General features: G+C 36.2%; 84 protein-coding genes and 2 pseudogenes. 47 read left to right on the top strand and 39 right to left on the bottom strand.

Going from position 1 to position 88,116, the window contains the following annotated elements; genetic code table 11:
- Positions 1-351: 351 nt before the first annotated feature.
- The 6 genes from Q0505_RS19240 to Q0505_RS19215 form a co-directional block, all read right to left on the bottom strand.
- Complete coding sequence (locus Q0505_RS19240; protein WP_299216569.1) at positions 352-537, bottom strand: CsbD family protein; 186 nt, start codon at positions 535-537, stop codon at positions 352-354.
- Between the two features lie 238 nt (positions 538-775).
- Positions 776-913 carry a hypothetical protein gene (locus tag Q0505_RS19235; protein ID WP_299216566.1) on the bottom strand — a complete coding sequence of 46 codons (138 nt, stop codon included), beginning with the start codon at positions 911-913 and terminating at the stop codon, positions 776-778.
- A 104-nt stretch (positions 914-1,017) separates the two neighbouring features.
- Positions 1,018-1,464 (bottom strand): hypothetical protein, encoded by a 447-nt coding sequence (locus Q0505_RS19230; protein WP_299216535.1) that lies wholly within the window; start codon positions 1,462-1,464, stop codon positions 1,018-1,020.
- 356 nt (positions 1,465-1,820) lie between these two features.
- Entirely contained in the window at positions 1,821-2,246 is a 426-nt protein-coding gene (locus Q0505_RS19225) for a hypothetical protein (protein WP_299216532.1), read from the bottom strand.
- A gap of 78 nt (positions 2,247-2,324) precedes the next feature.
- Positions 2,325-3,443, bottom strand: coding sequence for a tryptophan 7-halogenase (locus tag Q0505_RS19220; protein WP_299216529.1), 1,119 nt, complete (start codon positions 3,441-3,443; stop codon positions 2,325-2,327).
- A gap of 3 nt (positions 3,444-3,446) precedes the next feature.
- On the bottom strand, positions 3,447-6,665 hold the full coding sequence (locus Q0505_RS19215) for a LodA/GoxA family CTQ-dependent oxidase (RefSeq protein ID WP_299216526.1): 3,219 nt from the start codon (positions 6,663-6,665) through the stop codon (positions 3,447-3,449).
- 286 nt (positions 6,666-6,951) lie between these two features.
- Here Q0505_RS19215 and argS point away from each other — a divergent pair, with 286 nt between their 5' ends.
- Both argS and Q0505_RS19205 read left to right on the top strand, forming a co-directional pair.
- Positions 6,952-8,727 (top strand): arginine--tRNA ligase, encoded by a 1,776-nt coding sequence (argS, locus tag Q0505_RS19210; protein WP_299216523.1) that lies wholly within the window; start codon positions 6,952-6,954, stop codon positions 8,725-8,727.
- Positions 8,728-8,784: 57 nt separating this feature from the next.
- On the top strand, positions 8,785-8,931 hold the full coding sequence (locus Q0505_RS19205) for a hypothetical protein (RefSeq protein ID WP_299216520.1): 147 nt from the start codon (positions 8,785-8,787) through the stop codon (positions 8,929-8,931).
- Positions 8,932-9,020: 89 nt separating this feature from the next.
- Here the strand turns inward: Q0505_RS19205 and Q0505_RS19200 are convergent, their stop codons facing one another.
- Positions 9,021-9,248 (bottom strand): hypothetical protein, encoded by a 228-nt coding sequence (locus tag Q0505_RS19200; protein ID WP_299216517.1) that lies wholly within the window; start codon positions 9,246-9,248, stop codon positions 9,021-9,023.
- Between the two features lie 2 nt (positions 9,249-9,250).
- Positions 9,251-9,553, bottom strand: coding sequence for a hypothetical protein (locus tag Q0505_RS19195; protein WP_299216514.1), 303 nt, complete (start codon positions 9,551-9,553; stop codon positions 9,251-9,253).
- A gap of 177 nt (positions 9,554-9,730) precedes the next feature.
- Here Q0505_RS19195 and Q0505_RS19190 point away from each other — a divergent pair, with 177 nt between their 5' ends.
- The 10 genes from Q0505_RS19190 (at position 9,731) to Q0505_RS19140 (ending at position 21,250) form a co-directional block, all read left to right on the top strand.
- Positions 9,731-9,907 carry a hypothetical protein gene (locus tag Q0505_RS19190; protein WP_299216511.1) on the top strand — a complete coding sequence of 59 codons (177 nt, stop codon included), beginning with the start codon at positions 9,731-9,733 and terminating at the stop codon, positions 9,905-9,907.
- 1,056 nt (positions 9,908-10,963) lie between these two features.
- Entirely contained in the window at positions 10,964-12,760 is a 1,797-nt protein-coding gene (gene typA, locus Q0505_RS19180; protein ID WP_299216508.1) for a translational GTPase TypA, read from the top strand.
- A gap of 131 nt (positions 12,761-12,891) precedes the next feature.
- On the top strand, positions 12,892-13,083 hold the full coding sequence (locus Q0505_RS19175) for a hypothetical protein (protein WP_299216505.1): 192 nt from the start codon (positions 12,892-12,894) through the stop codon (positions 13,081-13,083).
- Positions 13,073-14,452 carry a class I SAM-dependent methyltransferase gene (locus Q0505_RS19170; protein ID WP_299216502.1) on the top strand — a complete coding sequence of 460 codons (1,380 nt, stop codon included), beginning with the start codon at positions 13,073-13,075 and terminating at the stop codon, positions 14,450-14,452. The genes Q0505_RS19175 and Q0505_RS19170 overlap by 11 nt, the downstream gene beginning before the upstream one ends.
- 3 nt (positions 14,453-14,455) lie before the next feature.
- Entirely contained in the window at positions 14,456-15,934 is a 1,479-nt protein-coding gene (locus Q0505_RS19165; protein WP_299216499.1) for a hypothetical protein, read from the top strand.
- Between the two features lie 4 nt (positions 15,935-15,938).
- Complete coding sequence (locus Q0505_RS19160; protein ID WP_299216496.1) at positions 15,939-16,910, top strand: GNAT family N-acetyltransferase; 972 nt, start codon at positions 15,939-15,941, stop codon at positions 16,908-16,910.
- Entirely contained in the window at positions 16,907-18,007 is a 1,101-nt protein-coding gene (locus Q0505_RS19155; protein ID WP_299216493.1) for a DegT/DnrJ/EryC1/StrS family aminotransferase, read from the top strand. Before Q0505_RS19160 ends, Q0505_RS19155 begins: the two co-directional genes overlap by 4 nt.
- Positions 18,008-19,492, top strand: coding sequence for an O-antigen translocase (locus Q0505_RS19150; protein WP_299216490.1), 1,485 nt, complete (start codon positions 18,008-18,010; stop codon positions 19,490-19,492).
- Entirely contained in the window at positions 19,492-20,238 is a 747-nt protein-coding gene (locus tag Q0505_RS19145; RefSeq protein WP_299216487.1) for a transferase, read from the top strand. The genes Q0505_RS19150 and Q0505_RS19145 overlap by 1 nt, the downstream gene beginning before the upstream one ends.
- Before the next feature lie 58 nt (positions 20,239-20,296).
- Complete coding sequence (locus Q0505_RS19140) at positions 20,297-21,250, top strand: Fic family protein (protein ID WP_299216484.1); 954 nt, start codon at positions 20,297-20,299, stop codon at positions 21,248-21,250.
- 13 nt (positions 21,251-21,263) lie between these two features.
- On the opposite strand, the gene Q0505_RS19135 is transcribed toward Q0505_RS19140, so the two are convergent.
- On the bottom strand, positions 21,264-22,412 hold the full coding sequence (locus Q0505_RS19135; protein WP_299216481.1) for a glycosyltransferase: 1,149 nt from the start codon (positions 22,410-22,412) through the stop codon (positions 21,264-21,266).
- Between the two features lie 39 nt (positions 22,413-22,451).
- Here Q0505_RS19135 and Q0505_RS19130 point away from each other — a divergent pair, with 39 nt between their 5' ends.
- Together Q0505_RS19130 and Q0505_RS19125 are read left to right on the top strand one after the other, a co-directional pair.
- Entirely contained in the window at positions 22,452-23,282 is an 831-nt protein-coding gene (locus tag Q0505_RS19130; RefSeq protein WP_299216478.1) for a glycosyltransferase family 2 protein, read from the top strand.
- Complete coding sequence (locus tag Q0505_RS19125) at positions 23,283-23,693, top strand: FdtA/QdtA family cupin domain-containing protein (RefSeq protein ID WP_299216475.1); 411 nt, start codon at positions 23,283-23,285, stop codon at positions 23,691-23,693.
- Positions 23,694-23,823: 130 nt separating this feature from the next.
- On the opposite strand, the gene Q0505_RS19120 is transcribed toward Q0505_RS19125, so the two are convergent.
- From Q0505_RS19120 to Q0505_RS19095, 6 genes are all read right to left on the bottom strand, one after another.
- Entirely contained in the window at positions 23,824-24,756 is a 933-nt protein-coding gene (locus Q0505_RS19120; RefSeq protein WP_299216473.1) for a glycosyltransferase family 2 protein, read from the bottom strand.
- The gene (locus Q0505_RS19115; RefSeq protein WP_299216471.1) at positions 24,749-25,636 is read right to left on the bottom strand and encodes a glycosyltransferase family 2 protein; all 888 of its coding nucleotides are present in this window, start codon (positions 25,634-25,636) and stop codon (positions 24,749-24,751) included. Before Q0505_RS19115 ends, Q0505_RS19120 begins: the two co-directional genes overlap by 8 nt.
- Positions 25,637-25,696: 60 nt before the next feature.
- Positions 25,697-27,211: a hypothetical protein gene (locus Q0505_RS19110; RefSeq protein ID WP_299216469.1), complete on the bottom strand. Its 1,515-nt coding sequence runs from the start codon at positions 27,209-27,211 to the stop codon at positions 25,697-25,699.
- 62 nt (positions 27,212-27,273) lie between these two features.
- On the bottom strand, positions 27,274-28,005 hold the full coding sequence (locus Q0505_RS19105) for a class I SAM-dependent methyltransferase (RefSeq protein WP_299216467.1): 732 nt from the start codon (positions 28,003-28,005) through the stop codon (positions 27,274-27,276).
- 9 nt (positions 28,006-28,014) lie between these two features.
- Positions 28,015-28,698 carry an ATP-binding cassette domain-containing protein gene (locus tag Q0505_RS19100; protein ID WP_299216465.1) on the bottom strand — a complete coding sequence of 228 codons (684 nt, stop codon included), beginning with the start codon at positions 28,696-28,698 and terminating at the stop codon, positions 28,015-28,017.
- A 351-nt stretch (positions 28,699-29,049) separates the two neighbouring features.
- On the bottom strand, positions 29,050-30,267 hold the full coding sequence (locus Q0505_RS19095; RefSeq protein WP_299216462.1) for a hypothetical protein: 1,218 nt from the start codon (positions 30,265-30,267) through the stop codon (positions 29,050-29,052).
- Positions 30,268-30,489: 222 nt separating this feature from the next.
- Here Q0505_RS19095 and Q0505_RS19090 point away from each other — a divergent pair, with 222 nt between their 5' ends.
- From Q0505_RS19090 to Q0505_RS19060, 7 genes are all read left to right on the top strand, one after another.
- Positions 30,490-33,510 (top strand): tetratricopeptide repeat protein, encoded by a 3,021-nt coding sequence (locus tag Q0505_RS19090; protein ID WP_299216459.1) that lies wholly within the window; start codon positions 30,490-30,492, stop codon positions 33,508-33,510.
- A 33-nt stretch (positions 33,511-33,543) separates the two neighbouring features.
- Positions 33,544-35,322: a TonB-dependent receptor gene (locus tag Q0505_RS19085; protein ID WP_299216456.1), complete on the top strand. Its 1,779-nt coding sequence runs from the start codon at positions 33,544-33,546 to the stop codon at positions 35,320-35,322.
- 125 nt (positions 35,323-35,447) lie between these two features.
- A complete protein-coding gene (locus Q0505_RS19080) occupies positions 35,448-35,897 on the top strand; it encodes a hypothetical protein (protein ID WP_299216453.1) in 450 nt (149 codons plus the stop codon).
- A gap of 18 nt (positions 35,898-35,915) precedes the next feature.
- The gene (locus tag Q0505_RS19075) at positions 35,916-36,389 is read left to right on the top strand and encodes a hypothetical protein (RefSeq protein WP_299216450.1); all 474 of its coding nucleotides are present in this window, start codon (positions 35,916-35,918) and stop codon (positions 36,387-36,389) included.
- Between the two features lie 60 nt (positions 36,390-36,449).
- The gene (locus tag Q0505_RS19070) at positions 36,450-38,078 is read left to right on the top strand and encodes an amidohydrolase family protein (protein ID WP_299216447.1); all 1,629 of its coding nucleotides are present in this window, start codon (positions 36,450-36,452) and stop codon (positions 38,076-38,078) included.
- Positions 38,079-38,094: 16 nt separating this feature from the next.
- Positions 38,095-38,817 carry a hypothetical protein gene (locus Q0505_RS19065; RefSeq protein WP_299216444.1) on the top strand — a complete coding sequence of 241 codons (723 nt, stop codon included), beginning with the start codon at positions 38,095-38,097 and terminating at the stop codon, positions 38,815-38,817.
- Positions 38,814-39,053, top strand: coding sequence for a DUF3820 family protein (locus Q0505_RS19060; protein WP_299216441.1), 240 nt, complete (start codon positions 38,814-38,816; stop codon positions 39,051-39,053). The genes Q0505_RS19065 and Q0505_RS19060 overlap by 4 nt, the downstream gene beginning before the upstream one ends.
- Positions 39,054-39,120: 67 nt before the next feature.
- On the opposite strand, the gene Q0505_RS19055 is transcribed toward Q0505_RS19060, so the two are convergent.
- The 5 genes from Q0505_RS19055 to dnaA all read right to left on the bottom strand — a co-directional run bounded on the left by Q0505_RS19055 (position 39,121) and on the right by dnaA (position 44,491).
- The gene (locus Q0505_RS19055) at positions 39,121-39,846 is read right to left on the bottom strand and encodes an SAM-dependent methyltransferase (RefSeq protein ID WP_299216438.1); all 726 of its coding nucleotides are present in this window, start codon (positions 39,844-39,846) and stop codon (positions 39,121-39,123) included.
- A gap of 8 nt (positions 39,847-39,854) precedes the next feature.
- Positions 39,855-41,237, bottom strand: a complete 1,383-nt coding sequence (locus tag Q0505_RS19050; protein ID WP_299216435.1) for a PQQ-dependent sugar dehydrogenase — start codon at positions 41,235-41,237, stop codon at positions 39,855-39,857.
- Positions 41,238-41,298: 61 nt separating this feature from the next.
- Positions 41,299-41,757 carry a low molecular weight protein-tyrosine-phosphatase gene (locus Q0505_RS19045; protein ID WP_299216432.1) on the bottom strand — a complete coding sequence of 153 codons (459 nt, stop codon included), beginning with the start codon at positions 41,755-41,757 and terminating at the stop codon, positions 41,299-41,301.
- 74 nt (positions 41,758-41,831) lie between these two features.
- Positions 41,832-42,926 (bottom strand): serine hydrolase, encoded by a 1,095-nt coding sequence (locus Q0505_RS19040; RefSeq protein ID WP_299216429.1) that lies wholly within the window; start codon positions 42,924-42,926, stop codon positions 41,832-41,834.
- A gap of 137 nt (positions 42,927-43,063) precedes the next feature.
- Positions 43,064-44,491, bottom strand: coding sequence for a chromosomal replication initiator protein DnaA (gene dnaA / locus Q0505_RS19035; protein ID WP_299216426.1), 1,428 nt, complete (start codon positions 44,489-44,491; stop codon positions 43,064-43,066).
- A 202-nt stretch (positions 44,492-44,693) separates the two neighbouring features.
- Here dnaA and Q0505_RS19030 point away from each other — a divergent pair, with 202 nt between their 5' ends.
- A complete protein-coding gene (locus Q0505_RS19030; RefSeq protein ID WP_299216423.1) occupies positions 44,694-45,092 on the top strand; it encodes a thioesterase family protein in 399 nt (132 codons plus the stop codon).
- On the opposite strand, the gene Q0505_RS19025 is transcribed toward Q0505_RS19030, so the two are convergent.
- The 3 genes from Q0505_RS19025 to ribD form a co-directional block, all read right to left on the bottom strand.
- Positions 45,089-45,697: a YigZ family protein gene (locus Q0505_RS19025; RefSeq protein ID WP_299216420.1), complete on the bottom strand. Its 609-nt coding sequence runs from the start codon at positions 45,695-45,697 to the stop codon at positions 45,089-45,091. The two genes, Q0505_RS19030 and Q0505_RS19025, sit on opposite strands and share 4 nt — an antisense overlap.
- 103 nt (positions 45,698-45,800) lie before the next feature.
- Positions 45,801-46,667: a DMT family transporter gene (locus Q0505_RS19020; protein ID WP_299216417.1), complete on the bottom strand. Its 867-nt coding sequence runs from the start codon at positions 46,665-46,667 to the stop codon at positions 45,801-45,803.
- Complete coding sequence (gene ribD, locus Q0505_RS19015; RefSeq protein WP_299216414.1) at positions 46,664-47,668, bottom strand: bifunctional diaminohydroxyphosphoribosylaminopyrimidine deaminase/5-amino-6-(5-phosphoribosylamino)uracil reductase RibD; 1,005 nt, start codon at positions 47,666-47,668, stop codon at positions 46,664-46,666. The genes Q0505_RS19020 and ribD overlap by 4 nt, the downstream gene beginning before the upstream one ends.
- A 27-nt stretch (positions 47,669-47,695) precedes the next feature.
- On the opposite strand from ribD, the gene Q0505_RS19010 reads away from it, so the two are divergent.
- The 7 genes and pseudogenes from Q0505_RS19010 (at position 47,696) to Q0505_RS18980 (ending at position 54,032) form a co-directional block, all read left to right on the top strand.
- Positions 47,696-48,181 (top strand): GNAT family N-acetyltransferase, encoded by a 486-nt coding sequence (locus Q0505_RS19010; protein ID WP_299216411.1) that lies wholly within the window; start codon positions 47,696-47,698, stop codon positions 48,179-48,181.
- Between the two features lie 14 nt (positions 48,182-48,195).
- Complete coding sequence (locus Q0505_RS19005) at positions 48,196-49,170, top strand: HemK/PrmC family methyltransferase (protein ID WP_299216408.1); 975 nt, start codon at positions 48,196-48,198, stop codon at positions 49,168-49,170.
- Between the two features lie 129 nt (positions 49,171-49,299).
- Positions 49,300-49,890, top strand: a complete 591-nt coding sequence (locus Q0505_RS19000; protein WP_299216405.1) for a TIGR00730 family Rossman fold protein — start codon at positions 49,300-49,302, stop codon at positions 49,888-49,890.
- Positions 49,891-50,207: 317 nt separating this feature from the next.
- Entirely contained in the window at positions 50,208-52,196 is a 1,989-nt protein-coding gene (ligA, locus tag Q0505_RS18995) for an NAD-dependent DNA ligase LigA (RefSeq protein WP_299216402.1), read from the top strand.
- 201 nt (positions 52,197-52,397) lie between these two features.
- Complete coding sequence (locus Q0505_RS18990) at positions 52,398-52,910, top strand: hypothetical protein (protein WP_299216399.1); 513 nt, start codon at positions 52,398-52,400, stop codon at positions 52,908-52,910.
- A 185-nt stretch (positions 52,911-53,095) separates the two neighbouring features.
- A pseudogene (locus tag Q0505_RS18985) lies at positions 53,096-53,313 on the top strand (BRCT domain-containing protein); the annotation flags it as partial.
- 71 nt (positions 53,314-53,384) lie between these two features.
- Positions 53,385-54,032, top strand: a complete 648-nt coding sequence (locus Q0505_RS18980) for a hypothetical protein (protein WP_299216396.1) — start codon at positions 53,385-53,387, stop codon at positions 54,030-54,032.
- Positions 54,033-54,063: 31 nt separating this feature from the next.
- Here Q0505_RS18980 and Q0505_RS18975 read toward each other — a convergent pair whose 3' ends face one another.
- Together Q0505_RS18975 and Q0505_RS18970 are read right to left on the bottom strand one after the other, a co-directional pair.
- Positions 54,064-54,975, bottom strand: a complete 912-nt coding sequence (locus tag Q0505_RS18975) for a metallophosphatase (RefSeq protein ID WP_299216393.1) — start codon at positions 54,973-54,975, stop codon at positions 54,064-54,066.
- Positions 54,976-54,979: 4 nt separating this feature from the next.
- On the bottom strand, positions 54,980-55,744 hold the full coding sequence (locus tag Q0505_RS18970; RefSeq protein ID WP_299216390.1) for a 5'-nucleotidase: 765 nt from the start codon (positions 55,742-55,744) through the stop codon (positions 54,980-54,982).
- A 55-nt stretch (positions 55,745-55,799) separates the two neighbouring features.
- On the opposite strand from Q0505_RS18970, the gene Q0505_RS18965 reads away from it, so the two are divergent.
- The 7 genes from Q0505_RS18965 to Q0505_RS18935 all read left to right on the top strand — a co-directional run bounded on the left by Q0505_RS18965 (position 55,800) and on the right by Q0505_RS18935 (position 61,031).
- The gene (locus Q0505_RS18965) at positions 55,800-56,318 is read left to right on the top strand and encodes a hypothetical protein (RefSeq protein ID WP_299216388.1); all 519 of its coding nucleotides are present in this window, start codon (positions 55,800-55,802) and stop codon (positions 56,316-56,318) included.
- 1 nt (position 56,319) lies between these two features.
- Positions 56,320-57,198 carry a 4-hydroxy-tetrahydrodipicolinate synthase gene (gene dapA / locus Q0505_RS18960; protein WP_299216385.1) on the top strand — a complete coding sequence of 293 codons (879 nt, stop codon included), beginning with the start codon at positions 56,320-56,322 and terminating at the stop codon, positions 57,196-57,198.
- A 120-nt stretch (positions 57,199-57,318) separates the two neighbouring features.
- Positions 57,319-58,131, top strand: coding sequence for an outer membrane protein assembly factor BamD (bamD, locus tag Q0505_RS18955; RefSeq protein WP_299216382.1), 813 nt, complete (start codon positions 57,319-57,321; stop codon positions 58,129-58,131).
- A gap of 11 nt (positions 58,132-58,142) precedes the next feature.
- Positions 58,143-58,481: a DNA-directed RNA polymerase subunit omega gene (locus Q0505_RS18950; RefSeq protein ID WP_299216379.1), complete on the top strand. Its 339-nt coding sequence runs from the start codon at positions 58,143-58,145 to the stop codon at positions 58,479-58,481.
- Positions 58,482-58,490: 9 nt separating this feature from the next.
- Positions 58,491-59,699, top strand: a complete 1,209-nt coding sequence (gene coaBC / locus Q0505_RS18945) for a bifunctional phosphopantothenoylcysteine decarboxylase/phosphopantothenate--cysteine ligase CoaBC (protein ID WP_299216376.1) — start codon at positions 58,491-58,493, stop codon at positions 59,697-59,699.
- A complete protein-coding gene (locus tag Q0505_RS18940; RefSeq protein ID WP_299216373.1) occupies positions 59,696-60,583 on the top strand; it encodes a DUF4835 family protein in 888 nt (295 codons plus the stop codon). Before coaBC ends, Q0505_RS18940 begins: the two co-directional genes overlap by 4 nt.
- A gap of 43 nt (positions 60,584-60,626) precedes the next feature.
- Positions 60,627-61,031, top strand: a complete 405-nt coding sequence (locus Q0505_RS18935) for a hypothetical protein (RefSeq protein ID WP_299216370.1) — start codon at positions 60,627-60,629, stop codon at positions 61,029-61,031.
- A 6-nt stretch (positions 61,032-61,037) separates the two neighbouring features.
- On the opposite strand, the gene Q0505_RS18930 is transcribed toward Q0505_RS18935, so the two are convergent.
- Positions 61,038-61,334 carry an antibiotic biosynthesis monooxygenase family protein gene (locus Q0505_RS18930; protein WP_299216367.1) on the bottom strand — a complete coding sequence of 99 codons (297 nt, stop codon included), beginning with the start codon at positions 61,332-61,334 and terminating at the stop codon, positions 61,038-61,040.
- Positions 61,334-62,167, bottom strand: a complete 834-nt coding sequence (locus tag Q0505_RS18925; protein ID WP_299216364.1) for an SAM-dependent chlorinase/fluorinase — start codon at positions 62,165-62,167, stop codon at positions 61,334-61,336. Before Q0505_RS18925 ends, Q0505_RS18930 begins: the two co-directional genes overlap by 1 nt.
- A gap of 342 nt (positions 62,168-62,509) precedes the next feature.
- On the opposite strand from Q0505_RS18925, the gene Q0505_RS18920 reads away from it, so the two are divergent.
- The 4 genes from Q0505_RS18920 (at position 62,510) to Q0505_RS18905 (ending at position 65,582) form a co-directional block, all read left to right on the top strand.
- A complete protein-coding gene (locus Q0505_RS18920) occupies positions 62,510-63,463 on the top strand; it encodes a PhoH family protein (protein WP_299216361.1) in 954 nt (317 codons plus the stop codon).
- Between the two features lie 32 nt (positions 63,464-63,495).
- Positions 63,496-63,888, top strand: a complete 393-nt coding sequence (locus Q0505_RS18915) for a lysozyme inhibitor LprI family protein (RefSeq protein WP_366519451.1) — start codon at positions 63,496-63,498, stop codon at positions 63,886-63,888.
- Positions 63,889-64,000: 112 nt separating this feature from the next.
- Entirely contained in the window at positions 64,001-64,945 is a 945-nt protein-coding gene (locus Q0505_RS18910) for a phosphoribosylaminoimidazolesuccinocarboxamide synthase (RefSeq protein ID WP_299216355.1), read from the top strand.
- Positions 64,946-65,021: 76 nt separating this feature from the next.
- Entirely contained in the window at positions 65,022-65,582 is a 561-nt protein-coding gene (locus Q0505_RS18905; protein WP_299216352.1) for a hypothetical protein, read from the top strand.
- A gap of 8 nt (positions 65,583-65,590) precedes the next feature.
- Here the strand turns inward: Q0505_RS18905 and Q0505_RS18900 are convergent, their stop codons facing one another.
- The 3 genes from Q0505_RS18900 to Q0505_RS18890 form a co-directional block, all read right to left on the bottom strand.
- Complete coding sequence (locus Q0505_RS18900) at positions 65,591-67,831, bottom strand: ATP-binding protein (protein WP_299216349.1); 2,241 nt, start codon at positions 67,829-67,831, stop codon at positions 65,591-65,593.
- 475 nt (positions 67,832-68,306) lie between these two features.
- Positions 68,307-68,789: a hypothetical protein gene (locus Q0505_RS18895; protein WP_299216346.1), complete on the bottom strand. Its 483-nt coding sequence runs from the start codon at positions 68,787-68,789 to the stop codon at positions 68,307-68,309.
- Positions 68,790-68,801: 12 nt separating this feature from the next.
- Complete coding sequence (locus Q0505_RS18890) at positions 68,802-70,232, bottom strand: hypothetical protein (RefSeq protein WP_299216343.1); 1,431 nt, start codon at positions 70,230-70,232, stop codon at positions 68,802-68,804.
- Between the two features lie 236 nt (positions 70,233-70,468).
- Between Q0505_RS18890 and Q0505_RS18885 the strand changes: the two genes are divergently transcribed.
- Genes Q0505_RS18885 through Q0505_RS18875 form a run of 3 tightly spaced genes read left to right on the top strand, consistent with a single transcriptional unit; the run spans position 70,469 to position 74,468 of the window.
- Complete coding sequence (locus Q0505_RS18885) at positions 70,469-70,993, top strand: sigma-70 family RNA polymerase sigma factor (RefSeq protein ID WP_299216340.1); 525 nt, start codon at positions 70,469-70,471, stop codon at positions 70,991-70,993.
- Between the two features lie 51 nt (positions 70,994-71,044).
- Entirely contained in the window at positions 71,045-71,965 is a 921-nt protein-coding gene (locus Q0505_RS18880; RefSeq protein ID WP_299216337.1) for a FecR family protein, read from the top strand.
- Complete coding sequence (locus Q0505_RS18875; RefSeq protein WP_299216334.1) at positions 71,949-74,468, top strand: TonB-dependent receptor; 2,520 nt, start codon at positions 71,949-71,951, stop codon at positions 74,466-74,468. Before Q0505_RS18880 ends, Q0505_RS18875 begins: the two co-directional genes overlap by 17 nt.
- A 240-nt stretch (positions 74,469-74,708) precedes the next feature.
- Here Q0505_RS18875 and Q0505_RS18870 read toward each other — a convergent pair whose 3' ends face one another.
- A complete protein-coding gene (locus Q0505_RS18870; protein ID WP_299216331.1) occupies positions 74,709-75,902 on the bottom strand; it encodes an acyloxyacyl hydrolase in 1,194 nt (397 codons plus the stop codon).
- 190 nt (positions 75,903-76,092) lie between these two features.
- Here Q0505_RS18870 and Q0505_RS18865 point away from each other — a divergent pair, with 190 nt between their 5' ends.
- The 3 genes from Q0505_RS18865 to Q0505_RS18855 all read left to right on the top strand — a co-directional run bounded on the left by Q0505_RS18865 (position 76,093) and on the right by Q0505_RS18855 (position 79,157).
- The gene (locus Q0505_RS18865) at positions 76,093-77,472 is read left to right on the top strand and encodes an alanine/glycine:cation symporter family protein (protein WP_299216329.1); all 1,380 of its coding nucleotides are present in this window, start codon (positions 76,093-76,095) and stop codon (positions 77,470-77,472) included.
- 57 nt (positions 77,473-77,529) lie between these two features.
- Positions 77,530-78,462 (top strand): peptidylprolyl isomerase, encoded by a 933-nt coding sequence (locus Q0505_RS18860; protein ID WP_299216326.1) that lies wholly within the window; start codon positions 77,530-77,532, stop codon positions 78,460-78,462.
- 164 nt (positions 78,463-78,626) lie between these two features.
- The gene (locus tag Q0505_RS18855) at positions 78,627-79,157 is read left to right on the top strand and encodes a YfiT family bacillithiol transferase (RefSeq protein ID WP_299216323.1); all 531 of its coding nucleotides are present in this window, start codon (positions 78,627-78,629) and stop codon (positions 79,155-79,157) included.
- Between the two features lie 72 nt (positions 79,158-79,229).
- On the opposite strand, the gene Q0505_RS18850 is transcribed toward Q0505_RS18855, so the two are convergent.
- The 3 genes from Q0505_RS18850 to Q0505_RS18840 all read right to left on the bottom strand — a co-directional run bounded on the left by Q0505_RS18850 (position 79,230) and on the right by Q0505_RS18840 (position 81,071).
- Complete coding sequence (locus Q0505_RS18850) at positions 79,230-79,370, bottom strand: hypothetical protein (RefSeq protein WP_299216320.1); 141 nt, start codon at positions 79,368-79,370, stop codon at positions 79,230-79,232.
- 105 nt (positions 79,371-79,475) lie between these two features.
- A complete protein-coding gene (locus tag Q0505_RS18845) occupies positions 79,476-80,150 on the bottom strand; it encodes a hypothetical protein (RefSeq protein WP_299216317.1) in 675 nt (224 codons plus the stop codon).
- A 417-nt stretch (positions 80,151-80,567) separates the two neighbouring features.
- Positions 80,568-81,071, bottom strand: a complete 504-nt coding sequence (locus Q0505_RS18840) for a cupin domain-containing protein (protein WP_299216314.1) — start codon at positions 81,069-81,071, stop codon at positions 80,568-80,570.
- Positions 81,072-81,128: 57 nt separating this feature from the next.
- Here Q0505_RS18840 and Q0505_RS18835 point away from each other — a divergent pair, with 57 nt between their 5' ends.
- The gene (locus Q0505_RS18835) at positions 81,129-81,293 is read left to right on the top strand and encodes a hypothetical protein (protein ID WP_299216311.1); all 165 of its coding nucleotides are present in this window, start codon (positions 81,129-81,131) and stop codon (positions 81,291-81,293) included.
- Between the two features lie 36 nt (positions 81,294-81,329).
- On the opposite strand, the gene Q0505_RS18830 is transcribed toward Q0505_RS18835, so the two are convergent.
- The 5 genes and pseudogenes from Q0505_RS18830 to Q0505_RS18810 form a co-directional block, all read right to left on the bottom strand.
- On the bottom strand, positions 81,330-81,869 hold the full coding sequence (locus Q0505_RS18830) for a hypothetical protein (RefSeq protein ID WP_299216308.1): 540 nt from the start codon (positions 81,867-81,869) through the stop codon (positions 81,330-81,332).
- A gap of 105 nt (positions 81,870-81,974) precedes the next feature.
- The gene (locus Q0505_RS18825; RefSeq protein WP_299216305.1) at positions 81,975-83,660 is read right to left on the bottom strand and encodes an ATP-dependent helicase; all 1,686 of its coding nucleotides are present in this window, start codon (positions 83,658-83,660) and stop codon (positions 81,975-81,977) included.
- 428 nt (positions 83,661-84,088) lie between these two features.
- The gene (locus Q0505_RS18820) at positions 84,089-85,765 is read right to left on the bottom strand and encodes a hypothetical protein (protein ID WP_299216301.1); all 1,677 of its coding nucleotides are present in this window, start codon (positions 85,763-85,765) and stop codon (positions 84,089-84,091) included.
- Positions 85,766-86,039: 274 nt separating this feature from the next.
- Positions 86,040-87,047 (bottom strand): beta-ketoacyl-ACP synthase III, encoded by a 1,008-nt coding sequence (locus Q0505_RS18815; RefSeq protein WP_299216572.1) that lies wholly within the window; start codon positions 87,045-87,047, stop codon positions 86,040-86,042.
- Between the two features lie 477 nt (positions 87,048-87,524).
- Positions 87,525-87,749 (bottom strand): annotated as a pseudogene (locus tag Q0505_RS18810) (AarF/ABC1/UbiB kinase family protein); the annotation flags it as partial.
- Positions 87,750-88,116: the final 367 nt, after the last annotated feature.

The raw sequence follows: 88,116 nt of genomic DNA, 5'->3' as shown, positions 1-88,116 counted from the left end.
GGGTGTAGCGTAGCCCGGTTATCGCGCCGCGTTTGGGACGCGGAGGTCGCAGGTTCGAATCCTGCCACCCCGACCAACAAAATCCAATCATGAAAATGATTGGATTTTTTTATTTACAACAAGACCAAGCTCGCTTGAAGTCTTGTTGTAAATAAAAAAGGACACACAGACATTGCCTGTGATGGATTTAGTTGAGCAACATACCCAAAATCAGGATCAACAGAGTTAACCCTGCCATCCCGACAAAATAGAGGTTGTCACGCCTAAAGCGTAATTACTCCCGACCAAAAATAAGAAAGCCTAAAATCAATTGATTTTAGGCTTTCTTATTTTAATAAAATGGATAAAAACTTATAGCTTCTCTATTTCTTCTTTAAGTTCTTCCTTTTTCTTTCCTGTCTTTTCTTGAAGTTTTCCTAGCATTTGATCAAATTTGCCTTCAGAATAAGTCATGTCATCATCTGTGACATCACCATATTTCTCTTTAAACTTTCCTTTGACTTGTTTCCATTTTCCTTCTAATTGTTCTGAGTTCATAGTGTTGTTTTTAATTAAAAATTCATTTAATGTGACGTCTAATCTATTAAGAAAATTACCATGGTGTTGCTCTTAAAACATCTATTATTAACGGTAAAAAATTATTTTAAACCAGTTTCTAGATTACATTTTAAATCCTTTAAATAAGAAAGCCTGAGAATATATTTTCTTCAAGCTTTTTATGGATATAGGATAATGATTTTAGCAAAACCAATGATTTATCTTATACTAGTAAAGATTATTTTTTGGATTGACCATCTTTAATAGTATCTCTATTTATATCAAATTCTTTAGGAGTAACATCTGTGCTTCCCGTAGGATTTGTTGGAGTTGATTGTTCTGTTGTTCTTTTAAATTTTCTGTTTTCTTCTATCATTTCTTTTTCTTTTTTATTTAATTTTAATATAAGAAATGAGTACCATATTTAGTGTTAAAGAACCGCTAAAATCTTTATAAAGAATCTTAAAATTTGATATCTATTTATTCTAAGCGGATGTAACTTTCTCCTTGAAAACGATTGCCGTTCTCATCTAATTCGATTTGTTGATATGCGTTCTTTTCCATCACAAGCTCAAATTTGAAAACCTGTGTGGTATCTACAATTTTCATCATAGGACCTGATGCGTATTCTAGACGTTCTTCTAACATTCCATCTTTTACAGTATAAGTCCCATATCCAAACCATTCATTACTATCCGATGGATCATTACGTGTCCACATCACCTTTCCTTTACTATACATTTTGACCTGTCTGTATCCGTTTTCATTTTCCATGACTTCTGATACATTACCATTTTCATACATCTGTTGGTTTTGCAGTTCCCAAACCCCTTCTAAAGAGACTTTTTCGTCTGTTATATTTCTTCCATCACCCAATACGAGTGTAGCAACCATCAAGTAACAACTAAAGAGTAATATAGCTTTCATAATTTTGGTGTTTTAGTGTAACATTGGTTTTTAATCCGAATGGTATATTGAGAAATCATCACTGCGGTAATCATATACTACTATTCTACTACAGCAGTATACAAAACAATCAGGACGATGTTTTATATAAAATTCGAGTTTGTTAAAAATGAATACTATAAGGTACAAAATAAAGAGCAAAGTTTATAGCTCCACATATAGTATAAAATGAAAATAGAATAGCGATTAGTTAAAACAACTTGGCAGATCAATGGTTAGGTATAAGTTTTATGGTATTCTTACCCTTTCCTGATACCTCTCTTTTCATGTTTTACTAAGTCCGCTTTCGCGAAAGCGGATACACGCATACAACAAGATTATATATCTTCTATAGTCGGTAAAGACTGTTTTTCTTTTTCTGTCAGTACACGTTTTATAAACTGATGTACATTTTTATTTTTTGCTTCAATTTTGATGCAATACGTATCTCTGTAGATACTATACTCTTCAGATTTCCCTTTGTAGATGGTGAGTTTCCAATACGGAATCACAAGCGCATAAGATTCTAACAAAGAGCGAAAGCCTACGATAATTCCGTTAGGACGTAACTCAATGTTACATTTATTTCGATACTTATCGAGTGCGAGTAGATTTTGAATTTCAATACTTGAAGAGGTAATAATAAGATGTCCTATCCCGATACCTCCTTGTTTGATACGCTCAAAAAGAGGAAAAGGTTTCCCTACTTCTGCGTCTATCTTTTTTCGAATTTCTGGATTGTTGTATGATACATTTAATAGCATTTTCTTTTTTGTATAAAAATACGAAAAACGCATCTATAAATTGTTGTTCTTACTAAGTGAAGACGTTTTGAATCATAATTAATTGAGATGTCTTCTCTTCCAGAAAGGGCTTTCTTTCCAACGTGTTTCGGCTTTGTAAAATATATTCTTATGATGCAGATATTGATCCCATATCGCATGGATCTGTAGTGTATACCTCTTTTGAAATACAGCTTCTTTTTGATTGGTATGTCTATGAATAATCGCTGAATCTATAAGTAGGTTTTTTAATTGCATGGCACTTGCCATAGCATGAAACATCCCTTGTGAAGAGAGCGGATCAAAGCTAATAGCAGCATCTCCTAAAGCAGCCCATTGTTGTCCGACAACCTGTTCTAGTCGCGTGGAATTTGCAGCAACAGTCCCATGAAACTTGATAGCTGCTTTATTTTTATCTAAAATAGCGCTGATTTGAGTAGTGTCTTTAGCAAGCTTAAGAAAAGAATTCAAATCTTTAAAAGTACTTTTATCTACTAGATCTGAATCTGTTTGAAAAGCAATGACACGTTTGTTTTGCGGAACGACAGCGGTGTACCACCAGCCATGCTCCGTCGCAGTAATGGTACTCATCTTATTTTCTTCTGTATTTGGGAGTGTGACCCAACAAGCTATTAGTTTGTCAATAGATAAGCGTTTGATACCTTGACTTCTTGCAAAGTGAGATTGTCGACCTGTGGCGTCTATGACAAATTTGGCTTTGATGCACTGTTCTTGTTGGTCAACTGATTTTGTAGTGACGAGCCATTGGTTGGCTTCAAATCTACTATGATGTAACTTGGTATGCCAGATACAGTGCACACCTCTAGAAACCGCTGATTCCCTAAGAAATTCTTCAAACGCTTTTCTATCTAAACTTTTACTTAAGCCGTCAGGATTGCGTAAGTGATCTACAATATGTACTTGGTCGCTTCCCCAATAGGATTGCATTCCCAGATTCTGAATGTAAAGGGATTCTTGATGAGATTGAAGATCGTCTACTAAATGAAGTTCTCTAAGGATTCTTTGTGTAGCGGGTGCTAACGATTCCCCAATACGTTCTTTTGGGTGCTCTAATTTATCAATTAAAGTAACGGTGTGTGTATCTACCAAAGAGATGGCGGCAATGCAACCTGCAATACCGCCACCTATAATAAGAATGTCTGTTTCTGTCTGTACCAAGGACTAATATTCTTTTGGTATGAACCTCTCAAAACGCACCATTTTTTCTGGAACACCTACAGATGTTCTTGGCTGTTTTTGATGTTGTACCGTTTTTACCTGATCTGCTTTATGTGTTTTTGAAGCTAATAGATGTAACAACCGTTCGATACTAGCTGTGATTTTATAATCTTCTGTGACTTCAGTTTCAATTAATGTGAGTAATTGATCTTTTGCACCTTCCATTAAGAATTGCTCGTTTAATAGGCTTTTATGCGAGAGATGCTTCATCGTAGTATCTAATAAGTCTTGCTCTTTTTTACCGATTCGTTTTTTGCTGCTCAATACTTTCTTTAAGTCTTTCATGGTCTCAGTAAGTAAGGCGGCTTGTTGCTTTTCACTAGGGACAACACCTATTTGCATTTCTGGCGGGAAATTTGGATTATCTGTAACCCCAGGTCTTGCTTGAACGACAGCTAATTTATCAAAGTACTTGACCATTTTATTGATCTGGTTGGTTTGCGTTGGCGCTTCCCCATCCATTGGTAAATCATCTAACCAGAAATAACGATACGCAAAGGCTTCTCTACGGGTTTCTTCAGACAACTTTGGATCAATCGCTTCTTTATAGCGTTCTTCACTCAGGATATTATTAGGCACTCTTGCAGGCCAGAAGGTTGGTAAATACGGATCATACGATTTAGTGTATCCATCTCTACAACTTGCCGTGTCTGTCTGCCAAGGAATAGCCATCCAACGTGTAATTCCTCCAGGCACTTGGCCGCCTAACAACGGTCCAGCCGCCATCGTAATCACACCGCTATCCATGGTAGAGCCATAATAGCTTGTATCCGTTTGTGGTGTTTTTGGCGCATGTTTTAATCTAAACGGCGCTGAGTACATTCCAGACGTACGCATAGGCCAGGTCATCTCACAGCCAGGATGGAACGCATCTGCAAGACAGAAATCCATCGCTGCTTTCGTCAACATATCAGGTTGATCTGCAACTGATAATTGATCAATATCTGTAATAACTTGAGTACTTACCTCTTCAAAATCTGCATCAAAATCCCCTTTGACCCATTGATCTAAAAAGCTCAATTGTAATCTGGATAAGGTCGAGTGTTGACGTACCGATCCATTGGTTGGAATGGCAATCGCATCTCCATACATCCACGGCCATAATTGCGGAGCTTCTGCACCAGAAACCTCATAACGACGAAAATTATTTGAAATCGTACGACGCATTTCATAATTAGCAGACGACGGATCTCCAAGTCTTTTTACCCATTGTTCAGAGGTATAATCAAATTGTCCTCCCCAACCAAAAGCACCCGCAAATCCTGCGTTTACCCATTGTAAGTTGGTCATCCGTTCAAAAATTGGTAAAATATCTTTGGTAAACGATGGTCTTGCAGGACGTTCTAGCATTCCCGCTCGTACAGCAACATCTCGCATTAAATCCCACATCGTACGTACCGATTTTTGTAGCGGCGCATAATCTGGTGGTGCACAAACAACCCATGCTGGGTCTACATTGAGTTTTACGCCTTTATATGCTACATCGGCAGTAATAGGACCATCCGAAGTATCGTCATACCAACCTTCATTATTAGCAAAAGTAACCGCAATATCTCCTTTTAAGTTTTCAGATTTCCCATGACCCCCTAACATGATTAAACGTCCTTTTTCATCCGTATGCATTTCACCTAAATACACATCTTTCGATTGAAACTTTCCTTCAAAGGTATATCCTGTCTTAACATTTGGTTTTGAAATACTTTGCGCACCTCCATCTATGAATAAAGTGCTTCTATCTTTTACGTCAATATTTCGCAAAAGCGAAGGGGGAATATCTGGATTGCTAGCATCAGGAATATCTAAGGCAATTTGAAACTGATACCAAGATGCTTTTTGATTGGCTAAATGGGCATGCCACGTAATTTTTGCATTATCGGCAGTTAATTCTTTTACCGCTTTTCCAGCCGCATTAAATCCGTAGATTCTAAATTGAGCTGCCTGTCGTTTTAAAGCACCTGTTTTATCTCTATACGCATAGTCATCTTCTTTTACTTCTGGAACATCAACGAGTGGTCCTATATAGTATTCGTTTTCACTATTCCCAACACGTGTGATTCCGATAGGAGGGTAGATGCCTGCTCTGACGATACAATCATCATCTTCATCGGTGTTTCCTTGAAAAAAAGGACATCGTTGTTTCGGTTCCTGCAATTGTTGTCCATTGGCTTGATGTCGTGCATTGGCACTCGCTTCATAGACATCCTTACGCACATCGGCTATAGAACCTAAGGGTTTGTGAGCTGCTAGCGTTCTCCAAATATTAAAGGATAAATTAGAACCAAATTCAGCTTGACCAATCGCTGTCACATCCTGTTGTGGGATATGTAATTTTGCAATACAAACGTATGGACTTTCTTTGGTACTCCAGACAACTTGTGCATCATCCAGCGGCATGGTTTTGTCATTGGTGCGTAACTGCACTTCAAATCTAAATGTAGCATCGCCCTGACGAAGCCGTTTTTCTAAATCTAGTTTCAGGTAATTAGGATCGTCAAAAGGAGCGCCTTTTGGTGTACCTTCTTCTGGAACCAAACGGTATTTTACAATCTGTGTTTTTCCTAATTGAAACGGAAGAATTGCCCAATAGTCAGCACTTAAGCAACTACCTTCTTCCTTCGCCATGGCAGCTAGAATCCTGCCAACTTCTGGATGTTTGTTGATATATGCATCATAATCTTTATCGACAACGCCTGCTGTGGTAAATGCACACATTTGTTGTGCGTCTTTTGCAAAGAACCGATCGATATTTTGAAAGATAAAATCGGCTGTATCTCCTTCTCCAAATAAATTTCTTCCTTTTACGCCAAAGAGTTTTAAGCCAACTCCCATCGTGGTATGCAAGTCGGTTGAGGTAGGTGCCGTATCACTAGAAAATCTCATCGCACATTCATACGAATCGCCAGCAAATATGCCCACTTTATATTTTTTAGGAATGTCTTCATTGATCACAAAATTAGCATACGCAATTCCGTGTTGTTTTCTAAAGACGGCTCTCTCGGCAGGTTTCTGCCCGTTTTCAATCCGTGTTTTTTGTCCCATTTCAACAAACATCTCTTTCAGACGTTGCGTAACTACTTTTGTAGCACCATTGCTATCCCAGCATTTTACATCGTTTGCCGTAGGTTTATCTATATTATTTTGATCGGAGGATTTTTTGCTCATGACTTTTTGTTAGATTCATCTTTGATTGTTAAAGGATTAAAAATTACAAAGAATCTCATAAATTATAAGTGAATAGAAAAGAGTATTTTTAAAAACAGGTATAAGTACGGGGTTTGGGATTCGTAGCTACTAGCGATTAAACGGTATTCTTATATACATTTACTTTTCTGTAAAGTCACTATTTTCCTCTTAGAGATAGACACAAATTATATCGTTTTTACGCTATCTTTGCGTTTAGAAATGCCTGTGAAGACGGGCATCTTACATCTATTAAATTTAAGAATTCATGTCCTTACAGCAAACGCTTACAACGCAGGTAAAAAAAGCTATTTATTCCTTATATCAATCAAATCTTGAAACGGTAGAATTTCAAGCCACTCGCAAAGAATTTGAGGGAGATATTACGGTCGTTGTTTTTCCGATGTTACGTGTTGTCAAAGGAAATCCTGTGCAAATTGGCACCCAAATTGGCGAATTTTTGGTAGAGCATGTAGCTGAGGTAAGTACTTTTAATGTGGTCAAAGGATTCTTAAACCTAGTCATTGCTGACAGTTATTATGTAGATTTCTTTAAAGAAATTCAGCATCAAGATACTTATGGAACAAAAGCTCCAGAAGGCAAAGCTGTGATGGTCGAATATTCTTCTCCTAATACGAATAAGCCACTACACTTAGGACATGTTCGTAATAATTTATTGGGGTACGCTGTCGCGAAAATTATCGAAGCCTCAGGAAAAAAGGTATACAAAACGCAGATCATCAATGATCGAGGCATTCATATTTGTAAGTCGATGTTGGCTTGGCAGAAATATGGGGAAGGCGAAACCCCAGAAAGTACAGGATTGAAAGGCGATAAGTTGGTTGGGAACTACTATGTAAAGTTTGATCAAGAATATAAAGCAGAAATACAAACACTCATAGCATCTGGAAAAACAGAAGAAGAAGCGAAGAAAGAAGCTCCTTTATTATTAGAAGCACAAGATATGCTTCTTCAATGGGAAGCCGGAGACGAAGAAGTGATCAGCCTTTGGAAGAAAATGAATGGCTGGGTGTATGCTGGATTTGACGTCACCTATAAAAACTTAGGCGTCGATTTTGATAGTTTATATTATGAAAGTAACACGTATTTATTAGGAAAAGATAATATTGAAGAAGGTCTAGAAAAAGGCGTATTCTATAAGAAAGAAGATGGTTCCGTTTGGTGTGATTTGACCGAAGATGGTCTGGATGAAAAGTTAGTCCTTCGTTCGGACGGAACTGCAGTTTATATGACGCAAGATATTGGGACGGCGATTCAACGTGTTAAAGACAACCCAGACGTAGGCGGGATGATTTATACCGTAGGAAACGAGCAAGATTATCACTTTAAAGTACTGTTCTTAATCCTTAAGAAACTTGGCTACGATTGGGCAGAAAATTTATTCCATTTAAGTTACGGAATGGTCGATCTTCCTTCTGGAAAAATGAAATCCCGTGAAGGCACGGTCGTAGATGCCGATGATCTGATTGCCGAAATGGCAACCACCGCCGAAACTCTGTCTAAAGAACTCGGAAAACTAGAAGGCTATTCTGAAGAAGAGAAGCAAGAACTTTACAAGATTATAGGGTTAGGAGCACTCAAGTATTATATCCTAAAAGTCGATCCTCAAAAACGTATTCTGTTTAATCCAGAAGAGTCTGTAGAGTTTCAAGGGAACACAGGTCCTTTTATTCAGTATACTTATGCGCGGATCCAATCTATCTTGCGTAAAGCAAAAGAGTTAGGTGTAGCCACCAAGATCACAACTACTTCGCTAGAACCTAAAGAAAAGGAATTATTAAAATGGATTCAAGAATATCCAGCCATCGTACAACAAGCAGCACAAAATCATAGTCCAGCATTAATTGCTAATTACACCTATGATTTAGTCAAAGAGTTTAATTCTTTTTACCAACAGATTCCTATCCTTGGTACTGACAACGAAGAAGAAAAAGCCTTCCGTGTAGCCTTGAGTGGGAAAGTCGCGCAAATCATTAAGAGTACGTTTGGGTTGTTAGGGATTGATGTGCCTGAGCGGATGTAGAAGATTTGTTTTGTTGAGGTATTCGCTTTCGCGAAAGCGGAATTATCAATAATTGTAGTGAAAATACATCTTGATTTCTGGCTTACTAACGCACTAGTTACGAACTGGCACCAACTGATGGAATTTTACAAAATCACTTTTTATGACCTCATATCCTTTGATGTAACCGTTTTTAAAATCAGACCTGAATATCGGATGGCATAAAAAAAGCCTCGGGAGAGAGGCTTAAAATGCGTCGTTTTTATTAGAATTATGGACTTGTGCAACGGTTACCGTTGTTGGCGTGTCGTTTTTTATTTCCGTAATTCTTTTTCAGTCATTTCAGGATTATATCTTTTTCCATCTTTGTCAAAGCTCCAAACATTCGAAACTTCACGTAATTCAGGTAATTCAGTTTCCTCTGATTTAACTTTTTGTTTTATAGTTCTCCGAAATTTTCTGTTTGCGTCTTGTTTATTTTCCTTTTCAGACGTTGCAGTTGTAATTCCGTGAATCTTTGTTTTCTTTTTTGACCTGCTCATAATTATCCATTTGCGTATTTGTCAATCAATTCGTCAAGCTTTTCCGTAACAGATTCCGTTATTTTGGATTCAAAGACTTCTTTTGGTTTATCCCAATCATTGTCATAAATGACATAAATTTTATAATTCTCTGTGTAAAATCCAAGATCTAAAATCGGTCCTTCATGATAAATATGACTTAATTGTAAAATATCTTCTGTTTTTTCAGCAGTAACCAACCAATTTTCATCAGACACGAATCCGTTTTGGTCATATTCAATATTCCATTGATTTATATTACTCGATATTTTACTGTTTTTAATCATTTACTCGGTTTTTCTCAAATGCACGCCAACGCGGTATGTATAAGGTTAGTTTGTAGGGAAGCCTACATCATAATGTTTAAAATGAGTCTTTTAAAATGTTAAATACGTATGTAATGTAGGTAGTTCATATTCCGTTTTGTAATTTTAGTATATCACCAATTCTAAAAAATATTAATTATGAAAAAGAAAAATCTAAAATCATTAAAGTTAAACAAAGAATCTGTAGCAAATCTTGACAAACTAAAAGGAGGGAATAGATTAGAGGATGGTTCAGCAGGGTCTCAAAATGATTCACAATGTGGTTATTCCTGTGATCCCAACTTATGTACGTCTGTTGAGCCTTGGGGATGTTAATATGAATTACAGGTGTTAACTCTTGATAATAGTATTCTTAGGACTAATATAGAAATTGCGAACTTTGGTTCGCTTTTCTTTTTTCTTATAAATAATATTCATTTGATTTGCAGCTGCTAGTTTGTAACTGGTGGCGTTATACAAAAAGCTCCATTCCTTTTTCTTTTCTACAGTAATCAATACTATCTGCCAAAACTTTAAAATATTCTTGTCTTGTAAAGACATCTATCCAATATACTATAGCAAAACTCACAAAATAAGCAGTACTAAGATTATGAAACTTATAATTTCTACTTATCATCTTAGAATACAAAAAAAACTATGAATTAACATCTTAGCTTCTTGCATCATTATTTTTATTTTGAATACTTATACCGCCACCACGCTAGAAGCGTGGTGGAAGCGGTGACCATAAGTAAATAAAAAAGAGAGGTAAACTCTCTATAAGATTAAGCATCACAATAGCATGCGGGTTTAAAAATTAATATTTCCCAGTGTACGCATGTCCAATAGTCACATTGACCATTTCCTCTATTAATAGATTTCAGCTCCGTTTTGTCTAGGCTTTTTCCTAGGCTTGAAATGTTTTTTAACATAATAAGAAAATTTAAGATGAATAGTATAACTAAGATATTAAAAATATAATAATCAAATGGTTATGGTAAATTCGTAATTTTAAATGAATACTAAATGAATGTTTTTAATAACCTTCAAAGAAATCTATTTTGGTATAAAGAAATTCAAAATAGCCTTAGTAAAAGTATAGAGACCTTGTTTTAAGATAGAATGTTTAATTTATTATATGTCTCTCTCCTGAAAATGAACAACTTTCTAGGTGTTTTCATACAAAGGTTGATTAAAAACTAATAGATCTTAGACCTCAAAAAGACTACGAAATCGTTATCAATCTAATATTCCTATCTATTCCCCTATTTATCCATTAAAAAAGAGTACTTTTGCACCGCCAAAAACGACCTATTATTTGTGAATACGTCGTTTTCAATAACAAGGCAGTTAATTAAAAAAGATATTCGCCTTTGCGGATATGAGAGAGTTATGGATATTAGAAACATCGCCATCATTGCACACGTTGACCACGGTAAAACAACTCTGGTAGACAAGATTATGTATCACTGTGAACTTTTTCGTGAAAACGAATCTAAAGGAGAACTCATCCTTGATAATAACGATCTTGAACGTGAGCGTGGAATCACTATTACATCTAAGAACGTTTCTGTGATGTATAAGGGTACTAAAATTAATATTATCGACACCCCTGGTCACGCCGATTTTGGAGGAGAAGTAGAGCGTGTATTAAATATGGCAGACGGTGTTTGCTTATTAGTAGATGCTTTTGAAGGACCGATGCCACAAACACGTTTTGTATTACAGAAAGCATTAAACTTAGGGTTAAAGCCTTGTGTGGTGATCAATAAAGTAGATAAAGAAAACTGTACGCCAGAAGAAGTTCATGAAAAGGTTTTTGACCTGATGTTTGAACTAGGAGCAGAAGAGTGGCAATTAGACTTTCCTACCGTTTATGGAAGTGCAAAGAATAACTGGATGTCTGACGACTGGAAAAATGAAACAGATTCTATAGAGCCATTATTAGAAATGGTCATGGAGCACATTCCAGTACCTGAAGTAAAAGAAGGAAATACACAGATGTTAATTACATCATTGGATTTCTCTTCCTTTACAGGACGTATCGCTATCGGACGTTTAAATCGTGGAGAGCTTAAAGAAAACATGCAAGTATCTCTTGTAAAACGTGATGGAACGATTAAGAAAACACGTATTAAAGAACTACACACTTTTGACGGTTTAGGGCGTTTGAAAGTAGAAAGCGTACAAGCTGGAGACATTTGTGCGATTGTAGGACTTGAAGGATTTGAAATTGGTGATACGGTTGCCGATCTTGAAAACCCAGAAGGACTCGCTACGATTGCGATCGATGAGCCTACCATGAGTATGTTATTCTCTATTAATGATTCTCCATTCTTTGGAAAAGACGGAAAGTTTGTGACCTCTCGTCATATTAAAGATCGTTTAGCTAGAGAGTTAGAAAAAAACTTAGCACTTCGCGTAAATGATACTGATAGTGCAGATAAGTTTTTAGTGTACGGTCGTGGTGTGATGCACCTTTCAGTATTAATAGAAACGATGCGTCGTGAAGGATACGAATTACAAATCGGGCAACCGCAAGTAATTATAAAAGAAATAGATGGTGTAAAATGTGAGCCTATAGAAGAGCTTACCATTGACCTTCCAGAAAGTGTATCTGGTAAAGCAGTTGAGTTTGTAACCATGCGTAAAGGAGAAATGCTTTCTATGGAAGCAAAAGGAGATCGTATGATTATTGAATTTATGATCCCATCACGTGGTATCATCGGTTTACGTAATCAGTTGCTTACTGCTACGGCGGGAGAAGCGATTATGGCACACCGTTTTAAAGAATACCAACCGTTTAAAGGAGATATTCCTGGACGTATCAGTGGTTCTTTAGTATCTATGGAAAACGGAAATGCAATTCCATATTCTATCGATAAGTTACAAGATCGTGGGAAGTTCTTTGTAGCACCAGGAGAAGATATTTATGAAGGTCAAGTGATCGGTGAAAACTCACGTCAGGATGATATGAATATAAACATCACCAAGGCTAAAAAGCAAAGTAACGTACGTTCTTCTGGAGCAGATGATAAAGCAAAGATTGTTCCTGCTATCAAATTCTCATTAGAAGAAGCGTTAGAATATATTCAGAAAGATGAATATGTGGAGGTCACACCAAATCACTTACGTCTTCGTAAAGTGCATTTAAAAGAGGTGGACCGTAAGCGTAACAAGATTGTATAAGCTCTAATTGATGAGCTACAAAAGCCCTATTCTTTACGAATAGGGCTTTTTTTTGCGTTTAAGTGAAGGAGTCTAAATGACTTCTACTGGAATTATAGTATTTTTGATACTTAATACGTTATTCTAGAGTTATGAGTTTATTATATTTTGATGTAGGAGTAGGAGCGATGATTGTTCAGGGGATTGTGGCTGCAACGGCTGCTATCGTTCTTTTTTCAAAAGGGATCATGTATAAAATCAAGCTCTTTTTTGGATTGATTAAGGAGAGTGACTATGACTCTATAGATATAGATGAGAACGATACATCGGTAGATGACAAGTAAGAATACAGTACACGAAGCTTCTTTTAGAGATCCATCAGGACATCTTTTTTATGATGGAGACGTATTAAGAAGAAGAATATTCCCCATTTATTTTAAACAATACAAGCAACTTTCTGAGGAAGGTTTTTTTAGTACGCTTTCGCGAAAGCGGATTCTCATTCCCCACACAGAGACCTCGGTATCTGATACCGAAATCATCATCACGCCCGAAGTGATTCCGTTTATTACATATCCGTATGAATGGAGTTTTGAACAATATAAACAAGCCGCATTACTTACTTTACGTATCCAGAAATATGCCTTGTCCAAAGGTTTTATCCTGAAGGATGCCTCTGCATATAATGTAACGCTGTTTGAAGGAAGTCCTATTTTTATAGATACCCTATCCTTTGATTTTTATGAAGAAGGAACGCCGTGGCGAGCTTATAAACAGTTTATCACTCATTTTTTAGGTCCCTTGGGATTGGCAAAATACCACGGCACCGATATGTTTAAAATGATGCAAACCCATATTGATGGGATTCCTGTAAAACTGATTGCTTCTTTATTACCAGGAAAGAGCAAACTGAGTTCTACGCTATATACAAACATCCACTTGCTGGCTAAGATGGAAGGAAAGCACAGTGAAGATTATAAGGCAGAGTCTAAGGTAGCTAGACTTTCGTTAAAAGCACAAAATACTATTTTAGATAGTCTTTATGACTACATAAAAAAGTTGTCACTTCAAGAAGCTACGGAGTGGGGAGATTATTACACAAAAACAAATTACGATGCACAGGCTTTTGAAGCTAAGAAGAAGCTTATCAAGTCTTGGGTAGCACCTCTAGCCGCAAAACGCATTATTGATGTTGGCGGTAATGACGGGACCTTTGCACGTGCATTAGAGAGTGACGCACACCTTATCGTCACCGATATAGATGCGAATGCGGTGGATCAAAATTTCGCGAAAGCGCAAAAAAATAAAGAGCAAAACATGCTTGCTTTTGTATGCGACGTTTTACAACCCGTACCCAATATTGGATTTAATAATACAGAGCGGAGTTCGCTCTTAAACCGATTACAGGCGTATGCACCAGATGTTACGATGGCATTAGCACTCATCCACCACATCACCTTATCTGGAAATGTACCTTTTGAAAAGTCGGCGGTATTTTTTGCTTCCTTTTCAAAGTATCTCATCATTGAATTTCCAGAGCGAGAAGACTCTTGGGTGACGTCATTATTAGTGCGTAAGCGAGAGTTTATAGATCACTTTGATTTTTATAATTCAGTTAACTTTGAAGCAGGGTTTACGCCTTATTTTGAGTTAGAAAAAAAAGAAACTATTCCAGGAACATCTAGGATTCTTTATCTCTTTAAAAAAAGATAATCTATGCCAGCGCCATCTAAAGATAATTTGATACAGCGTTTTCTCAAGGATCATAAGCCATATACTGTTTTAGCGGGACTGCTAGCAGGTTTGTACCCTATGTTTTTTTATGCCACCAATAATTACACACTTGTCAATACGGTAGCACATCTATTCTATTTTATCGCTGTGTTTCTCTTGATTCCTATGATCGGGATTACAATTGCGTATATGTTGGTAAAGAAAGTAAACGCTGGAAAATGGACTCGATATGTTGTTCCGTTTTCTGGAACATTTTCTTTTTTGTTTTTGATTCAGATTTCGCTTTTTGGAGACATAAGTCTTTGGGCGTCCATTCTTGTGTTTGTAATTGCGGGTCTTGTTGCTTATTTTTTATGGAAGCAGTATAAAAAGATTATGGTTTTTCAGGCGTTGCTAGCTATGATGGGACTTGTTACTTTTATTTCAAAACCCTTAGAAAGTTATCAATATGATAGTTCTTGGCAAGAATCTCCAGACGATATCAAAGAAGCCTTATTTGTCACAAAGCCTAATGTATATTTTATACAACCTGATGGATATGTGAATTTCTCAGAATTGTATACAGGACATTATAAAAGTGAAGATCATTCTTTTCAGGAATATTTAGAATCAGCCGCTTTTAGTTTGTATCCAAATTTTAGAAGTAATTATGCTTCGACGCTTACTTCCAATAGTGCGACCTTTATGATGAAGCATCATTATTATGATATGGGGTTAAGTCTAGAAACCTTTAATGCACGTAATATTATTGTTTCTGATAATACTGTTTTGAGTGTGTTTAAGAATAATGGATACAAAACACATTTACTTACCGAACTCCCATATCTTTTACAGAATCGACCAGAAATAGGATATGATTATTGCAACTTTACACATGATGATGTCAAGTTTTTAGGAAAAGGATTAGGAGAACGGGTAGACTTGATAGCACCTCTCAAAATGAATTTAGAGCAGACTTCGAATATGCCAAAATTTTTTTTTATAGAGATTTTTAATCCAGGTCATATCAATAATGCACTAAACTCTAAAGGAATTGAAGAAGAACGTCAGCTTTGGCTAGAAGGCGTCCGGGTGGCAAATATGCGTCTTAAAGAAACCATTAACCTGATTAAAGAAAAAGATCCCAAAGCACTTATTGTGATCATGGCAGATCATGGTGGTTTTGTAGGATTGGAGAGTACAAAGCAAATGCATACCAAAACACAAGATCGAGATCTTTTATATTCTATCTTTAGTAGTAACCTCGCCATACATTGGCCAGACGGACAGAAACGTCATGAAGCAGATCTAAAAAGTGCGGTTAATATTTTTAGAGTCTTGTTTTCATATCTTAGTGCAGACGAAAAATATTTAGAGCACACAGAAGATAATGCTAGTTATATCGTTATCAAAAAAGAGGCTCCCAAAGGCGTGTACCAATGTATAGATGATGCTGGTGCGATTACCTTTATAAAAAAGTAGATTCTTGTATATAGTTAAAACATACCAAGCTACAGATTATAGCGTGTGGAACGATTTTATCGCTTCCGCGAAAAATGCTACTTTCTTATTTCACAGAGATTTTATGGAGTATCATAGGGATCGTTTTAAAGATCACTCTTTACTTGTGTATAAAGAATCAAAACTGCTTGCTGTTCTACCCGCAAATGTGGTAGATAATCAATTGTACAGTCATCAGGGATTGACGTATGGTGGATTGGTATTAGCTTCCAAAGTAAAGTTGGCAGATACGATAGAGATCTGTAAAACACTTTTACAGCATCTACACGATCAAGGAATCATAAAGCTACATCTTAAAGAACTGCCTTCTTTTTACAGTACACTTCCTTCTGAAGAAGTGTCTTATGTGTTACAATTAGTAAAAGCTAATTGCACGAGGGTAGATAGTGCTTCGGTGATTGATTATCGTCATAGACTTGCCATACAGTCCAATAGAATAGAAGGAGTGAAGAAAGCTCAGAAACAAGGATTAACCATACAAGAAACAACAGATTTTGAACCATTCTGGAAGGAAATATTACTTCCTAATTTGGATAAACGTCATCAGGCAACGCCGACTCATCTACTTAAAGAAATACAATCGCTTTACGCGAAATTTCCTAAAAACATCAGACAATTTAATGTCTATAAAGAAGATCAAATCGTCGCTGGTGCTACTATTTTTGAAACCAAAACGACCGCACACGTACAGTATATCTCTGCCAATGAGCAGAAACAAGAATTAGGTGCCTTAGACTTTCTTTTTGAAGAACTGATTACAAACATCTTTTCTAAAAAATGGTATTTTGATTTTGGGATTTCTAATGAGCAACAAGGGAAAAAACTCAACAAAGGACTTTCGTACTGGAAAGAATGTTTTGGCGCTCGTACCTACGTACATCGGTTTTATGAAATTGAGACTGCAAACCATTACCTTTTAAACGACGTATGGCTATGATTCCGTTTTTAGATTTACGTGCGATCAATGCTCCGTATGATGCCGAGTTTCAGGAGAAATTTAAAAGTTTTCTAGAAAAAGGATGGTATATCCTCGGCGATGAAGTCCGCCTTTTTGAAGCGGAATTCGCTACTTATTGCGGTACAAAATATTGTATAGGCACCGCCAACGGACTTGATGCATTACGAATGATTTTGGAGGGTTATAAAATCTTAGGAAAACTCTCAGAAGGTGATGAGGTATTGGTGGCTTCCAACACGTATATAGCTACGATTTTAGGAATCCAACAAGCAGGATTGATTCCAGTATTGGTAGAAGCCGATCTAGATACCTATAATTTTGATTTTGAGGATCTTCAACAGAAGGTGACAGCAAAGACCAAAGTGATGATGCCTACACACCTCTATGGGCAGTTAGCCGATATGGAGCAGGTGTCCGCTTTCGCGAAAGCGAACTCTTTATACATCGTAACAGATTCTGCACAATCTCATGGAGCCATGACCTCTCAAGGGAAACGCAGCGGAAGTTTGGGCGATGCCTCAGGATTTAGTTTTTATCCAACCAAAAATCTCGGTGCACTCGGAGATGGTGGCGCGATTACCACAGATGATGAAGCTCTCGCCGAAGTCGTGAGATCGTATCGTAACTATGGATTTAAAGAGCGTTATGTGAGTGTGTATACAGGTATCAATTCTCGTCTGGATGAAGTGCAAGCCTTGTTTTTGCGAATTAAATTACGGGATTTGGATACAGCTAATCAGCTTAGACGTGCCATTGCCAAACGATATTTACAAGAAATACAGAATCCTAAATTAGTACTTCCCGATTGGAAGGGGGACGAGTCTCACGTGTTTCATCTCTTTGTGATCCGATGCGAGACTAGAGATCATTTACGTGATTATCTTACCAAGCATGATATAGGTACGATTATCCATTATCCTATCCCACCACATCAGCAAGAAGCGTTACAAGAATATGCGCATCTTTCTTTTCCTGTGACGGAGAAGATTCATCAGGAAGTGTTGAGTGTTCCGTTAAGTCCTGTAATGGATGAGGCTATGATTACACGAGTGATTTCAATCTTAAATAGGTACTAATTGGAAGACGAAAAAAAGTCATATCAACAAGTGATGAAGGCAACTTCACTCTTTGGAGGTGTGCAAGTGATTCGTATTCTGGTGACAGTAATTCGTTCAAAAATCATGGCGCTTTTATTAGGTCCAGAGGGTGTTGGGATTTCTAATTTATTGACCCGTCCATTACAATTAATTACCGTAGCGACTCAATTAGGACTTGATAAAAGTGCGGTCAAAGAAATTTCTGCTCATTACAAAAAAGGACAAGAAACACAAGCCTACCGAATGATTGCCATTCTAAAACGTTTGGTATGGATAACAGCCATTATAGGAGCTCTTTTTACTATTATTTTTTCAGGAATATTAAGTAAGTTTACTTTTGACTCTTATGAGTACACCTATACGTTTATGTGGCTAGGATTAGCAGTGATTTTTAATCAGTTAGCGATGAGTAATCTTGCTGTTTTACAAGGGTTACGCAAGCTCGCTTTTCTAGCCAAGGCGAATATTTATGGTGCCATCGCGGGACTCATCGTGACTATTCCGTTGTATTATTATCTAAAGTTAGACGGGATTCTACCAGCCATCGTGATGACTTCTGGATTTGTATTTCTTTTTGCATATCTCTTTGCAAAAAGGATCGTAAAAGTACGCACTTCTGTGACCAATAAAACAGTCTTTTCAGAAGGAAAACCGATGATTAAACTAGGATTGGCACTTAGTTTTAGTAGCATTATAGGCTTGGTCGTAGCCTATCTTATTTTAGTATATATACGTGCTGAAGGCGGAAAAATAGAAGCTGGGTTTTATGGAGCTGGGATTGCGATTCTCAATAATTATGTGGGGCTTATTTTTAACGCTATGTCTACAGATTATTACCCAAGACTCGCAGCCGTATGTGATGATATTAAGGCTGTTATTAAAACCGTTTTTGAACAAGCTTTTATTGGCATATTATTGATCACACCAGTGGTGATTGTATTTATTGCATTTGCCCCTTTATTTATTTCATTGTTGTATTCTAATGAGTTTGAACCTGCGGTGGCATTGGTTCGCTGGGGGATTTTGGGCATGGTATTTAAAGCGGTTTCTTGGTCTATAGGCTATGTGATTATAGCTAAAGGCGATTCCAAACTCTTTACAAAAACGGCTATTTTTTTCAATAGCATTTTATTAGCGTTAAATGTAATAGGCTATTACTATTGGGGATTGGAGGGTATAGGAATGAGCTTGCTGATCTATTTTATTATTCATTATATCGGGGTTCGGATTCTTACTTATTATCGCTATGGATTTAAGATGAAAGCTGGGTTTTACCCTATCTTTTTGATGTGTATACTGCTTTGTACAGCAGCGTTTATAGCTACTTATATCGAGACTCCACTATTTAAATATGGAGTGCTTATCGGTTTAATTATAATTTCTTCGTTATATTCATTTCGATTATTAGATACTAAAATTGGCTTCCGATCATTGGTGAATACCATCTTAAAAAGAAAAAAATAATGAGTGTATTGAATCCTTTACGAAGATTACGTAAACGCTGGAAATCTTTCTGGTCTGTTAATTGGATCAAGACCTATTATTTTAATTTGAAGATGTTTCCTTTTGAAACGGCTAAGAAGCTCCCTGTATTTATTTATGGTAATTATAAGCTTACCGATCTTAGTGGTCGTATCATCATAGAGGCACCTATCGAAAGAGGAATGATCGGTTTTGGTCATCCTTTTGAAGCACAGACACGTTCTAGAGGTGTTGGAGAGATTGTGATTGTAGGGACGGTTAAATTTAAAGGATATGTCCATTTTGGAAAAGATGTCTATTTTCAGGTAGGCAAAAATGCATATTGTGAGATGGGGACTTTTTCTTGCTTAGGTTCTCAATGTACCTTGATTTGTAGAGAACGGATAATTATAGGTGATTACGTGCGCGTGGCGTATGAAACTCAATTATTGGACTCTGTTTTTCATCAACTTATTGATTTGAAAACCAATACAAAAAAAGAAAAAACAGCTCCTATTACTATAGGAAATTATAATTGGATAGGCAACAGATCTACAATTATGAAAGGGACAATCACCCCCGATTATACAACGGTAGGGTCTAACTCTCTTTGTAATAAAGATTATACAGCTTTAGGAAATCATATCCTTATAGGCGGGATTCCTGCCAAGCTTCTTAAAACAGATATTACTCGAGATTGGGAAGGAGAGCAACATATCTTAGATAACTTATTGCGAAAACGAATTTAATATCGGATAAATTAAATTAAATTTAATCCGATCTTAAAAATAATAAGTATATTTGTGGATGGAGTGGAAAAACATAGTTGTTGATTATGAACAAAAAGCACTGTTAGATCGTCTTTCTATTCAGAAGCAACAACTAGATGCATATCGCCCTATACCTGATTATATAATCCGTAATATTAGAGAAAACCTTGATTTAGAATGGACCTATAATTCTAATAGTATAGAAGGTAATACTCTTACTCTTGTAGAGACTCAACTTGTCGTTCAAGATGGATTAACCATAGGAGGGAAATCGTTACGTGAGCATCTTGAAATCGTAAATCATCAAGAAGCAATTCATTACATAGAAAAAATTTCAAAAAAAGACTTTGTTCTCACAAAACGAGACATACTTCAAGTACATGCGCTTGTACTAGATAAGATTGATAAAAGTATAGCAGGTACTTATAGAACGAGTGGAGTCCGTATTTCTGGAGCAAATTTTACTCCTCCAGATGCCTTATTTGTAGAAGAACTACTAAATGAATTAATCCATTGGTATACTACAGAGGCAAAAGATTTACACCCTATTGTAAAAGCTAGTGTTTTTCATCATCGATTTGTCTGGATTCATCCTTTTTATGATGGCAATGGTCGTACAGTTCGTTTGCTATATAATTTACTTTTAATGAATGAAGGCTTTCCACCAGCAATTATTTTAAAAGTAGATCGTAAAAAGTATTATACAGCCTTAAACTTGGCAAACACTTATGATTATTCAAAGTTGGTTTTTCTAATTGCACAAGCTACAGAACGATCTTTATCTATATATCTGAGCAATCTTGAAGATAGGTCAAGTGGGTATAAACCTATTCCTGATATTGTGAGTGAACCAGATATTCCTTACGGTCAGGAATATGTCAGTTTACTTGCTAGAAAAGGAAAAATAGAAGCTTATAAGGAGGGAAGAGTTTGGTATACCCGAAAAGAAGCAATTTTAGCGTATAGAGATACCCGACTCAGAAAAAGATAATACTCTTTCTAATTTAGGATTCTTTTGTCCAAATATCAAGATACTTTTGAGCGATCATTTTATGATCATGATATTTTTCTACAAAAGCTCTGGCATTCCCTGCAATTTCTTGGATACGTTCGGGATGTGTAATGAGTTTTTCTAATTCCTCAGCAATTTGTGCAGAATCAGGTGTTGCATTAATAGCAACTATATGTTCTAGTTGATAATGTTCCATAAAATAAGTTCCAGCTCCTGTAAAAACTACTTTCCCTTTTGCCATAGCTTCTAAGGCGTTATATCCTTGATCGTGAGAATAAACTTGGTCTAATAAAATATGTGCCTCATCATACGCTTTCATGTAGTCTGTATAGGGTAATGATTCTACTGTGATGACCTCTATTTGCGAGGCATACTTCTCCTGAACCACACGTAAGGCTTCTTCAAAAATATCATTTCCTTTCTTTAAATAATTAGATTTATTGATACCATGAAAGATGACTATTTTACTTTGGATAGGAGCTACTTTAAAATCTAATCTGCCTATGTTTATAGGTGTGGGAATAAGTGTTGTTGCTTTTTTATGATCACGTAACGCTATATAATAATCAATATCTGTTGGTATGATTGCTCTGACTTTTTCTTCTAGGTAAGTATATAAGGTTTTATATTTTGGTGTTACATATTTTAAAGCGGGACTATAATAATTTTTAAGAGATGCATTTCTCAAATATGGTGTGAGCATGTGATAGGGTAATTGCGTATCATTAAGTAAACTTTCTATCCAAGGCGTATCGGTACCACAAGCAGATAAAAAGAGCGCTTTGTTGTGTTTTTCTAAAAATGCTATACACTTTTTCTCTTTGGCTATTGTGGTACGGATACTCCAAGAGTTGATAAACTGCACCACATCATATCCTTTCATTTGCTCTCGATGCTTCCAAAAGCGATAGCCTATTTCTACAGCGGCAAAATCCAGTTTTGTAAGAGTGTAAACAAGGTTTTTTATTTTGGTCATCAACCCATTGGATGTACTCCAAGTAGGTACAATAGAAATATCTACAGGATATTTTTTAAAAGCATCTCCCGTACCTACAATCGTGGCTGTATGCCCTAAAGAGATCAAACCTTCTTTTAAAGAATTGTGAAAACGACTATATTCGCCTATTAAGAGTATTTTCATGCGTTGAATGACTATTTCAAATATACTATAATCCACAAGATGAAACCCGTTTCTGTTCCTTTTGAAATTTTAATATCGACAATGTTTCGTTCGGATCTTTCATTTTTGGAAGCGATGTTTCCTAATGGAGATTATAGTATGTATGCTATTTTGATTATCAATCAAACAGATACAACTCGGCAATTACAATCGTTACAACCCAACGTACGAGTGATTAATACAGAAGAGCGTGGTTTGCCACAAAGTCGTAATATGGCAATTCGGAATGCGATAGGGGAGGTATGTCTCGTTGCTGATGATGACGTGTTGTATGTACCCAATCTAGAATCTATTATACTCCAAGGATATAAAACGTATCCAGATGCTGTTGTAATCACGTTTCAATTAAACAAAACAAATGGAGAATTATTTAGAAAATATCCAGATGTCATAAAGCATAACAATTCATCTTACAAAACGGTAAATGGTGTCGTCATTAGCTTTAAGAAAGATGTACTGTTAGAAAACGATGTGTTGTATCATCCTCATTTTGGATTGGGTGCTACGTTTAGTGGTGCTAATGAGTATGTATTTATGCGTAATGTTATGAAAGCAAAACTCCCTGCTTATTTTGTGCCTGCTGTGATTCTTACACATCCAGATGTAAGTTCTGGACAGGATTTGGGAAGCGATCGGCTTTTGTATCTTAGAGGTGCTTTGGCGTATAAATGTTACGGAATTTGGGGCTATCTTTGGGTATGTAAATATGTATTTTTCTTAGTACGGCATCAAATTATTAAGGCTAAGTACGCTTTCGCGAAAGCAAAAAAAGCCTTTTCAGGAATTAAAAAATATAAAGAACTCTTAGCTACTGGCGAGGAACGTAAATAAATGGTAGATCAAATCACATTACTAGACATCCCCAGAATAACAGATCCTCGTGGAAACTTGGCTGTGATAGAAAAAGAAACGCTTCCTTATAAAGTGCAACGTGTATATTACTTGTATGATGTGCCTAGTGACGCCTATCGCGGCGGACATTCTCATAAGGAATGTATGGAATTTCTAGTGGCATTGAGTGGGAGTTTTGATGTGGTTCTCGATGATGGAAAAAATAAGAAACGTGTAACACTCAATAAACCTAACAAAGGGTTGCTGATTCCTACAGGGATGTGGCGCGAATTGGAAAACTTTTCCTCTGGTGCTGTGTGTCTTGTGTTAGCTTCTCACGAGTATGAAGAAGTAGATTACATACGTGATTATGATGTCTTTATTGCTTCAGTCAAAGATGCTGAATCATAGGGTGTATTGATTTTGTTATCACATTTACTATATTTTTTAAGTCGGTAAAAAAAAATATACCGCTATATATCGGGATTAGTTCATTTTACAATCTTGAGCGTGCCTTATGGCTTCTCAAGATTGATTTTCACTAATACACCCCTAAACGGATACCTAGTTTTTCTAAAATTCTTTTGGTACTGAAAAGAAGTTTGATCGCAAAAGTGGGAGCATGTAATAATTGGACTTGTTTTTTTGATAGGTTTGTAGGATCTATACGATCTATAAAAAACTGAGCTTCTTTAGGTTCGTTCCACAACTTTGCACGTATGGCTAATGAGAACCTATTGAGATCTAAAAACTTTTTCAGAGCTTCATTTTCTTTTTCTAAACTTTCATACGCAACAATACTGGGTCGGTGTTTTACAGAGCGTATACTTTTGTATAAACTCACAGGAGCGTACGTATAGGAGGCATAGGATTTGGTACTAAATGCAATTAGGTAGTACAAACCTATACGAATCCATAAATCGGTATCCTGTCCGCTTTTTATTGTTTCATCATAGTTGCCTATGATATCAAATACCGTTTTTTCTATAACAGTAGAACTGCTAGTGAGCAATGTATTTTTATAACTGGATTCAAAATAGTTAAGAGAAAGTTGTTCTTTATTCTCTGGATTAGAACAGGTGTATTGTGAAGGGCGTTTGCCATCATGTTCTTCGATAGTGATGGCGGTTGCAAAAACGTGATGGTCTGGAAAGTTGTGGATTAAGTTTGTTATTTCTGCGAGATAGTTAGGGTCCCAAGTATCATCTCCATCTAATAAGGCAATATAGTCTCCAGAAGCGAGCTCAATCCCTTTATTACGCGTTGCGGCGGCACCTTTATTTTCTTGAAATGCATGGTAGATGATCTTCTCTTGCGGCATAGAGAGTATCTCTGTCTCACTATGATCTGTAGAAGCATCATTAACAATGATAATTTCAACATCTTGTACCGATTGATTAAAAACACTTTGCAACGTTTTTTTTATAAAGTTTCCTTTATTGTATACCGATATGACTACAGAGAATTTAGGCATCTCTATTCTTTTTTAGACGTGTATAATGATACAATTTATAGAGATCAAAAAGAAATAGCGACGGGGATTTTCCAAGTAAATTTCTTTCTATTCTTTTTTTAAGTGGTTGTATTAGAGAGACAAAAAGTCCTGTAAGTTTTGTTCTTTTAAGAAACTGATAGCTTTTTTGCAAACGACTTACATAGGATTCCATCATACCAATATGTTCATAGTGAATAGTTGTTTCTACTGCTTCTACACTTTTTTTGAGAAAGACTGGATTTTCCTCTAATCCTAAATGGATGATAGGGTTATCGATATGAATAATTCTTGCTTCTAATTTTTTAAGTTGGTGGGAAAATAGATTGTCTAATCCATATCTATTTTCCTTACTCACATTTGCCTTTAAAAAGAGTTCTTTCTTACTAAGCAAATTTTGAGAGATTACAAACCAAGGATGTTTCTGTCTTTTTTCAACAGCTTGTGCTTCTCGATGTTTTCCGTAAAACCAGCGCAAGTATTGATTTTTATTTGGAGATTTTTCTTGATAAGAAATTCCTCCAAATATGAGGTCTATTTCATCGTGTATAGCATGAATATAGTTTTTTATAAAATCCTTTGATGCAGGAATTACATCGGCGTCGAGAAATAGTATCCAACTATATTTGGCTGTATGGGCTAGTAGCTCACGGTTTTTAGTACGCCCTAGATTTTGTGTTTGTTCAAGGTATTTGGTATGTGGGAAGGATGTTATTTTTTTATTTTCTTCCTGATATTGTGAAGAGTGATCGTCTGAAACTATGATTTCATAGGGGATAGCCATAGCTTCTGCTTGTCTACTTATCTCTTGGATGAGGTTATAGATTGTATAGTTATATGTCGGGATAAGGATAGAAAGCATGGTGGATTACGAAAATACGATATTCAAATATAAATAAACGCTAGTGTGTGATCTATACATTTATAGTTTGTTCCCATATCGCAATAACCGAACTTGCTTTTTAATATGTTGGTATGGAATCACACTCTTAACATAATCCCTCCACGTTTTAGGATTAAAAGGAATCTTTGTAGCACCAGGAAGCATGTCTTCTGTAAGCGTTTTAAAAAGAAAGGAATCGGGTTTGTGTCTTCGTGTAGCTGGAATATTTAAAAACGCCATATACATAATCTGCCTGCAATTAAGGGGCGAGTAGTAGTCTACAGGAGTGATGTCTGCTTCGTGATACATTTTGGATGCCCATTTTCCCATACGTAACTCTTGAAAGAATAAATCGTTAAGTGGGATATTGTATCTTTTAGCATAGGGTTTTGCTTCAACTAGCCATTTTTCTATAGCCTTTTTATGAATAGGTAGGTTGTCATACTCTATTTCTTTTATAAGGTCTTCTATAGTAGAAAATTTGGCTTCATCATATACGCCTTTTAAATTCCCTCCACCACCAGAGATATTTACCGTAGGAGTATTAACATGTTCCTTAAACCAAGCGATATTTCTAGTTTTTGATAAAAAGCGGGGCACAATAAAATGAGAAGCAAATTCTTTTTTAAACCCAGGACTCATTTCGGATACCTTAATTTCTTCAAAATCAAGAGTAAATTTTTTGGCGATCTTTTTTGCAATTTTTACATCCCTTAGTACATAGGTCTTACCAGAGTTAAAAATATAATACTTCATTTTATCCTTCCATTGGATACTAGCAGCCAATAATAGCCTAGAATCATATCCTGCTGTTATGGGAAAATAAATAGAAGTATATCGCAACGTGATCGCTTCCATCACATTTTGTAAGTAGGTTTTGAAAGTAGCCAACACTTCTTTTTCATCTAGTTGATTACTCACAAAAATAGGGAGTCGCTCTATTTCATTTTTTTGAACATCTAGATAATGATTTGGGATTAGTTTTTTTATGCGATCATCCCAATCTTCTTCAGAGAGTAACCAATGTTCGTTAATGTTTAAAAATAGCGTAGCGTTAATTAATACTTTTTTTTCAGGGCTTATTTCTGGAGTTAATTGTAACGTATCTAAAATCAGTTTGTCTGACGACGAGATATAATAGTAATCTGTTCTTTTCCAGTAATACAATTGTCTCTCTGAAAAGAAATCAGTCATTAAAATCTTATATTCTTTAGAAACATAAAAAATAGCATACTTCCCAGTAAGTACTTCAAGCGATTTAAAGAAGTCTGTTTTAGATTGACATTTTACAAGGGTATCTGCAATTTCTTGATTTGTTGCTTCTGGTCGATACGGATCTATAGCAAACCCTAGAATGGCAATCGTGCAATTTTGCTTTTGTACTTCAACTTCGCTCAGTATAGACTTCTGCGTCACGATGTTCCTTGAATGCGTACACACTAAATCTTTATGATAAAAAACGGTATAGTCATCAATAACTAAGTTTGAAAATCCCTCCTCAGAAGTGAATTCTATAGAAGGGTCATTTGTGATGAAATATTGTTTTTTTTTCAAGGATTATTTTTGTTTTATGTGTGGTCTATAAGATACTGTATTACACTAATAATAAAGTTTCCTTACTTCATTGCCTTGATCACACATTCAGATTGCCATCCGTGGATATGATCTTTTTCTGTTGTAAAATCTATAATTTCTGTTTTAAAGTAAGCATCTTTTAATCGTGTATTTAATCCTTCTAAGGAGTAGATACGTACATGATCTTTCTGACCAAAGGCTTCGAGTCTTCCTTCTTCTGATGTAATACTATTATCTTCATAAATAGCTCCTTGCTTAAACGGAGTTTGTACAAGGCAAGTTCCTTTTGGTTTTAGAACACGATACAACTCAGCCATTGCTTTTGTGTCGTCAAGAATATGTTCTAGTACGTGATAACAAATAATGGTATCAAATGAGTTGTCAGGTGCTGCAATCGCTGTAATATCATACGAGTAATCTGCTATAAACTCATTTTCATAGTCAGTAGCTATATAGATAATATCAGGTGTTTTTTTTAGTATTCTGTATAATGCCCTTGGAGGTGAGAAATGCAGTGTTTTTCCAGAGAGTAAATGATTTTCTTTTAGGAGATGATACACTCTACGCGATCTACTTCGGCTGCCACAAATAGGACATAGTAGGTCTTCTTTTCCAATGGGAATAAATTTTTTAAGGCTTGCATCACATACATTGCAGGTGTATATACTCCCCCGATATTTAAAAGAAAATAATTTGCGAAGTATCAGTTCATTTCTAAGTAAAAATGATTTTGGGATGATTGACTTCGCTACTTTCTTTGTGAGTTGATACATAAAAAGAATTTACACCGTCCGTTGTACCACTTCAAAAATTTTATTATTATCACACTTTAAGGTCTTGGAAGGATACTTTAGTAATAACGCATAATCGTGCGTTGCCATTAAGATGGTATTCCCATTTTTATTGATGTCTTGTAGCACTTCCATAATCTCTACGCTGGTTTGAGGATCTAGGTTTCCTGTAGGCTCATCTGCAAGAATAAGTTCTGGATCATTAAGTAATGCCCTTGCAATTGCTACACGTTGTTGTTCTCCTCCAGAAAGCTGATATGGAAATTTGAAGCCTTTACTTTTCATTCCTACTTTGGAGAGCACATCTTCTATTTTTGCATCAATAGCAGTTTTGTCTTTCCACCCTGTAGCTTTAAGTACAAATAGCAAATTGTCTTTGACGGTGCGATCATTCAATAATTTAAAATCTTGAAAAACCACCCCTAATTTTCTACGTAAAAATGGAATTTGCTTCTCTTTTAACCCATTTAATGTAAATCCAACAATCTCTCCTTCTCCTTCTGTAAGCGGAAGATCACCATAGAGCGTTTTCATAAAACTACTCTTCCCAGATCCAGTTTTTCCGATGAGGTAGACAAAATCGCCTTTGTTAATAGTAATCTGTACATCAGAGAGAATCATGTTCTCTCGTTGATAGATGGCTGCGTTGCTAAGATGTAATACTGGATTTGACATATAGAATTAAAACTAACGATAAAAATAGATTAAATCTTATGAATTATACCAAAGTAAACTCTAAAATAACACGAATCATGTGTTTCTATCTCACTTTTATTTATAATAAAATAAAAGATAAGACACAATTCTTTTTTCTTGGTTCGTTTAGTTCTTTTTATAAGAATCGAAATAAAAATACAGGTTTTCTAATGATCACCGCACTTGAATCAAGTTTTTATAGGGAATGTTAGTTTTATACGCTTTCGCGAAAGCGTACTCATTACAACGCCCATAGAATAGTAGTTTGTTCTAAAATATGAAATTGTTATTTTCCTTCTTATAATTGCTACATCGTTAAATAGACTGTTTCTAAAATCTAGCAAGTCTATAGGATAAGCTAAACGTAATGTTGCTATATTCTGAATTTTGAAAAAGAAATTCATTTCCTAAACTATTTCTATTGGTATAATACCTAAACTCTGCACTTAATCGATCATAAGCGTATCCAGCTCCAATACCTAAAACTCCTGTAGCTTTAGAAGCAATAAAATCTTCGGCATCTTCATAAATAACTTCTGTATCATTACTGAAGTCTATAGAATAGTTGAGTCCTAGATAAAATTTAGAATTTTCAGAAAGTAAAAAATAATGTCTAACTCCAAAACCTGCATCGATACCCTTATATGATGCTTCATTAGATCGAGTAACGAATACATTAGAGCTTGGCACAAATACTTCGGTAGTTCTATCTGCCTCGTAACTTTGGTATCTAAAATCAAGAAATAACGCCCATTTTTGAGCATTAAATGGTAATAAATATTCAAACTCAATGCCTGGAACAAATCCAACGTTACTTCCAAAATCAACACTTCTTCTCATATTAGAATCTACAGAGAAATTAGTAAACTGTACTCCTGCAACCAACTTGATATTAAAAGAATTCTCTACTTTTTTAACAAAGGTCTTATTTGTAGCACTACCTGTGCATACACCATACGCAGTAAAATATTTTACAAGCGAAGACTGAGTGTATCGTAAGTTCTCTACATTAGGCATTTTTTTATCTGTGCAATTTACATCAGAAGCCAGTTGTTGTTTGTAAAAACTATTTTCATCTAGTTTTTTCTGAATATTTATATAGCGTTTATACACAAGTGTATATAAATTTTCTCCTGACTTATAAAAGAACGTAGTTAAATCAGAATCGGTATATCTATATAAAATGACATCATTCTCTACGAGTACTTTTAGAAATACAGTTTCTTCTTTAAACTCAGGTTCTCTACTATATCCTAAATTTTTTAAATCATTTGAAGATCTATCTATTTTTACTTGATGGCGTTCATATTTAAATACATTTGTAATACCAAATTCTTTGACTTCTTTTATAGAGAGGTTTTTTGAATCATCGCTAGCCATAGAGGCCTTAAATTCAAAATCAGTAGGATTATTTTTCCAATCAGAATTTTTAATAAAACCCTCGATATTTTCACCTGCATTATTGATGTAATATCCTTCTTCAAAAACTATTTGAGCATGTAAACTACTAATGAATAAACAGGCAAAAAACGATAAAATGTATTTCATGTAAATCTTTTTTATTTTTTAAGTGGCTCAAATATATAATTTTAATCTGTGTTAATGAGTAGTATAATGAAGCATATTCATAGTTGTATTTCCAATTGTTAATTTCCTTTTTAAAACTCTATATAATTATACGCCATTTCTCCCGTTATGCATAAAGAAGAAAAGTATCTTTGAATACCATAACAAACCCAATCTTAATACATCATATCAAAAACAATCTATATGCAGAAATTAATCACGGTGCTTACCGCATTTTTACTTTATACAAGTATACTCTCTGCACAGCAAACGGCTATTTACACAGACGATCTTGTAAAATACAACAAGGCATTATCGCTTTATAATAGTCAGCAGTATCTCGCAGCACAAACCTTATTTGGAGAAGTCAAAGACGAAACAAATGATACCACCATTCAAGGGGATTGTGCTTATTATATTGCAAATGCAGCTGTTCGTTTAAATCAACAAGGAGCCGATAATCTCATGCAAAGTTTTGTCAATGAATATCCGACAAGTACTAAGCGTAACTCAGCATATCTAGATGTCGCTTCTTTTTATTTTGATAATGGAAAATATGCCTATGCTCGTAAGTGGTATGATCTGGTTGATGAAGGAAGTTTGACAGGAAGCGCTAGAGAAACATTCGATTTTAATAATGGATATTCCTATTATAAAAGTAAACAATATGATCAGGCAAAAAAGTTTTTAAACCGTGTACGTGACTCTCAAAAGTATGGATCACAAGCCAAATATTACTTAGGATTCATGGCGTATGAAGGCGATGATTACCAAGAGGCAGATGAACTTTTTGACGCCGTAGAAGATAAAGAAGATTACAAAGAAGAACTCGCTTACTTTAAAGCCGATCTTAATTTTAAATTAGGAAAATTTGACCAAGCCATTGCCGAAGGGACCTCACAACTCCCTACAGCAAATCCAAAAGAAAAATCAGAACTCAATAAGATTATAGGGGAAAGTTACTTCAATCAAGAAAAGTATGCAGAAGCTTTACCGTATTTAAAAGAATACAAAGGAAAAAGAGGAAAGTGGAATAACACCGATTACTACCAGTTAGGATATGCCTATTACAAACAAGGCGATTATGAAAACGCGATCAATGAATTTAATAAAATTATAGATGGTAAAAACAGTGTCGCTCAAAACGCTTACTACCATCTAGCAGAATCCTATTTAAAAACAGATAAAAAGCAGCAAGCCTTAAATGCGTTTAAAAATGCGTCAGAAATGGATTTTGATGCAAAAATCAAAGAAGACAGTGGTTTGAACTATGCAAAATTGAGTTATGAGATTGGAAATGCCTACCAAACCGTTCCTCAAGTCCTTGCCAACTATATCAAGGAATATCCTAATACGCCCGCAAAAGAAGAGTTTGAAGCCCTTCTTATTGATTCTTATATTACGTCAAAAAACTACAAAGAAGCCTTGGTGTTATTAGAAAAAAATAACTCTTTTGAAAGTAAAGTAGCCTACCAAAAAGTAGCTTTTTACAGAGGTGTAGAGCTTTATAATGCTGGAAATTATATAGACGCCCAAGCCATGTTTAAAAAATCTTTAGAAGAACCTAGAGATGAGCAATTTGTCGCAAGAGCCACCTATTGGAATGCAGAGTCTGATTATGTATTGGGCAATCATAAAGAAGCAGTGATAGGCTATAAACAGTATTTGCAAAACAGCAACGCTACTGCAACACCAGAATATCAAGACCTCAATTATAATCTAGCATACGCTTATTTTTCTGATAAAGATTATGAAAATGCAGCGACATATTTTGAAAAATTCACAAAAAAAAATACAAACGACCAAGTCCGTCTCAATGATGCGTACTTACGCTTAGGCGATAGCCGTTTTATTTCTAGTAAATATTGGCCAGCCCTTGAAGCCTATAACAAAGCTATCGAAATCAATGTAACCGATAGTGATTATGCCACTTTTCAAAAATCAATGAGTTACGGATTTGTCAACCGAAATGCAGATAAGATTAATGGGTTGAAAAATTTCGCGCAAAGCTTTCCAAAATCAAGTTATAGAGACGATGCCTTGTATGAATTAGGAAACGTATATGTCTCTCAAGGAAATAACGATCAGGCGATTGCAGCCTATGATCAGCTGGTGCGTGAAGTCTCTGGAAGTTCGTATGTATCTCGTGCATTACTTAAAAAAGCATTGATTTATGACAATAACAATCAGTCAGATCAAGCCATTACGATTCTTAAAAAAGTAGCTGCCGATTATCCAGGTACGCCAGAAGCCCTACAAGCGGTCACCACTGCAAAACTTATTTATATAGACTTAGGACGTGTCAATGAGTACGGACAATGGGTGAGTACACTCGATTTTATAGATGTAGAAGACGCAGAGTTGGATGATGCCGCGTATGCTTCGGCAGAAAAACAATATTTGGAGAATAATGCGACGCAAGCCACACGTTTGCTGGATGAATACCTAGAAAGTTATCCCAACGGACAACATGCTTTGAAAGCCCATTTTTATTTGGGTCAACTCGCTTTCGCGAAAGCGGACTATCCCACAACCATTCCGCATTATCAGTTTGTGATCGCCAAAGAACGATCTGAATTTACAGAGCAAGCCCTCGCGCGGTTAGGACAAGTATTCTTAACCCAGAAAGCCTATGCAAAAGCAATTCCTGTTTTAAAACGCTTAGAAACAGAAGCCGATTTTCCACAGAATGTCATCTTTGCACAATCGAATCTGATGAAGTCTCACTATGAGCTAGAAAATTATACAGATGCCGTTACGTATGCAGAAAAAGTATTGACCAATACAAAAATCGATAATGCTGTAAAAAGTGATGCCCAAGTGATTATTGCAAGAGCTTCGATTAAAACAGGCGATGAAGATCGTGCAAAAACAGCCTATGCGAAGGTGCAAACCATCGCTACAGGTGCACTCGCTGCAGAAGCATTGTACTACGATGCCTACTTTAAACATAAAGCCAATGATTTTAAAGGATCCAATACGACTGTACAAGTACTAGCAAGAGATTATAGCGGATATAAGGAATTTGGTGCCAAAGGGCTTGTGCTTATGGCAAAAAACTTTTATGCTTTGGAAGACGCCTATCAAGCTACCTATATTTTGGAAAGTGTGATTACCAACTTTTCAGACTTTCCAGCTATTGTAAAAGAAGCACAGCAACAACTCGCTATTATTAAGACAAACGAAGCCAAGACCAACGCTTCTATAGAAGAAGGCGGTAACTAATTTTCATCAATCACAGACGTAATTTATTTATATATGATAGTTCATCACATCAAAACATATAAAACTATTTTTTTATTGGCTTTAGGGCTTGGCGTATCTCAAGTGAATGCTCAAGAAAAAGAAGAGAAGAAAGACAAACAAGACTTGGGGACAGAGGTAGTTAATGTAGTAAAACCCTATACGCCTACCATTAGTGATGCGTTTAAGGTAAAGGCTACTCCAAAGCTTAATGACTCAGTCAATACCACCAAAAAGAAAGTAACATACAGTATTTTTTCGGCACCAGTAGCTAGTACGTTCACGCCAGCCAAAGGAAAAGCAGCCGCGGTAAAGAAAGCACCTAAATTAAAATTGTATGATAATTATGCAACGATTGGCTTTGGTAGTTTTACCTCAGTCCTCGCAGAGTTTTATAGCAACTTCCAAATCAGTCGTACCGAAGATTTTGGGGTGTTCTTAAATCATAATTCATCACAAGGAGGTATTGATAATGTGAGAGTAGATGACTTTTTTTATGATACAAGACTTAACTTGAATTATGGCGCCAGAGAACGTGATTTTTCTTGGCGTACAGATTTAGACGTGCAACACCAAGTATTTAATTGGTATGGGATTTCACCTACCATTACAGATATGGGAGGAGTAGCTGGACCTATCCTTACAGATGACTTTGATGTAACCCATTCCTATCTCACAGGAGCTATCAATGGAAGTGTAGCTTTTAAAGATGCCATCTTTAAAGAAGGAAAAGCAACGGTTCGGTATCTTACAGACTCAGAAAGCAGTAATGAGCTACGTGCTATTATAAAACCAACGATAGAACTTCCTATTGCAGGAGAAAATATTACCACTGGATTTATTGTCGATTATGTAAACGGCAGTTTTGCCAATGATTTTTCTCCTAATATTGAAGAGACAAAACATAGTATTCTTAACGTAGGTGTGAATCCAAGTTTGGTGATTCTAAGAGATGATCTTACCGTTAATTTAGGGGTTGCTGGATTTGTAAGCATGGATAGTGAAAATAGCAACACCGATTTTTTTGTATATCCAAGAATAACAGCATCATATCGTGTTGTGAGTGATTACTTTATCGCCTATGCAGGATTAGAAGGAAACCTACAACAAAACAGTTATTACGATTTTGTACAAGAAAATCCTTTTGTAGCACCCTCTCTAGCCATTACCCCTACAGACCAACAATATGATGGATATCTAGGGATGAAAGGTAAACTTTCTAATAGCATCAGTTATAATTTGAGAGCCAATTACGTCGCTGAAAGTAATAAAGCATTGTTCATCTTTAATCCAGCGCAGGTAGCGTCATCAGTGGCATTTCTAAACGGAAACTCTTTTAGTATTGTATATGACGATGTAGAAACCTTAGGTGTTTTTGGAGAACTGAATTTTGATGTCAACAGCAACTTCAAAATGAAAATCAACGGACAGTTTAATTCTTACACAACCGATAACCAAGAAGAAGCATGGAACTTGCCAGAGTTGAGAGCTTCGGTATTTGCAGACTATCAAATCACACAACAATGGTTTGCAGGGATCAACTTATTTTTTGTGGGAGAACGCCAAGATCTTCTGTTTGCAAATGACCCAACTGATATTTTAGCACAACCACAAGTTGTGACATTGGATAGCTATCTAGATGCAAATGCACACGTAGGATACCGTTTTAATGATAGACTCTCAGCCTTTGGAAGAGTCAATAATATCTTAAATAGTGACTATCAAAAATGGGTAAACTATGAAGTACAAGGACTTCAAGGAATGATAGGGGCAACGTATAGGTTTGACTTTTAGATAGAAAGAAACACTTGTTTTACATAGATTTTAAAAAGGTTGCATCACTTTGTGAAAAAGGGACGCAACCTTTTCTAGATTTATGACTCTTTAGAGTGTATCACAAGAAAACAAATTTGAAACCCATGAAAAAACTAATTTTTATACTATTCGTAAGCCTATCACTTATTCAATGTAACTCAGATGATACTCTTGATTGTGGCACTGTATTATGCGTAGGGCCAGAATTCTTATTTGAATTTATAGATGCTGACACTGGTGAAAATATCTTAGAAGGCGCTTTTGATAATGGGGCACCAGATGGTTTTGTGATAACCATCGGAGATGACAATACTCCATTAACATTTGAACAAGATTACGGATTTACTTCAGGTCAGTTAAGTACTTTTAGGTTTACAGAGCAATTTCAAATTTCGTTAGAAAATGTGTTTGATGTTCAGATTGCATTTGACATTGAAGCCGTATCTGACGGTGGTTGCTGTCAAGATTATAATTATGAAAACGTAACGGTGACCAATGCCACTTTTACGCAGGTACAAGATAATACAACATTGATTTTACGTATCTTTATATAACCCCCAAAATATAAATCCATGTTACAGCGACGTATCGCCTTTTTATTCCTAGCCATTAGTTGCTTTTCTTGTTCCCAAGATGAAACACAAGAAACTAATAATGCCTGTGCTTTGGTAGATTGCATCTCAGTTAGTTTAAGATTAGAATTTGTTGCTGCCGATTCAGGAGAAGATTTATTTTCTAATGACACATTTGTTATCGATAGTTTACAAATCATTAATACCCAAACCAATCAAGCCATTAATTTCAATGCAGAAACCCTCGGGTCAGGCGATAGAACCGTAGTTGTACTTCCTACATTTATGGAAAGTAGTACTTTAGAAAGCTATCAAATCTCGATTCCAAATGTATTTGAAGTCGCTTTCAGCTTTTCTGTCGAAGCTATTTCTGATCCTTGTTGTCTTGGGAATGTATATTCAAACGTAGCCGTAAATAGCGACAGTGTAACCATTGAAAACACAAACTTCGGAACCTACAGATTACTTTTTTAAAATTGTTTTGATCCTATTGTATACCAGCTAGGTTTTGTATTTTAGTGCAAAATCTTTCTTATGCGAATCTTTACTTTTTTACTCCTACTTACGTTTACAATCTCTTGTACTACAAAACAAGAAGTAGACCTTATTGTTGTCAATGCAACGGTATATACGGTGAATGACGCTTTCGCGAAAGCGGAATCCTTTGCCATCAAAGACGGAAAATTTGTCGCTGTAGGCACCACACAAGAAATTACAGAAGCCTATACCGCCCCAGAAGTTGTGGATGCTTTTGGAAAAACGGTCTTGCCAGGACTCATTGATGGACACTGTCATTTTTACGGATTAGGTCAAAATCTGCAAGTCGTAGATCTTGTCGGTACAACAAGTTATGATGAAGTGTTGGAGCGGGTGTCCGCTTTCGCGAAAGCAAACCCAGCCACTACCTTCTTAAGAGGAAGAGGATGGGATCAAAACGACTGGGACGTTAAGGAATTCCCTACCAAAGAAAAACTAGATGCCTTATTTCCAAATCTACCGGTGGCATTAGAGCGTGTAGATGGTCATGCCTATCTAGTCAATCAAAAAGCCTTATACCTTGCAAGAATTACCGAAGCAACCACTGTAGCCGGAGGAGAAATTGTCAAAGAAGATGGAAAGATTACAGGTGTATTGGTAGACCGACCGCAAGAACTAGTAGACGCTGTCATGCCAAAAGCAAGTAGATCACAAAATATAGCATCCCTAAAAGGGGCGCAAGAAGTATGTTTCTCCTACGGATTAACTACGGTAAATGATGCAGGACTCGATAAATCTATTATCGAGTTGATCGACAGTCTACAAACGGCTGGCGATTTAAAGATGCGTGTCTATGCTATGATTAGTAACAAACCAGAAAACCTAGATCATTATTTAACCTCAGGAAAAGTAAAAACAGACTATCTCAATGTACGTTCTGTAAAAGTATATGGAGATGGCGCTTTGGGTTCTAGAGGTGCTGCTTTAAAAGAACCGTATACTGATAAAGACGGACATTTTGGAGCAATGATTACACCAGTGTCAGAAATTCAAAACCTCTCAAAGCGAATTGCAGGAGCTGGTTTTCAAATGAATACCCATGCGATAGGGGATAGTGCTAATGTAGTGGTATTAAGAGCCTACAAAGAAGCCTTGCAAACTATAGAAGACCCACGATGGAAGGTAGAACACGCACAAGTAGTTTCTCAAGGAGATTTTGATTTTTTTAATCAAAAGATTATTCCATCCGTACAACCGACACACGCCACCAGTGATATGTATTGGGCAGAAGATAGAGTAGGAGCAGCACGTATTAAAGGGGCGTATGCCTTTAAAGATTTATTAAATAAATCAGGGATTGTCGTTTTAGGAACTGATTTTCCTGTAGAGCAAGTCAGCCCATTTTATACGTTTTATGCAGCGGTAGCTCGTAAAGATTTAAAACAATACCCAGAAGGCGGGTATCAAATGGAAAATGCCCTTACCCGAGAAGAAACCTTAAAAGGAATGACGATATGGGCGGCCTATTCAAATTTTGAAGAAGGGGAAAAAGGAAGCATTGAAACAGGAAAACTCGCTGACTTTATTATCATGGATCAAGATATTATGACCGTAGACGAAGACAAAATCCCCAACCTAGAAGTCAAAGCGACTTATGTTGGTGGAGAGAAGGTGTATGGGGAGTGAGATTGATTTTTTTGGAATGAATAAAGATGAAAAAAAAGCAAAAAAGTTTTTATTTTACTTAGGCTATGATAATATTGATTTTGAGCCTAGAGGTCGTTATACTTTCCCAGATTTTTCCATAGGAAAAATTGGAGTTGAGGTTAGAAGATTAAATTATCAAATAGAAGTAGACGGAAAATTTGTTGCTTTAGAGGATTTTAAGGAAAGCTTTTTGAAAAGGATGCGTTTATTTCTAAATGAATTTGACACAGGATTAAATCATTGCTTAAGAGCCTCTGTTGCTTACAAGAGGCCCCTAAAACCTGATAATATATTTTACAAAAACCTTGAGGAATCTATTAAAAACACAATAGAGCATAAGATATTTGGTGAAAGTGTTTCAATTGAGTCTAATTTTAGTTACACTTTATACGAGTCACGTGATGATCAAGATACTAATATTTATTTAGGGGGTTGTAGTGATAAAGATGAAGGTTGGGATATTACAAAAAAAAGATATCAAGCTCTTCAAATTGCTATTCGTGAAAAAGAAAAAAAACTACTAGATAATTTAGATTCAATCTCTTTTGAAAAGAATTGGTTGATTTTAGTCGATTATATATTCAGTAGGGTTGATAAAAATACTCTTATTGATTTAGGACAGTACCCAAAGCTATCATCTAGTTACGATAAAATTTTTCTTATTTCGAGATTTGATAGTAAAGGAATAGAATTAAACTACAAAAGGCTTATAATTTGACACCCCAAGATCATCTCATAGAACTCGCACATTATAAAATGCCTTTTGGTAAATACAAAGGGTATTATCTTGTAGATGTGCCTGAGTATTATTTTGTGTGGTTTAAGCAAAAAGGATTTCCAGAGGGAAAACTAGGACGTTTACTTCAAGAAATGTATGAGATCAAACTCAACGGACTAGAACCCATGATTAAGAAAGTACAACGTACCTATCCAAGACCTTCAAATTTGAGATGAAATGATCTCCGTAAATGAGAGTGTTTTTATAGAAAATGTATCTAAATCTATAGCGCTAGAATTGCTTCTAAAGTCCTTTATGTATAATAAAAATAGCAGGGCGTTTATGAAGATTCGGCATATTTTCTTTCCAGTAACTCGCTGGCTTTGTAAGTATAAATTCAGTTGGCAGGGTAATATCACATGCCACGCAGATACGGGTATCTGCATGTACCGAACTTACGATGTCTTGTAACATTTTATCATTGCGATACGGTGTTTCTATAAACAATTGTGATTGACCTGTATCAAATGACAGTTTTTCGAGACGCTTTAATTCCATTTTGCGTTGTTTTTGCTCGATGGGTATATAGCCGTTAAACGCAAAATTTTGCCCATTCATACCACTACTCATCATCGCCATCAAAATAGATGATGGTCCCACCAGCGGCACCACTTGAATCCCTTTTTGATGTGCAATTTTCACCACATCAGCTCCTGGGTCTGCAATGCCTGGTACTCCCGCTTCAGAAAGTAAACCAACAGAAACTCCTTCAAAACAAGGATCTAAGTAGGAGGGAAGTTCCAACTCATCCGTGTACTTATTGAGAAGCTTGATCTGTAATTTAGGTTGAGACTTTCCTGGCGAAATCGCTTTGATAGATCGCCTTGCTGTTTTTTCGTTTTCAACAATATAATGATCGACCAATTCTATGACTTTCTTTACAGATAGCGGAATCACCTCAAGAGCACTTGTTTCTCCTAAAGTTGTTGGAATCAGATATAATTTACCTAGCGCTTGGGGCTCACTCATAGGATTTTTTATTTTATAATTAGTTTCTGGGTATATCCAGAAGTTTCTAGTTGTGCAAGATAGATACCAGATGTCAAATCTCCGATACGTATGGTTGTTGTAAGGCTTTCAATCGATTGTGATTTTACAAGTTTTCCTGTGATATCAAAAATTCGTAGCGTATCTGTGTTAGTAAGCTGGGTTAAGACTATATTTAATACGTCTGTTGCTGGGTTAGGATAGATGCTTATTGAATTTTCTTGATCAAAGGTGTCAGCACTTAATAAGTCGGCATCAACAACTCTATATACTGTTCCAGCAAGACCAGAAATATATAATTCTTTGTTGATGTCCTCTCCAAAAGTGACAAATGAATTTCCGCCAAATTGTTCACTATATGTAATCTCTGCAGGCGTAGAAGCATCTATATAAGCAATCTCATTACTACACGTATCTGCAAAGAAATACAAGCCCTGCATTGTAGGAAATTGAGCACCTCTATAGACATAACCTCCCACAATAGAACATTTAGCGGGGCCATTACCACTATGAAAATATTGCGCTACAGGAAATGTAAGTTCGCTGTCATCAGGACAATTTGATGTATTAAAAGGACTATTCCCTTCATAACAACGCCATCCATAATTATGACCGCCTCCAATACCACGATCTACTTCTTCTATTTGATTTTGTCCCACATCGCCTATCCACATTGCTCCCGTTTCATCATCAAAAGAAAAACGAAAAGGATTACGCAGTCCTAAGTCCCAAATTTCGGGTCTAAAACTGCTATTGCTTACAAATGGATTGGTATCTGGAATGGCATACTCCAAGCCAGCATCTTGATTATCGACATCTATACGGAGTATTTTACCTAAAAGGATTCCAGGATTTTGGGCTCTATTTCCAGGATCTCCACCACTTCCTCCATCGCCTAAAGCAATATATAAAAAACCATCCTCTCCAAAAGCGAGACCACCACCATTATGGTTTGAAAATGGTTGATCTACTTCCAAGAGGGGGAATTCAGAATTCGGATCTGCAATATCAGGATCGCTCGTTACAGTAAATCTTGATATTTGCGTGTCCCCATTATTTTGTGTGTAATGCACATAAAAGAAACCATTAGTTGCATACTCTGGGTGAAACGCAAGTCCTAGAAGTCCTTGTTCAAATCCGCTATCATTCACAGGAATCGAAATAAACGGCGTACTGTTTACGGTATTATCACTATTTATGATCTGGATCGCACCTGATTGTTCTACAATAAAGAGACGATCGTCACCTGCATTTTGAATATCTACAGGATTGTCAAAACCAGAAGCAACTTCTAAAATAGCAATGTCGGGGGTTTGGCCATAGGAAAGATATGTAGCCAAAAATAACGTCAGTAGGATTTTAAATTTTTTCATAGGATTATAGAATTAGGATTATAGTTTTTCTAAATATACAAAATCTGGAGTCAAAAGATGACTAGGTGTGTCGCTGTTTTATGACGTCACAGGCTTCATCTAGCATCGCATAAACCTGCTCAAAGCCATCATCACCACCATAATAGGGATCTGGAACATCTACTTTCTCTCCAGGAAATAGCGTGTCTAGAATCATAGACACTTTTGCCCGATCTTCTTTGCTTTCGGCAAGGGCTAGTACATTTTCTAGATTAGAACTATCCATGACATAGATGTGATCAAAATTTTGATAGTCCAAACTTGTGAATTGTCTTCCTCGTAGACCAGAAATATCAATACCATATTTTTTAGCAACAGCAACACTTCGTTTATCTGGTGGATTCCCTACATGCCAATTCCCTGTTCCTGTCGAATCAATAGTAAATTTATTGATATCCAATTTGTTACGTAAGATTCCTTCGGCGAGTGGTGAGCGACATATATTGCCAAGGCATACCATGAGGATCTTGGTTTTGTTCATAGCGATTCGTTTTGGGAATACTAAAATAGGGAATGTTACGCTTTCGCGAAAGCGTACGAAGGCAGAATCCTATTTTAATGTTGACGTAAAGAAGGTATAATCAAGTCACTTACAATCTTGAATGGAAGTTTATCTTCCTGCGAATTATAAGCACCTCCTGTAAAAACAATAACCATATCTTGCTCAGGAAAGATCATAATATATTGTCCGCCATTTCCTGTCGCTAACGTTGCGTTGGTGCGTTTTCCTTGATGAATAAATGGAAATTGCCACCATAAATAGCCATAATCAATCCCTGTGATTTGGGTATGTATGCTAGTGGAAGTTGTGATCCATGACTCAGATACGATCTGTTGTCCCTCCCAAAGTCCCTTTTGGAGGATGAGTTTACCAATTTTTGCCATATCTCTAGGGGTCATATACAAGCGCTTTCCTGATGAGATAATTTCTTTATCCGTTGTGGTATGTCCTCGTTGAATGTTGCTGATTCCCAAAGGATCAAACAAGTACCTTTTAGTGAACGCGTCTAATGACATGCCAGAAGCTTGCGCTATAATTTCGGCAGCAAGTACCGTTCCCATAGAGCAATAGAGAGCAGTTTTGCCAGGTTCTCTATCCATCGGAAGATCTAAGGTATATTGTAACCAGTCTTTCTTTTTATAGACACGATCTTCCTGTCCTTTTGATTTTTTATCCCAGTCATTACAGTCTAGCCCCATGCTCATGGTGAGTAAGTGTTTGATGGTAATATTGTCTTTTCGGGGATCGAGGTTTTTTTGAGGAACAGGCGTTTTTAAATATTTGAAGATTAGGTCATCTTCACTTTCTATAAAACCTTTGTCAATGGCAATCCCCATGAGTATTGATTTGATACTTTTATTGACAGACCGTAAATCGTGTACGATATCATAAGAATAATCCTGATAATATTCTTCAAAAACTAGATGTTCATTCTTGATAATAAGTACGCTATGAATTTTGTGATCTACATTTGCTAATTGTTGAAAACCTTTATAAAGTAGGGTAGTATCGATCTGTTGTGATAACAAATCACTCGTTTTCCAACCATCGGAATATGTAGTTGGGACTGTGTAGAAATACGATTGTTGTCCGAAACATAAGAAAGGGAGGAGCGTAGATATAAATATGAATAAGATTTTACGATTCATGTTTCAACAAAACTAAAAGTATAGTATGAAAACTCATTCTAAAATACCAATGAATTTTTGAAAAGAATATAAATAAAACATAAAACGGTCAAATGTATTTGCATTTGACCGTTTTAATATGAATTAGTATACTGTACTTAGACAGTCAACTTTTTATTTAAATCTTCTACGTATTTACGAAATTGTTTGTCTGTAGAAGCGAGGTTATCTACGGTTTTACAGGCGTGTAATACAGTCGCATGATCGCGTTGTCCAATTTGAGATCCGATACTTGCCAGCGATGCTTTGGTTAATTTTTTTGCAAAGAACATCGCCAGTTGTCTTGCTTGTACGATATGACGTTTACGTGTTTTAGATTGTAAAGTATCTACATCCATTTGGAAATAATCAGAAACGATTTTTTGAATATAATCGATGGATACTTCACGTTTGGTATGCTTCACATAATTATCTACAATCTTCTTAGCAAGATCCAGCGTGATTTCTTTTTTATTGAAAGACGAATGTGCAATTAATGAAATGATCGCACCTTCAAGTTCACGGATATTGGTCTTGATATTATTTGCTAAGAACTCTACAATTTCCTCTGGCATTTCCACACCATCTTGATAGAGTTTGTGTTTGATGATCGAGATGCGGGTTTCAAAACCAGGATGTTGCAACTCAGCTGATAATCCCCATTTAAAACGAGATAATAAGCGTTGTTCTATATCTTGCATATCTACAGGAGCCTTATCACTGGTAAGAATCACCTGTTTCCCATTTTGATGTAAATGGTTAAAGATATGGAAGAATACGTCTTGTGTTCCTGCTTTTCCGCTTAGTAACTGAATATCATCTACAATCAGCACATCAATTACTTGGTAGAAATGAATAAAATCATTTCTGTTATTCTTTTTAACGGATTCTATATATTGTTGTGTAAACTTCTCTGCAGAGATGTATAATACTGTTTTGTCTGGATATTGATCTTTGATTTGTACTCCAATAGCATGTGCTAAATGTGTCTTTCCTAGACCAACACCTCCAAATACAAGTAATGGATTAAAAGAAGTTCCTCCAGGTTTATTAGCCACCGCCATTCCCGCTGAACGGGCAAGACGATTGGAATCTCCTTCTAAGAAATTATCAAAATTATAATTAGGATTGAGTTGAGATTCTATTTGTAGATTACGGATTCCAGGAATTACAAACGGGTTTTTTAACTCAGGATTTTTGTTTTTAAAAGGTGCGTCTACATCTTGAGATTTTAAAGAAGATCTATTGGCACTAGGGATTTTTTCTGTGAACGGTTGATTGTTACCATAGGTGTTTTCCATTTTGATGACATACACCAGCTTTGCGTTCTCTCCTAGTTCCTTATTGAGAGCAACTTTTAGAAGCTTTACATAGTGTTCTTCTAGCCATTCATAGAAAAACTTACTGGGTACTTGTATGTTAAGTGCGACGTCAGTAAGCTTTACAGCCTTGATAGGTTCAAACCACGTTTTATATGCTTGGGGTGTAATATTGTCCTTTATAAAAGACAAACAGTTCTCCCATACAGATTGCGCAGTTCTACTCATTAGTTGTTAATTAGTTTGGTTGTTAGTTGTCTTTAGAAGGTTAAAAATTTTTCAATTATGAACATAATTGCTCCCCCTTTTAACCTGTAGCAAATATGTGAACAATTTTTTGAATAAAAAAACAACTTAGGGGTTGTTTTTCGATTAATTTTTGTGCATACTTAGCATCTTTTAAAACTACAAAAAAAAACCGAGTCATTCCTTGAAAACACATAATTCTTTTATTAAAGTTCGATACGCAGAGACAGATCAGATGGGCATCGTGCATCATGGTAATTACCCGCAATATCTTGAGATAGCGAGACTTGAATGGCTAGATGGCTTAGGGATTTCCTATAAATCCATGGAAGAAAATGGTGTCTTTTTGCCTGTTTATTCTTTAAACATTATCTACAAGAAATCGGCGCAATTTGATGATTTGCTTACGGTTGCTGTAACCCTACGTAATTTACCTACCGTTCGCATCATTTTTGACTATAAAATTTATAATCAACATGATGAATTGTTAACAACTGCAAGTACAGAATTAATTTTTATGGATGCCAAAAAAAATAGACCTATAAGATGTCCTGCTTATATTCTCGATAAACTACAAGATTAAGTATCTTCTTTTTTGATTTTAACACCGTAGATATTTTTTACAAGTACACTTTTTTGCTTAAAATCTTTCTTTCTAATGGCGAGTGTATACTCGCAGGCAAGTGCTGATTTTTGATCAATAATTCGAATGTTTTGTTCCTTGATGACGCGCATGACTTTATTCATAAGCGCATATTCAAAAGTAATCGTAAACTCAATATCAATAGTTTTTTCTATTATTTTTGCTTCTTCTAGGGCGAGTTGTGCTGCAGTACGATACGCATTAATCAAGCCGCCGACGCCTAGTTTTGTCCCTCCAAAATAACGAACAACCACAACAAGCGTGTTGGTAAGTTCATAGGCTTGTAATTGTCCGTGGATAGGAGCTCCCGCACTATTGGAAGGTTCCCCGTCATCATTGGCTCTATAGCGACTGTAGTCATTTCCAAGCACCCACGCATAACACCAATGACGTGCCTGATGGTGTTGTTTTTTTAAATCTTCAATATATTCTTTGACCTGATCTTCGTCTTCTATTGGAAAGGCATATCCATAAAACTTACTATTCCGATCCTTAAACAGTGCTTCGGGTGATGGTTTTGTAATAGTTTTATAGGTGTCTTTCATTTTTTGCTATTGATTGTATGCGTTGTGAGTACGCTTTCGCGAAAGCATACTATACCTTTTTGCAAACCTGCCTGTTCGGCGCACAGGAACGTAGTATATCTTTTCACGAAAGTGAAACCAATATAATAGAAATCACCGCAAGGGCAATACCAATCCAGTTTTTAAGCTGTAATTTTTCTGTAAATAGCGCAATTCCTAGCAAGGTAGAAATCATTACTATCCCTACATTATTCATGGTAAAAATCGTCGAACTTTCGAAAGCGTCATTTCGTAAGGCTTTTACCAGAAAATACATAGAACCGTAGTTGGGAACTCCTAAGCAAATCCCTGCAAGGATATTTTTGGTACTAAATGTAAAACGCTTTCGTAGGAGTTGACTTCCTATAATAAGGAGCCCTATCATCCCAGCGGTACCAAAAACGGTTGTCAAAAATATAGGGAGATTGCCCGTACTGAGATACTTTTCCTCAATATATTTGATGCTAACATCTATAATTCCACTTCCTAAAAAAACGAGTGCAGGAAAAATAAGGTCTGTTTTTTTAAACGGAATGCCATTTTTAGATTTTACAGAAGCAAGGTAAACCGCTATCAATGCGATGATAATACCGCTTGCTTTTAAGATCCCTAATGACTCCTTGTAATAAAGAATCCCAAAAAGGATAGGAATAACCACACTCATTTTAGTCGCCACGGAAACTACCGAAAGTCCGCTACGCTGAGTAGTGATTGCCATTAGATTAAAAATGAGAATAAATAAAAACCCCAAAGCGACGGCACCCAAAAACCAATCCTGTTGTGGGATAACATCTGTAGTGATTCCGCCTTCAGACAGAAATAGACCTAGAGTGCTCGCTGTCAAATAATTAAAAACAATCGCCTGTAAGGTGTTGATTTTAAAACGTGCAAATAATTTGAACACCACAAAAATCACACAAGACGAGGCAATGCTGAGCAGTAGGTATATCACGAGTGGTTATTTTTGTAGGTGGTAAGTGTATCTCCTTTGAGATCCTGAGATTTAGATAGGCTCTTTTGTTCTTGAGTAAGGACAGGTGCTTTCGTTCCTTTTCCAAACGTAGTGGTTCCTGTAAATACGCGGGCTTCATCCCAAAGATCAGCATCTATAAAACGTTGCAATGTGTTGGCGCCTCCTTCTACGATGACCGATTGTATTCCTTTTTCATAAAGAATACGTCCAATCTCTTTGGGGTCTTTTGATGCGATGACAACGGTTGCTGCTTGCTCATTAAAAACAGCAGCTTCTTTAGGCAAATCTCCTCGTTCGTCAAGCACCACTCGTAGAGGAGAGTTGCCATACCAATCTCTTGTCGTGAGTGATGGATTATCTGCCAATACCGTTTGCGCTCCGACGAGAATCGCTTGCTCTTCACTCCGCCATTTATGCACGAGTTGTCTGGAATACAGATTGGTAATCCAAACGGGTGCTATTTTATCCCTTTCTGTTGGGGCGATAAAACCATCTACCGTTTCTGCCCATTTCAATAAAATATACGGTCGCTTTCTCTCGTGAAACGTAAAGAAGCGTTTATTCACTTCATAACATTTGGATTCCAAAACACCTACCGTTACGTTGATACCCGCCTTCATCAGTTTCTTGATACCACTACCAGCTACTTTTGCATGAGGGTCTATAGTACCGATCACTACTTTTGGAATCCCCGATGCAATCACAAGATCAGCACAAGGCGGTGTTTTGCCATAATGGCTACAAGGTTCTAAGGTCACGTATAGCGTCGCTTTTGCAAGAAGTTCTGGCGTGTGTGCTTGCACATACGTAATCGCATTCACTTCAGCATGATTGCCTCCGTAAGCACTCGTATAGCCTTCGGCAATAATGAGATCATCTACCAAAAGAAGTGCCCCTACAGAAGGATTGGGCATCGCGCTTGGGAGTCCATTTTTCGCTAAATCTATACAACGTTTTATATACTTTTCGTGTATCTTCACACCGCAAAAATAGAACTATAACTTTCGATGAGCAAACCTATTATTCGCCCAATTGAAAAGGCAGACAATGAGCAAGTTGCTGCCGTTATCCGTAAAGTACTTGTAGAATTAGGAGTTCCTAAGGTGGGAACTGCCTATGCAGATACCGCATTAGACCAGATGTATGAAACGTATGATACTCCAAAAGCCCGTTATTTTGTGGTGGAAGATCAAGGTACATTGATTGGCTGTGCAGGCATAGCACAACTTGACAATTATGACGGGAATGTATGCGAACTCCAAAAAATGTATTTTCTCGAAGAAGCCAGAGGGAAGGGTATTGGAGCGCAAATGATGAGCACTTGTCTCGATACGGCTCGTGATTTTGGATATGACCAATGCTATATAGAAACCATGCCGTATATGGAAGCTGCACAAAAACTATATACCCGTACAGGATTTCGCTATATAGACGGTCCGATGGGAGATACAGGACATTTTTCATGTCCCGTACACATGCTTATTGATTTGTAAATCAGTACACTTTCGTGAAAATAAAAGATCTCCGCTCCACTTTTGAAACTCGTTTACGGGATCACTATCCGTTGGAAGAAATTCAAAGTTTCTTTCAAATTGCTATGGATCATTTTCTGAAATATAGCCGAATGGATCTTGTTCTAAGATTAGAAGAAGAACTTGCGGAAGCAACTGTTCAAAATATGCATCGTGTAGTCAGTCGATTAGAAAAACACGAACCCATCCAATACATTATAGGTACCACCGAATTTTACGGATTGCCTTTTAAAGTCACCCCAGACACCTTAATTCCAAGACCAGAAACCGAAGAGTTGGTCGATTGGATTGTTGAAGATGAGAAGGAGCGGGAAGAAGTGAGTGTGGGGAAAGAAAATGAAGAAGAGAGTTCTAGAAGACAGAAAAAAGAGAGAAAAGAAGAGATAAAAGAGAGTGAAGAAAATGGGAATGATCAAAATGATAGCTATCAAAGCAAGCAGAAATTAGTCTCCATTTTAGATATTGGTACAGGTTCAGGGTGTATAGCTGTGAGCCTTGCAAAGCATCTGGCGAATGTGGAGGTGACTGGGTATGATATTTCACAAGACGCATTACAAATCGCTTCAGAAAATGCTGTTGCAAATGAGGTTGCGGTTACTTTTAAACAAGTAGACATCTTACAAGCAGAGAAGCTAGAGCCTTCTTTTGATATTATTGTGTCCAATCCTCCGTATGTACGTGAACTCGAAAAAGAAGAAATACAGTCGAATGTATTGGATCACGAACCACATACGGCTTTATTTGTTTCAAACACAGATCCGTTGATTTTTTACCGTACCATTGGGCAATTGGCTTTTGATAACTTATCAGGAAACGGTTGGTTATTTTTTGAAGTCAATCAGTATCTTGGTAAAGAAACCGTTCAACTCCTTAAAGACATTGGATTTACTAGCGTGCAATTACGTAAGGATATCTTCGGTAATGACCGGATGATCAAGGCTTGTAAGTAAGGCTTTGGGTTTGTTGATATGCATTTTTACAGACTAATTTAATTTTCGCTTTAAGCGAAAAAAAGACAAAGCCATTAGATAATTATAAACATCATTTTTAGATTCTGAAAATAACAAAATAGAGAACTCATGACAACTATAAAATCGATTTGTGTATTCTGCGGAAGCAGTGAAGGCAATGATATCCACATAGAAGAACAAGCCAAAGAATTAGGTGCGTATCTAGCCAACCACGATATCACATTGGTGTATGGTGCGGCGAAGATTGGTGTGATGGGACAGGTGGCACAAGCAAGTTTAGACCATAAAGGAAAAGTGATTGGAGTAATTCCTGAATTTCTAAAGCTTAAAGAAGTGGTTCATCTCGGATTAACGGAGTTAATTACCAACGAGAATATGCACCAACGTAAAATGACCATGCAAGAAATATCTGATGGTTTTATTACACTGCCAGGTGGTTTTGGAACTTTGGAAGAGCTTTTTGAAATCATTACGTGGAGTCAGTTAGGACTGCATCAAAAACCGATAGGCCTCTTAAATATCAATGGTTTTTATGACGATTTACTAAAAATGCTGGAGCACATGGTACGGAGAGGTTTCTTAAAAATGGAAAACTACGAACTCCTCATCGTCGATACGTCTGTGGAGGGACTTATTGCAAAAATGCAAGCCTACACACCACAACCCGTTCCTAAGTGGCTAAAAGGAGATTTGACGTAAAGAAAAGTTTTAAAGCTATTGATTTTGTGTATTTTAGTGATAATTTTGTATGTTTTGCAGACACTCTATTGATGTGCGTCGTTGTAATCTGATTATTCATTATAATAGGCACTTTAGTAGATTAGACCATCTTTTAATAGGGTATATTTGCATTTAAATATTAAAATTAAAGCATTTAAATAGGCATTTTAAAGTGTTTGAATACCTTAAAAAGTATCTCAAAAATTACTACTTTGTGGTTTATAAAAGAATAAAAAAACCTACCAAATAGGTTGCTTTCCTGTATTCCGACAGGCAGGCGCGAAAGCATATAATTAATGACTATAGAACAGCAAATTACATCGCTACGTAAAGAACTTCAGCAACATAATCATAGCTATTATGTGCTAGATAATCCGACTATTTCAGACTTTGAGTTTGATCAAATGCTGAAACAATTACAGGCTTTAGAAGCTGCACATCCCGAATTTGATGATCCTAATTCTCCATCCAGAAGGGTAGGAGGGGATGTTACCAAAAACTTTAATACCGTTGTACACGAGCATCGTATGTACTCTTTGGACAACTCTTATTCAAAACAAGATTTAGAAGATTGGGAAGTTCGCGTAAAAAAGCAAGTCGATGGCGATGTTTCTTATACTTGTGAATTAAAATATGACGGTGCTTCTATAAGTCTTACCTATGAAAATGGCGAATTAAAACAGGCGTTAACCAGAGGCGATGGTTTTCAAGGAGACGACGTGACTACCAATGTAAAAACTATTAAATCGGTACCCTTAAAATTAAAGGGCGATTATCCTCCTAAGTTTGATATACGCGGAGAAATTGTGTTGCCTTGGGATGGTTTTCATAAAATGAATGAAGCCAGAGAAGCAGAAGGGTTAGAGTTATATCGGAATCCTAGAAATACCGCTTCAGGAAGTCTCAAATTACAAGACAGCGCCGAAGTTGCCAAACGACCTTTGGACTGTTTATTATACAATATTACAGGGAATAATTTAGGAATTACCAGTCAGATGGAGAGCTTAGAAAAAGCCAGAGCATGGGGCTTTAAAGTGCCTGATGCGTCTCAACTGACTCACAATATAGATGAAGTATTAACTTTTATCAATCATTGGGATACTGCACGTCATACGTTGCCTTATGAGACGGATGGTGTGGTGGTCAAAGTGAATAGTTTACAACAACAAGAAGAGTTAGGCTATACCGCAAAAGCTCCTCGTTGGGCAATGGCATACAAGTTTAAAGCCGAACAAGTGTCTACCCGCTTACGCGAAATTACCTACCAAGTGGGTCGCACGGGAGCGATTACACCGGTAGCAAACTTAGAGCCTGTAGAACTAGCTGGAACGACGGTAAAAAGAGCGTCTTTACACAATGCAGATCAAATAGCAAAACTAGATATCCGGGAAGGCGATGAGGTTTTTGTAGAAAAAGGAGGAGAAATCATCCCAAAAATCATCGCTGTTGATTTGACTAAAAGACCTGTGTTGTCTCTCCCAACTTCTTATATCACAGAATGTCCAGAATGTGGGACGCCACTGGTGCGTACAGAAGGCGAAGCGCAGCACTATTGTCCGAATGAAGTAGGATGTCCTCCGCAAATTATAGGAAGGATTCAACATTATATTTCGCGTAAAGCATTAGATATAGAAGGACTTGGTGGAGAGACGGTCGCTTTACTCGTAAAAGAAGGCTTAATTAGCAGTTACGCAGATTTATACCTGCTCACGGTCGAGCAATTGTTACCCTTAGAACGAATGGCTCAGAAAAGTGCCGAAAATTTAGTACAAGGTGTACAAGCATCTACGGCAATTCCTTTTGAGCGTGTACTCTTTGGTTTAGGAATTCGCTATGTAGGAGAAACGGTAGCAAAAAAACTTGCCAAGCATTATAAGAGTATAGATACAATTGCTGCTGCTTCAGAAGAAGATCTGGTGAATGTTGACGAAATAGGGATCAAAATTGCAGAAAGTGTGGTGGCTTTTTTCGCGAAAGCGGAAAACAGAGAATTGATAGAACGATTAAAAGCGTATGGAGTTCAACTTGAAATCTCAGCAGAAAAATTAGCAAATCAATCAGATGTATTGCAAGGAAAAACGTTTGTGGTATCTGGTGTTTTTGAAATGCCTCGTAACGAGTTGAAAAAATTAATAGAAGACAATGGCGGAAAGGTATCCAGCTCGATCTCTTCAAAAACGTCCTTTTTGGTAGCTGGAGAAAATATGGGGCCGAGCAAACTAGCAAAAGCAGAAGGATTAGGCATCACCATGATTTCTGAACAAGAATTTTTAAACTTACTTTAATCGAAAATAGATCATACATACACGGGAAAGTGTACAGGACTTTAGCGATTGTAGTGGCCGTACTTTTGATCTTTGCCACTATGGTTTTTGATATAGAGTACACGTTTTTTATTTTATCTACTGTTTGCGTTATTTCTTTTTTTATATCATTACAAAGTTACTGGGGATTTTAATGTATATTTCCTGATCTATTTGGTCTCTGTGACGTTTGCTGAAATAGGATTTATGCTTGGTTTTTCTGAGAATATTAATGTGTTGTCATTTCTCAATCTTGTAAGTCAAATTTGTTTTTTAATTTTGTTAAAACCTATAGTGAAAGTGAAGCTTAAAAGCTTTAGTAATCATAACTTAACAGAACTGATTATAAGCTTTTTGGGATTGAGTTATATTTTAGGATATGTACTTTATTTAGTTTTTCCTTTAATACCAGATTTTACTCTTTTTTTTCCTTCACTAATAGCGTTCTTTATTACTATAATATTATGTACGGGGATTCCATTTTTTAATAAACATCCAGATAATATTATGTTGTGGGGTGTAGGAATAGGTTTGATTGCTGAAATGTGCTGTAGTTTTATTTTTGAGTATGTATCAGACCATAGAGCATACATTGTCATGTCTCATATTTTTGGAGCGTTTTTAGAAATTGTATTTGCTATATATCTTACGCGTATTGAAAGTATTATTGAATTTGATGATAGTAATTATGTATAATAATATGATATAAAATAGCTAGTCTGTTAAGTCCCCTTGATAGGATCGATATGAAATTCTATATGTTTTATGACAGGAAATATAGAAGGGATTGAAGGCGAGGTGGTTGCTTTGTTAGTAAAAGAGGATTTAATGGTGAATTATTCAGATTTATACCTACTTTCGCTCGAGCAATTATTGCAGTTATACAAGAAAAAACGTTTGTGGTATCTGGCGTTTTTGAAATGTCTCGTAACGAGTTGAAAAATTAATAGAAGATAATGGCGGGAAGGTACCCAGCTCGATCTCTCCAAAAACTTCCTTTTTGATAGCAGGAGATAATATGGGGTCGAGTAAACGTGCAAAAGCAGAAGGATTGGGGATTACAATGATTTCTGAACAAGAATTTTTAAAGCTACTATAATCAAAAATCAAAGCTACATACAAGGTAGAATCTACAGGACACTAACCATCGTGGTATCTATACTTTTGGTATTGGCAACGTTACTTTACGACATAGAGTACACATTGGTGCTTTTTCCTTTATTTGCTATTTTTCTGTTTATATATCACTACAAAGCAACAGGGAAATTTTCATTTCCCTTTTTTACATATTTGTTGGTGGCTATGTTTTATGAAATTTTATTTTTATACGATTTTGAAAAGTATATCAATGTCATCTCTTTTCTGCATATAACAAGTCAGTTGTTTTTTTTATGGCTCTTAAAGCCCGTGATTAAGATCAATATAAAAAACTTTAGCACTCATAATGTAACAGAGTTAATTATAGGTTTTTTGGGGATGAGTTATGTTATAGGATATGTGCTCTATTTGATTTTTCCTTTAGTGCCTGATTTAACATTGTTTATACCTTCTGTTATTTCATTTTTATTGATTATCGTTGCGTGTATAGGAATACCTCTTTTTAATAAACATCCAGATAATATTATGTTGTGGGGGATTGGCGGGGGTTTGATTGCAGAAATGGTTTGTGCCTTCACATATCAGTACGTATCAGATCATAGAGCCTATCTAGTGATGGCTCATATTTTTGGAGCCTTTTTAAAGATTATATTTGCTTTATACCTTACACGTATTGATGCTATTAAAGATTTTGATGTAGAAGATGAAGACTACCTTTAGCTATACCAGTAAATTTAATTGGTAAATGATATTATATATTGTAAAACGTGCTGGTGTGTTCTGTGCCAGTTACAGCATCTATATGAAAATCTACACGTCCTAAATTAATACCACCCCAACCTACTTGATTAACGAGAACGACGTTTCCATCTTTATTTTGAGCAATGGTAGGTTTGTCTAAGAATGTATGGGTATGCCCTCCTATAATGAGGTCTATGTTTCTAGTAGCAGCAGCTAACTTAAGATCTGAGATACGCTCTTTAGTATTGTAATCATAGCCAAGGTGGGATAAGCAAATAACAAGGTCACAGGCTTTCTCTTCTTTTAAGATTCGCGTCATATCCTCTGTACGTTCTATAGGATCTAAATACTTGGTCTCTTTAAACTGACGTTGATTGACAAGCCCTTCTAATTCGATACCAATACCAAATACACCAATGCGAATTCCTTCTTTGACAAACACGCGATAGGGTTTTGTAAATCCATCCATCATCGTATTTGTAAAATCATAGTTGGCAGACAGCATTTCAAAAGAAGCATGTGGCATTTGCTGTGCAAGTCCGCCCACACCATTGTCAAAGTCATGGTTTCCAATGGTAGCAGCATCGTACCCTAGCATAGACATGAGTTTAAATTCCAACTCTCCACCATAAAAGTTAAAATAAGGAGTTCCTTGAAAAATATCACCAGCATCTAATAATAAGACGTTTGGATTTTCTTGTCGGATGCTATTAATAAGGGTTAATCGTCTTGCGACACCTCCTTGGTTGGCATAGTTAGGGTCGTTTTCTGCAAAGGGTTCTATGTGGCTATGCACATCATTAGTATGTAAAATAGTAATCTGTTTTTTAGGTGCTAGTGAGGCGGTGCTCATTGCAATACCTCCTAATCCAATAAGGCTTCCTGCAGCTGCGGTTTGTTTTATAAAATGTCTCCGTTTCATATCCTTATTGTTTTATAAATCGATCGTCTCTCACGGGAGCGATCGTATCGTTCTTTTTAAAATAATCTATAAGTACATTACGTATCTTATAATCTAGTGAAAGCAAACTCACAGGCTTACTTAAAAACGTCATATTATCACCTCCTTTTTGTAAATAGTCACTGGTTGCAATAAAATACGTTTCATTATCTATAATCTCTTGTCCTTGGATCAATCCTTTTTGTAGACTTCCATCTTCGTTAAGAATCACTTGCAAGTTTGAGATTGGGTGTGCCGTTCCGTTGGCGAGGTATTGAAATAATTCTTTCATTTGAAAACCGCTCAACTCTACAACGACGACTTCGTTTTCAAAAGGCATCAACTCGTACGCGGTTCTTGTGGTTATAGTTCCTTTATAAAGGGGAGCACGTATGCCTCCATAATTTAAGAGTACGGCATTAAACGGGTAGCCAGTTCTAGCTTCAAAAACAGGATTTGCCAATTCAAAAACAGCATCTGCCATCATATTACCTATAGCCGTATTGTATTTGCTGTCTTTTTTAGATATAGAGGTAGGTATATAAGCAAGGATACCGTCCATTTCTTTATCTACCGAAGCTTTGTATGGAGCCATAAAAGCAGTAATTGTAGCATCTTCTTTTATATTTTGATCTATAGAGACCAATGAGGCATCTACTCTAGAGATGTTATATCGCTCTTGTTTACAGCTTGTAAACGCTATGAGAATTCCACATAAAAGGAGTGTGGATATATTTAGTTTAAGTATCATTATGAAGTTAAATTTAGTCTGTTTTTTAGCTACATTTGCGTAAAAGCTAAGATAAATGTTTTTAAACGGATTAAAGACAAAATCCATTATAAGAAAACTTAAAAACGAGGTTGCAAGTAGAACGTATGTCCCTTCTGGTACGCCTATACGTAGCATTGGTATCTTACAAGAAGAAGCGGTGCCTTTTGATAAAAAAAATAGAGAACAGCTTGCCAAGGTTTTAGGCATCCAAGAAAAAGACATAGAAATTCTTACGTACGTGACAACACTATCCAAGGATCAAAAAGAAGTAGAAGGCACGTATAGTGTAAAATCAATAGGATGGAATGGTATTGCAAAAACGGCTAGCTTAAAAACATTTATAGCAAAAGATTTTGATATATTATTAAGTTATTATACAGAAGACCGACTACCGCTCCGATGGGTATCTGGACTCTCTAAAGCTACATTTAAAGTAGGGCTTATCAAAGAGGAAGAAAGTCTTCACGACCTAGTAATTACAACGGCTACAGGCGAAGAAACCGTATTTATCAATGAATTAGAAAAATATTTACGAATACTTAAAATTTTATAACATGCAATCCTTCCGTGGTACAGGAGTCGCCCTGATTACTCCTTTTAATGAAGATTTGTCTATCGATTTTGATGGACTCACACGACTTATTGAACACAACATAAATCAAGGAACTGATTATCTAGTGGCTTTAGGTACTACTGCCGAGAGTGCTACACTTTCTGAGGAAGAAAAAAAACAAATCAAACAGCATATCGTATCTGTAAATAAAGGACGCTTACCACTCGTTTTAGGTTTGGGAGGAAATCATACCGCAGCTATTGTAGTCGCACTTTCTACAGACGGCGTTTTGGATGGCTTTGATGCAATTCTATCGGTGTCTCCTTATTACAACAGACCTTCGCAAGAAGGGATTTATGCACATTATAAGGCAATTTCAGAGGCATCTTCTCTTCCCATTATTATGTATAACGTGCCTTCGCGCACGGGGAGTAATATGGAAGCGGCAACTACGTTACGTCTCGCCAGCGACTTTAAAAATATTATAGCGATCAAAGAAGCAGCGGGCAACATCACACAAGCCTTACGTTTATTAAAAGATCGACCAGAAGATTTTTTGGTTATTTCGGGTGATGATATGTTGGCATTGCCTATGATTTCTGCAGGAGGTGATGGCGTGATTTCTGTAATAGGACAGGGATTGACACAATCATTTTCAGGAATGATTAGGAATGGGTTAGAGGGCGCTTTCGCGAAAGCGTATACAACACATTATCAAATCATGCCAGGAATAGATCTTATTTTTGAAGAAGGAAATCCAGCAGGAATCAAATCATTATTATCACAATTGAATCTTTGTGAAGATCACGTAAGATTACCTCTTGTGAAAGCCAGCATACCGTTAAGTCAGAAAATAGGTGTCTATCTTAAAACTTATTAAAAAGCGTTAATCTTATGCTAATCCTAGGATAGGAGCGATAAATCCGTTTATTTTTGACGTGTCATATATTGTTTTATTATGTGATAGATTTTTTGTAATTTTGCCTGCTGTTTTAGTCCTATGAAGAATATTTGTGTCCTTTTTGTTTTTGCAATTGTATTTTGCTCATGTTCAACGTATCAAGATGCGCTAAAGTCTGATGATATTAAACTCAAGTATACACTTGCAGATTCTCTATACCAAGGTGGTAGCTATAAAAAAGCATTAAAGTTGTACGAGCAGATTGTTCCTTTGTACAGAGGTCGTCCACAAGCAGAGCGTGTTATGTATGCCTATTCTGATATTTATTATCAATTAGGCGATTATTATTTAGCAGGTTATCAATTTGAACGTTTTGTAAAATCATATCCTCAAAGTACCAAGAGAGAAGAAGCTGCTTTTAAAAGCGCAGAGAGTTATTATCAACTTTCTCCAAGCTATTATCTAGATCAAGCAGATACTTATAAAGCCATGGAGAAGTTGCAAGAATATATCAATGTGTATCCAGATTCAGAAAGACAGGAACAAGCAAATGCCATGGTTAAAGAATTGCAAACAAAATTAGAAAAAAAAGATTTTGAAATTGCAAAGGGATATAACACTATAGGCGCTAGTCGGAATACATTCCCAAATGCTATAAAAGCATTTGATAATTTTATATCTGCATATCCAGGATCTGTTTACAGAGAAGATGCCATGTTCTGGAGATTTGACTCTGCTTATCAATTTGCCGTAGGAAGTCGACTAGACTTAATGACAGAACGATTGATAGAGGCAAAAGAAGCATACGAAGTATTAGAAAAATATTATCCGTCAGGAAAATATACAGAAGAAGTTACTGAGATGATAGAAGATATCAACGAACGACTTCAAGTAGAAGAGACCATAAATTAAACACTTGTAAGATGAATATTAAAGATCTTGATGCACCAGTAAATACAACAACTATAGATAAAAATCTAATAGATGCCCCTACAGATAATGTCTATGAGGCGATTTCTATTATTGCTAAGCGTGCAACACAAATCAATACAGAAATCAAAAAAGAGCTTTCTGATAAGTTAGACGAGTTTGCTACCTTTAATGATAGTCTTGAAGAAATCTTTGAAAACAAAGAACAAATAGAGGTATCTAAATTTTATGAGCGTCTTCCTAAAGCACATGCACTTGCAGTGCAAGAATGGCTAGAAGATCGTATTTATTACAGAGATACAAGTATTTCTGAAGAAGATACAAACGCATAAATTACATATATGTCCATATTACGCGGTAAAAAAGTACTGTTAGGAGTTACCGCTGGCATAGCAGCATATAAAAGCGCCACTTTAGTAAGAGCATTTATTAAAGCTGGCGCTTTTGTTCAGGTAGTTATGACAGAAAAAGCAAAAGACTTTGTAACCCCTCTCACATTATCTACCCTTTCAAAAAATCCAGTTCATAGCTCGTTTACAAAGGAAGAAGATGCCAATGCTGTTTGGACCAATCATGTAGAACTAGGGTTATGGGCAGATTTGATGGTGATCGCCCCAGCTACTGCAAATACACTATCAAAAATGTCGCAAGGAACTTGTGATAACTTATTACTTGCGACCTATCTTAGTGCAAAATGTCCTGTATATTTCGCACCCGCAATGGATTTGGATATGTACATCCACCCTTCATCCACAGAAAATTTTCAAAAGCTTACTTCATACGGAAATATTATGATCGAAGCCACCAGTGGCGAATTAGCTAGCGGGCTTATAGGTCAGGGAAGAATGGCAGAGCCAGAAGATATCGTACGTTTTATAGAAAATACTATGCAAGAAAAATTACCGCTTAGAGGGAAACGTGTAATCATAACAGCGGGACCAACGTATGAAGCTATAGATCCTGTACGTTTTATAGGAAATCACAGTAGCGGTACGATGGGAGCAGAGCTCGCATTACGCGCTGCCGATCTAGGTGCCTCTGTCGATTTGATTTTAGGACCTAGTGCCTTAAAGGTACAACACGACTTGGTTACTGTCCACGATGTCGTTTCTGGAGAAGAGATGTACGAGGCAGTACATAAAGTATATGAGCAATGCGATATTGCGATTGCCGCTGCCGCTGTAGCAGATTATAAACCAGCACAAGTCGCTGTCGAAAAAATTAAAAAGAACGACGATACCTTTACGATTCATCTTGTAAAGACCAAAGATATTCTCGCCTCTATGGGGGAGAAAAAGAAAGGACAGTTTCTTGTAGGCTTTGCGCTGGAAACGGAAAATGAGCAAGAAAACGCACTAAAAAAATTGAAAAAGAAGAATTTAGACGCAATTGTTTTAAATTCGCTTAGAGATAAAGGAGCTGGCTTTAAGACCAAAACCAATAAAATTACGTTTATAGACAAAAATGGATCGCCTACTTCTTATGATTTGAAATCAAAAAAGGAAGTGGCAGCAGATATTTTTGATCAGATACTTATAAAAACAACATGAGAACACTTATCGCAATCTTTGTAATTTTATGCACATTATCACTTCAAGCACAAGAATTAAATGCTGTGGTGATTATTAATGCAGAACAAACAGGAAAAGCAGAGCTTCAAGTATTTAAAACCCTAGAACGTGCACTTACCGAGTTTATCAATAATACAAAGTGGACCGATAAGAAATACAAACAACAAGAACGTATTGATTGTTCGTTTAATATCATCGTTCAAGAAGTGAACTCAGATGCTTTTAAAGCAAGTATTCAAGTGCAATCATCACGTCCTGTATTTAATTCCAATTACAACAGCCCAGTTTTTAACTTTAATGACAGAGACTTTGATTTTGAATATGTAGAGTTCCAACCGCTTATTTTCAATCCTAATACATTTGATTCTAATCTTGTTTCTGTGCTTGCGTATTATGTATATACGATCTTAGGATATGATAGCAATACGTTTACACCAAACGCAGGTGATGATTATTTTCAAACAGCAAAGCAAATTGTAACTACTGCGCAAGGAACTAATAACAGAGGATGGCGACCACAAGATGGACCACAATCACGCTACAGACTCAATGAGGACTTATTATCGCCTAACTTTAGAGACTTTAGCGAGGTACTATATGAGTATCATCGTACGGGTTTAGATATCATGGCAGATGACACCAAAAAAGGAAAGAAAGCTGTGATGGATGCGATTGGTAAAATGAAGGCGATGTATAACAAACGCCCTAATAACTTCTTAAATCGGGTGTTCTTTGACTCCAAAGCAGAAGAGATTGCAGCTATGTTTTCTGGGGGACCACAACTTCCGATTACAGATTTGTTAACCACTTTAAACCGAATTGCACCTACCAAATCTACGTTTTGGAGGCAGATTTCTTTTTAAAACATTATTTTAGTCTTATTTAAAATATTCAATTCTTTAATTTATGAAAATTAAATACTTTCTTTTATTCGCTTTAAGCGTGATTACTTTAAATTCTGTCAATGCACAAAAGGTTAAATTTAAAGGAGATAAGGTTCTTCTAGATGGAGAAGAAGTATTCAAGTTTGATAGAAAAGGTTTAGGAACTGAGATATCTATATTTTCGTTAGAAGATAACGATGAAATTTTATACATGACATCAAACGAAAATGGTACTAGAGGTTATTATAATGATGATTATATAGTAATAAATTTTTTTGAACAAAGAGTTAAATTTGAATCTGAAAAATTAAGTCGTAATTGGAAAAAATTATTGGCTACTATGTTTAAAGAGCAAGTAATAAGTGAGAATGGAATCATAAACCTAGAAAAATTGAATAAGTTTGTCTCTAAATACTCTAGATATTAAATAATTTCATTCCAAACTCGCTAGTTTATCTACACTCCAAGCTTCAGGTTTATCTGAAAACATGGGTTTTGTAGTTGCCCAAACCCCTTTAAACAACTCTGAATGTCTGTAGTTTTCTAAAGCTTCGGCAGAATCCCAATAACTATAGGTGAAGAAGATACGCGTATCATCCTGCCCTCTATACAATTCTAAAAACTGACAGCCTTGAAACGCTCTGATGCTTTCTTTGACCACCTCAAAATTGGTTAAGAAGGTTTCTATTTCGCTTTCGCGAAAGCGCATTTTGACAATTCGTACGAGCATTAATCTTCAAAGTTTATCGTAATCGCATCCCGATAGTCAAGCCCAAAAAGGGTAGCTGCACTTCCTACCGTACTTGGATTACTTTTATAAATAGCAAGTTCTATATAATCACCAGAATTAAAAATCGCCAGTTTTTTGCCCTCTTCTTCTCGCTTGTGTTTTTCTAATGAGAAATTAATGGCATCACTATACGAGGTATGTATTTTAGAAATTTGCGTGCGTCTGGCTTCTATTTTAAAATCACGCCCTTTTCCTACCTTTTCAAACAGTTTACGAGTGATATTACTCACCACATTTCCATAATTATCAACATAAATCACATTTCCGATAATCTGTTTTTGTGATTTATTAACGATAGGTTGGATGCCGGTAAGCGGTTTGATTTCAGAAATAGGCTTCCCGATTACAGCGAGCGTACCTCCTCTTGCAATATGACACGCCGCCTGAACAAAGACGTCTAGTACCGTAAAGTTAGTCGTCACTCTATTATGAATATTAATCTCTACCATTTCTTGAGGAACAATGTCTCTGGTGATGAGCGAGATGATTCCATTATTGGCACAAATAAAATAATGATCTTCTAGTTTGACCGCGATATGATTGGTTTCAGGCGTCAGTTCACTATCTACACCTATAATATGAATACTACCTTTTGGAAAATTTTTGTACGCATTTTGGATAATATACGCCGCTTCTGTGATGTGAAATGGCGATATAGAATGGGTGATATCTACAATACGAATATCACTAAGCTCACTATAAATAGCCCCTTTTACAGCACCCGCGAAGTGATCTTTTTCGCCAAAATCGGTAGTTAATGTGATAATCGCCATAGCTATATGTGAAGGGTAGTCCGCTTTCGCGAAAGCAAAAAAACAACCATCCCCAAATTGTTTATTATTTTTAATAACACGATAACTTTTGAGTAGGTATATACGCTCAAAAATTTCGTACTTTGCTATATAATACCTGTATACTTTGAAAGTACTGTAATAAAATGCCCTTTTTTCCTTTCTATTTCAGAATAAAAAGAAAACGTATCTAATGGTATGCTTTAGTTTTCTTCTTCATATAAAGAAAAAAATCATCATTTTCTTTTTGGTAATTTCAAAGTATACATGGTATAACAAATCTAAAATAATTTACCGAGGTATCTCATAAAAACCGCTTGCCATTTGAACGAAATAATTATTGAACTGTCAGAAATCAATCCGCGTGAGTTTTTTGGTCAACAAAACGCCAATATAGAATTGCTCAAACGCTATTTTCCAAAATTGAAAATTGTTGCCAGAGGGAACAAAATAAAAGCCTATGGTGATGAGGACTTGCTAGAAGAATTTGATAGGCGGTTTACCATGCTCACCGATCATTTTGGAAAGTATAATAAACTGGATGAGAACGTGATAGAGCGTGTGCTTACAAGTCAGAGTAAATCGGATTACGAGACCTCTAAAGAGAGTGGAGACACGATTGTACACGGCGTAAGTGGGAAATTGATCAAACCTCAAACAGCCAATCAGCGTAAGTTGGTAGAGCTTGCAAAGAAGAATGATATGGTGTTTGCGATTGGTCCTGCGGGAACGGGTAAAACCTACGTAAGTGTGGCACTTGCCGTACAAGCGCTCAAAGAAAAATCAGTAAAACGGATTATTTTAACACGTCCCGCGGTAGAAGCAGGGGAGAATCTTGGATTCTTACCAGGCGATATGAAAGAGAAATTAGATCCATATATGCAACCGTTGTATGATGCGTTACGTGATATGATTCCGCATGAGAAGTTAGAAAGTTTTATAGAAAAAGGCGTGATTCAGATTGCACCTATGGCATTTATGAGAGGGCGTACCTTAGATAATGCGTATGTGATTTTGGATGAGGGTCAAAACACCACACATGCACAAATGAAGATGTTTTTGACACGTATGGGGCGGAGCGCTAAGTTTATCATTACGGGAGATCCAGGACAGATTGATTTACCAAGACGTGTCACTAGCGGACTCAAAGAAGCGTTATTAATTCTTAAGAACGTAGAAGGCGTGGGGATGATCTATCTGGATGATAAAGATGTAATGCGTCACCATCTCGTTAAAAAGGTGATTGCAGCATATAAGGATATTGAGAATAGGAATTAGTTTATGACAAGCTAAAAAATTACTTAAAGAAATTGAATCGAATACTTTTATTATTATTGTTTTTTTTTAATTTGACTTGTTTTTCTCAAACCCAAGCAGAAATGAATAAAGATGCTTATGCGGCACTAAATGAAGCTGACAAAAAACTAAATGAAGTCTATCAGAAGATTTTGATTGAATATAAGGAAGACGTAACCTTTGTGAAGAGTTTAAAAAACGTACAAAGAATTTGGATTCAATTTCGTGATGCAGAATTAGAAATGAAATATCCGAATTATACAGATTCATATTACGGTTTATCTTATCCAATGTGTAGTGCTATCTATTTAAAAGAATTGACTGAGGAAAGAACAGATAAATTAACAATTTGGTTAAAAGGAATTGAGGAAGTCGATATGTGTTCAGGTTCGATAAAAACGAATTGAAGAACATAGGTTTCTGTAATGAGTTTTTCTAACACACATTACGTTTTGACACTAGCAATTAGGATTCATTATTTTTACATCCTAAAACACAACATACAATCAGATCACAACTATGAACACCATCATTGACACTAACTTTAATTTTCCAGGACAAAAGGATTTATACAAAGGAAAAGTTCGCGAAGTATATACCCTTGAAAATGATTTACTACTCATGGTCGCTACCGACCGATTGAGTGCTTTTGATGTGGTGATGCCAAAAGGGATTCCGTATAAAGGGCAAATCTTAAATCAGATTGCCACCAAGATGATGAAGGATACCGAAGATCTCGTCCCTAACTGGCTCGTGGCAACCCCTGATCCCAATGTGGCGATTGGAAAACGGTGTGAACCTTTTAAGGTAGAAATGGTGATTCGTGGGTATATGTCGGGTCATGCGGCACGCGAATATAAAGCGGGGAAAAGAATGCTTTGTGGGGTGTCTATGCCAGAAGGAATGAAAGAAAACGATGCGTTTCCCAATCCGATCATTACGCCTGCCACCAAAGCGGAGATGGGTGATCACGATGAAGATATCTCTCGCGAAGATATTATAAAGAGAGGGATCGTCTCTAAAGCAGATTATAGCGTGTTAGAAGATTATACCCGTAAACTCTTTCAAAGAGGTTCTGAGATAGCCGCGAGTCGCGGACTGATCTTGGTAGATACCAAATATGAATTTGGCAAAACCGCTGATGGCGAGATTGTACTCATCGATGAGATTCATACACCCGATTCTTCTCGCTATTTTTATGCAGAGGGTTATAAGGAACGTCAGGCGAGGGGAGAAGCGCAAAAACAGCTTTCTAAAGAGTTCGTACGACAATGGCTAATTGCTAACAACTTTCAAGGATTAGAAGGGCAAACCGTACCAGAAATGTCTGATGAATACATCACAACCGTGTCAGACCGATACATTGAGTTATATGAAAATATTACTGGGGAAGCTTTCGCGAAAGCGGACGTATCGAATATAGAAGCCAGAATCGAAAAAAACGTATTGAAGTATCTTGGATAGAGTTCTTCTGAAATATACCATACCCACAATCAGCTGTTTTTTATGTTTTTGCTTTTTTTCTTGTAAGGACGTAGAAGTGAAAACCCCTGAAGCATCTTTAGATAAAACCGTGTTGAGTGAACACGAGGTTGAGTTTTTGAACTCGACGCTATGGTTGCCTCCTAATTATCAAAAACTGACCTACGAAGAGCTGTTTGAGATTGCCAAGGTAACCGATGATGCTTTGGTAAATATGTTATTACAATCTGCCAAAGAATATAGGGATCAAGAACAGAAACCTGTGTTTTTTAGAGATGAGTTTTTGTATGGTAATTTTATCGTGGTGTATCCCATGTCCTATCAAAGGCTAGATAAAAGGTCAGCATCGTATTGGATAAGTAGTTATGACGCTAGCTTGAAAATGCAAGATGCGCAATATGGAACAACCTCTGAGATTGTTGAAAAACGTATAAAGCGATTTGGGAGTCATCAAATGATAAAACTCAAAGTAGAAGAAACACGTGCTTTTAATGAAAATCGGAATTTTACGCAATATTATATAAGTGGTAACACACATTCATTTATGGTTATTCACATAGATGTACTGTCTAGTGATTATGAGCTTAATTTTAAAGAACTTTCTTTAGGTAGTAAATAGTAGAGAATTTATCTGTCTTGCATCACGTTGACAACGGGCAGCTCTTTTTCCGAATAGATTTTTGTGAGTGTATCAAAGAGACGTGGGATCTCAATAGGCTTCCATAAAAAACCATCAAACAGATGGGCAAACTCTTCTTGGTTTGCAGAAGTTACATCGGCAGTAAGTGCAAAAATAGGGGTGTGTTGGTTTACATTTTCTGTAGATCGAATGATGCGAGTCGCATCAAAACCATTCATTTCTGGCATGTGAATATCCATAAGAATAAAATCTACTTTAAGTTCTAAAGCTTGTACAATTGCTTGTTTTCCATTTTTTACACGTTTGATAGAGATTCCCCATTTGTTGAGTAATTGTCGTATTACTAGAGCGTTAATTTCGTTATCTTCAGCTAAGATGGCTGTTTTGTTTCGTAGGGCTTTAAACATGTCTTTGTCCATGTGAACAGGCGCCTCAGCTTTCTTAAATTCAAGTTCAAAATTAAAGACAGATCCTTTCCCTTCTATACTATCTACGCTTATGGTATTTCCGTGAAGTTCTATTAACTTTTTGACAATAGATAATCCGAGTCCAGTCCCTCCATCGTTACGTGTCATAATAGACTTAGGCATATAAAAGCTCTCAAAGAGACGCTCTTTTTCTGTAAGGGGAATACCAATGCCAGTATCTTTGACTTTAAATGACAATAAATCTGTATCCTGATGTATTGTCACTGTGTCTACAATAATATATACACATCCTTTTTCTGTAAACTTGATGGCATTACTCACAAGGTTTCCAAGGATTTGGAATAGCTTTGTTTCGTCTATTTCATACGTATTGGCAACAGTATCGCCTATCTGTAAGTGTAATTGTATCCCTTTCTCTTCTGCAAGACTTACATAGGTTTGCTGTATATTGTGTAAGAATTCCTTAAATTTTATAGGGTGTTTTTCTAAGGACATCTTATTAGAATCTAATTTGGAAAAATCAAGGATATCATTGATAATACGCATTAGATTTTTGGAAGAAAATCGAAGCGATGTCAGTAGTTTTTTCTCTTCATCATCAGAGCGTTCTGTTAGTAATGAGATAATACTTGTAACCGCATTAAGGGGTGTTCGTATCTCATGACTCATCGCCGAAAGGAAATTTTGTTTCATAGCTGCCGTTTGCTCTGCACGTTCTTGTTGTGCGACTATTTCGGCTTTTTGACGGGCTAATTCGACTTCATTTTCTTTTGATTGTATTTTTGAAATACGCTCATAATTTTCAATAACTTTTAATGTTTGAGAATTGACAGCAGCATCTTTTTCATCAAGATATTTTTCTAGATATCCTAAGGCTGTTACGTGGTCTCCTTCATCTTTACAAATGGTATACAGAAAATGATAACATTTGTATTTCATCATAGACAGGTTATTTGACGTGCTTATATCTAGTGCTTTTTTTAAGCATATCTTAGCCTTTTCTCTTTCTTCTGTCTTTATAAAAAGTTTTGCCATTTTATTATGACACATCGCCATCGCAAATTGGTCTCCTACATGTTCATGTATCGCAAACGCTTCATCAAAATCTCGTAGCGCTTCATCATACTTTTCTAGGTATGTAAATACTTTACCTCGACCATAAATAGCAAAAGCATATCCTCTTGTATCACCAGTCTCTTTTTTTATAGACACAGATAATTCTATAATATCTAATGCCTTTTTTATGTTTCCTTGTTTTAAGAATATACCAGAAAGAGGATTATATGCATTAGATTCTAGGTTTTTATCCTTTATATCAATCGCGCAAGATATTGCATTTTCATAGGCAATAATGGCATTATGTTGATCTCCTAGGATTTCATATACGGTACCTAGTGTTTTATGAGTTTTGGATTCGTTGTGTTTATCCTTATGTTTACGGAAAATGGTCAAACAATCAATAAGATGAAACATCCCTAAGTGATAGTTGTTTGTCTTATAATAGACCCCTGCTATATTGTACTGTGCCTTAGCGATGCCTAGTTCATCATTGTTTTTCTTGAAATATCTGATGGCTTCTTCAGACATCTCAATAGCCTTTTGATTGTCTGCACTTACCATGTGAAATAAAGCAAGTTTACTAAGACTTTTACCTATAAGAGAAGAGTCATCAAGTTCTCTACTTTTTTCTAACGCTTCTTGTGCAAGCGCTATACTGAGGTGCATATTTTCCCCACGTAGCTGATAAGCTTTATCCAGAAGATGTAGGACTTTTAAAGTAGGGTTTATGTCTTTATTCATTATTTTGGGGCAATAAATTTTAAAATAAAAACATTATTTATAATGTATAAAAATTTTAAAATCTTTTAGTCACTGTCTTGATAACCAACACAAATATACTTTTTTTAATTTTTAAAAATCAATATTGTAGGATTTTTCTTATTTTTTATTATTGTTAAACCATAAATTTAATACAATGTATCTGACTAAGATATAAGACCACTTCGCCTTTAGGCATAAGACGTTAGATCTAATTGTTGATCATTTGAGAACTAGTTGTAAGTAGGTATGTTTTCATTACCTCGGCCTAAGGTACTAATGTCAAGAAAAGCAAGGTAATGTACTAAAAAGCCCGCATACTACATATCCCTATAAATGTATATAAATTTCAATCGCAGACTAGTAAAAAAAAGCGAAGTTGCCTAAAATATAGGCAACTTCGCTTGGGGGTGATTTATATCCATCAAGTATAAATCAATCATTGGGGACTTTAAAACTAATTTCTTTCAAATACCAGAATATCTATTCCTCCGTTTCCTCCACTTACATCTCTAAGTTCTATACGATTTTCTGTTACAGATACGATATCCCAATCATCATTTAGATCTTCAAAATTACTTGATTCTGATACAGGGAAGAAAATATTAAAATCGATATCATCATCATTAGAACTATCATCATCACTACTATTACTATCATCTGTGACAGACCAAGTACCTGTGATCGTATTTGTGCCATTCGTAGCCGTCAATACACCGTCACTTGCAAAGTCAAACGTGTAGCCATTAAAATCTGATGTTTCATTCTGTCCAGAATCATTAAAGTTTGTAATGATCCAAGTACCTGTATTAGCAATACTTTGAGCTTGCATAATCTGAGCGTCATTATTAGTATTACTAGAACTGTCATCGTCGGTAGAACAACTCTGTAAGGTGATCATCCCTACTAGAAAAAAGGCACTGATAAAAAAATTATTCATAGTTTTCATAATTTATATTTTAGTTAGTATTAATGTATCTGTTCCTCCATTTCCGCCACTCACATCTTGAAGTTCTACTTGAGTTTCGGTCACAGAAATGATATCCCAATCATCTTGTAATTCATCTAAAGGTATAGAAGTCCCAAAATTTAACAGCAATTCTGTTTCGTTGTTTATGTGTGCCCACGTTCCGTTAGTTACTGTACCACCATTGGTAGCAGTCGCAGTTCCGTCTATATTAAATTCAAATTCAAATCCGTTAAAATCAGCGGTTTCATCATTAGTGTCTTCTACATAACTACTTACAATCCAAACACTATTTTCTGCGGTAAGCACATCTTCTAAAAACGTATTTTCACCACCATTATTACCATCTTCCTCACACGTGCTTTCAAAACGTAATCTATCGTCATCTCCTATACGTAAGTCTACTTTTACTTCTCCTGTTTCTTCTTCAATTTCGTGGAGCATCCAGGTATCACTTACATTAGCATCTCCAGCGACATCAATAGTGACTTCAATACTATTTGTCATCGTATTGTTTACAGCATTCCAAGTTCCATTAGTAATCACACCATCATCATCTATTGTGATCGTACCATCCGTACTAAAAGAATATAAGACACCATTATACGAATCTTCAAGATCATTGTCATTACGTTCTAGTTTATCTATTTCCCAACTAGGACATTCTGTTAGAATAGAAGCTAATTGATCTGTAGTGCAATTTTCACAATCATCATCATTATAATCGTTATCGTCATCTTCATCACAATCGTCTATGGCATCTTCTATGGCGTCTTCAAGTTGTGAAATGTTATTTACAGTGACTGTATTTCCATCAGAAAGAATAAGGGTTAATGGAAAATTAATAGTAACAACATCAGAATCGTCTAGATTATCAATAAACACATAATGCTCTTGGTCATTAGTTATAGTGACAGTCTCTATAAGTTCATTATTCTGATTAAAAATTGCGTAGGTGATTGGGTATTGGAAATCAATACACTCAATATCATCATCGCTTTCATTTTCTCCAGAACAATCGTCAATAAAAGACTGGAGTTCTTGAGCATTTGTAATGGTGATTTCTGTAAAATCACTCAGGATGATAGTGATAGGGAATACAAAATCCAATTCGTCAATATCATCGTCAAATTCATCAAAAATAGCTTCAATGACATCTAGGTCATCTTCAGAATCGATGATAATTTCTAACCCATCTACAATAACAGTAACTGGTAATTGAATACTTAAGCAGCTGGCATTATCTAAGATGTTATCATTAGATCCATCATTGGTAGCGGTGCGGTTAATTAGGTTAGCAGTAGTAGAGCTGATCTGTTCAGGTGGTGTTATAATTTCTTCATCCTCTGTTCTACAGGCAGTAAAAAGAAAAAACATGGCTACCATTAAAAGTGGTATGTTCTTAAAAAGTTTCATAAAGATTCATTTTTATTTTGATTAGTGAATTACCTTGGTACAAGCCCAAATAGTATTTTAAGGGAAATCATTCGATTTTGAGGCAAGCCTTCGAGTATTTAAATCTCGATTATCGAGTAAAATTTCAGTACATTTAATTGCGAACGTTCATACTTAAAACAACTACATTCTGAAAACTCCTGAAAAAAAAATTAAAAAGTTTCTCATAGCTTTGTAGACCACTTAAAACAACCTTTGTGAAAAAACCATTATCTAGTTCTGTTTGTGAAGATCATATTTTTTCAAAGTTATATGATACCTATGCGCAGTCGTTAGCAAATCATTTATATTATAAGTATGGAGATACTTATAACCCCAAAGATACAGCACAAGAAGCATTTATAAAATTATGGGAGAATTGTAAAAAAGTCGAGATCTCAAAAGCAAAATCGTATCTGTATACGATTGCAAATAATATGATGCTTAATCATGTAAAGCATCATAAAGTGGTTTTGAACTTTAGAAAAATAAAACCCAAAGAATACACCAATGAGTCTCCAGAATTTTTACTTCAAAAAGAAGAGTTTTTAGTGAACTACCAAAAAGTACTAGGCAAATTATCAGAAGAACAACGTGTTGCTTTCTTACTCAATAAAGCCGAAGGAAAGAAACATCAAGAAATCGCAGATGAACTAGGTGTGACTAAAAAGGTAGTTGAATACAGAATTTATAGTGCGTTTAAGCAAATTAAAGAAGAGCTTGAAGGATTTCATTTAAAATAGTTCAGGATATTTTAAGATGAAGTTGTTTTTAGTATATAGAATACGACACGTATGGAAAAAGAATACTTACATAAAAAATGGTTGAATGACGAGTTAACGCTTTCAGAATTAGAAGCGTTTAACAAATTGGACGACGCTCCTTTAAGTCAGGATATCCTACAAGAAGCACAGCGGTTTAGAGCCCCTGATCACTATCTTGTGGATGATTTTGAAACCTTCAAAATTCAAAAAGAGACCAAGAATGATACGCCTACGAAGGTAATACGCCTTCCGTGGATCCAGAAACTATCTAGTATTGCAGCGATTGTAGTGATTACATTAGGACTGTATTATGTCTTTACATCACAAAGTCAAACGACTATTACTACGCAATTAGCTCAAAAAGAAACCGTATCCTTGCCCGATCAATCTCAAGTGACGCTCAATGCCATCAGCTCCATGAGTTATTCTAAAGACACGTGGAATGAAAAAAGAGCAGTATCTTTAGAAGGAGAAGCCTTCTTTAAAGTAGCCAAAGGCGCAAAATTTGACGTAAAAACACATGATGGAGTGGTTTCCGTTTTGGGTACCTCCTTTAATGTAAAACAACGAGATCAGTTTTTTGAAGTAAGCTGTTATGAAGGTTTAGTCAGTGTATCTTACAATAATAAACTCATCAATTTACCTGCTGGAAACACCTTTAGATTGGATCATTCTATAGCAACGCAAGGCACTATTTCGGGAGAAGGTCCACAATGGATCAACTATCGTAGCGTTTTCTCTAAAGTAGCCATTGCCGAAGTATTCAAAGAACTAGAAAGACAATATGATGTACAAATTGATTTTAGCAACATAGATAGCACCATCCTGTTTTCAGGAGGTTTTGAACACACAAATCTAACCGACGCATTAACCGCCATTACAGCCCCCCTACGTATGACCTACACAACGCAAAATAATAGAAAGGTTGTCATACATGACGCAACAAATTAAACGATATCTATATACCGTCATTTTCTTAAGCATTTCCTATGTAGGATTGGCTCAAGAATCTGATCAAAAAATCTCTATCCTAGAGTTCATGACTGCGATAGAAACAGCGCAGGATATCCAGTTTAATTATGCCGTAGAAGAACTAGAGGGAATATTTCTTTTACCGCTTTCGCGAAAGCGGACTCTGCAAGAAAGCCTATCATATCTACAAAAGACAACAGGACTTAAAATTACCAAAGTAGGTACTCGAATCTATTACATCACCAAAGAAAAATCACAAGTTCGTATTTGTGGTTATTTAAGAGATGTTGAAACAAAAGGGCCTATTGTGGGCGCTACGTTAACTACCAAAAATGAATCAATTACTACCGATGATACTGGATATTTTGAATTCACAGAAAATCTCTCCAATACTTTTATAGAAATACGACATATCGGGTATAAAAATGTACTTCGGAAAAGTGATTTTTTTAGTAAAGAGAGCTGTGGTGTGATTCATCTGTATCCAGATGAAACGGCTTTGTCTAGGGTTGTTTTGACAGGCTATCTTGTCAAAGGAATTGATAAAAAGAGTAACGGGAGTACACAAATAGATTTTTCAAAATTCAGTATCCTTCCTGGATTAATAGAGACCGATGTCTTGCAATCTGTACAAGCACTCCCTGGTATTATAAGTGTAGACGAGACCATTTCAAATATTAATATACGAGGCGGTAGTAATGATCAAAATCTACTGTTATGGGATGATATTAAGATGTACCAATCAGGGCATTTCTTTGGGCTGATTTCAGGATTTAATCCTCAAATTACAAATACCGTTTCTATTATAAAAAATGGAAGTGATGTCGCATATACAGACGGCGTTTCAGGAACTATTGCTATGCAAACAGACACCGAAATCACTACCGATTTTAAAGCCTCTTTGGGCGCTAATCTTTTAAGCGCAGATGCATTTGTAGATATCCCGTTCTCTGAAAAATCTTCCATACAGATTGGGGTACGAAAATCGCTGAGTGATCTTGTTACCACGCCAACTTATACCTCTTTTTTTGATAGAATTACCCAAGAAACCGAAGTTCAGGATAATGATATTGCGATCTTAAATTCAAATCAAAAATTTGATTTTTACGATACCTCGTTACGATGGCTCTATAAAATCTCCGATAAAGATCAGATTCGACTTAATTTTATAAACATCCAAAACGAATTGAGTTTTAATGAAACGACCAATGTAGACACCGTATTGGAAACAAGAGAAAGTAGTTTAACCCAAAATAGTATTGCAGGCGGTATTTTTTATGAACGTACGTGGAATCCCTTTTTTAAAACAAGTATTCACGTCTATGAAACCGATTATACGTTACGAGGATTTAATGCAAACCTACTCGCCTCTCAACGATTTTTGCAAGAAAACGTAATCTCAGAAACTGGAATAAAACTGCAAACAGCATATACATTTAATAATAGGTTGAGCCTTCATAGCGGATATCAAGTGGTAGAAACCGAAGTGACCAATCTTAATGATATTGACGAACCTTTGTTTAGAGAATTGAGATCTAATGTAGTACGGACGCATGCTGTTTTTTCACAAATAGCTTATAAATCAGCAGATAAAAATACACGGATCAATGCGGGCGGGCGTTTTACATATATAGATAAATTTGAAAAAATATTAGTAGAGCCACGTTTGAGTATCAACCATCAGTTTTGGGACTATTTTTCTTTAGAAGCCTTAGGAGAATTTAAACATCAAAACACCTCTCAGTTTATTAATTTTCAAAATGATTTTTTAGGTATAGAACGTAGAAGATGGCAACTCGCTAATGATGATGATATTCCTGTGATAGAAAGTAAGCAAGGATCTTTAGGCATCACTTACAGTCGTTATGGGCTCTTACTAAACGTAGATGCTTATTATAAAAATGTAGACGGTATAACTACCCAGAGTCAGGAATTTAAAACTAAGTATGAGTTCACTAGAACCACTGGAAGCTATGAAGCCACAGGCGTAGATGTATTGGTGCGTAAACGTTATGGGAAGTTTAATTCTTGGCTGAGCTATTCTTTTATCAACAATGAGTACACCTTTGAAGCCTTATCAGAAGTAACCTTCCCTAGTAATTTTGATATCACACATTCGGTCACTTTCGGAACGGCTTTTACGACCAATAACCTCAAAATGGCACTTGGCATCAATTGGCGAACAGGGAGACCCACCACATTACCTATAGAAGGTGCTGAGGTTGTTAATAATCAAATCAATTTTGCAGATGCAAACAGTAGCAACTTAGAAGACTATCTGAGAGCAGATTTTTCGGCGATGTATCAATTCAAAACAAAGAAACGATGGCGTGCAGATCTTGGTTTTTCTGTTTGGAATGTAGCAAATACCAATAATACTATTGAGAATTTTTTCCGTGTAGACGGAACATCTACTGTACAAGAGTTTAAGCGAACCGCTTTAGAAACGACTTTCAATACAGTGGTTAGAATCTATTATTAGTGAAACGCTGTTTTGAAAAGTCTGCAAGACGCATTCAAAATAGCTAGTTGAACTAATCCCGCTTTTTTAGCGGGATCTCTTTATGTTTTAACGTAACGCTGTTTTGCAAAGTCTGCAAGACGCATTCAAAATAGCTAGTTGAACTAATCCCGCTTTTTTAGCGGGATCTATGGTTTAATACCTCGACCCTTGGATCGATTTTCAGTATCCAAGGCTTGTCCTAGGGTTTAATACCCTTCATTAAAAACTTCGCACATATCCAATACCTAATTCTGTAAAGTCAGCTTGTCCAAGATTTGCATTGATAAAAGCACCTGCATATAGATTATGTTTTGGAGCAGCATCTGTCCCTATAAGGTAATACTTAAGGCCTATACGCGTATTGATCGCATTTTTAAATTTAAACTTAGAGTTCAATTCGCCAAGTACCCATCCTGGGGGTATTTCTCTAGGTGCCAAATCCCATCCTTCATTAATTTTCCAATCTATCTCGTAGGCAGGCTTATGGAAGTTAGTACCAAATTGCAACTCAATTCCTACGTGATTGAGCAATAATTCACCTTTTACAAACAGCCCATAATTGGATGCATTATGCCAAGGATTATCTCGTAAAGAAGCATATTCTTCTCCGTCCTGTACTAATGATTCATTATCATTGATGTAATCATAGTAATGCTCATACAATCTATAAAAAGCACCAACACCTATTTTAAGCGTTTTGTTATAGATTTTTCCGTATTCGGCAGAAAGCGTGTACACTTCTTTCTTTTCATTAAAAATAGACACATCACTAAATACATTCTGACCAATCCCTGTTCGTATGGCAATATAGTTTTGAACTGTTCTTTCTGGTTTTTCAAGTGTTTGGGTATTTTTCGCGTAAGCGCGATATTTTACATTTTTGATCTCTGCAGAAACACTTACTAAGAACGAATTATATCCCTGATTAGGTAATCTCGTATGTCCGTTAGAGTGATGAAAAATCCCAGCACCAACTCTATAGTTTACTTTTTCCCTTTGTAAAAAATTATAGTGTATAAACGCTCTGAAAGACCATGTGAAGTCAGTGCTGACAGCCCGATTAAAAAAGTTAGTTTCAAAATCATACTGCTTGGTAAAATACGAAGTCCCTATACCTATCTGTGTGGTTAGACGTTGACTCTTAAATGCATTAAATTCCAAAAAAGGCATGAGGGTAAATGCGCTTCCTAGACGGTCTGAGTTTCCAAAATTGGTATAGCCTACACTTATTCCTGTACGCGGACTATGAAGCCAATGTGCCCACTTTTGGGGATTGTTTTCGTGATGCCAAAACAGATTAAAAATTGCTTGTGTTTGCAGGTTTCGTTCAGGAAACGTCTTATTGGAAGCGGCTGAAGTACCAAAAACAAACTCTGGAACGATCGTTATAGGGGAGGTGTTTTCTTGTCCCAATACACCTTGTAAATTACTGAATAACAGAAAAAATATAGATAAGTGTAGGCATCTTTTTTTTATCAAAACGCACGTAGGATTCTTCATGTAATTTTTAAAATTTGCAAAGCGGGAAGATAGTTTAATTAATTAATCTATAGAAAAAGGGCGATAAGTTGTAGATTTAAGCAATTAATGAGACACATTATTTATGGAAAAATTAGACGCGATAATAGCTGCTTTTTCAAGTGCCGTTTGGGGGATTCCTCTATTGGTTTTATTAATAGGAGGCGGACTTTTTCTGTTGATCTATTCTCGTTTTTTGCCTTTTCGGTATTTAGGACATGCCGTTCAAGTGTTACGAGGAAAATATGATGATCCAGATGATCCTGGAGAAATTAGTCATTTTCAGGCGTTAACAACTGCTTTGTCTGCTACTGTTGGAATGGGAAATATTGCTGGGGTTGCTGTGGCTATTGCGATAGGAGGGCCTGGTGCGGTTTTCTGGATGTGGGTAAGTGCTGTCGTGGGGATGGCGACTAAGTTCTTTACAGGAAGCCTTGCTGTGATGTATCGCGGTACCGATAGTGAAGGCGTCGCACAAGGAGGACCGATGTATTTTATTACGGAAGGCATGGGCAAAGCGTGGAAACCGCTTGCTGTCTTTTTTAGCGTCGCAGCTCTTATTGGTGCATTACCCGTTTTTAATGTTAATCAGTTAACGCAAGCAATCAATGATATTTTACTAAAACCACAAGGCATTGAGGTCGGTCTCAAGACGAATTTAATCATAGGAGGGACGCTTGTGATCATTACAGCTATTGTGGTTTTAGGAGGTTTGAATCGCATTAGTAAGACAGCATCTCGACTCGTGCCTTCTATGGTAGGACTCTATTTTATAGCCGTGATGTATATTCTTATTCAAAATATAGAAGTCGTCCCCATGTATTTTAAGATGATTATTACCGATGCTTTTTCGGCAAGTTTATATAAAGGCGAACCCTTATACGGAGGGATTTTAGGAGCGTTGATTGTATTAGGAATCAAGCGAGGTGCTTTTTCTAACGAGGCGGGAATTGGTACCGCACCCATGGCGCATGGTGCCGCCAAAACTGCAGAGCCTATCCGCGAAGGGCTCGTGGCGATGCTAGGTCCCGCTATCGATACACTGATTGTTTGTACGCTAACCGCACTGGCAATTCTGGTCACAGGCGTTTGGGAAAGTACTGATGTGAACGGAGTGAGCCTTACGGCAACCGCTTTCGCGAAAGCGATCCCATCGGTAGGAAAATATATATTATTGGTTTGTATTGCCGTATTTAGCATCTCGTCACTATTCTCTTACTCCTATTATGGATCTAAGAGTTTAAGCTTTCTAGCTGGCGCGAAAAATAAGAAGTATTACAATATTTTTTATGTAGCGAGTATTATGTTAGGCGCCACCACATCGCTTAGTATGATGATTAATCTAATTGACGGCGTGTTTGCACTTATGGCGATTCCTACTATGTTTGCGACCTTATATTTGGCACCCAGAGTAATGAAGGAAGCCAAAAAATACTTCAGTAGTTTCAAAAAAACGAATGGCTAATTCTTTACCCTTCATTAGGATATAACTATCTTTGCACTTTATTAAAAAACGGAACGAATGCAAGACGGTATTTACGTAAAATTTAGTACGCCAAAAGGCGAGATAGTAGCACAATTAGAGCACAAAAAAACTCCAGGAACGGTAGGGAATTTTGTAGCACTAGCCGAAGGAAATATGGAAAATGGCGCTAAGCCACAAGGAACTCCTTATTACGACGGATTAAAATTTCATAGAGTCATTCCTGATTTTATGGTACAAGCAGGATGTCCTCAAGGAACAGGAACAGGAAGTCCAGGCTACCAGTTTGATGATGAGATTCACCCAGAATTGATCCATGATGCACCTGGTAAATTAAGTATGGCAAATGCAGGACCTGGCACTAATGGAAGTCAGTTTTTTATCACACACGTAGCAACACCTTGGTTAGATGGTAAGCACACCGTGTTTGGATCTGTGATCGAAGGACAAGAGGTGGTCGATGCGATTGAGCAAGGAGATACGATGGACAAAGTGACGATTATACGTCAAGGAGCTGAAGCAGAAGCTTGGAACGCGATCGAAGCATTTAGAACTTTTGAAGGTGCTAGAGAACTAAGAATCGCCGAAGCTAAAGCAGCACAAGAAGCCGAATTAGATAAAATAGCCGCTGGTTTTGAAAAAACAGAAAGTGGTCTTAGATATAAAATGATCCATAAAGGAGACGGTGCAAAACCAGCTTCTGGGCAAACGGTTTCTGTACATTATAAAGGACAATTACCTGACGGGACAGTCTTTGACAGTTCGTACAAGCGTAATGCACCGATTGATTTTCCTATCAATCAAGGACAAGTCATTGCAGGATGGGATGAAGGGATTATGTTATTAGGTGTAGGAGACAAAGCACGTTTAGTCATTCCTTCAAATTTAGGTTACGGAAGTCGTGGTGCTGGTGGAGTAATTCCTCCAGATGCAACCCTTATTTTTGATGTGGAACTTGTTGCTGTAAAGTAAGTTTTCTATACGTGTTTTATACGCTTTCGCGAAATGTCACACTGAGCTTGTCGAAGTGGCGTACTCAGAAACAAAACATACATACGATCCTAGTTGTATAAACTGTGGATAACTACTTATAAAAAAGTGTCTATTTCGATAGGCACTTTTTCTATTTTTGAGGTATGGAAGCACTCAAATACCCAATAGGCAGATTTACGCCACCAGAAACGATTTCTGACGAAAAATTAAAGGAATGGATCACCATTCTAGAAGTCTTACCCGCGCAATTACGTGACATGGTCAGTGATATGCCTGACACTCGACTTGACACTCCATACCGACCAGAAGGATGGACCGTACGCCAAGTGGTACATCATCTAGCGGATAGTCATCATCACAGTTATATTCGTTTTAAGTGGGCACTTACTGAAGACAATCCAATCATTAAACCGTATCTGGAAAATGAGTGGACAGACCTCCCAGACCTCAAAGGAATGCCTGTGGAGTGGTCTTTAAAACATTTGGAAGCAGTACATTATAAATTGGTGCGTTTGCTACGCTGCCTAAGCGATGAGCAACTAGAACGCACGTTTGTACATCCCGATGGAAATAAAGTGATCTCTTTGCGTCAAAACGTAGGACAATACGCATGGCACGGAATGCATCACTATATGCACATCGCCAATTTAGTAAAGAGAGAAGGTTGGTCTTAAGATATTGATTTCCTCATTCTAGCCTTCTCCCAGAAGAAGAATAATTCACTTTTTAGTTCCCCTTTTGGAGAATTAGGTAGCTACTTGTGTGATCTCTCCTAAAGTTTGTCCAGAGCTTGTCGAAGGATCGATACGACTCGGGATTGTTTTACTCAAAGACTCACCACTCAAGACTTTTTTAGTCCTAATTCCTAATTCTTTTAAGTCCTGCATCCTTTTCGCGAAAGCGAACTATTTATCAAGATTCAAGGATAAAAATGTACTCTTATGAAGGTTCGAGAGATTTTTCTCGTTGAGGAAAGGCGCCATTTAGTTTTGTTACGAAGCTCTATGCGGGGGATTCCTAGTTGAATTTAGGAAATCCTTATTGTTCATATATGTACGAATCATATTTTGAAGAATAAGAAGTTCTTGCTCTTCTTCTTGTATGGACGTTCTAAAGCTCTTAATAATGTCTTGCGTTAAGGTTTCTGACTCTGATATTTTTTGATTCCTGACTTTCATCTTTCGAGTCATCCGAGCTATATAAAGGAATACAAAAGCAAGTATGATAAGAAGTCCTGCTAAGAATCGGATGCTACTTATAATTTCTTTTTCAAGAGACTTTTCTACAACTGTATCAAGCATTTCAACTACATCATTAAAATTATTTTTATTTCTTGCAGCTTCTATTAACGTCGCATTTAAACCACTACCGGCAAGCTCTATATAATGTTGTTTGGAGTCTTTGATAAGTTCTTCACGGATATCTGGATCTGACAGAATCACACTAGGATTTATTAGAAAAAAGACACCTACTATAATAAGCCCTATCCCTAAAAATATAGATAACGTTCGTTTTACAATTAAATAGGAAGAACCAAACCATCTTCCCTTTTTTGACCCAGAAATAGTAAGATATACTTTTTCTAGCTCATTGCTTTTTTTTAATAAAATACCCTGACGTTCTATCTTCTTCCCTAGAAGTTCTTGGAGTGTTTCTAAATTGGTCATATTTATATTTATTAATTAGGCTTAGGGGCTTTTTAATAAATAGTAACGGCTAATCTAAACAATTTTAAGCACTGTTTGTCAGTTGTTTATTGAGATTTATTCACAAATTAAAGATGTGATGAGTATTCTACATTTAGAATAATAGGTTTGAAAATAATTTTGCTCCTTCCTACTGGCAGGCAAGTTCGAGAAAACAAACTATTCACAACTAAGGAAGGATATAAGTCGTCACTTTCGGAGTTAGAGATTTCTTTCCCTTCCGTCTATATCTCGTGCTTCTATATAGCCACCTTCTACTTCGGCGGACTCAGCACAGGCATCGCTGAGGGAAGGAGTTTTTTGTTACCTCATCCTAGCCTTCTCCAAGAGGTAGAAGGAATTGTTTTCGGTTTTTATTGTTTTGGAGTTTTTATTAATTTAATGATGCGTCAACCGTGTAATGACGTCTGTGTGTTCAGGAAATAAGGCCACTAATTCTTTCCTACTAGGAAGCACAAAATCTTTAAAATCAAAACCAGGCGATACGGTACAGCCAACAAAAGAAAAGGTGTCCACGCCTATAACTTCTGCAGCGAACCAATCGCCTCCTTTTACGACCAACTGAGGGACTTCTCCCGCAAGGATATTTCGTCCAATGATATGTTGTGAATAGACACCTTCTTTTAAAATGATATGCAGTAGGATCGAAGCGCCATCATAAAAATGCCACATCTCATCCTGATTGATTTTATGAAACGCCGAAAAATTGTCAGAGGTCAGCAAGAAGTAAATGCCTGTTGCATGGCTTCTGCTTCCGTTGTATGCATCTGAAAGACATTCTTCGGCAATGTTTCCTTGACTTCTATAGGTTTCTTTATAGTAGCCTCCTTCTGGGTGGGGTTGGAGGTCTAGGGATTTGATGAGGGTTTCTTTGGTGTTCATAAAAACAAATATAAATCTTTCTTTAACCTCAGAATTATTTACGGATTAGAAATTTATATGGAAGATACTGGTATTACGCTGTCGCGAAAAGAATTACAGGAGCTAATTGATGGGAAGGAAATTGTAACCTATTATGAAGCCTTAAAGAAAGTACATTATCTAGGGATGTATTTTGTCCCACCAGAATTAGTAGATCTTTCTGCGTCTGTGAGTATACCATAAAAGAAGTAATTGACTATGCTTTTTGTTAATCATTGCTTACTTTTTCAGTTCTTTCATAAAATATTCTATCTCGTTTCTTTGGTTTTTACCCATTTTAAATAAAATTATCGAAGAAATTATAGTTAAAACCCCCAACCCGATTGCAACCAATTTCTCCCCTTCAAAAACACCACTTTTCAAAATCCTAATTGATGCCCATATCACTGAAATACCTAAGAATATGACAGTTGGGATACAAGCAGTAAAAAATTCATGTTGATTTCTCATTGCTTCATGTCGTTTAGTAATAAATTCATTTTCTAAACCAGCTACAAATAAAAAATCATCAATACTATTAAATGATTTTTTTGATTTGTATTTTAGGTTATTACTCAAATATACAGCAATGGCTCCAAGACAATATGAAAATATAAGAGTTGGAATTGTTACAACTATTCCCCAAGTTGAAGATTTCGATAATTCTTCAACGAAAGGATAAATGTTATAAAATCCACATGTAAACATGAAAATAGATACGAACCAAATAGTTCCTATTGCTAATTTTAAAGTAAATATGTCTAGGCTAATTTTTTCCATATTATTCGATATTACTGCTAAGTTGTACTTAACCTAATTTGTATATTATTTAATTTAACAAATACAAACCAAATAGAAAATCGACAAGGATTTTCGTAAGTAGGTTTACCATATATCATCCAATTCGTCAAATAAATTACCTTCGTCAGTTTCAATATCTTCCTTAATAGCATCAACTAAATATAAAGATTCTTTAGCTCGTGTTAAAGCGACATATTTTAAATTATTTTCTTGTACCGTTTCCCACGGTTTATGACCGTCTTTTTTCATAGGTAGTTTGTCATAGTTCAATATAAAAACTCTATTATTTTCCAATCCTTTAGCTTTATGTATAGTAGAAAGTTTAATAGCTTCTTCGCTTTCGGTCACTAGTCCTTGAATTCGTTTTACTAATTCATTTATTGTTGATACGTCTAAATGGATTGATGCTTGTCTTTGTAGAAAATTTATTCTTCTTTCAATGTATTCTGTCTCTTCTTTAATAAACTCTTCTTTTGATGAATTATTGGACATTTTTTTTGCTTTCTTCTCAATAAAATAGATATTTCTCTCTTTGACTTTTTCAAAGAAGTCGTAGCTATTTTTAAATACGTTTCTTGTATTTAACTCTTGTTTCGAAAATAAAAAACGAAGCTCATTAAATAAGTCTTTTACGTCATCTTGGTGGATATTAACTTTTCTGTTATTCTCAAGTAAAACAAAGAGTAATGTTGTTAAAGGTGCCTTTGTTCGACTTATTATTAAATCTCCATCCTTAGCAACTTCAATAACTTGATTGAATTCTATTTTTTCAATTATTCCTTCTTTGTCTTTAAATGGTTTTATATCTTTTCTAAAATTCTGTGCATATTCAATTATATTATTTGGACATCTAAAACAAAAAGACAAAGTCAGTTTATTGTGGTTCTTAAGTAAATCTTCAAATCGACTAAAAGATTCAATATCTGCTCCAGTAAAACCATATATTGATTGGCAAGGGTCGCCAACAGCAATTACACGACCAGATTTTTTTACATATTTCAAAGCAATAGCTAATTGTGCTTTGGATAAATCTTGACACTCGTCCACAAAAAGTAAATCATATTTTTTGATTGGATAAAGTTCAAATACTTTTGGTAAGTATAACATATCTGTTAAATCGATGTAATTATGGCTCTTAGCAATTTTATTTCCTTCTTCTAAAAGTTGTTCGGTTCCTTTGAAAAGTATATCAATAATTTTATCAAGTATTTTTTCGTTTGTTTTGTTTGGGTCAATAATATTGAAATGGATTACCATTTCTTTAAATCTAAAAAAATCCTTTTTTTCTAATGTTAATCTAAATTTATCAACCGAGTTAAGAAGTTTGTTTTTAAAAGAATTAAAGTAATTATTTAATTGACTTTTTTCAAAACTGTTTTCTGGCTCAGGACTTATGTCATATAATTTCAAATAACGTAAAAAAGATTTTTTGTTGTAGCTTTCAACTGACCTAGCTATTAGATTATTATATTTTTGAGGCTTTATATTATAAGGAAGTTCATTATTTGATTTTAGTATTTCATACCCAAGTTGATGCAAGTTTTTAACTACAATATTATTATTATCTTTTTTAGTAACTCTGCTTTGAATTTCGTCTCTTATACTTTTATTAAAAGCACAGAAAAGTAAAGTTTTTTGTTTATCAACAAATCCAATACTTTCAATTATAGTCGTTGTTTTTCCGGAACCAGCTACAGCATCTATGATTCCGTGATTTGAATCAAACTTTATAAAATTGTATATTTTTTCTTGTTCAGGTGTTGGTGTCATTTAATTCAATTCAATTCAATTCAATGGTTGGTCAAATTACTGGCAACTAATATATAATGTTACCTAAAGTACTATAAAAAAACATAAACTTCTTATGCTGATCACTTTTGTTGAAAAGTAGGAGGTTATTTATAATTGTTTACAATTACTTTTGAAATTTAGGAAAAACTGGCTTAACTTATTTACGGTTTTCCACAATAGTGTTAAAAAAACAAGATCGCTTTGCTAGAAGATTAAAGAGTTTGTAGTATTCTGACAAACTTCTTTTGATAGTAGTGTGTTGCTCCCCTCCGTCTGTATCTCGTGCCTCGATCCATCCACCTCCCCTCGGCAAGGGGAGGAGCTTTTTGTTTTAGTTTTTATAGAATGTTTAAGTTACCCCTTTGGCGATTAGGGGGCTTTCCTTTTCGCAAAGCGGAATACATACATTAATCAGTAATAGTCTTTAAGTGATTATTTGAGCCCGTCATTTGCCAATGTGTTAAGGATACAGGGATATTTCCGATACTATTGAGCGTGTCAAAAAAGTCTTTTAGAACAAAGGGTTTGCCTTGTGATTCTTGGATTCTGGCATAATCTGCCAAGGCATTTTCTAGTAAATATTTACCTGTAATATAACTGGTGCCATATCCTGGTTGACGTAAGTACAGATGTTGTTCAAAAATGAGGAGTTCTTTTTCCGTCTTCATCCAACCACGAGGGGTGTATTCACTATGAATCCCTCCAGCTTCTTCCATCGTCATCTCATTGGCATGGGCATATAAGGATCCTAAACCTCTTGCTGCACGTTGGGCAATCATGATGTACACAATCTCTTTGGTTCTTGGGCTATCATCATATAAACCCGCTTGCATAAATAATTCTTCAACAGCTGTGGCGGTGCCTTCATTTCTTGAATCGAAAATGTTATATAGTAAAGGTCCTTTTCGGATCTCACTTTTGTGTGGTTCAGTATCCATACGAGCTAATTCAAACCAATGGTAAAAATGGGAGTATAAAGGTCTAGGGTCGTAGTGTTCTCCTATGGTGAAAAAGTTTCGTTTCTCCTTGGGGATAAATTCGCCTAAATGTTCACGTAAAGCTGTATCGAAATAAGGTTTTACAGTCACAATGTCTTCCTGATTCAAAAAGGTAATCAGGCTTTTGGCGGCCTCATCTGCCATTTTGTTATAAGCTTCTGGAGAGTTGGCATCTACTAATTCTGGTAATTTTCTATTTCTGTGCTCTTCTAATTTTAGCGAAGTCCAAGCACGTGCGAGTTCCCGTTTTAGAATCATTACTTCATCATCCCAAGTTAAGGGCACCAAGTGTACATTTTGTAAATACCACGTATAGTTTTCTTTGCCGATTCCTGATGGACCTGTTTTTGATTTGGATTGAGCCTGTAACCAAGTCACCAAATCATTTGTGGAGGTGATGGCTTCATCTATCACTAAAACTAATTCGGCATCCTCTTTTATTGTCGCTTGCTTTTTTAGATCGGTGAGCACCACACTCTGATTTTGAATATCCCGAATGCCAGTGATCCATAAATCTCTAGCATTTCCTGTTAAATTTTCCGTTGCTTGGTCATTGAGGGGAGCGATTACTTTTAGGTCTGTGATCAATCTATTTCTTTCTTCTGTCGACAACGGAAATGTATACGTCCATAGTTCTGTGGTGCCATGGTTGGTTGGTCCTTCATGAGCTGGCACATCACTTCTGTTAGACCAAACTGATTTATAAAAAGCAGGGTCACGAACCCAAGGTTTTAAAATTCGATGGTTAAAGTCATAGCCATTCATTTCAGCCCAGACAATCATCCAATCCACTTGATTTTCTACAGGCCAATTTGTGGTGTCAATCGATTGTAATCCTGACTGTAACTCTTTGAATTTTGGCAAACGTTTTTCAAAAGTTTGTTTGGTATAATCAGGAGCGCCATCACGGAGCGGTGGTTTTTCAAATGTTCTCCATTCTTTAAATAAGGTTACTAAAGATGAATAATCATTAGAGGTGAACTTTTCTTTTTTAGTTGGGGTTTCTGGGGTAGCTTCTTTTTTATCTGTTTGACAGCTAAAAAAGAGCGTTATTAAAAGAGAAAGAAGGATGGTGGTTGTTTTCATCTGATGATGGTATATTTTTTCTTTGTTCCGCTAAAAGCAATATCTTAGAATTGTTGCGGACTTCATAAAAATACGTAAACCTTTCGGTTAAGTCAGAAGTTCGTATTGTTTATCGATTTTGTTACGGCTTTTTGTTCCCTCATCCTAGCCTTCTCCCAGAGGGAGAAGGAACTGTTTTTACTACCGATTCGGAGTTTAGGGATGTTTTAGAGAATATATGAGTTCCCCTTTGGGGCTAGGGGATTTCAGTTCGCCCCTTTGGGGGTTAGGGAGCTTACCACTTAATAATCGAGCTCGCCCATGTGAAGCCACTACCAAAGGCAGCGAGTACCACCGTGTCTCCTTCTTTTATTTTACCTTTTTCCCAAGCTTCTGTAAGTGCGATAGGAATAGAGGCTGCTGTGGTGTTTCCATATTTCTGGATATTGTTAAATACCTGATCGTCGGTAAGACCAAATTTCTTTTGGACAAACTGAGCAATACGAAGATTAGCTTGATGCGGAATCAGCATATCAATATCGTCTGCGGTGAGGTTATTCTTGGCAAGTCCTTCTTTGATGACTTCAGAGAAGCGAACAACAGCATTTTTAAACACAAACTGTCCGTTCATATAGGGGTAATATGGGATATCTTCGGTGGGGTTGGTGGCGATAATTTCTGGTACCCACTCTTCTGTGCTTGGTCCTCTAAGTGAAAGCTCCAAAGCATGCTCTCCTTGGCTGTGTAAGTGTGACGAAAGAATTCCTTTGGTCGTATCTTCTTCACGAGTCAAGACAGCAGCGCCAGCGCCATCTCCAAAAATCACAGAGACAGACCTGCTTCTTGTAGTAAAGTCTAGACCACCACTATGATTTTCAGCGCCGATCACGAGTACATTTTTATACATCCCAGTTTTTATAAACTGATCTGCGGTAGCCAATGCGTATACAAAACCACTACATTGGTTGCGGACATCAAGCGCAGGAATGGTTTTCATGTCCATAAGATGTTGTACTTGTACACCACAACCAGGAAAGTAATAATCAGGGCTTAATGTGGCAAAGACAATCATATCAATATCTTTATTGGTCAATCCTGCACGTTCTATCGCAATGGTAGCGGCTTTTGCGCCCATTTTTGATGTAGAGTTGCCGTCTCCTTTTTTGATGTGACGACGTTCTTTAATCCCAGTACGTTCCTGTATCCAGGCATCATTGGTATCCATCAGTTTGGATAAGTCGTCATTAGTAACAATATTTTCAGGAACATAAGCGCCTAATCCGGCGATTCTAGAATTATACATATAGCTGTTTTTAAAAGTCACACGATCAGTGGATGACATAAGATATTTTTGTTATATACGTTTTCACGAAAGTGAAAAAGGCGTAACACAAATATATGTTTTTGGTTGTATCTTAAGAAGAAAGAACGCCTTGTTTAGTATGCACGCATAGTAACTGATGAGGTAACACGATTTTAGCCATAAAAATGTCGCATATAATTGAAATTAAGAATACAACATTTCATCATTAAAGGCTATAAATGATAAAAGGTATTAAGCTCCAGAGCAAGCTCTGTACATTAAAAATCGACCCTTGGGTCGAGATACTAAACCATAAATCCCGCTGAAAGCAGGATTAGTTCAACTTATTATTTTGTAGGCGTCTTTCCGAATTTACAAAACAGTGTTTTACTAATAAAAAGAGCGCTCCAAGGAGCACTCTTTTCAAAACAACCTAACCAAATAAGTGAAAAGTATAAACTAATCAATTATTAATCTTTATGCGACACGTTTTTTATATGTGTATTGTTCAAAGTTATTTACTTTGATACGACCTCCTAGGTCGTGCATTAAATTGTAAAGTCCAAAGAAGGTTCTGTTGATGTATAGGAAGTGCTTACTACCGCGGTTTCCGTTCATTTTTCGAATCTCCGTGTCTTTTGTATATTTTTCGCCTAAAGCCGCAATCTTATCAAAGAATGTCGTGTCTTTAAAATCGAATGTTCTTTTTGAAAGTGGAAGCGCAGAAGGTATTGTACACGGCCTGAAAATAAGCAAATACTTTTTAGCTATTATGACGCTATTTTTTATTCCATAATATAATTCTATGTTCAGAGTAAATGGGGCTGTCCACTAAGTGAAATAGACCCCACAGTTTTTGAACCAAAGACTTAAGTCATAAGCCTTTATTTTCATGTCACATGTAAGTTGAATAGTGCAACTGGCGTCATTGATGAAAGTGTGACTATCTATAACTAATCCAATAAACATATGGTAACCATCTGGCTTTCTGTTTTAATCACTTTATGAATGAGAATGTGTTGTTGTTAGTAGCAAACGAACTTATGAAGGCAGGTGAATGAAGTTAAAC

It is taken from the genome of uncultured Dokdonia sp. (assembly GCF_937910895.1).
Lineage (GTDB): Bacteria > Bacteroidota > Bacteroidia > Flavobacteriales > Flavobacteriaceae > Dokdonia.
Note: the sequence above shows the minus strand (reverse complement) of the source record. Positions and strands in the feature narration are given on the sequence as shown.

Bases quoted from the DNA above. Each gene is read 5' to 3' on its own strand.
- Q0505_RS19240 (WP_299216569.1), bottom strand. From the start codon at position 537: ATGAACTCAGAACAATTAGAAGGAAAATGGAAACAAGTCAAAGGAAAG.
- Q0505_RS19235 (WP_299216566.1), bottom strand. From the start codon at position 913: ATGATAGAAGAAAACAGAAAATTTAAAAGAACAACAGAACAATCAACT.
- Q0505_RS19230 (WP_299216535.1), bottom strand. From the start codon at position 1,464: ATGAAAGCTATATTACTCTTTAGTTGTTACTTGATGGTTGCTACACTC.
- Q0505_RS19225 (WP_299216532.1), bottom strand. From the start codon at position 2,246: ATGCTATTAAATGTATCATACAACAATCCAGAAATTCGAAAAAAGATA.
- Q0505_RS19215 (WP_299216526.1), bottom strand. From the start codon at position 6,665: ATGAGCAAAAAATCCTCCGATCAAAATAATATAGATAAACCTACGGCA.
- argS (WP_299216523.1), top strand. From the start codon at position 6,952: ATGTCCTTACAGCAAACGCTTACAACGCAGGTAAAAAAAGCTATTTAT.
- Q0505_RS19200 (WP_299216517.1), bottom strand. From the start codon at position 9,248: ATGAGCAGGTCAAAAAAGAAAACAAAGATTCACGGAATTACAACTGCA.
- Q0505_RS19195 (WP_299216514.1), bottom strand. From the start codon at position 9,553: ATGATTAAAAACAGTAAAATATCGAGTAATATAAATCAATGGAATATT.
- Q0505_RS19190 (WP_299216511.1), top strand. From the start codon at position 9,731: ATGAAAAAGAAAAATCTAAAATCATTAAAGTTAAACAAAGAATCTGTA.
- typA (WP_299216508.1), top strand. From the start codon at position 10,964: ATGGATATTAGAAACATCGCCATCATTGCACACGTTGACCACGGTAAA.
- Q0505_RS19175 (WP_299216505.1), top strand. From the start codon at position 12,892: ATGAGTTTATTATATTTTGATGTAGGAGTAGGAGCGATGATTGTTCAG.
- Q0505_RS19170 (WP_299216502.1), top strand. From the start codon at position 13,073: ATGACAAGTAAGAATACAGTACACGAAGCTTCTTTTAGAGATCCATCA.
- Q0505_RS19165 (WP_299216499.1), top strand. From the start codon at position 14,456: ATGCCAGCGCCATCTAAAGATAATTTGATACAGCGTTTTCTCAAGGAT.
- Q0505_RS19155 (WP_299216493.1), top strand. From the start codon at position 16,907: ATGATTCCGTTTTTAGATTTACGTGCGATCAATGCTCCGTATGATGCC.
- Q0505_RS19145 (WP_299216487.1), top strand. From the start codon at position 19,492: ATGAGTGTATTGAATCCTTTACGAAGATTACGTAAACGCTGGAAATCT.
- Q0505_RS19140 (WP_299216484.1), top strand. From the start codon at position 20,297: ATGGAGTGGAAAAACATAGTTGTTGATTATGAACAAAAAGCACTGTTA.
- Q0505_RS19135 (WP_299216481.1), bottom strand. From the start codon at position 22,412: ATGAAAATACTCTTAATAGGCGAATATAGTCGTTTTCACAATTCTTTA.
- Q0505_RS19130 (WP_299216478.1), top strand. From the start codon at position 22,452: ATGAAACCCGTTTCTGTTCCTTTTGAAATTTTAATATCGACAATGTTT.
- Q0505_RS19125 (WP_299216475.1), top strand. From the start codon at position 23,283: ATGGTAGATCAAATCACATTACTAGACATCCCCAGAATAACAGATCCT.
- Q0505_RS19120 (WP_299216473.1), bottom strand. From the start codon at position 24,756: ATGCCTAAATTCTCTGTAGTCATATCGGTATACAATAAAGGAAACTTT.
- Q0505_RS19115 (WP_299216471.1), bottom strand. From the start codon at position 25,636: ATGCTTTCTATCCTTATCCCGACATATAACTATACAATCTATAACCTC.
- Q0505_RS19105 (WP_299216467.1), bottom strand. From the start codon at position 28,005: ATGTATCAACTCACAAAGAAAGTAGCGAAGTCAATCATCCCAAAATCA.
- Q0505_RS19100 (WP_299216465.1), bottom strand. From the start codon at position 28,698: ATGTCAAATCCAGTATTACATCTTAGCAACGCAGCCATCTATCAACGA.
- Q0505_RS19095 (WP_299216462.1), bottom strand. From the start codon at position 30,267: ATGAAATACATTTTATCGTTTTTTGCCTGTTTATTCATTAGTAGTTTA.
- Q0505_RS19090 (WP_299216459.1), top strand. From the start codon at position 30,490: ATGCAGAAATTAATCACGGTGCTTACCGCATTTTTACTTTATACAAGT.
- Q0505_RS19085 (WP_299216456.1), top strand. From the start codon at position 33,544: ATGATAGTTCATCACATCAAAACATATAAAACTATTTTTTTATTGGCT.
- Q0505_RS19080 (WP_299216453.1), top strand. From the start codon at position 35,448: ATGAAAAAACTAATTTTTATACTATTCGTAAGCCTATCACTTATTCAA.
- Q0505_RS19075 (WP_299216450.1), top strand. From the start codon at position 35,916: ATGTTACAGCGACGTATCGCCTTTTTATTCCTAGCCATTAGTTGCTTT.
- Q0505_RS19070 (WP_299216447.1), top strand. From the start codon at position 36,450: ATGCGAATCTTTACTTTTTTACTCCTACTTACGTTTACAATCTCTTGT.
- Q0505_RS19065 (WP_299216444.1), top strand. From the start codon at position 38,095: ATGAATAAAGATGAAAAAAAAGCAAAAAAGTTTTTATTTTACTTAGGC.
- Q0505_RS19055 (WP_299216438.1), bottom strand. From the start codon at position 39,846: ATGAGTGAGCCCCAAGCGCTAGGTAAATTATATCTGATTCCAACAACT.
- Q0505_RS19050 (WP_299216435.1), bottom strand. From the start codon at position 41,237: ATGAAAAAATTTAAAATCCTACTGACGTTATTTTTGGCTACATATCTT.
- Q0505_RS19045 (WP_299216432.1), bottom strand. From the start codon at position 41,757: ATGAACAAAACCAAGATCCTCATGGTATGCCTTGGCAATATATGTCGC.
- Q0505_RS19040 (WP_299216429.1), bottom strand. From the start codon at position 42,926: ATGAATCGTAAAATCTTATTCATATTTATATCTACGCTCCTCCCTTTC.
- dnaA (WP_299216426.1), bottom strand. From the start codon at position 44,491: ATGAGTAGAACTGCGCAATCTGTATGGGAGAACTGTTTGTCTTTTATA.
- Q0505_RS19025 (WP_299216420.1), bottom strand. From the start codon at position 45,697: ATGAAAGACACCTATAAAACTATTACAAAACCATCACCCGAAGCACTG.
- Q0505_RS19010 (WP_299216411.1), top strand. From the start codon at position 47,696: ATGAGCAAACCTATTATTCGCCCAATTGAAAAGGCAGACAATGAGCAA.
- Q0505_RS19000 (WP_299216405.1), top strand. From the start codon at position 49,300: ATGACAACTATAAAATCGATTTGTGTATTCTGCGGAAGCAGTGAAGGC.
- ligA (WP_299216402.1), top strand. From the start codon at position 50,208: ATGACTATAGAACAGCAAATTACATCGCTACGTAAAGAACTTCAGCAA.
- Q0505_RS18975 (WP_299216393.1), bottom strand. From the start codon at position 54,975: ATGAAACGGAGACATTTTATAAAACAAACCGCAGCTGCAGGAAGCCTT.
- Q0505_RS18970 (WP_299216390.1), bottom strand. From the start codon at position 55,744: ATGATACTTAAACTAAATATATCCACACTCCTTTTATGTGGAATTCTC.
- Q0505_RS18965 (WP_299216388.1), top strand. From the start codon at position 55,800: ATGTTTTTAAACGGATTAAAGACAAAATCCATTATAAGAAAACTTAAA.
- dapA (WP_299216385.1), top strand. From the start codon at position 56,320: ATGCAATCCTTCCGTGGTACAGGAGTCGCCCTGATTACTCCTTTTAAT.
- bamD (WP_299216382.1), top strand. From the start codon at position 57,319: ATGAAGAATATTTGTGTCCTTTTTGTTTTTGCAATTGTATTTTGCTCA.
- Q0505_RS18950 (WP_299216379.1), top strand. From the start codon at position 58,143: ATGAATATTAAAGATCTTGATGCACCAGTAAATACAACAACTATAGAT.
- coaBC (WP_299216376.1), top strand. From the start codon at position 58,491: ATGTCCATATTACGCGGTAAAAAAGTACTGTTAGGAGTTACCGCTGGC.
- Q0505_RS18940 (WP_299216373.1), top strand. From the start codon at position 59,696: ATGAGAACACTTATCGCAATCTTTGTAATTTTATGCACATTATCACTT.
- Q0505_RS18935 (WP_299216370.1), top strand. From the start codon at position 60,627: ATGAAAATTAAATACTTTCTTTTATTCGCTTTAAGCGTGATTACTTTA.
- Q0505_RS18930 (WP_299216367.1), bottom strand. From the start codon at position 61,334: ATGCTCGTACGAATTGTCAAAATGCGCTTTCGCGAAAGCGAAATAGAA.
- Q0505_RS18925 (WP_299216364.1), bottom strand. From the start codon at position 62,167: ATGGCGATTATCACATTAACTACCGATTTTGGCGAAAAAGATCACTTC.
- Q0505_RS18910 (WP_299216355.1), top strand. From the start codon at position 64,001: ATGAACACCATCATTGACACTAACTTTAATTTTCCAGGACAAAAGGAT.
- Q0505_RS18900 (WP_299216349.1), bottom strand. From the start codon at position 67,831: ATGAATAAAGACATAAACCCTACTTTAAAAGTCCTACATCTTCTGGAT.
- Q0505_RS18895 (WP_299216346.1), bottom strand. From the start codon at position 68,789: ATGAATAATTTTTTTATCAGTGCCTTTTTTCTAGTAGGGATGATCACC.
- Q0505_RS18890 (WP_299216343.1), bottom strand. From the start codon at position 70,232: ATGAAACTTTTTAAGAACATACCACTTTTAATGGTAGCCATGTTTTTT.
- Q0505_RS18880 (WP_299216337.1), top strand. From the start codon at position 71,045: ATGGAAAAAGAATACTTACATAAAAAATGGTTGAATGACGAGTTAACG.
- Q0505_RS18875 (WP_299216334.1), top strand. From the start codon at position 71,949: ATGACGCAACAAATTAAACGATATCTATATACCGTCATTTTCTTAAGC.
- Q0505_RS18865 (WP_299216329.1), top strand. From the start codon at position 76,093: ATGGAAAAATTAGACGCGATAATAGCTGCTTTTTCAAGTGCCGTTTGG.
- Q0505_RS18860 (WP_299216326.1), top strand. From the start codon at position 77,530: ATGCAAGACGGTATTTACGTAAAATTTAGTACGCCAAAAGGCGAGATA.
- Q0505_RS18855 (WP_299216323.1), top strand. From the start codon at position 78,627: ATGGAAGCACTCAAATACCCAATAGGCAGATTTACGCCACCAGAAACG.
- Q0505_RS18850 (WP_299216320.1), bottom strand. From the start codon at position 79,370: ATGCAGGACTTAAAAGAATTAGGAATTAGGACTAAAAAAGTCTTGAGT.
- Q0505_RS18845 (WP_299216317.1), bottom strand. From the start codon at position 80,150: ATGACCAATTTAGAAACACTCCAAGAACTTCTAGGGAAGAAGATAGAA.
- Q0505_RS18840 (WP_299216314.1), bottom strand. From the start codon at position 81,071: ATGAACACCAAAGAAACCCTCATCAAATCCCTAGACCTCCAACCCCAC.
- Q0505_RS18835 (WP_299216311.1), top strand. From the start codon at position 81,129: ATGGAAGATACTGGTATTACGCTGTCGCGAAAAGAATTACAGGAGCTA.
- Q0505_RS18830 (WP_299216308.1), bottom strand. From the start codon at position 81,869: ATGGAAAAAATTAGCCTAGACATATTTACTTTAAAATTAGCAATAGGA.
- Q0505_RS18825 (WP_299216305.1), bottom strand. From the start codon at position 83,660: ATGACACCAACACCTGAACAAGAAAAAATATACAATTTTATAAAGTTT.
- Q0505_RS18820 (WP_299216301.1), bottom strand. From the start codon at position 85,765: ATGAAAACAACCACCATCCTTCTTTCTCTTTTAATAACGCTCTTTTTT.
- Q0505_RS18815 (WP_299216572.1), bottom strand. From the start codon at position 87,047: ATGTATAATTCTAGAATCGCCGGATTAGGCGCTTATGTTCCTGAAAAT.